This window comes from Effusibacillus pohliae DSM 22757 (genome assembly GCF_000376225.1).
GTDB classification, from domain to species: domain Bacteria; phylum Bacillota; class Bacilli; order Tumebacillales; family Effusibacillaceae; genus Effusibacillus; species Effusibacillus pohliae.
The window spans coordinates 1-115343 of record NZ_AQXL01000133.1; the positions used below are offsets into that span (position 1 = coordinate 1).

Consider the following 115343-nt stretch of genomic DNA (forward strand, 5'->3'; position numbering starts at 1 on the left):
GGTGACCAGGTGCTGGCCTCTGCCTTGCTCGACCGGCTCCTACACCACGCCACCACCATCAACATCCGCGGCAACAGCTACCGGATGAAGGACAAGCTGCGTGCCGGGGTGACACATGCGCTGAAGGAGGAGGTGACCGCGTAGACCGAACATATGTCTGGGGAATGATGCGCGATGATTTTGGGGAACTGAATCCGCTGTTTGTGGGGAATTGAGCGCGATTTTTTTGGGAAGTTTTAATCCGCTATTGACAACGCCCAATCCGCCGGAACCGGATCCGGTTGGTTCCGACCTGTACAAAACGGAAAAATCGTACGGCAAATGCGAAGTGATCCTGTATTCGCCCGACCATAGGGCGATGCTGCCGGAACTGCCGGTGGAACATATCGAGAAGCTGGTGGAGGCGGGCGACCCAGCTTAATTTGGGCAGTTTATGAGCCAGTCGCACGAGTCGCTGCGTGATCTGAATGAAGTAACCGGTTTCGAGCTGGACGCTCTGTTTGAGGCAGCGCCCAAAAGCGAAGGCTGCATCGGAACCAGGATGACGGAGGCGGGCCTTGGCGGATGTACGGTAAGCCTCGTGTACCGGGATGCACTACCGGATTTTGCAGCGCGTGTGGCGCAGGGGTACCAGCTGAAAACCAGGCGAAAACAAAACCAGGCGAAAACGGGGTTGACACCGACGTTCTATATTTGTGATATTGGCGATGGTGCACGTGAAATTACGGGGGAGGTGGAAGGATGTCCGTTTTAGTGACGGGCGGCGCCGGCTATATCGGCAGCCACACGGTGGCTGAACTGCTGGTGCAAGGGGAGGATGTAATCATTCTCGACAATCTGGAAAAAGGCCACCGGCCGGCCGTTTTGACAGAGGCATTTTATCAAGGGGATATCCGTGACGAGGGATTGCTCGACAAAATTTTCACCGAGCGTCAGATCGAGGCGGTGATTCATTTTGCGGCCAGCTCCCTGGTCGGGGAAAGCGTGCAGGAACCCTTGAAATATTACGACAACAATGTTGTCGCGGCGCAGAAGCTGCTTGCGAAGATGAACGAACATGGCGTCAAGAAAATCGTCTTTTCGTCAACCGCCGCCACATATGGGGAACCGAAGCGCATCCCGATCGAGGAAACGGATCCGACCGAACCGACCAGCCCATACGGGGAAACGAAGCTGGCAATCGAGAAAATGCTGAAATGGTGCGACCAGGCGTATGGCATTAAGCATGTGTCACTGCGCTACTTTAATGCGGCCGGTGCGCACCCGGACGGTCACATCGGGGAAGACCACACGCCGGAGACGCATCTGATTCCGATCATTCTGCAGGTCGCGTTGGGCCAAAGGGAGTTTGTCTCGATTTTTGGCGACGATTATCCGACGGAGGATGGCACCTGCATCCGCGATTACATCCATGTGATGGATTTGGCAAACGCCCATTGGCTCGCTTTAAAGCGTCTGCGGGAAAGCAACGAGAGCGGCATCTACAACCTGGGTAACGGAGCCGGCTTCTCGGTCAAGCAGGTGATCGACAAGGCGAGAGAGGTCACGGGGCATCCGATTCCGGCCCGCATCGGTCCGCGCCGGGCAGGCGACCCAGCCGTCTTGATCGCTTCCTCCGAAAAAGCGAAACAAGAGTTGGGCTGGCAGCCGAAATACAACAGCCTGCAGCAAATCATCGAAAGCGCCTGGAACTGGCACAAACATCATCCGCAGGGGTACAAAAAGTGAAGTGCGCGCCAGTCGACCAGTGGTATTTGATGGCAGTCGGCCTCCGCAAAGGGCCGACTGGTCTTTTTTTGAATGGTTCCCTCACTACCAACGTCCCGTCCTCCCATTTCCCGATAGTGACGCGTTCTTTTTTTGGGACTGTTTCCTTCACCACCCCCACATTCTGCCGACCGCCTGCGAATCCTGTATGTGGCGGTTGAAATTTCAGAAAAGTAAATATTTAAAATCGGGATTTGCTGATGGATAGGAGGAGATGTACGAATGAACCGCCGAAAGATGGGAAAATGGGGGGCAGTTCTTTCCGTTTTGACCGGTGTCGCGGCCCTGCTGGGACCGGGGCAGACCGCACAGGCGGAACTGGCCGGTACCGGCATACCGGCGGCAACCGCTGTCGCAGCCGGAGCATGGGAAGCGTATGACCGACCCGCCCAATATGCCGTTCTGACGGAGACGGATGTCAAGATTCCGATGCGGGATGGGGTGATCCTGGCAGCCAATGTGTACCGTCCCAACGCACCGGGCACATTCCCGGTGATCCTGACGCAAACTCCGTACAACAAAAATTCGCCGCTCGGCGCAGCCAACACCTTTCTGGTGGAGCGAGGCTACGCGCATGTGGTGGTGGATGTCAGGGGAACGGGCGGTTCGCAAGGGGTATGGGAATCGTTCGGTGAGGCCGAACAGCGGGACGGGTACGAACTGGTTGAATGGGCGGCCCGTCAACCGTGGAGTGACGGCAAGGTCGGGTTGTGGGGGGCGTCCTATATGGCGATCAACCAGATTTTCACCGCCGCCCAACAACCGCCCGGCCTGAAAGCCATTTTTCCGATCGTTCCAATGGCCGATTCGTACCGTGACATTCTGATGTCAGGTGGGTTGGTGAACACCGGGTTCATACCGCTGTGGCTGGGTCTGGTGACCGGTACCAGTTTGCTGCCGCCGACCTATACCCTTGCCGATCCGGTGCGGGGCGCGACCACTCTGTCGGGGCATGCCTCCCAGATCGGCAACTTCCAGACGAGTTCTTTGACGTCAGTCCTGACAGGCGGCGAAATGGCGTATGACGGGCCGGGCAACAAGCTTCGATCACCGATTCGCGTTGTCGATCGGGTGCAGGTTCCCGCTTTTGTAGTTGGCGGGTTGCACGATATTTTCCAACGCGGGGAGCCGCTGTTGTACGAACAGTTGAAAAAGAGGGTGAACGCCAAACTGCTGATCGGCAATTGGACGCACGGGGACTTCGGCAGCGGATTGCCGGCCGACGGAGTGCCAACGCTCAACCAGCTCGCGCTGCGCTGGTTTGACTTCTATCTGAAAGGCATCCAGACGCGCGTTGACCGAATCCCTGCTGTCACGCAGTACGTGTTGGGGAAGGGGCATTTTGAGGTGCAGCCCGACTGGCCCCACCCGCGCATCAACATCCAAAAAATGTATCTGCACGCTAACGGCCAGCTTTCCAGCGAGCAAGCGGCGACGCTGGAGCCGTCAGAGCGGATGCTGCAGCAACCAGTGAACGGAATCTGTTCCGGCAGCGCAAACCAGTGGACAGCCGGCTTGCTCGGGGCCGTACCCTGCACGAAGGACAACCGCTTGACGGAGTTGACCGAATTGACCTACACTACCGCGCCGCTGAAGCGGGACCTGAAGCTGTCCGGTCCGATTGCCGCTGAGGTGTATGTCTCGACGACCGCCAAGGATGCCGTACTGTCCGTCCGGGTCACCGATGTGGCACCCGACGGGGCGTCCACCGAACTGACAGCCGGTTGGCTTGCCACCTCGTTCCGGGCTCTCGATCTGGCGAAAAGCCGGGTGGTCGACGGCGAAATCCTGCAGCCCTGGCATCCGTTTACCAGGGAGTCTGTACTACCGGTGACGCCGGGGGAGATCATGCCACTCAATGTGGAGATTTTCCCCACCAATGCGGTGATTCCGGCCGGCCATCGCCTGCGGGTTGCAATTGGACCAAGCGATTTCCCGCATGCGCTGTCGCCGCTGCCGCAGCTTGCCAACCAGGCTGGCGGGATGGTCCAGATTTGGCACGGTCCTGAATATCCGTCCACCATCCTGTTGCCGGTCGTTCCGGAAAAATAAGGCGAAGCAGCAAACAGGGGAGCCCCGGACAGGGTGCGTCCCCTTTTTTCACGATGGCCACGCGATCTGACAAGCTCTCCTGTCTGATCCATGCCAGATTAATCTGTTCGCTGAATTCCAGGTCTTCCGCGGAACATTTTGCTGATGCTTTTTGCTGGAGAAAACACGGACAAATGTGGAACATTTTTTAGCTTATAAACGATGGAAAGCAGTAATATTTATGGTTGGTATAAAATCTATATGTAATATCAGCTTATTTGCATCGATGAGACAATTGTTTTTCTAGGGAGGAACATTATGGTTGGGTTGTACAGGTTGATTGGATGGCGGAATTTTGCCATCATTCTGACGGCAGACACGTTGTCAAATTCCGGATTGTGGTTCGGAATCCTGGCCAACCTGCAGTTCTTGCAGATGACAGTTCCGTCCGATTTTGTCCGCTCGTTGATCTTGGTCGCCGGTCCGGTGCTGGGGATTCTGATCAGCCCGAAGGCGGGGGTGGTCATCGACCGGCATGCGAAGAAACGGGTGCTGATGGTCAGTAGTTTGCTGCAGCTCGCTTCCGCCGTGATGATGATGACTGCGATGTATTTACAGTCGGTGCCGTTGATGGTGGCCGGATTGTTGATCGCCAACGTGGGCAACTCGCTTTATATACCGACCCTGCAGAGCGTAATTCCGATGGTGGTACGAAAGGAACACCTGGTGCGGGCGAATGCGGCGTATTCCAACCTGGTGACGATGACGAGGATTGGTGCGACAGCGGTGGCCGGTCTGCTGTTAACCGTATTGCCGTTATATGGAATGTATATCGCCGTATTTCTATTTTACTGTGTGATGACGGCGTTTCGTTATTTGCTGCGTTTTGAGGAGCAACCTGCCAATTCCTTCAACCAGGCGAAGCAGAAAATTTCGTTTTTCGAGGTGTTCCCGTTGCTGCGGGCCACCCCGCCGCTGCTGTTTGTGATCGCCGCAGGCACGTTGGTATTTTTGTTCCTGGGAGGATTTAATCTGCTGATTTTGAAATTCAGCGAAACACAGAATGACCCGGCGCTGAAAGGCTGGCTGTACACGATCGAGGGGATTTTTGTCCTGATCGGCGGGTTTGCCGTTCGCAAATGGTTCTCCGGCGGCGATTTGCTGCGGCGCAGCGTGTTTTTGCTGGCGGGAGTGGCGGCGAGCATCTTTTTGATGCATTTTGCCGATCAGCAATGGGAAGTGATGGCCGGGTTCGGGCTGTTCGGCCTGATGCTGGGCGCGTGGTCGCCGATGCAAGCGGTGATTCCGCAATTGCTCGTGCCGGAAGACATACGAGGCCGCTATTTTGCTTTGCAGGCGATGTGGAACCGGACCATGTTTCAACTGGCGCTGCTGCTGACGGGAGCGATGCTGGATCTGATCGGGCTCGCGCACTATTTGCTGGTGCTGTCGATAGTGATTTTTGCCGGTTTTCTGGTGATGCTGGTGTCCATCACGCAACAGAAGCTGCGGGTGGAGAGCCCTCGGCAAAACGTGGCGGTGTGAGCCAATCAATCTCACTCGGAAATTGTAGTTTGATGGTATACTTGAAAATAGAAACAGGGAAGGATGATCGAAATGGATGAAACGAAAAAGTTGCTGACGGCCATTTTGGAACGTTTGGAAATCCAGGGCGCCGAAATCAAAGGGCTGCACGGAGAAGTGAGCGGGCTGCGGACCGAAGTAAACGAGCTTCGTACTGAAGTAAACGAGCTTCGTACTGAAGTAAACGAGCTTCGTACTGAAGTAAACGAGCTTCGTACTGAAGTAAACGAGCTTCGCACCGAGTTGAGGGAATTCAAACAGGAGGTTGCACAGCGATTTGATCAACTGGAAGAAAAGATCGATTATGTGACGGAAAAGGTGAGGGAGCATGACCGAGATATTTTCAGTTTAAAACGGAAATCGAAAGCTTGATTGATGGATCCCCTGCACGTACCCTCCGCTTGTTCCGCCGGGGACTGATCATCCGCGGGATCCGCAGTTTGGCAACGCATACAGCATTGTGATCTATTCAGCAAGCATCAGTTGAGCAATCTGTCTTTTCACTGCGAATCCCTATGTCCCGACTTTTGTTCTGCAGTTTCGTCTGCGACCTGCGTATTTCTGCTCGTCTGGCGAATACAATGAATGTGGGAGGGATGCCGATGAGTTGGTTTTGGAAGTGGAGAAACAAACCAGCCGTATCGAATCCTGAACGTTTGTTGAACTACATAGTCAATACGGAAGCGGACGGGCAGCTTTCCCAGAGCGGCATTTTTCAAAGTTCGGACGCCCAACTGAAGCGAATGATCCGGCATATCGTCGAATTTTTCAAGGAACAACCGGGTCCCCGCCGGCTGATGTTTTATTGCCACGGGGGGCTGGTTACGGAAGCGGAGGCGGGAGCGGCGATTGAGAGCCGTTACCAGACGTTTCTGGGAAACCGTATCTATCCGGTGTTTTTTATCTGGCAGTCCTCTTTTTTGGAGGTGCTGGAAGATCATTTGCGGGAAACGGTGCATGAGCGTGTCTATGAAATGTCGGGCGTTGACACGGCGGTGGATGAAGTGATCGAGGAAGCGGCGAAGCTGTTTCCGGAACCGTGGAACGCGATGAAACACCGGGCGGAACAGGTGTTTGCCAGCCAAGGCGGCGGCTGGCGGTTTTTGCTGTTGCTGGCAAAAGCGCTGCAGAAAGAGCGGCTGCAGGCGGAAGTGCATCTGGTTGGCCACAGCGCCGGATCGATCTTGCTGTACACTTTGTTGAAGCAACTGTTAGACGGGAAAGCGGAAGTGTATCCGTATCTGAAAATCATTACCTGTAGTTTGTATGCGCCCACCTGCACAGTCGATCAGTTTGAAAATGCGTTTGCCCGTGCGATCGATCGGCTGCTCCTGAAGCGATTTTTCCTTTACACGTTGAGTGACGAACTGGAACGGACCGATCCGTCGGTGCCTTTTTACAGCAAATCGATCCTGTACCTGATCAGCCGGGGGTTGGAGGCACAGCAGGGAGACAAGCCGATTTTCGGGATGGAGATATATGCAAGGACGAACCCATCGCTGCAAAGCATTCTTGCGAAGGGGAAAGGAGCATGGGTGCTGGCCGATCGGGAAAGCCGGCCGGTGTATTTTCCGGCGCCGTCCGGTCTGCTCGAGCTTGTCAGCCGCGCCAGGGAGCACGGCGATTTCAGCACCGATCCTGCAACGTTGAATTCGACGCTGTGCACCATCCTGAACTGCAATCAACTGCTGGCGGAATTTCAATAAAGCAACAGTCGGTCAAGGAGGAACTTCCATGTATGTCGTAACATCCGGGGAAATGCGGGCGTTGGACCGGTATGCGATCGAGGCGGTCGGCATCCCGTCGCTGGTATTGATGGAAAATGCGGGGCGGGAAGTGGCTCGCCAGGTGCATGATTATTTTTACGGAGAAAAAAAGGCATGGCTGCTGCTCGCTGGAAAAGGAAACAATGGGGGCGATGCGATCGTGGCCGCCCGGCACTTGGCCGAGTGGGGGCACCGTGTGCAGATCGTTTACGCGGAACCGCCGGAACGGCTCGCGGGCGACGCGGCGATTCAGCGGACGATTGCGGAAAAGATGGGGATTGCGTCGTGTGTTTTCAAACCCGATGCGATCGACTGGCGGGGATTCGACGGAGTGGTAGACGGATTGCTGGGAACGGGTGCCAAGGGTGCGCCGCGCGAACCGTATGCCGCTTTGATTCGGGAAGCGAACGCCAGCGGCTTGCCGATTTTTGCGATTGATATTCCGAGCGGGCTCGATGCCGATACGGGTGCGGTGTACGATCCGTGCATCCGAGCGGTTCGGACGATCACACTGGCGTTTCTCAAACGCGGGCTTGTTCAATATCCGGGAAAAACGGCGGCAGGGGATGTAACGGTTGCGGCGATTGGGATTCCTGAATCATTGGCGGACAGGCACGGGGTGCAAACCTTTTTGCTGAATGACCGGACCTTGCGGCAGCGGCTGGCGGTAGATCCATCGCTTCCGCGGGAAGCAGACACGCATAAAGGGACGTACGGTCATGTGCTGATCGCCGCCGGATCGCGCCGCATGAGCGGGGCGGGAATCCTGTGCGCGAAAGCGGCGCTGCGGGCCGGGTGCGGACTGGTCACATGGGCGGTGCCTGACAGGCTGGTCGACCCGCTGCTCGGACATGTACCGGAAGTGATGCTGGTCGGTGTGCCGGATGAGGGGCGCGGTGACTGGACAGCTACATCACCGCAGGATCTGTTGGCGTTGGCAAGCGGCAAAGATGCGGTCGCGATCGGGCCGGGACTGGACCGGTTCGTGGGCGGCGAGCGGTGGATGCAGGTCTTATGGGAAGGCGTCGCATGTCCGCTCGTGCTCGATGCGGACGCATTAAACATGATCGCCGGCGTATTGGAAAAATGGCCCCGCCGGCAAGCGCCGACCGTGATGACACCGCATCCCGGAGAAATGGCCCGGCTGGTAAACGGATCGGTGTGGGAAGTGCAAGCGGACCGAATCGGGGTGGCCCGCCGGTTTGCCATGCGGCACGGTGTCGCACTCGTGCTGAAAGGGGCGCAAACGGTAGTAGCCACTCCCGAGGGAGCGGCTTACATCAACACAACCGGCAATCCCGGCATGGCTACCGGCGGAACGGGAGACGTTCTGACCGGAATCATCACCGGCTTGCTGGCACAAGGATTGGATGCGGAGCAGGCCGCCTGCCTGGGCGTGTACCTGCACGGACGGGCAGGCGACGAGGCGGCCGCACGATTTGGCATGCATGGCATGTTGGCGGGAGACATGATAGATATCCCATTCAAGTGACGCGCAGCTCCGAGTTGAATTCCGACGCCGCCCACATCAAACCGGGTTAGCCGACCTGTTCCTCCATCTTGAATTTCGGAGTGGGAACCGGTTTGCTCGCTTTGACCGGAACGCCAAACACCATGTAGTTGAGCACTTGAGATACGTATCGCTGGCCGGGGATCCCGGAGGCGTAACGGATTTGGCCGGTACGGGACCAGTCAAACGAGTGCATTTTCCAAACAAGCCGTTTGACTTCGCCTTCGTCGATCCATCCTTTGTCTGGCTGCCAAGCCGCTTCCAAAATGTTGCGGCCGACGGTGGCGCAGCTCATCAACCCCATCACGCTGCGCAGCTTGAAGGCGGTTTTCGAATTCCACGCCTCTTCAAACACGCGGCTGATCTCCCGGAAGTAAACCATCACGGCAAGCCGTTTCTGCTCCAAACCGAGTTCTTCCAGCGGGCTGCCTTGGATCATCAGTTCGCAGGCCCGTTTCAGATGATCGAGCGTAAACGGTCGCTCCGTCGTTTTCTTTGTCACCACCACAACCAGATTATAGAACGGCGAATCGGTGCGCTCCGCCAGGTCGATCGCAATTCGCGCATATTCCTCTTTGTCCCGTTTCAGGTAGACGAGAAGGGATTTTGTCAGACCAACCTGGTTGGTGTTGATCGTATCAAAAATCGACACTTCCTCTTCCGGATACAGCACATGAAAAGCGAGAAACGGCACAGGCAGCGGTTCTTCGTTCAGCAACTGCCGGTGGTATTTGTCGATCCCGCCCAGCCGGTGTTGACCGTCGATCACACGGGCTGGCCCCTGGCAGGTCAGCCGGCCGAAATCGGGAAAATTCGGGTCGTATGGCTCAAACGTCCATTTTCCGTCGGCGTTCAGGATGATGGGCGTCAGGCAGGCATCGTCCTGCTCCAGATACTTTGCATACGACAAGGCGCGGGCGCTGTCGAAAGGACGTTGGTAGCCTGTTCCGTCCGGATGGTTGTACAGCGGGATGGTCGACAGGGCATCTGCATGCTGCGACATCAGATTGCCTTGATAGATAATTCGTCCTTTTTGTTCCGAACGGATCACTCGTTCAATCGTTATCATTCTGTATTGCTCCTTTCGGTCTGTCTGAGAGTGCGTATATTACTATATGAGCAGTAGGCGTATTTATCATTTTGTCCAAAAAGTAGTAGGATAAACATGTTGGCCGGCCTGTCCTAGGAATTCGGTGACGACAACACGTATACCCGCACGTTTTTCTTGACGCCAAACCGGATGGCTTGTCCCACGTCTTCCATATACACATCGATCCGATTGCCTTTAATGGCCCCGCCCGTATCTTCGGCCGTGCGAATGCCTACCCCCTCGATATACACTTTGCTGCCGTAGGGGATGATCCGCGGGTCGACGGCGATCGTGCGGCCTTCCGTGGCGCGCTTGCCGGTGGATGTGATCCCGTATGCCGGATGTCCCGGATATTTGCCTGTCGATTCCGGACCGGACGTGTAGGCGGTCAGGGTGACCGTCAGGATTTTATCGATGCCGGTAACGGCTGGAATTTCCTGTTGTGACAAATGTTTCGGAATGGTCAACGTTTGCCCGACTTGCAAAAATCTAGGGTCGGTTACGTTGTTCAGCGCGATCAGCGTTTGGATATCGGTGCTGAATTGTTGCGCCAGTTGATACAGTGTATCACCCTGTTTCACTGAATATGTGACAAACTGGTCATTGGAATTTGCCACACCGGAGCGGGATGCCAGCAGATCGCCTGCCGGCTTTTGGCTGGAATCGGCAACTGTCAATGATTCGTTCTCGCAGTCACATTGTTCCTTCGCCAGGCTTACTGCGGCAAACGGCTGCAGCAACAAGCTGACGGCCAACAAAATTCCCAGCATGCAAATCGAAGCCCATTTTTTCATACAGATTCTCCTCCCAAAATTGGTATTGCCATCAACTAGAATGGACCGATTTGAGAGGATCTAAACCTAAAAACAATAAAAAATCAAAAAATGCTAGACATAAAGTCTAGCACGTGGAAACGCAGAGGCTGTCGCAAACGGTTGACTGTTGCATTTTACAGATTCTGGGGGAAGAAAGGAGGGACATGCGGGCTTGTCACCCGGATGAGGATTTCCGGTCATCCTCCCGATTTTTTATTTGCCAAAAATCGTCCGGACGCTTTGCAGCGACCCGATTACTTCGCCTGCTTCCCGGGCGAGATTGCGGACCACGTCGGTGGCACTTTCGATCGAGTCGATCAGTCCGACCGCCTGCCCGCAGTTCATCCAGCCTTCGTCAACCCGGCCCTCGATCGCCGCCACCCGATTGTTGACCCCGCGGATGTAGGGAAGAAGCTGCTCGACGGTCGGATTCGTTTTTTCGAATTCGAGGATTTTTTCGGCAAACGGTGATTTCAACACGCGCAGCGTGCGGCCAATGCTTCGCTCCAGCACCACCGTCGCGTGATCCTCCGCTTGCACCAACAGATTTTTGTAATTTTCGTGCGCTTCACATTCTTTGGTGGCGACAAAACGTGTGCCCAACTGCACGCCTTCAGCGCCGAGGGCGAAAGCTGCGGCCACCCCCTGGCCGTTGGCGATGCCGCCTGCTGCGACGACGGGGATTTTGACTGCCCGGGTGACTTGCGGCAGCAACGCGAACAACGTCATTTCCAACGGGCTGTCGTGTCCACCCGCTTCGAATCCCTCGCAGATCACCAGATCGGCGCCCAATTCCTCCGCTTTTAACGAGTGTTTGACAGATGCGGTCATCACCATGACTTTCAAACCCACTTCTTTAAACAGTGGGATCAGCGGTTTCGGGTTCCCGGCCGACAGGCTGACGGCGGTCAGTTTGTCTTTCATTTCGAGGATCGCTTCGATGTAGGGGGTGTTGTCCGAGTGCTCGCTGATCGGCAGGTTGGCCCCGAACGGCTTGTCAGTCAATTCGGCGGCGATCCGCACCTGCTCTTTAAAATTGTCCGGCGTGCGTCCGGCGGTTCCCACCTGGCCAAAGCCGCCTCCGTTGGAAACGGCCGCGGCGAGCGCCCCGTTTCCCACATACGCCAATCCGCCCTGTAAGATTGGATATTGGATGCCCAACAGTTGACAAACTCGATTTCTCATGGTGGCTCTCTCCTTCGCTGGAACGGCATTGCACCGCAGCTTATTTTCGAAAAAGACGCACTTTTATCATAGCAATCTATCTAATTTCCAACAATACGATTACTGAATACTGATTCAGAGGAAAACAAATATCGGCGATCGAAAATGAATGAATACTCATTTAATCATTCTATTTTGACTAGTTCTGTAGTAGAATAAAGAAAAGCGTCAAACGACCGTTTGGTTTACTAGGTGTTGCAGAAGGGCGGGGGGAAGATGGTCGGGATTGTTTCGTATGGTGCGTATATTCCTTATTACCGGTTGGACCGGAAAAAGATTGCGGATGCGTTCGGGGAGCGGGCGATGGGTGGCGAGAAGGCGGTGGCCAATTTTGACGAGGACAGCGTGTCAATCGCTGTCAGCGCCGGATTGGACTGTTTGCAGGGGATCGATGCCAGTGGCATTGGCGCTCTGTTCTTTGCGTCAACGACCGTGCCTTATGAGGAAAAACAGGCGGCGAGCACGATCGCGGCCGCACTGGATCTGAAAAAGAGCACCCGGGTAGCCGATGTGACCGGCTCGTTGCGAGGATCTTCCGCCGCGCTGCTCGCGGCGTTCGATGCGGTACAGGCAGGCGGGGAACCGGTGCTGGCGGCGGCTGCCGATTGCCGGTTGGGCGCTCCGCAGGGAACGAATGAGCAGCTGTTTGGCGATGGCGGGGCCGCCTTGCTCATCGGCCGGGGGGACGACGTGGTCGCCCGCGTGCTTGCGGTGTACAGCCATACGGAGGAGCAGATCGGGGTCTGGCGCAATCGGGGAGACCGGTTTGTGCAGAGCTGGGAAGAGCGTTTTGTGCACACGGTGTACGTCCAGACGGTGGCCGCGAGCGTGCGCGGGGTGCTGGCGAAAAGCGGATTGCAGCCGGCCGATTTTTCCAAGGTGGTGATCGCGGGGCCTGCTCCCCGGGCGCAGTTGGCGGCGGCTGCAAGCCTTGGCTTCCAGCGGGAACAGGTGCAGGATCTGCTGCTGGATACGGTGGGGATGACCGGTACGGCGCATGCGCCGATGATGCTGGCGGCCGTTTTGGAACAGGCTAGTCCCGGCGACCGCATCCTGTATGTTAGCTTCGGGGAGGGCAGCGACGCGATCATCTTCGAGGTGACGGAGGCGATCCGGCGACTGCCGCAACGGCGGGGGATTCGCGGGCATCTGCCGGTGAAAAGCGACCGGCTGCGCTATGCGGACTACTTAAAGTGGAGAGGGATTCTTCCGACCGAGCCGGCTCGCCGGCCGGAAACGCCACGCCCATCCGTTACGGCGATGCACCGCAATTATCAGCAGAATCTTGCGTTGTACGGATCGAAATGTCTGGAATGCGGCACGCCGCAGTTTCCCAAACAGCGGGTGTGCGTGCAGTGCCAGGCGAAAGACCGGATGGAAGACTACCGATTCTACGGCAGGACGGCGAAAGTAGCCACGTACACGATCGACCACCTGGCGGCCAGCCCGGCGCCGCCGACGGTGGTGGCGGTGGTTGATTTTGCCGGCGGTGGGCGGATGATCTGCGAAGTGACCGATTGCGATCCCGCCGAAATGCGGATCGGCATGGAACTGGAGATGACGTTCCGCCGCTTGTATGAAGCGGGCGGCATTCACAACTACTTCTGGAAAGCGAAACCGAAACGGGAGGGGGGAGCGCAATGAGCAAAAAAGGGATAGCCGACCGGGTGGCGGTGATCGGCATGGGGTGCACGAGGTTTGCCGAGCACTGGGAGAAAAGCGCCGAGGATTTGCTGGTGGAAGCGGCCTACGAAGCGTTTGCCGATGCCGGCGTGGAACCGGCCGATATCGACGCCTGCTGGTTGGGGACATTCACGTCCGGCCTGTCGGGCTTGACGCTGTCCGGGCCACTGAAAACGCAGTATTTGCCGGTGACGCGGGTGGAAAATATGTGTGCCACTGGCTCGGAGGCGTTTCGCAACGCTTGCTATGCAGTGGCGTCCGGCGCTTATGACATGGCGCTGGCGATCGGCGTCGAGAAGCTGAAGGATTCCGGTTACAGCGGACTGGCGATTCCCGAACCTCCGAATGATGGCACTGCGCCTGCGATTACCGCGCCCGCCGCGTTTTCGTTTTTGGCGCCCGCTTATTTTGCGAAGTACGGATTGGATCCGAAGCAAGGGAAAGAAGTATTGGCCCGGATCGCCTGGAAGAACCATCGCAACGGCTCGCTCAACCCGAAGGCGCAGTTTCGCAGTGAGGTGCCGCTCGATTCGATTTTGCAATCGCCGATGGTGGCCGCACCGCTTGGTATCATGGATTGCTCCGGGGTGGCGGACGGGGCGGCCGCCGCGATCATCGTGCGGACGGAGGATGCCCGCAGGTTCCGGAGCGATCCGATGTATGTAAAGGCGCTGGCGATCGCGGCCGGGCCGGGGGACGGGCGGCTGCGGCAGGATTTTGATTTCACGTCGATCCGGGAGAATGTGCGGGCGGCGCAAGACGCCTACCGGCAGGCGGGGATCACCGACCCGCGAAGGCAGATCGACATGGCGGAGGTGCACGACTGCTTTACGCCGACCGAGTTGGTGATTTACGAAGATCTCGGGTTCAGCGAACGCGGGCAGGCGTGGAAAGACGTGCTGAACGGCGTGTTTGACCTGGAAGGGGAACTGCCGGTCAACCCGGACGGCGGACTGAAATCGTTCGGCCATCCGATCGGCGCCAGCGGCCTGCGAATGCTGTATGAGATGTATCTGCAGTTCCAGGGAAGGGCGGGAAAACGACAGCTTCCCAATCCAAAAATCGGGCTGACCCATAACCTGGGCGGCTTTCCCTGGCAGTGCGTGTCGTTTGTGTCGATCGTCGGGAAAGAGCTGGGATAAACGGAAGCTTTACGTCACTTTGATGGGGATTGATGATGGGGATGATTATGGGGGTGTTTCGATGAGCCACTTGTATCTGCGCGAGGAACACCGGATGTTTCGCAACACGTTGCGCAAGTTCCTGGAAAAAGAGGCGATTCCCTATTTTGATCAATGGGAGAAGGAACGGATGGTGCCCCGCTCCTTCTGGAAGAAGCTGGCTGCGCAGGGGTATCTGTGTCCGGCGGTCGACGAAAAATACGGCGCGGCAGGGGCGGACTGGGCCTATTCGGTGGTGATCATCGAGGAGTTGGAACGGATCGGTACCGGCTTGACAGGGATCAGTTTGCACAATGAGATCGTGGTCCCGTACATCACCGCCTACGGCACGGAAGAGCAGAAGCGGCGCTGGCTGCCGGGGTGCGCAAGCGGGGATCTGATCACGGCGATTGCGATGACCGAGCCGGGGACCGGTTCCGACCTGGCGAACATCCGGACGACCGCCATCCGCGACGGGGATCACTATATATTGAACGGACAAAAAACGTTCATCACCAACGGCATTCAAGCGGATTTGGTGCTGGTCGCCTGCAAGACCGATCCGCAAGCGGTGCCGCCGCATAAAGGGATCAGCCTGCTGTTTGTCGAGCGCGGCACGCCGGGGTTTTCGCGCGGGCGAAAACTGGACAAAATCGGGCTGTACAGCCAGGACACGGCCGAGCTGATTTTTGAGGATTGCCGGGTTCCGGTTGATAACCTGTTGGGGCAGGAAGGCAAAGGGTTCCTGTATCTGATGGAAAAATTGCAGCAGGAGCGGCTGGTCGTGGCGATCGGTGCAGTGGTCAATGCGGAAGAGATGCTGAGGATGACGATCGACTATGTGAAAACGCGGGAAGCATTCGGGCAGCCGATCAGCAAGTTTCAGCATACGCAGTTCAAGATCGCCGAGATGGCGACCGAAATCGAAGTCGGCCGGGCGTTTGTCGACCAGCTGATCGCCGACCATATCGCGGGCAAAGACATTGTCACCAAAGTATCGATGGCGAAATGGTGGACGACCGAGATGGCGAAACGGGTGGCCGCCCAATGCTTGCAGCTGCACGGCGGCTACGGCTACATGGAGGAATATCCGATCGCCCGCCGCTACCGCGATACACCGGTGGCTGCGATCTACGCGGGCAGCAATGAGATCATGAAGCTGATCATCGCGAAAAATCTGGGGTTGTAGGATTGGACAAAAGTTTTTGCGGGAGAGGGGAGCATGCAAAAAGACATCACAAAATGGATCGGCCGCCAGTTCGGGCCGTACACGTTTGTGGTTGAACGGGGAAAAATCCGCGAGTTTGCGCTGGCGATCGGCGACGACAATCCGATCTACACGGATCGTGAACAGGCGGTTTCGGCGGGGTTTCCGGACATCCCGGTTCCTCCTACGTTTGCAACCGTGATCGACATGTGGGGCGGACCCGATTTTTTTCAGTTGGTGGAGCAGCTGCAGTTGAATCTGCTAAAAGTGCTGCACGGCGAGCAGGAGTACGAATACCTGGCGGACATCCATCCGGGTGATGAGATCACCGCCCGAACCGAGGTGGTGGATGCTCAAGTGAAACAAGGGGCGAGCGGCGGGATGAATCTGCTGACGCTGGAGACCCGCTATCAAAACCAGCGCGGGGAAACGGTCCTGATCGGCCGTTCGAAGATTGTGGAACGGTTTTGACGGACCGTTGTCCGCTGAGGAACAGTTCCTGATGGGCGTTTCTCGTTCAGGACGAACCCGGATGAAGGACCGCTGCCGGGCATCGTTTCCGGTGGCAGAAGACAAACGACCAAGGAGGGGAATCGGGTGGAACCGATCAAACGTTGGGCAGCAGGTGATGAACTGCCAGCGATCGTCAAACAGCCGGTCACTCACACACAGTTGGTGCGTTACGCCGGTGCGTCGGGCGACTTCAATCCGATTCACACGGTGGTGTCGGTGGCGCAGCAGGCGGGACTGGGCGATGTGATTGCACACGGCATGCTGATTATGGGATTTGCCGGGCAAGCGATCTGCACCTGGTTTCCGCGCAAGGATCTGCGGCGCTTCAAGGTGCGGTTTGCGGCGATGACCCGTCCCGGGGAACAGATTGTCGTCAGCGGCAAAGTGGTGGAACGGATCACGGTGGGCGGGGAGCCTCGGCTGCTCTGCAATGTGGCGGCAAGCAACCAGGACGGGGAAACGAAGCTGAAAGGCGAATTTGAGGTGGCATGGAGGGAGCGGGCGGAATGAGCATGCTGCAGGGAAAAGTGGCGATTGTCACCGGCTCGGGACGCGGAGTCGGCCGGGCGGCGGCCGATATGTTGGCGGAGCACGGGGCGGCAGTGGTGATCAACGACCTGGATGAAGCGCCGGCGGCGGAAGCGGTGGCGGCAATTAAGGAAAAAGGGGGTCAGGCGATCAGTGTGGTCGGCAGCGTGACCGATCCGGATTTTCCGAAACGGGTGATGCAGCAAACGATCCAGGCGTTCGGCCGCCTGGATATTCTGGTCAACAACGCGGGTTACACGTGGGACAGCCTGATTCACAAAATGACGGACGAACAGTTTCAGGCGATGCTCGACGTCCATCTGATCGCCCCGTTCCGGTTGATCCGGGAAGCGGCCCCCTACATGCGGGATGCGGCCAAAACGGAGATGGAACAAGGGCAGACGGTGTATCGAAAGATCGTCAATGTGTCGTCAGTAGCCGGCATCATGGGCAATGTCGGACAGGCGAACTATGCGTCGGCGAAAGCCGGGGTGATCGGCTTGACGAAGACGATTGCCCGCGAATGGGGGTCGTTCAACATCAATTGCAACGCCGTCGCGTTCGGTTTAATCGACACCCGCCTGACCCAATCGAAGGAAAAAGGGGAAACGGTGCAGGGGGTGGCGATCGGCATCCCGGAAAAAGTCCGCCAGATGTTTGAACAGTCGATTCCGCAACGCCGGGCCGGCACTCCGGAGGAAGCGGCGGCAGCGATTTTCTATCTGGCTTCCCCGCTGTCCAATTATGTGAACGGTCAGGTGCTGAATGTCAACGGAGGATTTTACACCTGATCGGTTTCGCCGGGCTGGTTGGAAGCCGATGGAAAGCTGGACAGCCGTGCGGAATAACGGATGGGGGGAAACGAGGTGGCCGGGCACAGTGGAACACGTCACAAGAAGCCGCTGCAAGGAATCCGCATCGTCGATTTTTCCCGCTATCTGCCGGGGCCGTACGCCACCTGGCGGCTGGCCGGCATGGGAGCGGAAGTGATCAAGGTGGAACCCCCGGACGGGGGCGATCCGGCCCGGTATTTGGCGGAGCGGCGGGATGGCACCGGTTTGATTTTTCTGGCCAACAACCGGAACAAAAAAAGCGTCACGATCAACCTCAAGCGGCCGGAAGGACGGCAGCTCGCCTTTCAGTTGGCGTGCCAGGCGGATGTGGTGATCGAAGGGTACCGCCCCGGGGTGGCGGACGCGCTGGGCATCGGGTATGAACAGATCAGGCGGGTGCGGCCGGACATCATCTACTGCTCCCTCACGGGATTCGGCCAGACAGGTCCCTTGCGCGATCTCGCCGGGCACGACCTGAACTATCTGGCGCTGAGCGGCGTACTCTCGCAGTTGAAAGACCGGGACGGGAGACCGGTTCAACCGACCGTCCAATTCGCCGATTTGATTGGCGGGATGGCGGCTGCGGAGGCGATTTTGGCCGCATTGGTGAAACGTTCTTTTACATCGGAAGGCAACTATCTGGATATTTCGATGACCGATGCGCTGATCCAACTAATGAACACCCATATGCTGTATCAACAGGTGTTGGGAATCGGGCAAGGGGTCCCCGTCCTGGGCGGCGGGTTCGTTTGCTATCACATCTACGAAACGGCCGATTGCAGGTTTGTCACTCTGGGAGCGCTGGAAAGCAAATTTTGGACGAATTTCTGCCGGGCTGTCGGACGGGAGGAATGGATCTCTGCACAGTTCAGTCCGGCGGTCGAAGCGAATCCGATTTTTCCGGAACTGCAGGCGCTGTTCCGCAGCCGTACACGGTACGAATGGACCGCCTTGGGGCGGCAGGCGGACTGTTGCTTGACGCCAGTGCTGGAAACGGGCGAGATGATGGATCATCCACATGTTCGGGAAAAGAGGAGTGGGCGGGGCGGTGAGACGGGCACAGGGATGATGGCGACCGGGATGGGGATAGGTGCCCTGTTTGGGGACGGCGGCGGGACGGATGCCCCGGCACCTGCGCTCGGGCAGCACAACCGCGAGATTTTGCAGGGGCTGCTTGGCGCAACGGATGCGCAGCTCGAGGAATGGGAAAAACAAGGGGTTGTCTGAGCGCGAAAGTCGGCGATTGGTCTTTACAAACCGCACTGGGCAGAATATGATGAAAATAGAAAAAACGAACTGTTGCATCCGCCGGACTTCCTTGCCGGGGAGCCAGTACGCGGATGACAAGCCAGTCGGGCTGCAAGCTTTGTTTGCGGTTGGCTGGCTCTTGTTTTTTTCGGAGGCAGCTGCACAAAATTTCGCTGCACCACGATTTGGGAGGTGAACCATGGGGGCGCTGGACGGGTTGAAGGTGATCGATTTGACGCGGGTGCTGGCGGGGCCTTACTGCACGATGATCCTGGGTGACCTGGGGGCGGATGTGATCAAGATTGAAGCACCGGGCGGGAGCGACGAGACGCGCGGCTGGGGGCCGCCGTTTGCGGGGGATCAGAGCGCGTACTATTTGACCGCCAACCGCAACAAGCGGGCGATGACGCTGAATTTGAAGGAAGCGGAAGCGAGGGACATCCTGCGGACGATGGTGAAGTCGGCCGATGTACTGATCCAAAACTTCAGGACCGGCACGATGGAAAAATGGGGTCTCGGCTACGACGATCTGCACGCGCTCAACCCGCGGTTGATCTACTGCTCGATCAGCGGTTTCGGACAATCCGGTCCCTACAAGGACTTGCCCGGTTACGACTACGTCGTGCAAGCGATGGGCGGCATGATGAGCATCACCGGCAGCGAGGAGTCCGGTCCGATGAAAGTGGGCGTGGCGATTGCCGACATCGCAACCGGCTTGTATTGCACGATCGCGATTCTGGCCGCGCTGCAGGAGCGCCACCGTTCCGGCAGGGGACAGCAGATCGACATCGCGCTGCTCGATTCGCAGATCTCGCTGCTTGCCAACGTCGCCAGCAATTATCTGGTCTCGGGTCAGATTCCGAAACGATACGGCAACCAGCATCCGAACATCGTTCCCTACCAGACGTTCCGGGCGAGCGACGGGGAGATGGTGGTGGCTGTCGGCAACGACCGTCAATTTCAAAAATTGTGCGAAATCATCGACAAGCCGGAACTGGCTGGCGATCCGGCGTTTCGGAGCAACTCGGAGCGGCTCGCCAACCGCGACCGGCTGATCGAAATGTTGCAAGCGGAATTTCTCCGCAAATCCTGCAAAGAATGGCAGGAATTGTGCACTTCCGCCGGGATTCCGGCCGGTCCGATTTACAACCTGCAGCAGTTGTTCGACGATCCGCATGTGGCGGCGAGAGACATGAAAATCGAGATGTCCCACCCGACAGCCGGACAGATCCGGCTGGTGGGCAGTCCGCTGAAACTGTCGCGCAGCCGGGTGGAGATCAAGCGGCATCCGCCGCTGGCCGGCGAGCACACGCGGGAGATCTTGCGGGAATACGGATTTGCGGACGAGCAGATCGACGACTGGCTGGCCCGAAATATTCTCTAAAACTAAATGGCGAGGATGTCCGCGCGATGAACCCTGCGGTCCGCGCGCTGCACCCTTGCAGAACAAAACCAAAAAGAGGTGATCCGGAAGATGAATTTTGCATTTTCCAGCGAACAGGAAGCGGTCCGCAAACTGGTGCGGTCGTTTGTCGACAAGGAAATCATGCCGTACATCCAGGAATGGGATGCGCAAGGCCATTTTGAACGGGGTATTCTGAAACGGCTGGCGGAACTGGAGTTGATGGGCGTCTGCATTCCGGAGCGTTACGGCGGCAGCGGCATGGACTACAACACGCTGGCGATCGTGTGCGAGGAACTGGAGCGCGGGGATACCGCTTTCCGCACGGCGGTGTCAGTGCATACCGGCTTGAACAGCATGACGATTTTGCAGTGGGGCAACGAGTTCCAGAAGCAAAAATATCTGGTGCCGCAAGCGCGCGGCGAAAAAATCGGGGCGTTCGGCCTGACCGAGCCGGGAGCCGGATCGGATGTGGCGGCGATGGCGACAACGGCTGTCCGCGACGGCGATTTGTACATCCTCAACGGTTCGAAAACATGGATTTCCCTGTGTGACGTGGCGGACCATTTCCTGATTTTTGCGTATACGGACAAAAGCAAAAAGCACCGCGGCATCAGCTGTTTCATCGTCGAGCGGACGTTCCCGGGCGTCACGACAAGAGCCATCAAAGGAAAATTGGGCATTCGCGCGGGCAACACCGGCGAAGTGTTTTTGGAGGATGTGCGGGTGCCGGCGGAAAATCGGTTGGGGGAAGAGGGAGAAGGCTTCGCAATCGCGATGTCGGCGCTTGACAACGGGCGCTTTACCGTGGCCGCGGGCGCTTGCGGTCTGATTCAGGCGTGCCTGGAAGCGAGCCTCAAATACTGTCATGAGCGGGAAACGTTCGGCAAAAAAATTGGCCAACACCAGTTGGTGCAGCAGATGATCGCCAAGATGGTGGCAGGTTTGGAAACGTCCCGCCTGCTCGTCTACCGCGCCGGCTGGATGAAAAATCAGGGCCTGCGCAACACGCGGGAAACGTCGCTGGCGAAATGGGTGGCGTGCGATGCAGCGTTTAACGCGGCGAACGACGCGGTGCAAATTCACGGTGCATACGGCTATTCGAACGAGTATCCGGTGGAACGCTATCTGCGCAATTCGAAAGCGCCCGTGATTTACGAAGGGACGCGGGAAATCCACACGATCATGCAGGCTGAGTACGCGCTTGGCTACCGGACGGATAAACCGCTGCGCAAGATGCTGCCCGCGTGGCCGTTTGAGGAGGTGGAAACCGCGAACGATCTGCAGGACATCTTGTGATTGACTCCCGTTTCCCCGTCCCGGTACCATAAGGACATGACCGAATGGCTGCCTTCTTCCGGGGGCGCTCGGGCGCATCGTGGCAGGTAGAATGGTAGGACAGGAGAGGGTGGGGGAGTTGTTTGCCGGGAAGTCGATTTTTATCGCGGGACATGCAAAACTGCCGCAGGGCATGGCGGCCAAAAGCGTTTTTGATTCGCTGACGATCACGGCGGAAGTCGACAGCAAATACGGGGTGATCCTGGAAGCGTCCTGCACGCTGGCAACCGAACACGGCAGGAACTTTATCGGGTCCCTGCTGCGGGGGCACAGTCTGCGAGAGGGGATCGACGAGCTGATCGAACTGGTGCAGCGCCATTATCTGGGAAAAGCGCAAAACGCGCTGGTCGCCGCACTGCGGGATCTGCATGTGCAATACGAAAATCTGATCAAACAGACAGGAGGACGCTTGCCGTAAGGCAGCCGTTTCTTTTTGGTGGGGAGGAGAAAAATCTGCTACACTATCGATTAGAAAAACGGATGGGGTGGCGGACGTGGATGCAACAAAAATGGTTCTGACGCTGGCGATCGGTACGATGGGCGGGTTGATCGGCTACAAGTTAAAAATTCCGGCCGGCGCGATGATCGGATCGTTGGGGGCGGTGGCGCTGTTCAACCTGTTTCACGGCTCACTGGGAAAAATGCCAAGCGGCGTGATCACCGCCGTCCAGATCGTGCTCGGTTCCTCGCTCGGGCTGTCGGTCACCAAGGGCTTGTTCGGCGATTTGAAAACCGCCTGGCTGCCGGCGCTGCTGATCGCCGGAACCTACCTGCTGGCGAGCATTGCGGTCGGTTTTCTCGTGTCCAAAATAACCGGCTGGGATCTGTTGACCTCCCTGTTCAGCGCAGTACCGGGAGGTCTGGCGGATGTGGTGGCGGCAGCCCAGGGCATAGAGGGAGTGAAGACGGTCGATGTGATGCTGATTCACACCGTCCGGCTGGCGGTGGTGCTGCTGTCGATCCCGATTTTGGTGAAGCTGTTTGGCAAATAGGGATGGGGTCCGCAAAAAGAAGGATCCGGCAGGTTGGTGGCGAACTATACCGGGAAGGCAACTTTATGTCACCGATCGATTCCGAAAAAAGAAAAAAAAAGGTAAAGGAGCGTTCGCGATGTCCGACCAACTGAAAAACATCGAGGAAAAGCTCAGCCAGCTTGTCACGATGGTGGCCAGCCTCCGTACGGAACAACAGAGCATGCGGCAGGAAATGAACAGCATGCGGGAAGAAATGGATCAGCGTTTCGACCAGTTGCGGCAGGAAATGAACCAGCGATTCGATCAGTTGCAGAAGAGAATCGACGACGTCAGCCAATCGGTAAATTTTCTTGTCCACAAGACGGGCGAACATGACAAGGATATTTACATTTTGAAACAGCGCGTAATGAGTTTGTAAGCCGCAATTTCAATACAGGTTATCCCTTCCCAGGCGATAACGACATTTGAGCTGACCTCCGGGTCAGTTTTTTTATTGGTTGGCACGATTATTGCGGGAAAAATCGGACAGAAAAACCAATTTCAGTCGGGAGGGATGCAGGTGGAATTTGTAAAGTATCGCAAGGTGGGAAAAGTGACCCATCTGTCCCTGAACAATGGGACGCCCGAAATGCCCTGCGGGCGGAAATTTCATTGTGGTTCAACCGATGGTTGTCAATGGGAGGCCGCAAGATCGATAAGTCGATTTTGAATTATCAAACCATTTTTGCTGAGGCGAGGAGGAAAAACATGCGGACGCGAATTACCGATCTTCTGCAAATTCAATATCCAATTGTTTGCGGCGGCATGTTTCGGGTGGGTCGTGCTGCTTTGGCCACAAGCTGTCGATGCGGTAACCATTCCGGTACTCGCGGGAGGTGGGGTGGCGGACGGACGCGGTCTGGCTGCGGCACTGGCGTTGGGAGCGGAAGGGGTGGTGATGGGAACGCGTTTTTTGGCCACTCAGGAATCGCCTGTGCACGAGAACGTGAAGCGATGGATGTTGGAAGCGTCAGAGATGGATACGGCGCTCATCCAAAAATCGATTGGATCGGCGTCACGGGTGGCCCGCAACTCGGTTGCGCTGGAAGTGATGAAAGCGGAAGCAAACGGGGCCACGCTTGCGGAACTGCCCCCACTGATCACGGGACAACGATCTGTACGTGTGTACAACGACGGGGATGTGGAAGCCGAACAAATCATTTCCCGATTGGGTGGGCGAATAAGTCACAACTGACTTGACTGATGCAAAGTTGACTTAATCGAGGTTACTTTTGGGAAAGGGCGAGCCCTTTTTGCGGGGCGGAATGCGAATTTGAGAAACTGCGCGTTTCCGCGATCCGAACAGTTTCGCCAGTGCGAACGCATCGGTTGCAAGATGAATTTACTTAATTTTTATACTTTGGCATGTATTTTGCACTATGAAAAAAATAATGTGGACGGTCGGTGGAACATGGGCAGAAATCGTGTGACGCGGAAGAACCGCCGTCGGAATCGAAAGTGGGGGAAACGCCTTGCCAGTGAAACGGATTGCAGTGATCGGCGCGGGAGTCATGGGACAGGGAATTGCTTATGCCGCCGCCGTGGGAGGGTTTCGGGTAACTCTGCACGATGTCAAGCAGTCGGCGATGGAACGGGCCTATCAGCAGATCCAACGGGATGTGCAGGCAGGGATGCAGCGGGGAAAACTGACGCAAGCGGAAGCGGATGCGGCACTCGCCCGCATCGAGTTAAGCGAAACTCTTGCAGATGCGGCCAGGGGGGCCGATTTGGTAATCGAAGCCGTGCTGGAGTTGATGGATCTGAAGGTGAATCTGTTCCGGCAATTGGATGAGATTTGTGCGCCGCACACGATCCTTGCGACCAACACATCCACCATGAGTCCGACCGAAATAGCAGCCGGTACCAAACGGCCGGACCGGTGTGTGGCGATGCATTTTTTCAACCCGGTACCCAAGATGAAGCTGGTTGAGATCATCCGCGGCATGGATACGTCCGATCAGACAGTGGAAATCGCGCGGTCTGTCGCCGAGAGGATGGGAAAAGAAACGGTGGAGGTCAACGAATTCCCGGGATTCGTGCCGGGACGAATCAGCGCTCTGGTCGGCAACGAAGCGATGTATATGCTAATGGAGGGTGTGGCCAGTGCGGAAGATATTGACAAGGCGATCAGATTGGGACTCGGCTATCCGATGGGACCGCTTGAGCTGGCCGATCTGGTTGGGTTGGATTCGCGATTGCGCAACCTGGAATATTTGCACAAGACGCTCGGAGAGAAGTACCGGCCTTGTCCTCTGCTTATCAAGTATGTGAAAGCGGGTCGCCTCGGCAAGAAAACAGGTCGCGGGATCTTTGAATACGATGCGGACGGTCGCCGGATGACCGGCCAATAGGATAGCTGACCTGGCGGTTGTAAGCGATGCCGCAAACGAAGAACCGCAACAACGATGCAACGGCAGGAAGGTGGAAGCAAAAAATGGATTTCACGCTCGCGGATGACATTCAGGCGATCAGACAGATTGTGAAAGAATTTGTGGGGAATGAAGTGGAGCCGGTCGCCCATTTGATTGAAGAAAACGACGAAATCCCGCCGAAGATTGTGGAAATGGCGAAGGAAATGGGGCTCTTCGGCATCAGCATCCCGGAGGAGTACGGCGGCCTTGGCTTGGGGATGGTGGGCAAGTGTGCGGTCTACGAAGAGTTGGGCAAGACGCATAACGGATTTACGACACTGGTCGGCGCGCACACCGGAATCGGTTCCGTCGGTATCGTGGAGATGGGGAATGAAGAACAGAAGCGGCGTTATTTGCCCAAAATGGCTACCGGCGAATGGATTGGCGCATTTGCCCTGACCGAACCCAGTGCCGGATCGAACGCGACCAATCTGAAAACGACCGCTGTGCGCAAAGGGGACCGGTACATCCTGAACGGTTCCAAGCACTTTATCACCAACGCGAAAGAGGCGCATGTGTTCACTGTCATGGCGGTCACAGATCCGGGCAAAGGGGCGAAAGGCATCACTTCTTTCATTGTGGAGAAAGATTTTCCGGGATTTGTCCTCGGCAAAACGGAAAAAAAGATGGGGCTGCGCGGCTCCCATTCCTGCGAACTGTTTTTTGAAGACCTCGAGGTGCCGGTTGAAAATCGGCTCGGCGAGGAAGGCGAGGGCTATGTCAACGCGTTGAAAATTCTGGCCAATGGTCGCGCCGGACTGGCCGCCCGCAGTCTCGGTTCCTGCCAATACCTGCTGGACAAATCGGTCCAGTATGCAATGGAACGAATCCAATTCGGCAAACCGATTATCGAACAGCAGGCGGTTCTCCATATGCTGTCCGATATGGCGATGGAGATCGAAGCCCTCCGTTGGCTGGTGTATCGGGTGGCCTGGATGACCGATCAGGGAATGAACGTCATCAAAGAAGCGGCGATGGTTAAACTTTACGGCTCGGAAGTCTACAACCGGGTCGCCGACAAGGCGGTGCAGGTGCACGGCGGGCTGGGGTATATCGCGGAATATCCGATCGAACGTTTCTACCGGGACGCCAGAATTACAAGAATTTACGAGGGGACGTCGGAGATTCAGCGCAACATCATCGGAGCCCAGCTCATCAAAGAGTACAGGAAAAAACATTCACCCATGGGGGTGTAGCGGAAGGAGAGGCGAGGCGGGATGGTGCAGTTTTCCGAAGAATTGCGGCAAATTGCCAGGACAGTCGAGGAATTTGTCGACAATGAAGTGGAACCTTACGCAAATCTGATCGAAGAAGAGGACTATGTACCGGGTCATGTGCTGGAGAAGGCAAAGCGATTGGGACTCTACGGGATGGGCATTCCGGAAGAATACGGCGGTCTTGGGCTCGGCGTCGTGGGCAAGTGTCTGATTCTCGAGAAAATGGGCCGCACCCACAACGGATTTGTGTCGATCATCAGCGCCCACACGGGAATCGGCAGCACCGGAATCGTACGATTTGGCAGCGAGCACCTGAAGCGGACATATCTGCCCGATCTGGCGCAAGGAAAGCTGCTGGCCGCCTTTGCTTTGTCCGAGCCGGAAGCGGGTTCGGATGCGACCAACATCAAAACGCGGGCGGAGAAAAAAGGAGACCGCTGGATCTTGAACGGCATGAAACATTTTATCACCAACGGCCCGTATGCCGATCTGTTCACCGTGATCGCCGTTACCGATCCGGCAAAAGGGGTCAAGGGCGGATTTACCGCATTTGCCGTCGAGAAAAAATTCCCGGGCTTCGAGGTGGGGGCGGTAGACAAAAAAATGGGTCTTCGCGGTTCGCACACTTGCCAAATTTTCTTTGAGGATTGCGAAGTGCCGGAGGAAAACGTGATTGGCGAAGTCGGAATGGGATATGCTTCGGCGCTAAAGATTTTGGCGGAGGGCCGCTGTACACTGGCTGCCCGCGCTTACGGTTCCTGCCTGAAATTGATCGAACTGGCGGGCGACTACATGAAACAGCGCGTGCAGTTCGGCAAACCGATCGCGGAGAATCAGGGCCTGCGGTGGATGCTTGCGGATATGGCAACGGAAACGGAAGTGGGCCGAGCTTTCAATTATACAGTGGCGCAGAAACTGGAAAATGGCGAAAAAGCGATCAAAGAAGCGGCCATGACAAAGCTGTTTGCCACCGAGACGTTCAACAAGGTGGCCGATCGGGCGCTGCAGATGTTCGGTGGGATCGGATATATGAAAGAGTATGCCGTGGAGCGGTTTTACCGTGACGCACGGATCACCAAAATTTACGAGGGGACCAATGAGATCCAGCGTAACATCATAGCGGCCCAGTTACTGGCCAACTAGATTCATAGAGATGACGGAGGGATTGGGATGAACACCGAGGAGGAATTTGGACGCGAAGCGGGAACTGTTCGCCCAATTGGATCGTCTGACCCCGCCGCATGCCATCCTGGCTACGAACAGTTCGACAATTGTCAGCTCGAAGTTGGCTGACGCAACGAACCGGCCGGCGCTGAATCATCCGATTGGGCCGTTTGCCCTGATGGATCTGACCGGCATCGACGTGAACTATTATGTGCGAATGCAACGCATGCAGGAAACGGGGAATCCGGAATTGGGGCCGAAGCAATCGGTGGTGGAGAAGTTTCAAAAGGGCGAGCTTGGCCGGAAAACCGGAAAAGGCTGGTATGCCTATACAAAGGGGCAGTGAGAAATGAAAGACGTAGTGATTGTAAGCGCTTGCCGCACGGCAATCGGAAAATATGGCGGTACCCTGACGCCAGTCAATCCGGAGGACCTGGCGGATGTCGTCATACGGGAAACGATCAAACGGGCGCAGATACCGAAAGAGTCGGTGGAAATGGTGATTTTGGGCCATGTTCGCTCGACCAGCCGGGCGAACAATATTGCACGGGTTGCAGCGCTGAAGTCGGGGTTGCCGATCTCCACTCCGGCTTATACCGTCAACATGCTGTGCGGTTCTGGCATGCAGGCGATCAGCCTGGGAATGAAGGAGATCGTGACGGGGACGGCCGATATCGTGGTCGCGGGCGGCACGGAAAATATGAGCCAGTCGATTTTCTACCTGCGCAATATTCGCAACTCCGATCTGCCGCCGGAATTGGTCGACGCAAACTTGGAAGGCGGGCCGGGGTCGCAGCCGATGGAGATATACGGAAAGGATCTGGGAATGGGCCAAACGGCGGAAAACGTCGCGGAAAAATACGGCATCAGTCGGGAAGATCAGGACCATTTTGCCTACGAGAGCCAGAAAAAAGCGGCAAAGGCGATTGCGGACGGCAGGTTACGGGAAGAAATCGTTCCGGTTGATGTGAAGCAGAAAAAAGAAACGATCCGGTTTGAGGTGGACGAATTTCCCCGGCCTGACACGACGGTCGAAAAATTGGCCATGCTGCGGCCCGCCTTCCGGCCGAATGGAACGGTCACTGCCGGGAATTCCTGCGGGCGTAACGACGGGGCGGCTGCGGTCGTACTGATGTCGGCCGACAAGGCCAAGCAACTGGGGATTGCTCCGTTGGCGCGGATCGTTACGTTTGCTGCCGCCGGTGTCGAACCGGAATATATGGGGATCGGGCCGGTTCCCGCCACCCTAAAGGTTTTGCAACGGTCCGGACTGACGCTGCAGGACATTGACCTTGTGGAACTGAACGAAGCTTTCGCCGCCCAGTCGGTCGCATGCATCCGGGAATTGGGACTTGATCCGACAAAAGTCAACGTCAACGGCGGAGCGATCGCGTTGGGACATCCGCTCGGATGCACGGGCACACGGCTTGTCGTGACGTTGGCGTATGAGATGAAACGCCGCGGCACACGGTACGGTTTGGCAACCCAATGTGTAGGCGGCGGACAGGGCGTTGCCATGCTCATCGAAAATCTTGCCTAACCGATTTTTTCGGGAAGGAGGAGTTAGAATTGCCTGCAAAATTTATGACGGCGCAAGAGGCTATTTCGTTGATACCGAACGGAGCAAGCATAATGGTCGGAGGATTTGGCTTGTCGGGGCAGCCTCTGTCCCTGATCGAGGCATTGCTGAAGACCGATGTCAGGGATTTGACCGTGATCAGCAACAATGTCGGGCAACCGGGGCAGGGGCTTGGCAAACTGTTGCTCGACAATCGGCTGAAAAAGGCGATCGGAACCTACTTCACCAGCAACCCGGACGTTTCCAGGTTTAAGCGGGAAGGCAAGCTGGAAGTGGAATTGCTGCCGCAGGGTACGTTCAGTGAAGCGATCCGGTTGGGGGGCAGCGGCATCCCGGCGTTTTACACACCGACCGCGGCAGGCACTCTGCTGGCGGAAGGAAAGGAAACGAGAGTTTTCGACGGCCGCGAATATGTGCTGGAGAGAAGCCTGCGGGCGGATGTGTCGCTGATCAAAGCGTACAAGTCGGACCGCTTTGGAAATCTGATCTACTATAAAACGGCGAGAAATTTCAATCCACTGATGGCGATGGCGGCCGATCTGACAATTGCGGAAGTGGACGAAATCGTTGAGATTGAAGAACTGGACCCGGAAATCGTTGTGACACCTCATATCTTTGTCGATATTGTAGTCCGGAAGGAGGTGATCGCATGATCGATTACCGGCCCTACATCGCCTGGCGGGCGGCGCAGGAACTGGAAGACGGCGATATCGTCAATCTGGGGATCGGGATCCCTGTCTTTGTGGCGGATTACATTCCTCCCGAACGGCAAGTGTTTCTACACTCGGAAAACGGTATTTTGGGTGTTGGGCCTACCCCTCCGCCCGAACGAGTCGATCCGGATCTGATCAATGCCAGCAAACTTCCGATTTCGGAGATGCCGGGGGCGTCATACTTCGATTCTGCCCTGTCGTTTGCGATGATGCGGGGCGGACATGTCGACAAAACGGTGATTGGTGCCCTGCAGGTCAGCGAAACAGGAGATATTGCCAACTGGGCGGTTCCCGGCAAAGACGTGCTCGGAGTGGGAGGGGCGATGGACTTGATCGTAGGGGCCCGGACGGTGATCGTTGCGACGACCCACCTGGCCCCTGACGGCAAGCCGAAGTTGCTTCCCTCCTGCACTTACCCGCTGACAGCCAGAGGCGAAGTCGATATTCTAGTGACAGAATATTGCGTATTTCGTTTTGTCGATTCGAAAATGATACTGGAAGAATTGGTTGATGATATGTCACTCGAACGATTGAAAGAGATTACGCCGGCGAACTTCGAGTTGTCACGGAACTTTCGGGTCGTCCACCGGCCAGATTGGCTTAAGCAAACTGCGTCGTAACCAATAACGGGAGAGAAAGAGGGGGTTAAACATGAATTTCAAAAAACGATTGGTGTCTGCTGCATTATCCGCCACGTTTGTAACGGGTCTGCTGGCCGGATGCTCAGCCGGTACGTCGGGCTCGGCGCAATCGTTAAAAATCGGGGTGGCGTTCCCGGTGTCGGGCAATCTGGCGAAAATCGGGCAAGCCTGTACAAACGGCGTTGAAATTGCGAAGGACATTGTAGAAGGACATTGTAAATGAACAGCCGAACGCCAAGAAAATCGAGTTGGTGAAAGCGGACATCCCGGATGCGACTGCTGCGGTCAACGAAGTGAACCGCTTGATCAGCCAGGAGAAGGTAAAGACGATTGTCGGGGTGTATGCAAGCCCACTGGCGATGGCCGCGTCGGAAGTGACCGAACGGAACAAGGTGGTGCTGTGGGAAGTGGCTGCCACCGACCCGCGGGTCACCGGCAGGGGATACAAGTACATTTTCCGGCCGAATCCGAATGCCTCCAGTTACGGGCCGGCGACGATCGAATTTTTGACGAAAGAAGTGGCGCCAAAACTCGGGTTGCAACCCTCCCAGATGAAACTTGCGATTTTACGTGAGGACGGGGATTTTGGCACGGGTGTCACGAACGCGACGAAGGAAGCGGCGCAAAAAGCGGGCATACCTGTCGTCGGGGAAATCAAATACAATGCCAAGACGACCAATGACATGACATCGATCATTCTGCAACTGAAGCAACTGAATCCCGACGTTTTGGATGTGGTTCAATATGACACCGATGCACAATTGTTCTGGAAACAGGCAAAACAACTGGGGTACAGCCCAAAAGTGGTGATTGGCAACGGCGCCGGCCAAAGCTCCGACAATTTTGGCCAAACATTCGGCAAGGATGCGAACGGTGTGCTGGATACATCGAGTGCGATGGTGATCAACAAGCAGGCCCTCACACCGGAAGCCCAACAGCTCGAGGAGCAGTTTTTCAAACGCTACAAGGAAAAATTCGGGAAAGAGCCGGATCTGATCGCAAAACTGGCGTTTTCTTCCGCTTATGTGCTATTTCACGACGTCTTGCAAAAGACGGGAACCACCGACTCCGAGAAGGTTCGTCAACAGGCTCTGGCGCTTGATCTGCCGGTAGGCTCGACCCCTGTTGGCTGGGGAGTCAAATTTGGCGAGGATGGCCAAAACACCAGGGCGCAGATGGCGGTGATGCAGTGGCAAAGCGGCAAATTGAATGTGGTGTATCCGGAAAAATTCGCGGTTGAGAAAGCGATCCTCATTCCGCTTCCCGCTTGGAATGAACGGAAATAGCAGGGATGATCAGCAGGGAGGGACCGGTCAAACGGGTTGTCCGTCTGACCGGTCCGCCTGAAAGACAAGGGGGGTGAACAAATGGATATCGTTCTGCAGCTTTTGGTGTCGGGCGTTTTGTTGGGCGGAATTTATGTGCTGGTCAGCATCGGGCTGACTTTGGTGTTTGGCGTGATGAAGATCGTCAATTTCGCGCACGGGGATTTTCTGATGTTGGGGATGTTCGGCGCTTTCTTCCTGTTTCAGTCGCTTGGGCTGAATCCGTACGTGTCCATTTTCGTGATGGCGCCGGCACTGTTTCTGCTGGGAACGATCGTCTACCAAACGATCGTCGGGCGAACGATTTCGCGGTCACCCGTCGTCCAGATCTTTGCGTTTATCGGGTTGTCGGTCGCCTTGCAAAACCTCGCGCTGGTTCTGTTTTCCGCCGATTATCGCGCGCTCAACACGCCGCTTGTGAACAAGGTGTTTCAGGTGGGGCCGGTGCATGTCAGTTTCGCGCTGCTGGCAGCTTTCCTGGTCGCGAGCATCATCACGCTGCTGCTGTTTTTGTTCCTGCATTACACCTATACCGGGAAAGCGATTCGTTCCGCTTCGCAGGATCGATTCGCCGCTACGCTGATGGGGATCTCGAACCAGAAGATTTATCGGTTCACTTTCGCTCTCGGCCTGGGACTTTTGGGAATCGCGGGATGTCTGTTGATTCCGATCTATTCTGTTTATCCGACTGTCGGTGAACAATTCGCACTGATCGCATTTGTTGTGGTGGTACTCGGCGGACTGGGGAGTCTGCCGGGAGCGGTTGCGGGGGGAATTTTGATCGGGTTGATCGAGACATTGAGCAGTTATTTTATTGCGCCGTCGATGAAGCAATTGGTGTACTTCTGCGTGTTTATTCTGATCCTGATCCTGCGTCCCAACGGTTTGTTCGGAAAACCGGGCGCTGCGGAGGTGGCGGCGGAATGAGTCTGGAACAGGTCGGTGCTTCGGTGCCGGTGGAGAAAAAGCAAAAATTCACTCTGAAAAATGGCATGCAGCTGGCGGGAATCCTCCTATTGCTCCTGCTGCCGCTCGTTTTGCAGGAGCAGGATTTTCTGGTTGACACTTTGATTATGATCGCCCTCTGGGGGTTCGTCGCAAGCGCCTGGAACATAGTCGGCGGCTACGGCGGAATGTTGTCGCTCGGACATGCCGCGTTTTTCGGCATTGGCGCCTACACCTCGACGATTTTGTTTGTCAAATACGGAGTTTCGCCCTGGATTGGAATAATGGCGGGGGCTGTGGTGGCGGGATTGTTCGGACTTTTTATCGGAGCTGTTACGCTGCGTTTGCACGGTCCGTTTTTTTCACTCTGCACGATCGCGGTGGCGGAAGTTCTGATGATTATCGCGATCAATTGGCATTCCCTGACGCACGGCTCCGGCGGCATTCCCGTTCCTTTCCGGCCCGGCGCCGTCAACATGATGTTTGACAACAAGGTGACCTATTTCTATCTGGCGGTTGCGCTGCTGGCAATTCCTTACGGATTGTCCCGCTGGATGAACCGTTCCCATTTTGGCTATTACCTGATCGGCGTGCGGGAAAATGAACAAGCGGCGCTTGCGCTTGGTATTTCCAGCGTGAAAATTCGCCTGATCGCGATGGTGATCAGCAGTTCCCTGACAGCGATGGGCGGAACATTCTACGCCCAATACATCGGCATCGTCGAGCCTTTGCACGAGTTTTCCTTCCAGTTGTCCGCCCAGATTGCCCTGATGGCGATTATCGGCGGCATCGGCACAGCCGGCGGGCCGATTTTTGGAGCGGCCCTGATCACTCTCCTGGGGACCGTGCTACGTTCAACGCTGGGCGGGGCACAGGGGGGAGTACAGGCGGTGGTGTACGGGTTGTTGCTTGTGGTGGTGGTTCTCGTTATTCCACAAGGCATTGTGCCGTGGTTTAACAGGTTCATGGCGAAACGGAAGCGAGGGTCTGTCCATGCTTAGCGTGCAACATCTGACAAAACGGTTCGGCGGATTGGTAGCGGTCGACGATGTCAGCTTTGAGATTGAGGAAGGGACCATTTTCGGAATTATCGGACCGAACGGAGCGGGAAAAACCACGTTGTTCAACTTGATCACGGGCAATCTTGTGCCGGACAAAGGGGAGGTTCGTTTCCAGGGGCAGCCGATTACCGGCAAAAAACCGCATCAAATCGCTGCGCTTGGAATTGGACGGACGTTTCAGATTGTCAAACCGTTTGCCGGCCTGACGGTGGAACAAAACGTGATGATGGGAGCCCTGCCCAAACACGCTTCGTTTCATGATGCGAAACAGTATGCCCGCAATGTCATCGATCTGTTGGAAATGACGCCGTATCTCAATGAAGAAGCCCGCTCCCTGCCTGTCGGGTTGAAAAAGAAACTGGAACTGGCGCGGGTACTTGCGACAAAACCCCGTTTGCTGTTCCTCGATGAGGTGATGGGAGGGCTGAATCCGAAGGAAGTGCAGGATATGTTGCAAGTGGTTCGCGATTTGAACCGGGAACAGGGGATTACGATCTGTATGATCGAACACGTGATGGCTGCCGTTGTGGCTTTATGCGAAAAAATCGTCGTTTTGCAGCAAGGGCGCAAACTGGCGGAAGGTTCGGCTGCAGAAGTCACCCGCAACCCGGTGGTGATCGAAGCGTATCTGGGAGGCGATTTTGCCCATGCTGGAACTTAACAACGTCAATGCCTATTACGGTGACGTGCAGGTGTTGCGAGACATTTCGTTATCTATAAGAAAAGGAGAAATCGTGACGATTGTCGGGGCAAACGCAGCGGGCAAGTCGACGATTCTGAAGGCGATTTCCGGGACGGTCCCGAATGCGGAGGGAAGCATCCGGTTTCAAGGCGAGGAATTGACCGTCATTCCCGCTCACCAACGGGTGGAAATGGGATTGGTACATGTTCCGGAAGGCAGACGGCTGTTCCCGCACTTGAGCGTCCGGGAAAATCTGGAGATGGGAGCATACATCAAACGAGCCCGGTTGCAAAGGATGCAAACGCTGCAGTACGTATATGGCCTGTTGCCGCGGCTGAAGGAACGCGAGAAGCAAATGGCCGACAGTTTGAGCGGCGGCGAACAGCAGATGTGTGCGATCGGCAGAGGACTGATGGCGAGACCGGAGCTGCTGATGTTGGATGAACCGACGTTGGGGCTTGCGCCGATTTTGGTGCAATGGGTGTTTCAATTGATCCGTCAGATTCGCGACTCGGGAGTAACGATCCTGCTGGTCGAACAGAACGCCCACAAAGCTTTGGAAGTCGCCGACCGCGGATATGTGCTCGAGAACGGACGTATTGTCATGGAAAGTACGGGTGACGAACTGCTACGCGATCAAGGGCTGCGCAAAGCGTATCTTGGGATGTAACGCGCATCCATATGCGGCCAAGTGCGTACTAGTGAAGCGGAGTGGCATGGAAGAGGGATCTTGGAATGTGACAGCATCATGGGGAGGGAAGAAGATGAGCGGAGTTGTCATTGCCGAAGCTGTTCGAACAGCGATTGGAAAAATGGGCGAGACGCTGCGAGATGTTGAGGTCGATCATCTGGCGGCGAAAGTCATTGACGAGGTTTTAAAACGCAGTGGCATTGAAGGAACGGAAGTGGATGAGGTTATCATGGGGCAAGCCAAACAAAGTACGGACGCGCCGAATATGGCGCGGGTCGCCCTACTGCGAGCGGGGCTGCCGGTTGAGGTGCCTGGTTATACCGTGCATCGGCAATGCGGTTCTGGACTGCAGGCGATCAATAACGCTGCGCAGCAGATCCAGTGCGGGCTTGCCAACATCATTGTGGCGGGCGGGGCGGAAAGCATGAGCACAGCCCCCTATTACATTCGGGGTGCCCGCTATGGACTGCAAGCGGGCAACGGACAACTGCTTGACCCAAATACGGAAAGCCAGCCCCGCTCACAGCCGCCGGAAATCTACGGCAACGATTTGACGATGGGAATGACGGCCGAAAACCTCGCCGAAAAATACAGCATCAGCCGGCAGGAACAGGACGAGTTTGCTTTTCTCAGCCAAAGCCGTGCGGCATATGCCATATCAGCCGGCAAATTTAAAGATGAGATTGTTCCTTATGAAATCAAGGGGAAAAAGGAAACGATCCAGTTTGAAGTGGATGAACATCCGCGACTTACCTCGATCGAAAAATTACTCACTTTGCCGCCCGTTTTCAAGCGGAACGGGACGGTGACCGCCGGCAATTCCAGCGGCCGCAACGACGGGGCGGCAGCCGTGCTCGTGATGGCGGAGTCAGAGGCGGAAAGGCGCGGCTTGAAACCGAAAGCGCGGATTTTGGCGCAGGCCGTATCAGGGATTTCACCGGAGATTATGGGAATTGGTCCGGTTCCCGCCACCCGCAAGGCGTTACAAATGGCAGGCCTGCAGTTGGAAGATATCGATCTGATCGAATTGAATGAAGCATTTGCCGCACAGGCGTTGGCTGTCATTAAGGAGTTGGGGGTCGGACTGGAAAAAGTGAACGTGAACGGCGGAGCGATTGCGCTCGGGCATCCGCTGGGAGCCACCGGAGCGATCCTGATGATCAAACTGTTGAACGAAATGGAGCGTCGCGGCGCCCGTTACGGGCTGGTCACGCTTTGCATCGGCGGCGGACAGGGAATCACGACGATTGTTGAAAATCTTCGGCGATAACCGGGAGATGACTTTACAATGGTGCCACTTTGGCTGGAAGGGACAGTGCGCCTGTCCCTTTTCGCTTTGGCAATCCTGCATTTGGTGGATGTGTTTTTCGACGCAACCTGGTCCCATAGGGCGCTGTACGTGATCCTTGTTTTCCTGTTGTTGACGGGGTTGTTCGCGGTGCGGGGAATCGCTTTGATTATAAGCGGTCTGATGCTGTTCTTCGGGCACCTGTTGCTGTTCCTGCACGGGGGAACTTTTGGCCAATGGGGAGACGCGATCACGAAAAACGTACCGCTATTGAGTTTGCTGATTCTGGTACCGCTGATTCAGATACCGTTTCAGGCGGGCGGATTTCTGCAGGCGGTCGAGCAGTTTGTCAGACGTTCCTTTGATTCGCAACGGAAAGTCGTGATTGTGTTTGGAACGGTGGTGTTTGTGATCGGTTCCTTGTTGAACCTGGGAGGTCTACGCTTTTTGTCCTCCCTGGCGGAACCGATGGAGCAACGCTACGGCGATTTGGTGCTGCGAATCATGTGCCGCAGCTTTGTATCGAGCATCATGTGGTCTCCTTATTTTGCTACAGTTGGGCTGACCCTTTTTTACCTGCATCTGCCGGTGCAAACTTTTCTGCCGCCGGCATTGACACTATCGCTGTGCAGCCTGGCGGCCGCGTTTTCGTATACATTGTTCGAGGAGTCTCGCGTTGTTTCAGCAACCATCCGCTCTGACGCCGGAGGGTTGATACCGGAAATGGCCAGCGCGGCGGAACCAGCCTGGGACGGCCCGGGCGATACCCGTTCGCTCGGGAAGTGTTTAGACGCACACCGAATAGGCGGAGATGATCGTAGGGACGTAATCGGATCACACGGAAACTGTACCAGCGGAACCGAGTCCAGGCGCAAACTGCAGGTATTTTTTCTGCTGCTCTTTTGCCTTCTGGCAGCCGCATTTGTCCTGGAACAGGTGACTCGCCTGTCGATGCTGACAGTGATCTCCGTTTTGTCTCTCTGCTTTCCGCTGCTTATGTGGGGCTTTGTCGACAAGACGGGAGCGTTGCAAGGGGTGAAAGGCTACATGAGTGGCATCAGCAAACTGGTGACCGAAGTGATGCTGTTCACTTCAGCCGGCTTTATGGGCGGGGTACTTTCGACACTCGACCTGGGAAGCAGGGTGGCGGGGGTGTACGGCCCGTTGGCGAAGTGGGGCGTATATCCGGTGATTTTCGCTTGCATCACCACCGTGCTGCTGCTTGCGCTCCTGTTTGTCCATCCCATCTTGAGCGCGACAGTCCTTCTGACATCGGTTCCGCCTGATTTTCTGGGAATTCATCCGATCACGATGGGGTTGTCCGTGCTGGCGGGATGGTCGATCTCCATGACCGTTTCTGTGATTTCTCCGTTTATTGTGATCATGTCGGGCATTTTTGAAAAAAATCTGCTGGAAGCAGGCTGGCGGCAAAACAGGCGGTATATGCTGGTCATGACAATTTTTCTGAGCCTTGTGATATGGGGGATCGACAGGCTGTTTCTGCACGCCTGAACAGCTGATTGCAAAGAGGAATCCGGTTGACCGAAAGAGAAGTCATAACAAGCGGGGGACTTCACGGAACGGGGGAATCGTCATGCAGAAAGTCAAAGAAGCGGCGGTCGCTGCAAGCATTGAGATTGGCGTTGTTCTGCTGAACCGTGTGGGATCTGTCATTTTTGCAAATGATCCGATCAGGCGATGGTTGGGACAATCAAACGGGCAACTGATAAAAGAATTTCTCATCGGGGAGGACCGATTGTCCCGGATGCTTGATTCGGGGACATCGGCCGACTGGCACGTGTCGCTTGGCCAACTGGACCTGCAAATCAATGCGTACCCGTATTTGAACGAACGGAATGAGCCGGGCATTTTGTTGACAGTGTACAACACGGTTCCAATACAGAACATGCAGCAGCGATTGCTTGAGATGAAGGCGGCGGCGGATGAGCTGGATGCGATTTTTCAAAATTCGTACGATGCCATTTACATCGTGGACGAAAACGGAATCACACTGAAAACGAATGACGCGATCGAGCGGCTGACAGGCATTCCGAAGGAATATTATATCGGCAAGGATCTGCGTTATCTGGAAAAGCGGGGGATCGTCCAAAAATCGGTCTCGTTCGAGGTGATGAAACAGAAAAAGCCGGTTACTGTCATCCAGGAGAACGCCCTGGGCAAGGTGTTGCTGATTACGGGAAGTCCCGTTTTCAACGAGCAGGGAGAGGTCATCCGGATCGTCACCAATCTGCGGGACATCTCCGAGTTAAATCGCCTGCGGGAAGAGTTGTCGCAATTGCGTAAATTCCATGCCGGGGATGAGCCGGTGGTCGTTGTCAGCAAAGCGATGCAGAAGGTGGTTGACCTCGCCCGGCGGGTGGCCAATACCGATACCACAGTGCTGTTGTTGGGCGAATCGGGTGTTGGGAAAGAAGTGGTGGCCCGCATGATCCACCGAAACAGCGGACGTTACGAAAAAGGGGCGTTCATCAAAGTGAACTGCGGAGCCATCCCGCCAGAACTGCTGGAATCGGAACTGTTCGGCTACGAGTCGGGTGCGTTTACCGGCGCCAAAAAGGACGGCAAACCCGGCATGTTTGAATTGGCTCATGAAGGCACACTGTTTCTTGACGAGATCGGCGAGTTGCCGCTCCATCTGCAGGTAAAGCTGCTGCGGGTGCTGCAGGATCAGGAATTCCACCGCGTGGGGGGCGTCAAGCCGATCAAGGTGAATGTCAGGATCATTGCCGCCACCAACCGCGACTTGAAAAAGATGGTGGCGGACGGTACATTCCGGGAAGATTTGTACTACCGGCTGCATGTGGTGCCGATCGAAATCCCGCCTTTGCGCAAACGACAGGCGGACATTCTGCCGTTAATCCGGTTTTATCTAGACAAATTCAACCGCAAATACCAGTCGGCCAAGACCATGAGTAGCGAAACTTTGCAGATATTGCAGCGATACAGGTGGCCGGGCAACATCCGGGAACTGGCCAACCTGATCGAGCGGCTGTTGGTGACCATCCCGTCACACGAGATTCGTCCCGAACATCTGCCGAATTTGGATACTTCGGCGTGCTTTCAGGCAAAACAGGCGTCCGGGAGGGATTGGCAAGACGCGGATCCGGCCGTCTCTTCCGCAAACCCGGACGTTTTCCTGGACACGATCGGACAGGCGGGAGGTTTGCAAGCGGCGATCGAACAATATGAACACAAACTGGTGGAAGCCGCCTATCAGCGATTCGGCAGTTCGTATGAAGTGGCGAAAGCGCTGAAGATCAGCCAATCGACAGCCATCCGCAAGGCGTACAAATATGGAATTCGAATCAAAACGGAAGAGGTGTGATTGATGGAATACAGAAATATTTTGATCGAGGTGGAGGAAGGTATAGGGGCTAGTCACGCAGGTGACTCAGCCGGAAAACTTGATTCCGGCCGTTCGTGCCACAGCCGATGCGATCCTTGCCAAAGGGCCGCTTGCGGTGCGGCTGGCCAAGTTGGCGATCCAGACGGGGCTGGAGACCGATTTGCAGACGGGATTGGTAATTGAAAAATTGGCTCAGGCGGTTCTCTTCACAACGGAAGACAAGCGGGAAGGGACCAGCGCGTTCCTGGAGAAACGAAAACCCCATTTTCAGGGGAAATGACAGGAGGCAACCATGGCAGACACCAACTATTTGCAAGAACTGCAGGATTATTTCTCGGACGTTCCGTTTTGGCGGCATATCGGTTGCGTGATCGAAGACGTGGCGGATGGGCATGCGGTGCTTTCCCTGAAAATTGAACCGCATCATCTGAACGGAAATCTAACGGTGCACGGCGGCGTCTATGCCACCCTGCTGGACAACGCGATGGGCTTGGCGGCACGGGCAACGGCCGGCCGCTTTCAGGCAACCACTCACATGAACGTCCATTTTCTGGCGGCGGTCGATGCGGGCACGATCTATGCCCGCGGCCGGGTGGTGCATCGGACGAAACGAACCGTCACCACGGAAGCGCGAGTGGAAACAAAAGACGGGACGCTGTTGGCGATCGCCACCGGGACATTCCGGGTGTTTCAGGAGCGTGCGTGAGCGACTTGGGGTTTGATTGGCGATGCCAACTGGCACGCCTGCAGGCCATGGCGGTTGCTGGGGCTGCGTTTCCAGCCGCCGTTTAGGTGATCGACGGCTTGCTTAACGGGCAAGCGGGGATGGGAACGACATCCGGCACATCGTACAGCATCTTGTGTAAAAAATAGCATGTTTCCGGCAGGTGGTGTTCGAGAAACCGGAGGGTGACCCGGCTCAGCACCTTGCATGCGGGCGTTTTTGCCATTGGATTTTTTCGTAAACTTTGTTTCTATTTTCCACATGCCGTGAGCACGCTTCTCTTGGCATAACAAATGTGATGTTCGGAGGTATATTGAAGAGTCAAGCCATTACGCGGAGCGCATTTCTCCACAAGAGAAGGGAATGAGACCCGTGATGTCGAAAATCCTGGATGGGTGATTCGCGCATTCTGGATGTGCTGTTGGCTGCTTGGAAAACCCACTGAGCATGTGGCAGGGAAACCTTTTTCTGTATGGGAGGAAACAGAATGGAATCTGCAAAACGCGCCCGCCTTGAGGGGCGGAAAACCGGAGCATTTGATCAGGAGTACGGGAAGCGGGGCGAAACGGAGACGATGTTTGAAGAAGCGTTGGAACAGATGGGGAAGGGACATCACAAAAAAGCGTTCAAGCTGCTGCAAAGTGTCCTGCGGATTTCCCCTGAGTTTGTGCCAGCCTACTTTGGACTTGCCATTCTGTCTTTGCACAAAGAAGACAGGGCCGGGTTTGAGGAACAGATGCGGCTCGCGTATGAACATGCCGCTCAGGAAGATGAGAAGGTTGAGGTTCTGATTACGAAATCACAAATGCTGCTCGACTATGGGGAGCCGGAAAAAGCTTTGGAAGTGTTGAAGGAATGTCAGGCCGAACACCCGGGCCATTCCCTCCGGCTCAATACTCCCCTGGTCGAAGCGTATCTGGAACTGGACAGGAAAGAAGACGCGTGGAACCTAGTGCAGTCAGCTATCCCCTCACAGGAAGCGCAGCATCCGGACCATTTTCCGATTTTCATCAACTGGATCTTGCTAATGATAGAACTGGAAAAATGGGACTTGTGGGGAAAAATTCAAACTCGCGTCAAGCAGTTTCTGAAATCGATCCAGGAGGAGGAAGATCGGTCGAGCATTCTGGAAACCCTGCTGGAGGAACACGACGAGTATTTCGAGTTGGCTTGCTACCGGGGTGCGGAGGTGTTTGCCGATTTGGCCCATTTTTTGGATCCGATGAATCCCGATTTGTTTGAAATCAGGAAAAAAGCGCGTGAAATGGCGCAATTGGAAAGAGAGTTCGAGCGCATGCGGGATGATGAGCAGCTGTTTCCATTGGTTCAACTGCAAGCTGTCGAATGGTTCTATGAATACGTGCTGGATCCGGATACATTCTCGGAAATGATGAATGAGATTCCGCCTGACGTACTCAGTCAGTTGGAAATGATGAACGAGGAATATGCCGCCGGGATTCTCAGACTGAAAAAGGAGTACCCGCTGCTGTACAAGCATGATCGGGACAGGTGGGACAAGCTGTTTGCAGAAAAAACGGCCGGTTTGAATCGTGAGGCGAGACGACGGCTGAAGTAGAAAGTGGCCCAAGCGATACAAAACACCTGTTGCCTAAATCCTGTAGACGAATCATGCTACACTGGTATCACCCGAAAAGTCATAGGCCCCACGCTGAAGGCGGGGGCTTCTGCGCCAGAAGGTTCGTGACAACCACTCAAATGGAGGGGCTGGCCGCCATCAGGCAAATGGCTGTTTTGTCGAATTGGCTGGACAAGTCTCTGCCAAATGAAGCCAGGCAGTCCACATTACAAATCGTGTGCTCCAACGACTTTCAAAAAGATCGCAGTAAAGTTGCACGGAGCATAGGATTTCGGTGCAATTTTTGTTTTCGACAGCGATTTCGCTCCGTCAATGATTCTATGGTTAATCCTATGGCAGATGCAAATGTTGATTTTTGTCAAACTGCAAACTTTCTTGTCTCGTCATCCAGTTGATTCATCATGTTGACCAGTGTGAGAGTCGATTGTTGCAACTGTTCCGCCTCGATCAGCTGCCGTTCGCTGATCGCCTGCACCTGTTCCGCACTGGCCAGTGTGTTACGCGAAATGACGCGTACCGCCGCCAATTTATCCTTCAACTCCAGCACTTGCTCCGCCCATTTTTCAAGCAGCCGGACCGTGCCGGTGACCTTTTCCTCCGTCTCCCGAATCCCTTGCTGCACGCTTTGCATCGCCTCTTTTGCCTGCATCGCTTCCGCCAGGCTGTGCTCCATTTCCTGCTTTCCGGTTCGTGTCGCCTCGATCGCCCGCACCGCTTCGCGTTCGATCGACTCCGTGAAGCGGTCGATCTCTTCCGCCGCCCGCTTGCTCTGATCTGCCAGTTTTCGCACCTCCTGTGCCACCACAGTAAATCCGCGTCCTGCTTCGCCCGCCCGGGCCGCCTCGATCGTCGCATTTAGGGACAGCAGATTGGTTTGCTCGGCGATTCCCCGGATCGTTGCCAGAATGCCTCTGATTTGCTGCATCCCGTTGACCAGCCGGACGACCGAGTCGCTGGTTTCCTCCGACAGGATCGCGGCCTGCTGCATACGCTGCGCGCTTCCTTCGACCACCGGCATTCCCCGGTCGATGTCCCGTTTCATCCGCTCTGCGATGCTGCTTGTCTCCTGCATGATGGCCACCAGTTGGGCCGCCTGTTCGCTCATCTCTGACATACGGGCTGCCGACACATCCACTGCGCTCGCCTGTTGCCGCGCTCCGTTTCCGATTTCCTGCATCGCAACCGACGTTTCCCGAAACTCCTGTCTGTTTTTCTCAACCGCTGCCAGCAGCGAACGGGAAGCGTCTGTTCCCGCACCGATCCCGCTGTTCAGTCGCCGGATCAGCGCGCCTATCGTTTGCAACATAGCGTTCAGCCTGGCTCCCACAGCCGCCAGTTCCTGCACCACGTTTGTCTCCTGCATCCGCACCCGCAAATCGCCGTCCGCCACCTGTTCCATGACTTTTTGCATCGCGGACAGCGGCCGCACCATTCGGCGGATCAGCCAGAGGATCGCCCACACGCTGAAGACCAGCACCACCACCGCAACCGTCAGCGCGATCATCCGTACCCGGTACACGGACGCCAGATACCCATCATCCAGCACCTCCAGGACGTAGTACCATCCTTTTTCCGGGATCGCCTCGAAAATCACGGTTCGCCGCTGACCGTCCCGCTGGGTGGCCAGGACGCCGGTTTTCTTTGATTTGATCTGCGGGAACGCATTCGGGTCAAGCCCGGTTTGCGGCGGTTGGGCGAGTACCGTTTCGCCCTGTTCCGTGAGGACCCATTGTCTCGGCTGCCAGCCGTTCTGATTCAAGCGGGCCGCTTCCTTGGTCAGCAAATAGTCGATCTCCCCAGGTAACTGCCTGGAATCGACGGTGCTGAGCAGCAGATTCACTTTTTCGTGCAGGATGGCGGCCGACCGTCGGAGGTCGCCGATCACCAGGGAGCGGATCGTTTTTTCCGCCTGAAAATAGACCAACCCCCCAGTCGTCAGCACCGCCAGCACGATTAGGAGCGCCACGGCAAACGACAATTGTCCGCTCAGGGTGCGCGACAAAATCAACCGGCGTTTTCGCGCGGCAAGCGGATCAAATACCCGATTTCCTTTGAAAAAACCGGGCCACTCCTTTTGTAGGATCGCATTCAGTAAATCGTGCCACTTGTTGAACCCGTTTTTTTGCATACGCTTCCCCCAATGTTCGACAGGTTATGCCCACAATGTAGCAGGTGAATGTAAAGCCCGTGTAATTGTAAGGTTAATTTTGGGACAAGAGAGCGCACAAAAACCCCGGTTCGCGTACTAACCGGGGTTTACAGCCGGAATTCATTTTCGGCTGAGATGTTCAACAGCTATGTTGTTTCGCAACAGGGGTGGCAGAGGGAGAAGCATTGTTGAGTGGGCCAGAGAAGCGTTGCAATCCGGAAAACCGGGCATCGACCGAACACCGGCACGGCGGCCGCCACTACCGTGAAAGCGTCGGAATCCGGAAAATCAGGCATGCTTGTTGAGGGAAACGCGGGGATTGGCCGCGTGGCGCTCTCTAATGAGAGACGTCTTCGAAAAGGGCCCGGATCTGATCGATCCGCTCGCGCGTGTAGCAGTACCCGGCTTCCACACACTGGGCCACTTTGTGAAAATCGAGCGCGCCCACATAGCCGACGTGCGGGTGCAGGGACAGGTCGGCATGCTGGTGCTCGTACGCCATTTGATCCCGCAAGTTGAGATTGATCACATGCGCAAAAATTGACAGAGCGGAGCGCAAATCGCCAACATCGGCGTTGGCGAAAGCGGTTACCGTGTCGACGGCGATCACCCGTTTGGCGCCCAACGCCCGCACCACTCGCACCGGGCAATTGAGGGATACGCCGCCATCGGCCAGGATGTACCTCTGCCAGCGAACCGGTTGAAAGATCACCGGAATCGCGCAGCTGGCCTGGACCGCCTGGCCGATCGTCAGCTCCGATTCGGTCCGGTATCCCGGCACGGGTTTGTTGGCAAACACAACCGGCTGCCCGTCGCGCAGATCGGTGGCCACAATGCCGCATGCCATGCGAAAAGCGGACAGCGGCTGGCCATCGGTCAGCTCCTCTACCAGCAAGCGCAGCCGGGTTCCTTTGATCCAGCCGTCCAGGTGCGGACGGCGCAGCAAAATTTTGGCGAGGATCGCCTTCCAGTCATAGTCCAAATGGCGTTTGGTAAACCGCGGCATGATCCGCTTCATTTTTTCAGGTGAAAAACCGTATGCATACAGAGCGGCCACCATCGCCCCGGAACTGCTTCCGGCGATCTGGGTAATGGCGAATCCCGCCTCTTCCAGCGCCTTGATCACGCCAACAGCGGCCGCTCCGGATACGCCGCCTCCCGCCAGCGCCAATCCCACCGGCAGCCGGTTTGTGCCGGGCGGCGGCGCGGCCATGTCGGTGTTCATGCATGTCACCATCCTTTTTTTGATCACGGATGATCAACTCGGCGTTGCGATGTGCACGGAAGCACGAATGCCGAACACGCCGCTTTTTGCCTCCGTGCCAGTTGGGCCGGTTCACTCCACCGCCTTCCGTCGCAGATTCCACCAGGCCAGCAAACCAAACGGGATCGGCAGCCAGTAGGTGAATCCCCGGTACAGCAAGGTGACTGCCGCCGCAAGCTCGGTTGGGACGCCCAGCAGGGCGAATGTACCGACCATTGACAGTTCGAACACCCCCAACGTGGTGGGCAGAAACGTCAAAAATGAGAGAAGGATTGCAATGCTGTAGCCTGTCCAGATAAGCGGCAGCGAAACCGTCGAATGAAACGCCGCAAAACAGATCCACAGCATCGCCACCCGAACCGGATACAAGCCCCATAGCAATAACAGGGGGAACAACAAGTCCCGCCTGTTTTGCCAACTCCAGCGCGTATACGCATGGGTTGATTCGACGGCCGACAGCAGCCGGGGATACCTGCTGAGCAGCGGCCGGTTTTGCAGGCGGCGGATGACCGATTCGGATCCGCTCACCGCCGCCACCCCGAGCACAAACGCCACACATCCGGCAGCGAGGCCGATCAAGAGCGGCGCTTGGTTAGGCAGGGGCACTGAATCGAGCACAAAAAGCGGGATCAGCAACAGCGGAACGATCTGTGCGTATCCCAGCACGAATGTGGTGGCCGTCATTTTGATCGAGTCGGACACTGCGATGCCGCACCTGCGAGCCAGCCACACAAATGAACTCATGCCGGCTGCTCCACCGCTCGGCAACAGCCGTTCGATGGTTTCGGCCGCCAAGAGCAGTTGCAGTTGATCGAACAGCGAATGGCGGACACCGAGCGACCGGTAGACTAGCCGGTTTGACTGCGCGGCCAGCGTCAGGAAAAGGATTTCCAGCGCGGCAAGCACCGCGATCGTATCGGGTTCAACCTGCTTCAGATAGAACGGCAGCCGGGAGAGATCGGAGCGTCTGGCGTGGACGAACCAGGCGAGCACTCCAAGGCCCGAAAGGAAAAACAGGTACCTGGCGTTCGCATACACTCGTCGCTTCAATCAATCCACCAGTTCCTTCGCGCGCGTTTCCTGGCCGAGCAGCAACACGGTAAGCGCCCCCAGCAGTGTGATCGCAAAGAAGATGTCAAAAATGACGGCGAACGGAACGTGTGCTGGTGCCAGATATCCGATCAACAGCGGGCCCAGGATGCCGCCGATGCGGCCGACTGCCGCCGCCATGCCCGAACCGGTGGTGCGGAACGCGGTTGGATACTGTTCCGGTGTGTACGCATAGAGCGCACCCCACGCACCGAGGTTGAAAAATGACAACAGGATGCCCGCCGTGACCAAACCGGTCGTACTGGTGGCATAGCCGAACGCGTAGGCACTGACAGCCGTCAGCGCGAGATAGCTGACGAGCACGAATTTGCGGCCGATTCGTTCGATCAGCCAGGCGGCGCTAAAATAGCCCGGCAATTGGGCAAGCGTCATGATCAATACGTACTGGAAGCTTTTGATCAGGGTGAAGCCCTTCATCACCATCACGGTCGGCAGCCAAAGAAAAATTCCGTAGTAAGAGAACACGACGCAAAACCAGAGAACCCACAGCATCAACGTCGGGCGGGCATATTCGCGCGACCAGACGGCGACCATGTTGCCGAGCAGCGAACGCTGCTGCCGGGCAGCTGCCTGCAGACGCGGCGAGTCGGGCAGATTCCAGCGCAGATACACCGCATACAATGCCGGCACGGCTCCGGCCAGCAGGGCGGCTTGCCAACCGTAAACCGGAATGATGAAAAAGCCGACGATCGCCGCCAACAGCCAACCGCCCGCCCAAAAGCTTTCCAGCAGCACGACGATCCGCCCCCGCTGGCGGGCCGGTACGCTTTCCGACACGAGCGTGGCGGCCACCGGCAATTCGCCGCCCAGCCCGACCCCGATCAGGAAACGCAACAGCGCGAGCACCGCAAATGTCGTGGCGAGCGCCGACAGCCCGCTGGCAATGCTGAACAGCAGCAAGGTGAAGAGAAACACCGGTTTCCGCCCCACACGGTCGGCGAGCACTCCGGCCAGCAAGGCGCCGACCGCCATGCCGATCCCGTTGATGCTGCCAAGCAAGCTGATCTGCTCGGCACTTAAGTTCCAATCGGCTTTCAGGGCGGCGAAAATGAAAGCCGCCAGCCCCACATCCATTGCGTCAAACAGCCAACCGATGCCTGCGATCGCCAGCAGTTTGCGGTGGGCTGACCATTTCGCGGCCAATGTCGTCATCGGGGATCCTCCTTCGATACATCCTTTGTGATTGTGATTTTGTGATTTTTAGAACAAATGGTTGTTACTCCATTTGTAGCGAAAAATTTTGTGAAAAACAAGAACAAAGTCGGCATCTGCGATGCTGGTTTCGGCGGAGATTCAGGGGGCATTGTCGGAATTGGCGGTCGCGATGGAATCGAAAGGGTTTGACGGTTCGCGCAATCGAACTTTTTACCGGGAAGTTCGGATCGGGGCTGCAGATGCTGTTTTTGCCGGATTGCTGCGGCGATCAATGGGCTGATCATCACCATTTCATGAGGGGGGCGGGGCCGCCGCACTGGAAGTCGAGCGGAAACGGATGGAGCAGCATTTTCTGATCTCCATTCAGTATGAGTACCTGTTCAGGGAAATGGCCTACCGCAAAGAGACCTGGCCTGTATAACGGCACAAAAAACCGGCGAGCGGCCGAAACAGGCCTTCGCCGATTTATAACACCGACAGCTTTTGGTCGCCTTCCGGCAGGCCGACACTCCTTGCGACGCCGGAATCGACTGCAGCTTTCGCAACGGCTGCCGCCACACTTGGCGCCACCCGCACGTCGAACGGATGCGGGATCACATATTCGCTCCGCAGCTCTTCCTCACTTACCAAACCGGCGATCGCATAAGCGGCAGCCACTTTCATTTCCTCATTGATGGCGGTTGCCCGAACATCCAAAGCACCGCGGAAAATACCGGGAAAAGCCAGCACATTGTTGATCTGGTTGGGATAGTCGGAACGGCCCGTCCCCACCACTTTCGCGCCGGCTGCCAACGCCGCTTCCGGCAGAATCTCCGGGTCCGGATTGGCCATCGCAAAAATGATCGGATCCCGGTTCATGCTCCGCACCATCTCTTGCGTCACCGCACCGGCCACCGATACGCCGATAAACACATCGGCGCCGGCGATTACATGTTCCAGGGAGCCTCTGATTTTTTCCGGGTTCGTGTTTTTCGCGACCATTTCCTTGATCGGGTTCATTCCCTCCGTCCGCCCGTCAAAAATCGCCCCCTTCGTATCGCACAGGATCACGTGGCGAACGCCCATCGACAACAACAGTTTGACGATCGCGATGCCGGCTGCCCCGGCGCCGTTGATGACGACACGAATCGCCTGCAGGGACTTGCCGACCACTTTCAAGGCGTTGATCAAACCGGCCAGCGTCACGATCGCCGTCCCATGCTGGTCGTCGTGAAACACAGGGATGCTCATTTCCTGTTTCAACCGTTCCTCGATGATGAAACAGGCGGGGGCGGCGATATCTTCCAGATTAACGCCGCCAAACGTCGGCTCCAGCAGTTTGACGGTCTCGACGATCCGGTCGACATCGGTTGTGTTGAGACACAGTGGCACCGCATCCACACCGGCAAACCGTTTGAACAGAATCGCTTTTCCTTCCATCACCGGCAGCGCCGCTTCCGGACCGATATTGCCCAGGCCGAGCACGGCCGTTCCGTCGCTCACCACCGCCACCAGATTGCCCTTGCTGGTGTATTCGTACACTTTCTCCTTTCGGTTAAAGATCTCCTTGCAGGGCTCCGCCACTCCCGGCGAATAGGCGAGGCTCAGGTCGTGCGCATTATTGACCGATACTTTCGATACAACGCTCAGCTTCCCTCGGTGCGACCGATGCAACTGCAGGGCGTCCTCCCGCAAAGCCATGCAAACCACCATCCTTGTCGTTCTGCAAAAACAGGCCTTGTTCCGAATGGCGGAACAACGTTCTGTTGATTGATATTGACCTTACTATACCACCTTTCACACGGTTTGGGAATATCTTTTTCGTCTTTTCTGATATTTCGTTACTTTAATTGCGACACATGATCAGGGGATCATGTGCACTGGACAATATTTTGCCGATTTTTTATAATATTCTCAGTCATCGAGTCATCTGATCTCATGTATGTGCCGGAGCGGGCGGGGTGAAACATCCCCCGGTGGAAGCGCTTTCTAAAAGGCGCATTCGCAGACTCCACTGTATCGTACATCCAGAGGCAGGGACGAGTTCTGAACCGTTGGCGAATGCAAGTTTGCGATCAGGTAGAGGAGGGGAGAGGATGCAAAAAGCAGCGGTTGACGGATGGAAAATCCGTTCCGATTTGCTGGAACTGGTTGGCTCCGCATCTGTATCGGAGTGTTCCGGCGTGTTGAAACGCAAGTTAGGAATCTCTGCCGCTGACCTGCTGCTGGTCGAACCGGACAGCGAGGAGCAGGTTGCGGCGGTGCTCGCATATGCCAATCGACGGCGCTTGGCGGTGGTGCCGATCGGCAACGGGCAGCAGCTGCATATCGGATCGGTCCCATATGCCGTCGATCTGTTGTTGTCATCGCGGCGGTTGAACGGGTTTGTGGAACACTCGGTAGGCGACCTGACGGTGACCGTGAAAGCGGGGACCCCATTTCAGGAACTGCAGGAATATTTGAAACAGCACGGCCAATTCGTCCCGGTCACGCCGCCCACCTTAGCCAGGTCGACGATCGGCGGGCTGGTGGCGACCGCCGCCATCGGGCCGGAGCGGGTGTTGTACGGCTCCTGGCGGGATCATGTGATCGGCTTGCGGTTGGTCTACCCGAACGGGCAGGTGATCCGGACAGGCGGCAAAGTTGTAAAGAACGTGGCCGGATACGACATGAACAAACTGTTCGTCGGCTCGCACGGCACGTTGGCTTTCATCGCGGAAGTGACGTTGAAACTGCGGCCCTACCCGAAGCACCGTGAATTGGTGCTGGCGGTCAGTGAGGGACCGGCCCAACTGATCGAATTGGCGGCGCAGGTCCTCGCGTCGGAGTGCATTCCAAGCGCATTGGAATTGATTCGCGCGAAGGACAGCGGGAGCAGAGAAAACGGAACCGGCTCGTACCGCTTGGCCATCGGCTGTGACGAGGTGGAAAGCGCCGCTCGCTACCAGGACAATCGCATCCGGCAAATGGCGGCAGACATCGGCGGCATTCAACTGACCACCCTGGTAAACGAAGACGTGGAAACATTCTGGTCCGTCTACCGGGACGCGTGGCAGCAAACAACCGCCGATTCCCTGCTGATCCGTGCGGCCTGTCCGCTGCCGCAGATGGAAACGGTGCTCCGGCGGTTTGAAACAGAATCCGCAACCCGCCATGTCAAAATCGAATACGCGGCCAGCCTCGGCACCGGCACGTTGCGGATCCGGCTGCAGGCGGACGATGGCGGGACACTGGTCGACACGGCGGCGAGCTTGCGGGAACTGGCGGAGGCAACCGGCGGCTACGCGGTGATTGAACATGCGGAGCCGGAACTGAAGCGGAAGCTGGACGTCTGGGGGACGATTCGCGGCGGACTGTCGCTGATGAAAGGCATCAAACAAACGATTGACCCGGCCGGCATCCTCAGCCCCGGCCGCTTCGTGGGAGGGATCTGACATGAGCGGCGGCAACCATCAATTGACGCTGGCGAATTCCACGAATTCCAACTACAAATGGCCCGACCCGCCCGATCCCGACAAATTTTCCGTCTGCGTACACTGCGGCTTGTGCCTGGACGCCTGCCCGACCTACCAGGAAACGGGCAACGAAGCGCAGTCCCCGCGCGGCCGGGTGTATCTGATCAAGGCGGTGGCGGAAGGAAAATTGGAGATCAACGATTCGTTCATCGATCCGGTTTTCCGCTGTCTGGATTGCCGGGCGTGCGAAACCGCCTGTCCATCGGGCGTTCAGGTGGGAGCGCTGATTGAGGAGGCGCGGGGCCAGATTCGGCAAGCGCAACCGTTGACCGGTTTCAAAGGGATCATCAGCAATGCCTTTTTGAAGGGGATTTTCCCCCATCCCAACCGGCTGCGTAAACTGGGCAAACTGACTCGATTCTACCAGAAATCGGGCTTGCAAAAAATGGCCCGCCGCACCGGCATCATGAAGCTGTTCCCGCCCCACCTGCGCGAAATGGAGGCCGCCATGCCGGAAGTGCCGGCGAGAACGTCGCGCGAGGCGCTCGGCACCTATCTGCCGGCGATCGGCCAAAAACGGGGCACGGTCGGCCTGCTGCTCGGCTGTGTGATGGATGTGCTGTACGCCGACATCAACATGGCGACCGCCCGGGTGCTGGCGAGAAACGGGTTTGACGTGGTGATGCCGCAGGCGCAGGGCTGCTGCGGGGCCCTGCAGGTGCATGCCGGCGAGCGGGACACGGCGAAACGGATGGCACGTACCAATATCGACGCGTTCCTGCAAGCGGGCGTCGACTACGTGATCCTGAACGCGGCGGGATGCGGCGCGGCGGTCAAGGAATATCCGGAACTGCTGCATTCCGATCCGGATTACAAAGAGAAAGCGGAGCAATTCTCTGCCAAGGTGCGCGACATTTCCGAATTTCTGGTGGAAGTGGGGTACGAGCCGCCGAAAGGCCGGGTCGAGCTGAAAATCACCTATCACGACGCGTGCCATCTGGCGCACGCCCAGAAAATCAGGACGCAGCCCCGCCAGATTTTGCGCTCGATTCCAGGGGTGGAACTGGTCGAGATGCGGGAATCGGACCGCTGTTGCGGTTCCGCCGGCATCTACAACCTGACGCATCCGGAAATGGCCGGCCCCCTGCTCGATCGAAAAATGGCTGACGTGCCGCAAGGCGTCAACTGCATCGCCACGGGCAACCCGGGCTGCATGATGCAGATTCAGGTCGGCGTCAACCGGATTGACGCTAGCATGGAAGTCGCCCACACGGTGACGCTGCTCGATCGGGCCTACCAGGCGGAAAAGGAATTGTCGCAGGAAGCGGCACAAGCCTATCAAACGGCTGGCGGGAGGGAAGGCGCATGACGCACGAGCAACTGATCGCCGAACTGCAAAAAATCGTAGGCAGGCAGTCGGTCCTCTACAAGCCGGATGACCTGCTGGCGTATGAATGTGACGGATTTACGATCAAGAAAAACCGGCCGCGAGCCGTGGTGTTTCCCGACAACACGGAGCAGGTGGCGGCGGTCGTCAAATTGCTGCACCGGGAGCGGATCCCGTTTATCCCGCGCGGGGCGGGCACCGGCTTGTCCGGCGGGGCGATTCCGATCGGCGGCGAGGTGCTGATCAGCCTGGTCAAGATGAAGCGGCTGTTGGCGGTCGATTTTCGCAATCGGGTGGCGGTCGTCGAACCGGGCCATGTCAATCTTCGGTTGACGAAAGCGATCGAGCACGAAGGCTATTATTATGCGCCCGACCCGTCGAGCGGGATGTCCTGTACGATCGGCGGGAATGTCGGAGAAAATGCGGGCGGACCGCACTGCCTGAAATACGGGGTGACCAGCAACCATGTGCTGGGACTGGAAATGGTGCTGCCAAACGGCGAGATCGTCACGCTCGGCGGCACGGTGCCCGATCTGCCCGGATATGATCTGACCGGCCTGGTGGTCGGATCGGAAGGCACGATGGGGATCGTGACGAAGGTGTTTGTGCGGATTTTGAAAAAGCCGCAGGGTGTCAAAACGATCCTCGCCCTCTACGATTCGGTGGAGGACGCCAGCCAGACGGTATCGGCGATTATTGCCGAGGGAATGATCCCCGGTGCGCTGGAGATGATGGATCGCATCGCGATTGAGGGCGTCGAAGCTGGCACCTATCCGGTCGGCTATCCGAAAGATCTGGCTGCCGTGCTAATTATCGAGCTGGATGGGCTGACAGCGGGAATGGAGGAAATGGCCAGCCAGATTGTGGAGATCTGCCGGCGTCACCATGTGCGGGAAGTCCGTGTGGCGCAAAACGACAAGGAGCGGGCCTTGTGGTGGTCCAACCGGAAAACGGCGTTTGGCGCGATGGGCAACCTGTCGCCCGATTATCTGGTGCAGGACGGGGTGATCCCGCGCAGCCGCCTGCCGGAAGTGCTGCAGCGAATCGCCGAGATTAGCCAACGTTCCGGCCTGCGCATCGCCAACGTGTTCCACGCCGGAGACGGCAACCTGCATCCGCTGATTTTGTTTGACTCCCGCAAGCCTGGCGAAACGGAACTGGCGGTCAAAGTCGGCTCGGAAGTGCTGCAGGTGTGTGCCGACGTCGGCGGCAGCATCACCGGCGAACACGGTATCGGAATTGAGAAGCAAAACGACATGACGAAAATTTTCACACAGGAAGAACTGGACGCACAAGTCGCCATCATGCGCGTGTTCAACCCGGATAACCTGTGCAACCCGGACAAGATTTTCCCGAAACCGTCCCGGTGTGCCGAGGTGAAGAAAGCGGCTGCAGTGCATACGCATTAATGGCAAGGCAAGTTGAACCGGTGCCTGATCGATGAAATAGGATGCGAAAACCTCTCGGGAGTGATCCCGGGAATGATCCGACGCTGCTTGACTTGCCCGCAATCATCCGCCATAATGTGGATAGAACCGTTTCCCTCAGCATACAATAAAACGACCGCAGGTGCTGCAACACCCGCGGCCGGTACAATAGATTGCCTTCGGGCAGTCGGCTCAATTGGAACGACGATCAGGAATAGACCGCGATCCGATGGCAAGGGCGGTCTATTTCCGTTTCTGGAACGACAGTATAGCAACGAGCAACAGCCCGAACGAAATCATCAAAGAGATGGTTTCGTATACTGTCATGGCCTCACCCCCTTTCGAGGGAGTGAGCCGACCACCCTTGCGAGCCGATTCTATTGTACAGGTATAGTATACCAACCGTCAGCGACCGTTCACAATCCCCACGAGCATGGCGAATTCCGCTTCTCTCATCATTCTCCTCGTCCCTTTCATCTCCCGATCTGCCAAGTCATTGGCGCCTCATTTTTCGACCGGCTGATCAGAGTGCAGCCGATTTTGATTGAACCTGGATCCCGACCGTGGAACAGATGCTCAAAGATGCAATAGGGATGAGTACCGATCACAATCCGCGCCGTTCCATGTGCAGGTTTTTCCATTTTGAGCTGAATTTTGCAGGAAAAACGGCGGAACGGGGTGAATGTATTCCATAGGTGATCGAAAATGAACCAGGTGCAACGGCTGTTCTTCATTCTCACCACCATTCAACAGAACGAAGGCGTGACTGCTCCCGAATTGGCAAAATTGTGCAATACCTCCGTTCGGAGCATTTACCGCGACATTCGCCGATTGGACGATATCGGCATTCAAATCATGCTGAAGGGAAACAAAGGATATTATTTGGTCGACAAGTTCCAGGCTCCCGCCCGATTGGCACCGGAAGAATATTTGGCGATTTCTCTCTATCCAATTTTGTCCGGGCAATCGAAACTGAAGGAGCATCCGTTTCAGCAATCGTTCCGGTCAGCGATGGAGAAAATTTTGACCCGTTTCAAAGTGAACGACGAACTGTTGCAACTGGGCAAACGCCTGCGAATTCACTCGAAACCGATGAATCCGCAGCAGGAAGGCATGCTGCAAAAAGTGATCGAAGGCATCATCAGGGAAGTCACGTTGGACTGCACCTATTATGCGATGTACCGGGAAGAACTGACCGCCCGTAAAATGGATCCCTATTACCTGGTGCCCCGCGCAGGCCATCTGTATTTGATCGGTTTCTGCCATGAAAGAGAGGACATCCGGACGTTTCGTCTCAACCGGTTTCAATCGGTGCAGCTCACCCGTGAAAAGTTTGTGCTTCCGGCCGATTTTGATATTGACCGGTATTTGGCGAATCTGTGGGGCATCCAGGCGGAAGCGGATGAAGTGACGTTCAAGGTGCAGTTTTCAAAGGAAGTGGCCCGTTACATAAAAGAGGAAAGGTACGAATCGAATCCGCAGCTGATCGATCAGCCGGACGGATCTCTTTTGCTCATTGTGACCACACGCGGCCCGGCCGAATTTTTGCGCTGGATGAAACAGTACGGAAAGCACGCGGAATTGCTGGAACCGGAGAGCTATCGCCAACAACTGCTGGAAGAAATTCGCGAGATGGAACAAAAATACAGCCGGTAGAACTTGCGTTCCCTGACAGAATGTGTCACGCTGACCGGTATAGTGAAGGTATCAACACCGGGAAAGGGGACACTGGGAGGGGTGCAAACTCAACGCGCCCTTGGGCGGTGATTGCCTGACCGTCCAGGAGAAGGGACAGCGAATTCGATGCAAACCCGATCCTGCCATCATCGAGGAACTGGTCGATTTTTTCCGGAATGTTGAGGGCGCAATAGTAGAGTATCATCAACGGAGGAGTCCAAGTGAGCGAACTGTTACTGATTCTGTCAATTGCGTTCAATGGTGTGGTGCTGCTGATCCTGCTCGTGAAAAAATCGGCTCCGCCTGCATCCGAGCATCTTCGGGAGCAGTTGGCGCTACTCGAGAAGGGAATCGACAAATTGGAGCAAGCGTTGCGCGACGAACTGGCACGCAACCGGGAAGAAGCGAGCAGGTCGGCGAAACTGGTGCGGGAAGAGATCACCCATTCGTTTGCCAATTTGAGCCATACGCTGCTTTCGAATCTGGGCGAGCTGGCGACGCAGCAGAAAAACCTGCTGGACAGTTTTTCCCGGCAACTGGCGGAACTGACGCAGATGAACGAGCAGAAGCTGGAAAAAGTCAGAGGCACGGTGGAACAGAAACTGACCCTGCTGCAGGAAGACAACAACAGGAAGCTGGAGCAGATGCGGCAGACGGTCGACGAGAAGCTGAACGAAACGTTGGAGAAGCGGCTTGGCGAATCGTTCAAGCTGGTGAGCGAGCGATTGGAGCAGGTGCACAAGGGGCTCGGCGAGATGCAAACGCTCGCGTCCGGCGTCGGCGACCTGAAAAAGGTGCTGACTAACGTCAAAACGAGGGGTACGCTGGGTGAAATTCAACTGGAAAATCTGCTGGAGCAAATTTTGACGGCCGAGCAATACGACAAGCAGGTGGCCATCAAACGGGGAAGCGGCGAGCGGGTCGATTTCGCGATCAAGCTGCCGGGAAAGGACGACAGTCAAAAACAGGTCTGGCTGCCGATCGATTGCAAATTCCCGCTGGACGATTACCAGCGGCTGCTCGATGCGCAGGAAGCAGGGGATTTGCAGGCGGCCAACGAAGCGGCGAAACTGCTGGAAAACCGCATCAGGCAGGAAGCGAAGGCGATTCAGGAAAAATACATCCAGCCGCCGCAGACGACCGATTTTGCCATCCTGTTCCTGCCGATCGAGGGGCTGTTCGCGGAAGTGTTGCGCCGCTCCGGCCTGTGGGAAACGCTGCAGCGCGATTACCGGGTGATCGTCACCGGGCCGACCACCATCACCGCCTTGCTGAACAGCCTGCAGATGGGGTTCCGCACACTGGCCATCCAAAAGCGTTCGAGCGAGGTGTGGCAACTGCTTGGCGCCGTGAAAACGGAATTTGCCCGCTTTGGCGCCATTCTGGAGAAAACGCAGAAAAAGCTGCAGGAAGCAAGCAACACGATCGAGGACGCCGCCAAAAAGTCCCGCACGATCGAACGCAAACTGCGTACGGTGGAAGAATTGCCGGCGGGAGAGGCGGACCGCCTGCTGCAGGAGCTGGAGATCGCGGGGGTGGAGTAGGTCGCGTCGCTGCCGTGCCGCATACGATGTACCAGTAGATGCGCGGAAGGGAGAAAAATCGTATGCGAACGGTGAAAGTAACGGTGGAGAAGGATCATTGGCTTGCCGCATTGCGTGCTCTGTTTGCAGGCGTTTGGGCGGCGCGGCCGGACCGGATGATCAGGCTGCGATTCGATTCAATCCATGATTTGTTGATCCTTATTGACGAGGATGCGGACAGCAGTTGCAAAATCTCGTTGCCGATGCGGCAGGAAGCAGCCTGCTCTAGGCTGGAGTGCCTGGTGCCTGCCGGGAAACTGGAACCGCTGAACCAACTTTTTCAATCAGGCAAGGGGGTGGTCACTGTAACCTGCCGGCTTACCACTCTCTCGTTTCAATTAGGAAACAAGCGGTTCCATGTACCCAACCGGATTGTCGGAGGATTGCCTGCCGAAAAAAAGCAGTCTGCGGCGGTTGACAGTCTGGACGGCCCACCGGAGGAGGGGATTGGGTTCGCGATTCCCGATCCTCAGGATCGGGTTGTTCGTTTCATGCTCGCCAACACGCGACTGTTGCTGGACGCTGTGGAATCATGCAAAAGTTCGGCGGTTCGTATGCAAATCGGCGACGGGGTGGTTCGCATCCAGATGCTGGAGTTTCCGGTGCAATCACGGGCGGCAGCCAACTATCTGCTGCCGGGAGAAGTGTTTTATAACCGATTGTTCCAGATGCCCGAGGGGGTGATCGTCAATGCTGCGATTGGCAGTAGGTTGCTTAGCTTTTCAAGCGTGGCGGCGGGAGTCCAACGGGAAATCACGATCAAGCCCTATCCCAGTACGACGCTGTATATTACGAAGTCCGATTTTGCCAAAAAACCGGGCCATGAGGACAGTTTATGGACGAATGTCAGCATGCTGACGGACAAAGAGCGGAGGAGACTGAAGATTTTTGACAATCAGCCGACCGCATCGAACTTGCAAGAACAGGCGCCCGTATCGGATGGACCCCAGCGCGATGCAGAGGAGGTACGTTTCCGTCCCGACCCGGAGAGGCCGCTCGGCGATGCAATCGAGATGGAATACCTGCCAATAACGGAAGCTCCGTCCGGCGATATATCGAAGGTGCCTGAACCTGCAACGGAGCTGGAATCTCCTGACGAGCTTGGGGACCCGGCAGCAGCGTCTCCACACCACACAACGGGCGCAAAACGTCTTTTCGAAGTTGAGCCTGGGGAAGAACCGTTGCCGGAGACGGCCGAATCGGCCCTCGAGTCGCTGGAAAAATTGCCCGGTCTCACACTCGTCAAAAAACAGATCCGGGAGATCGCACAGTTCGCCGCATTCCGGCAAAGAAGGGCGGAGGCGCTCGGCATCCCGGCGAATCCGCTGACGTTGCACATGGCGTTTCTTGGCAATCCGGGCACCGGCAAGACGATGGCCGCCCGCATGCTGGGGAAGATTTTCAAGGAGTTGGGGCTGCTCGCGAAAGGTCATGTGGTGGAGGTCGACCGCCAGTCGCTGGTCGGCGCCTATATGGGCCAGACGGAAGCGAATCTGCGGAAATGCGTAAAACGGGCGATCGGCGGCATTCTCTTGATCGACGAAGCGTATGCATTGTACAAAAAAGACTCTGGCAAGGACTTCGGACTGAACGTCATTCACGGCCTGGTCAAGGTGATGGAAGATTGCCGGGATCGGTTGGTGGTGATTTTGGCCGGTTACAAACAGGAAATGCAGGAGCTGCTGAACGCCAATCCGGGGCTGCGGGAGCGGATTCCGTTCCATCTCGAATTTCCCGACTTTACGGAGGAAGAATTGCTGCAGATCGGTGAGTATCTCGCCTTGCAGGATCATTACGTGCTGGCGGACGATGCGAAGGAAGCGTTGATCCGGCAAGCGATGCGGCAAAAAATCGACGAGACGTTCGGCAACGCCCGCACCGTCCGCAATTTGATCGAGAAAGCGAAGATTCGCCACGCCGTGCGGGCGATCGCGGGCGAACCATCGGAAGCTGCGTATACCACACTGACGGCGGCCGATTTTGCCGATGTTGACGAAGAATCAAAATCGGACAGTCTGGGCAGTGTGTTGGCTGAGCTGGATCAGTTGGTCGGGTTGGAGCGGGTGAAGGAGTGGGTGAGACAAATCGTCGACATGCTGCACCTGGAGCAAAAGCGGCGGCAATACGGTTTGACAGACGAACCGATTACCCTGCATATGGCGTTCACCGGCAATCCGGGCACGGGCAAGACGACGGTCGCCCGTTTGCTGGGCAGGATCCTGCGCCATATGGGACTGCTGCCGAAAGGGCACTTTGTGGAAGCGAGCCGCAAAGACCTGGTGGCCGGTTACATCGGGCAAACGGCCACCAAAACGGCGGACAAAATCAAAGAAGCGCTGGGCGGCGTCCTGTTCATCGACGAAGCGTACGCGTTAGCCGGACGCGGTCGCGAGGATTTCGGACAGGAAGCGATTGCCACCCTGATCAAGGAGATGGAGGACAAAAAAGGGCGGCTGACCGTGATTCTGGCCGGCTATCCGCAGGAAATGGAGGCGTTGTTCCGGCTCAACCCGGGGCTGAAAAGCAGGGTTCGCTTCACGATCGAGTTTCCCGACTATACGGCGAGCGAATTGGTCGAGATTGTGAAAAGGAAAGCGGAAGCCACCCGCTACCGGTTATCAGAGGCGGCGGAAGAAAAATTGTGGGGGTATTTCCTGCGGCAATGCCTGGCGTCAGGGGGGGATTTTGGCAATGGGCGGTTGGCGGAAACGATCTTTGAGCAAGCGAAAATGCGCATGTCAAGACGAATCAGCCGCCTGCTGGGCGAAACAAAACCGGAATTGCTGTGCACGATCACGGAAGAGGATATTGAGACGGATTGAACTTCAAGCTGCCGAACGGGCGCCGCTGTGCCGGAGGACGCCTGTTCGGACGGCAACTTGCGGGCACGTTGCTGGTCTGCCGTTCGGTAAGATAAAGGCGTCCAAACGGAAAGGATCAAAAGGAACGACTGTCGGGTGCAGAATCTCGATGTGAAAGGTGAGTAGCGATACGAGGGATCATTCAGCGGCAATCAGTTTCTTGATCAGACGCACATCCGTTTCCACTTTGTCCATCCTGGTGAACAGTTCGGCAATTTGAGCCGATTGTTCAGTATTGCGGGCGACTTGCTCATAGATCGTGTCGAGTTTGCGATGCACGGCTGCGAGATCCTGCTTGGTTGCAAACTTCTCAAGATCCTGCTTGGTTGCAAACTTCTCAAGATCCTGCTTGGTTGCAAACTTCTCAAGATCCTGCTTGGTTGCAAACCGCTCAAGATCCTGCTTGGTCACCATGTCAGCTTTCATTTGCTTCATTTCGGTTTCCATGTGGTCCAGTTTCGCGAGAATTTGTTGCAGTATCTGTTCCATCCGGGTCACCACCTTTCGTCCGTGATATTCCTATCCTACCATACACGTGTCCCGTTCGAAAGCCGGAACACATATGATTCCGGAAGGGGACGGGAAGAAGTTGATTCGACTCTTCCGGCTTTGGTAAAATAGATGCTGGGAGGCCGCAGGCAGAAGCCTGCGGTTTATGTTTTCAAGGGGGACGAAGCATGTTCCAGAACTGGAAAAAGATCCTGTTGCTGGCGATTCCCTCGATCGTTTCGTTCGCGTCGATGACGGTCACCGGCACGATTAATCTGATTTTGGTGGGAAAATTGGGGGCGTTGGCGATCGCCGTCGTCGGCGTATCCAACATCATCATGTATAACGCGTGGGCCCTGTTTTCCGGTATCGGCCATACGGTCAACTATCTCGTGGCGCAAAACTATGGCGCGAACGATATGAAAACAGGGGTTGGGCGTACCTACATGGCGCTCTATCTGTGTCTGGCGGCCGGGCTGTTCGTGTTGTTGACGGGGGCGGTGGCCAACGACGACATTTTGCGGCTGATGGGCGGTAGCGGCGAACTGGTGGCGTCCGGCGAGGGGTATTTGCGCCTCCGCTTTTTTGCCATGGTGTGTTCGATCTTCGCGTTTGTGTTTCACGGATTTTTCCGCGGGATCGAGGATACGAAAACGCCGATGGTGATTTCGCTTGCCGCCAATCTGGCGATGATTTTCTTTACATACGGGCTGACGTACGGAAAATGGGGCTTTCCCGAACTGGGGCTGAACGGCGCCGGCTGGGCGATTTTGCTGGGGGAAGCGATCGGGCTTCTCTGTTGTCTCTATGTATATTTTATCAGGCTGCATCCGCGTTACGGGACGCGGTCGCGAGTCATGTTCGATTGGGCGGAGTCCAGGCTGATTTTGGCGGAAAGCGGTAAATTGGGCCTGCAGGAATTCGCTTTGAGTGTTTCGATGTTCGTGTTTACCATGTTTCTTACCCGCTTGGGCACGAACGCGTTGGCGGCCAACGAAGTGGCACTGAATGTGATGGGATTCGGTTTTATGCCGGCGTTTGCGTTCGGAGCGACGGCGACGCTTCTCGTCGGGCAGGAAGTGGGGAAAGGCAACCCGTTTACGGCAAGGCGGATGGGGACTGACACAGCGGTTTTGGGCAGCGTGTTCCTGCTGCTGCTCGGACTGGCTGAATTTTCGTTCGCGGAGCCGGTGGCGCGGATTTATTCGGACGACCCGCAGGTATACAAATTGGCAGCAGAGTTGATCGAGGTGTCCGCTTTTTTGCAAGTGTTTGACGGCCTGCTCAATTTTTATGCGGGCGGCTTGCGGGGGATCGGCGACACCACGTTCCTGCTGAAAACCTCCCTGGTGCTGAGCTGGCTTCTGTTCATCCCCTTGAGCTACTTGCTGACGTTCGTCTTGGGGCTGCACAGTATCGGCGCCTGGCTGTCACTGTATATTTTTCTGATGGTGTTTGGACTGACCATGATGATTCGCTATTACCGCGTCGACTGGGAAAATGTGCAGATGAAGTCGGCGGGGCGCGGGGTGTAGGGGATGCCGAATTGCAAAGCGGCCGGAATCGGAAGCAAGCGGTCAAATTCCTGCAAATGAAGGAGAAAACCAGGAAAAAACAGACAACACAGACAATCACCCGCACAGCCCGCGTGTTTTTGGCGTTGAGAAGCGGCGCCCAATTTTTTTATAGTATTGCTAGCACTCGATGTAAATGAGTGCTAATAAATAAGCTGACTATTCGGATAATCGCGTACATAGCCGATCGGGCAAACCGTTATCGTCCCTAGCACCTAGGAAAAACTGAATGTCTGTGCGACAGCAAGAAGGTTGTTCATATTGGAAGGTAGCTGCAAGCTTTCACTATATGCGCAATGCTTCTTTTTTCATTTTTTCCAGGCGAATCCAATTCCAAATGGAGGAGGACGATACGATGAAAGCATTGTTGTTGGCTGGTGGTTTGGGTACCCGGTTGCGTCCGTTAACTGAAAATCTGCCAAAACCGATGGCGCCGGTCGGCAACCGCCCGTGGCTGGAACATCTCATTCTGCATTTGAAGCAGCAGGGCATCCAGGAGTTTGTGATCGCCGTCAAACATTATCCGGAAATCATCCAAAACCGCCTGGGCGACGGCCGATCCCTCGGTGTCCGGATCGAGTATTCGGTGGAAGAATCGTTGCTCGGCACCGCCGGCGCGATCAAACATGCGGAGGATCTGCTGAGTGACCGGTTCCTTGTGGTCAATGCGGACATCATTCACCAGGTGTCGATCCTGCCGCTGCTCGAATACCACATCCAGCACAAAGGGTTGGTCACGATCGGTTTGACCGAGGTGGAAGACCCTTCCCACTACGGAGTGGTGGAGCAGAACGCGTTTGGCGAGATCCTTCGTTTTGTCGAAAAACCGGCTTTGCACGAAGCGCCTTCCAAACTGGTTAACGCCGGCATCTACGTGATGGAAAAAGAAGCACTTCAGTGGATCCCGAAAAACAGGGAGGTGTCGATCGAGCGGGAGACGTTCCCCTTGCTGATCGAACAGAAGGCTGGCGTGTATGGGAAAACGATCGAGGGGTACTGGCTGGACATGGGCACGAAAGACCGGTACCGCAAGCTGCATTGGGATTTGCTGGACCGCAAGTTCGCGCTGCCTCTGAAAGAGAAACCGCAAGGCAACGGAATCTGGCTGGGCGAGCACACAACGGTCGGGTCCGGCGTGCTGTTCGTTCCACCTGTTGTCATTGGCGACCATGTACATATCGGGGAACGCAGCGTGATCGGCCCGTACGCGGTGATCGGGGATCGGTGTGAAATCGGCAAGCATGTGCGCTGTTCGGAAACCATCCTGTGGGACGACTGCAAAGTGCATGACGCCGCCCAGTTAAAAAATTGCATCTTCGGCTACGGCTTGGAGGTGGGAGCCAGCCACATTTTGCACGAGGCGGTGATCAATCGGATGGCGGGGGTGCAGCGATAATGCAAGTGGCATATGTCAGCACGTACGTTCCGAAAAAATGCGGTTTGGCAACTTACACACACCATTTGCGGCAAAACGTGAAAGACGCGAGATGGTGGAAAGGGATGGATCCCGTAATTGTCCTCAGCGACGGCAACGATCAGACGGATCCCGGCAATCCGGCCCTCTGGCCGCTGCCGAAAGAGCAGCGTGACGCGTATGCAAAAATGGCCGACAAAATCAACCAAAGCGATGTGTCCCTGGTTTCTTTGCAGCATGAGTTCGGCATTTTTGGCGGGGAAGCGGGCGCTTACATTCTGGATTTTGTACGGCAACTGAAAAAGCCTTTGATCACCACTTTTCACACCGTATTCGAAAATCCGGCCGAACCCTACCGTTCCATCCAGCAAGCGATTGCGGAACGAAGTGACCGGATCATCGTCATGAACCGCAAAGCGGTCGCGTATCTGAGCAACGCCTTTTCGATTCCGGCAGAAAAAATCGCCTTTATCCCGCACGGAACGCCCGTTCCCAATCCGCAGGCGCGGGCTGAATTCCGCAATCGCCTGCGATGGGCGGATCGCAAGGTGATGATGACGTTCGGCCTGCTCAGCCGGGGCAAAGGGATCGAACGGATCATTGAAATTTTGCCGGATGTGGTGCGGGCCGTTCCGAACGTTCTCTACGCGATCGTCGGCCAGACCCATCCGGAAGTGAAAAAGCGGGAAGGCGAGTCCTACCGGCAACAGTTGCAGAAGTTGATCCGCGAAAAACGATTGGAAAACCACGTGCTGATGATCGACCGCTATATCAGCGAGGAGGAGTTGGTTGCGTACATCACCGCATGCGACCTGTATATCACGCCGTATCCGGGCATGCAGCAGATCACAAGCGGCACGCTCGCCTACGCCGTCGGACTGGGGCGGCCTGTGTTAACCACTCCTTACAGCTATGCACAGGATTTACTGGGGGACTACAAGCAGTTGCTAATTCCGTTTGACGCCCGTTCGCAATGGGTGGAGATGATGAGCGAGCTGTTGTCCCATGATAGCGTCCTGCAGCAATGGGAAAAGCGGATGGCGCGTATCGGCAAGTCGATGCACTGGCCGCTGGTCGGCAAGAAGCATGCCCTGCTGTTTGCCCGGACGGTCGAAATGGCGCAGGAAAAATGGCAGGCGGCGGGAGGGAAGCAGGTTGCATCGGTCACCGGTTAGTTTTCGCCACTTGGAACGAATGACGGACGGAACCGGCCTGTTGGAACATTGCCTGGGGAAAATCCCCCGCCGCAAAGAAGGCTATACCACGGACGACAACGCACGGGCGCTGTGGGCATGCGCGGAATGGCTGCAGCTCGTCGGGGCGGCGAGCGACCAAGCGCCACTGCGGGACAAGCTGCTGCAGCTGATCGACCGCTATCTTGCCTTTCTGCTGTGGGTGCAGCGGGCAGACGGCTCTTTTCAGAACAATATCGCATTCGACCGGACTCCGGAACCGGAGCAACCATCCGACGACTGTCTCGGAAGGGCGCTGTGGGCGTGTGCGGTGGCGTCCGTCCGATTGCAAAACACCGGCCGACAGCAGGCGGCCCAGCACATGTTCCGGAAAGCGGTCGAACGTACGGACAGCATGAAGTTCCCCAGAGGCTGGGCGTATGCCTTGTCTGCCTTCAGTTTGGTTCTGCAGCACGCGCAGGATTTTCCGCCAACGCCGGCGAATTCGTTCACCCAGTTTGTGTGCTCTGCTTTACCTGCTTATGTAGACCGGTTGGAAGAAAAATTGGTCTCGCTCTACCGGCAGAACGCCGACCGGGAGTGGCGCTGGTTCGAACCGGCGATCACCTATGGAAACGGCGTGATGCCATGGGCGCTGTTTATGGCCTATCCCGTTACGCAGCGTCGGCAGACGCTGGACATCGCGCGGGAAAGCCTCGATTTTCTGATTGAAAAAATGACCGATCCGCAAGGAGTGATCCGCCCCGTCGGCAACCAGGGATGGTGCACCCGCGAACACAGGAGCGACTGGGACCAGCAGCCGCTGGATGTGATGAAATTGGCGTTGGCGGCCGGGCAAGCGTACATCGTGCTGGAGCGTCCGGAGTATCTGGAGATTGTCAAACGGTGCCGGGCCTGGTTTTACGGTGCCAACGATTTGAACATACCTTTGGCTGATGCGGAGGATGGAAGCTGTTGTGACGGTCTGCGGGCGGAAGGAGTGAACGACAACCAGGGAGCCGAATCGACTCTATCCTACTTGCTGACGGAAGCCATTTACACAAGTCTTGTGCAAACATCCACAGATGTCCATCTTGCGATTTGACACAAGCGAAGCGGCAATATACCAGCGCTGGAGGGGGATGTGCATGTCTGTTATGACCGGCAGTGAAATCAGGATTCCTTCTCATGTCTTCCGGGAGTACGATATAAGAGGCAAGGCGGGCAAGGAGATCGACCAAAATTTTGCCTATCTGCTCGGCAAAGCTTTCGGCGAAACGATCAAGGCGGAAGGGTTTCACAAAGCGGTGGTGGGGCGGGACAACCGGAAATCGTCGCCGCTTTTGCGCCGGGCATTGGTGGAGGGGCTCACCCATGCTTTGTGCCAAGTGACCGATATCGGGGAAGTCACCACACCGATGTTTTATTACAGCCTGGAACACCTGAACATCCCGTGCGGGATCATGATTACCGCCAGCCACAACCCAGGCGACGAGAACGGGTTTAAAATCGCGATGCACAAAACTACCATCTACGGTGATGCGATCCAGGAACTGAAACGGGTCATGCAGCGGATGCTCGAACTGGAAGGTGTCCCGGAGACGTTTTGTGCCCAGCCGAATCTGCTGCAGCAAGTGGATATTGAAACACCCTATCTGGAAATGCTCCGGCGAAAAATCGTGCTGGGGCCAAGAAAATTGAAAGTGGTGGTCGATTGCGGCAATGGAACGCCGTCGCCGTTCGCCCCGAAAGCGCTGGCCGCCTGGGGATGTGAGGTGGTTCCGCTCTACTGCGAGTCGGACCCCAGCTTTCCGAACCACCATCCCGATCCGGTCGAACCGAAAAATCTGCGGGATTTGATTTCGACTGTAAAAGCGGAACAGGCCGATTTGGGAATCGCGTTTGACGGAGACGGAGACCGGTTGGGCGTGGTGGACGAACAGGGACGGATTCTCTGGGGCGACCAGCTGATGATCCTGTTCTGGCGGGAGATTCTGCCGAAATATCCCGGCTGTGAAGCGCTGGTGGAAGTCAAGTGTTCGCAGGCACTGGTGGAAGAGATCGAACGATTGGGCGGCAAACCGTTTTTCCACCGGACTGGCCACTCGCACATCAAGGCGACGCTGAAGCGGTTGCAAACGCCGTTTACCGGCGAGATGTCGGGACACCTGTTTTTCAATGACGAATATTTCGGGTTTGACGATGCGCTGTACGCGGCGGGCCGATTGCTGCGCATTCTGTCCCATACCGATCGGCCGCTGTCCGGCCTGTTTGCCGGCGTTCCGAACTACCCCGCCACCCCGGAAACCCGGGTTGCCTGCGAAGAAAGCAAAAAGCTAGCGGTTTTGCAAAAGGTGAAGGAGCATTTTGCGGACCGGTTCGAAGTGATCGATGTGGATGGAGTGCGGGTTCTGTTCCCGAACGGCTGGGGCCTGGTGCGCGCCTCCAATACGCAGCCCGTTCTGGTGTTGCGGGCGGAAGCCGATTCGGAAGACGGCTTGAACGGCATTAAGGCGGAAATCGAGCAAGCGCTGCGATTGGCCGCCCCCGAGCTGAAGGTCGGTTGGTAATCCCCGCTGCGGATCATCGCCGGAAGGGCCGGTCCGCCGGTGATCCGGTCGCAGAGGGATTCAAGAAGGGGGAGTTCATCAGATGAATCCATATCCGATCAAGTGTACGCCTTCCTATCACGGGCGAATCTGGGGAGGCACGCGGCTGAACACTTTTTTTGGCTATCCGATTCCCAGCGAGCGAACGGGAGAAGCCTGGGGCATCTCCGACCATCCGCACGGCAAAAGCACGATTGCCAATGGGTACTATCAAGGCAGGACGATCGGCGAGCTGCTTGAGCAGCATCCGGACTGGTTTGCCAGCCGCAAGCTGAACCGGTTTCCGCTGCTGGTCAAACTGCTCGACGCGAACGACGATCTGTCAGTGCAGGTCCATCCGGATGACGCGTTTGCGGCCGTTTATGAGAACGGAGAACTGGGCAAGACCGAATGTTGGTATATTGTGCATGCGGAACCGGGAGCGCAAATTGTGTACGGTCACACGGCCCGGACGCGGGAAGAACTGGCGGAGATGATCGCGGCAGGCAGATGGGACGATCTGTTGATTCGGGTGCCTGTCCGCACGGGCGATTTTTTCTATATCCCGCACGGCACCATTCATGCGCTTGGAAAAGGGATCGTCGTTTTGGAAACGCAGCAGAACTCCGATACAACGTATCGCGCCTATGATTACGATCGCGTCGATACGTCAGGCTGCAAGCGGGAATTACATATTGAGAAGGTCTTGCAAGTGACAAAAGTACCGTTTGAAAGACCGGTGATCGCACCCCGACGCATCGATCGCGGCGCTTTGCTGGTCACACAGTATCTGGCGGGACCCTATTTTACGGTGGAAAAATGGACCTTGCAGGGCACCTGTGAAGCGCAGTCCCGGCAGCACAGTTTTACACTGCTGTCGATCCTGGCAGGAGTTGGCCGATTGCGCTGGGCGGACGGAGAACTCCCGCTGCGAAAAGGGGATCATCTGCTGATTCCGCGAACGCTCGGCGGGTACACATTGTCGGGGGAATGGGAAGGGATCGCGTCCTGTCTGCCCGAAGCGTAACACAGCCGCGTAAGGCAGTGGGGTGGGGGCTGTCCCACAAGTCATGAGACTGACGAAGGGGTAGCCCCTTTTTTCTTTCGGTCAAAAAACATTCTGCAGCCAAAAGGTTCCCGATTAGTGCTCTCCAGACAGCCAACGGATATGATCTCCATCGGGGATCGAGTTGCCGAACTCCTCCACTGACAGGTTGGAGGAGTTCTGTTTGCGGGCAGAATTACAGATTCCATTACAAATAATTTTATTGTAACGTTACAAAATGTGTATAATAAAAGCAAAGTAGCTCGACTGCAGGAGCGTTGGGCGGCCGTTGAGCGACGATCGTAAAACCCGGAGTTTGTAAGCGTATTGTAAAGGAGAATCGCGATGCGCAAACGAGTTACCATGCAAGATATTGCAGATGCGTTAAATCTATCTAAGAATTCTGTCTCGCAGGCGCTGTCCGGCCAGCCCGGCGTCAGTGAAGACACCCGGCGAAAAGTGATGGAGACTGCCAATCGGCTTGGCTACCGATACAATCCTGGAGGCAGAAACAGAGCGGCGGGGCGCAGCCGGAATATCGGGCTGATCGCTTCCGAGTTCGTGTTTTCGGAACATATTTTTTTCGGAGCGATTAACCTGAGCATTGAAAAAGAGGTGAAAGCCCGCGGCTACAGCCTGCTGATTCATGCAGTCGACAAGCAGAGCGAGGAACGGCAGGAGTTTGCTCCGTTTGTCCAGGAGAACAAAGTCGATGGGTTGCTGATTCTGTCACACCTCCACCCCGACTATATCCAACAGATCATCCAGTTGGGAGTGCCGACCGTCCTGATCGACCACCATCACCCGTCGATTAAAGCCGATTGCATTTTGACGAACAACCGGTTTGGCGCTTATGAAGCGGTCAGACACCTGGTTGAACTGGGCCACCGGGAAATCGGATTTATCGGCAATATCAAAACATCGCCCAGCTACCAGGAACGGTTGGAGGGATATCGCCTGGCGATGGCAGATTACGGGTTGTTGATCCGTGAGGATTTTCTGTTCCTCGATTCGGTTGATACGGAAGAAGCGATCGCCCGCTTTATCGAATCCAAACCGGTTGGTCCCAGCGCCTGGTTTTGCGTCAACGATACGCTCGGTTTTCTGTTGAATTCCTGCTTGACCAAATTGGGGAAGCGGGTGCCGCAGGATGTGTCGATTTGCGGCTTCGACAATCACCTTTTGTCCGAACTGGCCAGCCCGCCGCTGACGACGATCCATATCGACAAGGAATATTTCGGGAAGCGGGCGGTGGACCGGCTGTTCTGGCGAATGGACCACAGGGACGCGCCGGTCGAGGAGATTTTGCTGCCTGTTTCCTTGCTTGCAAGAGGCTCCACCGCAAAACCGCAATCCACCCGCTCGTAGGAGAACATGCGGCCGCTTTTTGTGCGGGTCAGCGGTCCTTGACCGGCTCATTTTGTCATGGAATAATAAGGTTACAATAATCATATTATAACGTTACCTTCTTCCGAGGCGGGCATCCAGGCGGCACTGGCGGGCGGCAACGCGCCCACCATCTCGCACAGCTGGGTTTGCCAGGTGCTGCTTTCCAAAGAAGATCCGGCGAAAGTGCTGAAGCGTACGGAGCAGCCGTTTTTTGCGCCGAGCACGCAGGACGAGGTGCAGGGGCAGGTCGACAACGTCATGTTTGTGGAAGGGCTTGTGGAATATAAAGGAGCCTATTCTCTTTATTACGGCATGGCGGATTCCAGGATCGGAGTGACGATCTTTCGTCCCTGACGCGCAGGGTTGGCAAACGACAAACGGAAGATGCAGGGAGGGGAACCATGAACGTATACAGGTATGAAGAAAATCCGCTGTTAAAGCCGGCCGATGTGAAGCCGCACCGCGAGGATTTTGAAGTGATCGGGGTGTTCAACGCGGGGGTGGCCAAATACCAGGATGAAATCATCCTGCTGCTGCGGGTGGCGGAACGCCCCGCCAGCAGCGATCCGGCGATCGTCAAGGCGACGCAGCTGGATCGACCCGCCCGGCAGCTCAGAATCCTGGAATTCCGGCGGGACGACCCGAAATTCGATTACTCCGACCCGCGCGTGATCCAGGAGGCGGGCAGCCGCCGGTTCCAGGCCCTGACGTCGATTTCCTATTTGCGGATCGCGAGAAGCAAGGACGGACGCCGGTTCACGGTCGATGACCAGCCGTTTTTGTTCCCTGAAACGGAATATGAAACGCTTGGCATTGAGGATCCGCGGATCACCCAGGTCGGGGATACGTATTACATCGTGTTCACATCCGTGTCCACGGTGGGAGTTGCCGTCGGCATGGCTTCCACCAGAGATTTCCGGCATGTGCAGCGGCACGGGCTGATTTTTGCTCCGGAAAACAAGGATGTGCTGCTGTTCCCGGAAAAAATCAACGGCAAGTACTATGCCCTGCACCGTCCGGTGCCGAAAGGACTGGGCGCGCCGGAAATCTGGATTGCGGAGTCCGACAACCTGCTGTATTGGGGAAACCATCGCTTTTTGCTGGGGCTGCGCGAAAACCGGTGGGAAACGGTCCGGCTCGGCGCCGGCGCCGTGCCGATCAAGACGGAAAAAGGGTGGTTGGAGCTGTACCATGCGGCCGACCAAAACAACCGCTACTGCATGGGGGCGGTGCTGCTCGATCTGGAGCGGCCCTGGCAGGTCATCGCCCGGTCGGAACAGCCGATCCTGGAACCGGAAGCGGACTATGAACGGGCCGGATTTTTTGGCAATGTCGTCTTCTCCTGCGGCGCCTTGGTGGAGGGCGACACCATCAAGATGTATTACGGTGTGTCGGACGACTCGATCGCCTGCGCCGAGTTGAGTTTGCGGGAAATTCTGGAGGCTCTCACGTTTTTCTGATGCCGGGAACCTCCTTTACCGGCTCAATCGTGGAAAACCGCGGGAAACCCGTTTTGCAACCACCCCTTCCCATTTTCAGGGAAGGGGTTCCTCCGTTTCCATCCACTAGTGGGCGAGATGTTCCAGATTGTCATCCATGCGATTCGGCAGGGTATTGACAGTACCCCATCAAAAAAAGGGGTTGAAATCATATATGATTTCATATATGATTAGTGCATGAATAGTCCGAAAACAACCCAGAACAAAAAACAGTATGCCTATGAAGTGATTCGCGCCCGGATTCTTGACGGCACATACGGTCCCGGATATCGGATCGTCATCGACCAGGTGGCCAGGGAACTCGGGTTGAGCGCCATTCCGATCCGGGAGGCGATACGCCAACTGGAAGCGGACGGCCTGATCCAGTTCAAGCCTTACAGCGGGGCGCAGGTCAGTCCGATCAATGAGGTCGAGTATCTGGAAACCCTGTCTGTACTGGCCGTGTTGGAAGGGTATGCGACGGCCCTCAGTTCCCTCCGGTTTCCGAAAGAGAAGCTGCCGGATCTGGTAGCCATCAATGAGGAGATGGAACGATCGCTGGATGAATTCGATTTTTACAGATTCGGGCAATTGAACCGCGCCTTTCACACGGAGATTTACCGACAATGCGACAACGCCTATCTGGTGGAAAATATCATGCAAACCTGCCGACGAATCGATGCGTTGCGGCGGTCCGGCCAGCTGTTTGTGCCGGAAAGAGCCCGTCAATCGGTGCGCGAACACGAGACGATCATCCACATGCTGCGGGATCGCGCCTCATTTTCCCAGATTGAACAGTTTGTCCGGGAACACAAGCTGAACACGGTGCGTGCATTTATGAACCGGAAAGCGCAGCAGGGGAACCGGGAAGTCCAGTAATGCTTCGGTCAGGGAACCGGTGGAAGGAGGGAGGAGAAATTTTTTTTGAATAAATTAACTGACTAGTATGCAAAAGCAAAATAGTCCGATTAAAAGGAGGAACCTGTGCATGTATCAGGAAATCAAGCAGCGGTTGCGCGGCTCGATTGCGCCGGTGGTCACACCGTTTGACAAAGACGGCAATGTGGATGAAACCGCTTTCGTCAATCTGATCAACTGGCATATCGAATCGGGGAGCCACGGGATTTCAGTGACAGGAACCACGGGCGAGCCGAGTTCTCTCAGTTTGGCCGAGCGCGAGCGGGTGATGGAACTGGCCTGCAAAACGGTGGCTGGCCGCGTGCCGTTCGTCCCGGGAACCGGGTCCACCAACCATCAGGAAACGCTGCACCTGACCAAGCTGGCGCAGGAGATGGGCGCCGATGCTGCGATGGTGATCGTTCCCTACTACAACCGCCCTTCCCAACACGCTTTGTACAAACATTTCCGCACGATTGCCGACGCTGTGGACATCCCGATTATCGTTTACAACATTCCCGGCCGGACAGCCGTCAATCTGGAGGTCAAGACATTGGCCCGGCTGGCCGAAGATTGCAGGAATATCATCGGCGTCAAGGAGTCGAACAAAGATTTTGAGCATGTCAACCGGGTACTTCTCCACTGCGGCAGAGATTTCCTCCTGTTTTCCGGCATCGAACTGCTTTGCTACCCGATGCTCGCGATCGGCGGGGCCGGTTATATCAGCGCGACGGCCAATGTGATGCCGAAGGAAGTGGCTGATCTCTACAACTGCTGGGCGGCCGGAGACGTCAAAAGCGCGCAGGATCTTCACTACCAGCTGATGCCGCTGAATGACGTCCTGTTTATGGATACCAACCCGGCTCCCTTGAAAGCGGCACTCGGCATGATGGGCAAGATTCACCCGGCTTTGCGGCTGCCGATGGATCTGCCGACGGAGGAATTGCAAGCGAAAATCCGCAGTGTGCTGGAAAGTTACGGGTTGCTCAGCCGGGCGGCGGGGAGCCATGCAGGATGAAACAGGCCCGGTTTATTGCCCAAGGACGGATTCATACCGGAGTTGTCAATGGAACCACGGTGACGGATGAAGGGGGGCGGGAGTACCCTCTGGACGCGATCCGGGTCTGGCTGCCCCCGCTGATCCCGAACAAGGTGATCGGTCTGGCGTTGAACTACTCGGATCATGCCGAGGAACTCGGCCTGGAGAAACCGAAAGAACCGGTGCTGTTCATCAAGCCGAACAGTTCGCTGATCGGCCATCAGGCGCCGGTGGTCTACCCCGACGGAGCGACCTACATGCATTATGAAAATGAGCTGGCGGTGGTGATCGGCCGGGCCGGGCGGAACATCAAGCATACGCATGCCTACGATTATGTAAGCGGTTACACGATCGCCAACGACGTGACGGTTCGCGATTATGTCAACAATTTCTACCGGCCGCCCGTTCGTGCCAAGGGGCACGATTCGTTCGGGCCGCTCGGACCGTTTCTGGTGGATAAAGAAGATGTGCCGAATGTGGAAAATCTGGAACTGCGGACGTACGTGAACGGGGAACTGCGGCAGAGGGGCAATACGCGGGATTTGATGTACACGATCCCCGATCTGATCGAATTCATCAGTTCCTTCATGACGCTGGAGCCCGGTGATGTGATCCTGACCGGAACGCCGAAGGGAATTTCCCATGTGTATCCCGGGGACGTGATGCGGCTGGAAATCGATCGGCTGGGTGTGTTGGAAAATCCGGTGATCGACGGAAGAAACGGAAGCGAGGGGGTTTGAGCATGGAACATCGGCAGGCGGAGCGGACGCTGCATTTTATCGACGGCCGGTTCTGTGAAGGGGTGGCCGGCAGGAACTTCATCAATCTGAATCCGTTTACCAATCAACCGATCAACGAGGTGGCGGAAGGCAGCAAGGAAGATATCGACCTGGCGGTGGCAGCTGCCCGCCGCGCGTTCGATGAGGGGCCATGGCGCCGCATGAGCGTCAAAGACCGGTTGGCGATGATCCTCCGCATCGCCGAAGGAATCGAGGCTAACGCGGAAGAAATCGCCTATCTGGAGTCGCTGGATACGGGGCTGCCGATCAGCCAGACCCGCAAGCAAACGGCGCGTGCAGCCGAAAATTTTCGGTTCTTTGCCGAGATGGTGGCGGCCCGTCTGCACGGGGAAGCGTTTCCAGTCGACAGGTCGTTTCTCAACTATACGATTCACAAGCCGGTCGGCGTGGCCGGGTTGATCACGCCGTGGAACGCGCCGGTCATGCTGGAGACATGGAAAGTGGCTCCCTGTCTGGCGACCGGCAATACGTGCGTGCTGAAGCCGGCCGAATGGTCGCCGCTGACCGCCAGCAAGCTGGCGGAAATCATTCAGGAAGCGGGTGTGCCGGCGGGGGTGTTCAACATCGTGCACGGTTTCGGGGAGACGGCGGGCGCCGCCCTGGTCGCCCACCCCGACGTCCAGCTGATCTCCTTCACCGGCGAAACGACGACCGGTATGGAGATTATGCGCAACGGTTCGGCAACGCTCAAGCGGTTCTCGATGGAGTTGGGCGGCAAATCGCCGGTGATCGTGTTTGCCGACGCCGATTTTGAACGGGCGTTGGATGCGGTGATCTTTGGCATCTATTCATTCAACGGAGAACGCTGTACGGCCAACTCGCGGCTGCTGATCGAGGAATCGCTGCATGACCGGTTTGTGGCCGCTCTGGAAGAGCGGATCGCCCGCATCCGGGTCGGTGACCCGCTGGACCCCGCGACGGAAGTCGGACCGCTGATTCATCGCGAGCACTGGAAGCGGGTGAATGCCTACATCGAGCTGGCGAAAGAGGAAGGGGCCGTTGTCACCGGCGGTGGGTGTCCGGAAGAATTCCCGGATGGCAACTTTATCCGGCCGGTTCTGTTGACGGGTGTCCGCAATGAGATGCGGGTGGCGCAGGAGGAGATTTTCGGACCGGTGCTGGCGGTCATTCCGTTCCAAACGGAAGCGGAGGCGATCCGGCTGGCGAACGATGTGAAGTATGGACTGGCCGCCTATGTGTGGACGTCCGACCTGAAACGAGCGCACACCGTGGCGCAGGCGATCGAATCGGGGATGGTCTGGATCAACTCGCAGAATGTGCGGGATCTGCGGGCGCCGTTCGGCGGAACCAAGTACAGCGGGATCGGCCGGGAAGGAGGACATTACAGTTTCGAATTCTACACGGAAGTGCAAACTGTACACGTCGCCCTGGGCGAGCACCCGATTCCCAAATTCGGCCATAGCCCGCAACCGAAACAGGCGACGGTCAGCCATTGACCATCCAAAACGCAGAGGGACATTGAGGGACATTCCGACAGGGGGGATCGCAATGCCTGCAAGAACCGGCAAGCAGTATGTGGAGGCGCTGGACGCTGCGCAAAACAACGTCTGGATTCACGGCGAGAAAGTGGAGAAAGTGTCGGAACATCCGGCATTTCGCAATGTCGTCAGGAGCATGGCCGATCTCTACGATCTGCAGCACAAACCGGAATTGAAGGACACCATGACCTATGTGTCGCCGGATACGGGCGACCGGGTCGGCATGTCCTTCCTGACGCCGAGGACGCAGGAAGACCTGGCGAAAAGGCGGCAGATGATGAAAATCTGGGCGGATCACACCGGCGGTATGATGGGACGCACACCCGATTACCTGAACGCGAGCATCATGGCGTTCGCCAACGCGTCCGATTTTTTTGCCCAAGATGATCCGATATTCGGCGAGAATATCAAAAACTACTACCGCTATGTAAGAGAAAACGATCTGTGCCTGACCCACACACTGATCCATCCGCAAGCGAACCGTTCCAAAAACGCGGCTAGGCAAAATGACCCCTACCTCTCGGCGCGTATCGTCGAACGCAATGCGAAAGGGCTGGTCATCCGTGGCTGCCGGCTGCTGGCCACCCTCGGGGGCATCACCGACGAAATCGTTGTGTTTCCGTCCACCGTCAACAAAACCACAGCGGAAGATGACCCGTACGCGGTTGCCTTTGCGCTCCCCAACAACACGCCGGGACTCAAATTTTTGTGCCGGGAGTCGTTTGATTATGGCAAAAATCAATGGGATCACCCGCTCGGGTCCCGGTTTGACGAAAGCGACGCGATCGTTGTGTTCGATGATGTGCTGGTTCCCTGGGACCGGGTGTTCATCGCGGGCAACAATGAGCTTTGCAACCGCGCGTATATGGAAACAAATGCGGTCGTGCACATGGCCCATCAGGTGGTCATCAAGAATGTCGCGAAAACCGAGTTCGTGCTGGGCGTCATTCTGAGGCTGATCGACGCGATCGGCATCTCCCAGTTCCAGCACGTGCAGGAGAAGGCGGCGGAAGTGATCGTCGCCCTGGAAGCGATGAAAGCGTTTTTAACCGCGGCGGAAGCGAATGCGTCGGTCGATGCGTACGGTGTCATGCTGCCCGATTTTGCCCCGCTGAATGCGGCCCGGAACTGGTATCCGAAGGTGTATCCGCGCCTGGCCGAAATTATCCGCCAGCTGGGCGCCAGCGGTCTGATGGCGATTCCGACGCAGGACGATTTTCAACATCCGGAGATCGGCGAATATCTCCACAAGTACACGCAAGGAGCGAACATCGACGGCTATGAGCGGGTGCAGCTGTTCCGGCTCGCCTGGGATATTGCGATCAGCGCGTTCGGCAACCGGCAGGTGCTGTATGAATACTTCTTCTTCGGCGACCCAGTGCGCATGGCGGGCGCTCTGTACAACAGCTACAACAAACAACCCTACATGGACAAGGTGAGCCAGTTCCTGGCCCGCACGGGGTCGGCGGCACTGCAGGAGACAGAGGGGCATTCCGCCGCCTGGTCCAATCCGATTTTGTAAAATTCGGCCAATTTGAGGGGGAGCAAGATGAATTTCAATATCATCCGCCTGCATCATGTGGAGTTGCATGTCACGGATCTTGCCAAGTCCAGGGATTTTTACGTCAACACGCTCGGTCTGATCGAAACGGAAGCGGACGAAACGCACATTTACCTGCGAGGTATCGAAGATACGAACCATCATTGCCTGGTCCTGACACAAGCGGACCGGCCGAGCGTCAATCACCTGGCCTACCGGGTTCGGTCGGAAGCGGATCTCAATCAGCTCGAACGTTTGTTGGCGGGGCAGGGGCTGCCCATCCGCTGGCTGGAGAGGGGGGAGGAGACAGGACAGGGAAGAGCGCTTCGCGTGCAGGACCCGGTCGGATTGCCGGTGGAATTTTTCTGCGAGATGGAAAAAGCGGAACGGATGCTGCAACAATTTCATCTGCACGGGGGAGCCAAAATCAAACGGGTCGACCATGTCAACTGCATGGTCCGGGACGTTGGGCGCGGGTACGACTGGTACCGGGAGCACCTGGGATTCCGCTGCTCCGAATATACGGTGACCGGCGGCGAAGATCCCGAGCTGTGGGCGGTGTGGCTGTACAGAAAGCCGAGTGTCCACGATCTGGCACTCACCAGCGGCAGGGGGCCGCGTCTCCACCACGTGGCTTTTTGGCTGGATGATGCGAAATCGATTTTGGACGCCTGCGATGTGCTGGCCGCCCGCGGCTATGCGAAACAGATCGAACGCACGCCCGGCCGGCACGGCCTGTCGAACGCGTTCTTTGTCTATCTGCGGGATCCGGACGGCCACCGGATCGAGCTGTACACGGGCGATTATTTCACGGACGAACCGGATTGGGAACCGATTCGCTGGACCCTCGACGATCCACAGCGGGCCACGTTCTGGGGAGCGGAAACGCCCGCCAGCTGGAAGACGGAAGCGTCACCCGTGCAGGATGTCCGGACCGGACAGTTGCTGGAAGTCGGCGAGCCGACGATTCGGAAAGAGAAAGTCAAACATTATTAAACCGCCGGGGGCGGCCGGTTCTCCGGCCGCTCGCAACGGCGAGAAAACGGCCTGGCCAAGCGGGCCAACCAAGGGGGCAAATCGTGTGAAAAAAGCGTTTGGTTTTCTCCTCTCTCTCTGCCTGGCGGGGGCGCTCACCGCCTGTCAATCGGCGGCCACGGGCGGCGGAAAGCAGGCCGGAAATGGCAATCAGGAACCGATCAAAATCGGCGCGGTGTTCTCCGCTTCCGGCGGCTCCTCGCCGCTTGGCAAGCCGGAGATGGATACGGTGCAGATGCTGGTCGACAAACTGAATACAGCCGGCGGCGTCAAAGGACGGCCGATCAAGCTGATCGCCTATGATGACAAGTCGGATCAAAACGAAGCGGTACTGTCCATCAAAAAACTGATGGAACAGGAGAAAGTGGCGGCCGTGATCGGCGGGACGTCGAGCGGCAACAGCCTGGCGATGATTCCCCAGGCGGAAAAGTCGAAGATCCCGTTCATCTCGGTGGCGGCCAGCAAAAAAATCGTGCAGCCCGTCCGCCAGTGGGTGTTTAAAACGGCGCCGAGCGACGATCTGGTGGTGCGCAAGGTGCTCGAATACCTGAAAGCGCAAAATCTGACGAAAGTCGCGTGGCTGAATGTGGACAACGCGTTCGGTTCCAGCGGTTATGAGGAATTTCAGGCGCTTGCCGGCCAATACGGGATCGAAGCTGTCAGCAAGGAAGTGTTTGAAGCGACCGTGAATGACGCCAAACCGATGCTGACCCGCGTCAAAAAAGCGAATCCGCAGGCGGTCATTATCTGGGGCACCGCTCAGGAATCGGCCGTTGTCACCAAGAATGTGAAAGAACTGGGGATCGATGTGCCGGTGATCGAAAGCCACGGCATCGCCACCAAAAAATTTGTCGAACTGAGCGGGGACGCGGCGAATGGCGTGATTTTCCCGGCCGGCAAGCTGCTAGTGGTGGATCAGCTGCCTGACCAGGATCCGCAAAAACAGCTGCTCGCCGACTACAAGAAAGGGTTTGAAGCAAAATTCGGCTATGAAGCAAGCACGTTCGGAGGACATGCCTGGGATGCATTCCAGATTTTGATCAGGGCGATCCAGACGGCCGGTGACGATCCGACGAAAATCAGGGATACGATCGAACGGAACACAGTCGGGTTTGCGGGAACCGGCGGCATCTTCAACCTGAACGCCAATGACCACAACGGTCTCACCACCCAGGGCCTGGTGATGATCGAAATCCGGAACGGAACCTGGAAAATCAAACCGTAAAAAGGGGAGGTTGCGCGTGGAAGCCCTCAGCCAGATCCTGCAGTTGCTGTTTTCCGGTTTGACGATCGGCAGTATTTACGCACTGATCGCGGTCGGCTTTGTGATCACGTACAACATCACGGGCGTGTTGAATTTTGCCCAGGGTGAATTCGCCATGCTGGGTGCCTTGATCAGCATCAGCCTGGCCGATGCAGGCGTTGTGCTGCCGGTGGCGGTTCTGTTGAGCGTTGCAGGGGTGGTGGCGATCGGAGGATTGTTTGAACGGTTGGCGATTTATCCGGCCCGTAGGTCCCCCCTCACAACCCTAATCATCATTACGATCGGTGTCTCCATCGCCCTGCGGGGACTGGCGTTGTTCATCTGGGGCACAGAGCCGCATTCCCTGCGCCCGTTCAGCGGGCTGCCTTCCCTGCACTGGATGGGGGCAGTGTTGCTGCCGCAAAGCGTCTGGGCGGTCGCCGTCTCCTGCCTGATGATCGTCACCCTCTACCTGTTTTTTGAGCGGACCTATCTGGGCAAGGCGGTGACGGCGTGCGTGGTCAACCGGTTTGCGGCCAGACTGATGGGCATCCGTCCGGAGAAAATGTCGCTGGTGGCGATCACGGTCAGCGCCGGTTTGGGAGCGATCGCCGGGATCATCATCGCTCCCATTTCCGGAGCTTCGTACAACATGGGACTGATGCTGGGAATGAAGGCGTTTGTGGCCGCTGTGATCGGCGGATTGACGAATGCTCCGGCCGCCATTCTGGGCGGCTTCCTGATCGGAATCGTGGAATCGTTCACCGAAGGGCTGTGGACCACCGGATTCAAGGACGCGATCAGCTTTGGCATTCTGCTGCTGGTTCTGTTTGTGCTGCCCAACGGGATTTTTGCCAAAGCGACCGGAAAACGGGTATAGGAGGAGGGCAGTCGCATGCGGAAGCCGGGTTTGTCCGCCGTATCCAGCCGCCGTTTCAAAGGGAGATGGCTGGTGGCGGGGATGCTGTTGCTGATCCCCGTCATCGCCCCTTCCTCTTATGTGGTGGGAACCTTGAATCTGATCGGTCTGTACGCTTTGGTCTGCACGGGCCTGACGTTGCTGATGGGGCTGGCCGGCCAGATTTCCCTTGGCCATGCCGCCTTTTACGGAATCGGAGCGTACGTATCGGCCATTCTGTCCGTCAAGCTGTCGCTTTCGCCGTGGCTCGGGGTTGTGGTGGGCGCCGTCATCGCCGGGTTGGTGGCCCTGATTGTGGGGATTCCCACACTCAAGCTGAAGGAGCATTATCTGGCGCTGGCCACTTTGGGATTTGGCGTCATCCTGTTTATCTTCTTCAAACAATTGAAGGAACTGACAGGCGGACTGGACGGATTTTACGGAATTCCACCGCTTCGCCTGTTCGGGTGGGAGGTCAACAGTGACGCCAAATTTTACTACCTGGTCTGGCTGTTCGTGCTGGCTGGCATCCTGTTCGCCAAAAATATCGTGCATTCCCGCGTGGGCCGGGCCCTCCGGTCGATTCACGGCAGTGAAATCGCCGCCGGTGCGGTTGGCGTCAACACGCACAGGTACAAAGTCCAGGTGTTTGTGATCAGCGCCGTCTACGCGTCTGTGGCCGGGAGTTTGTACGCGCATTACGTGGCTTTCATCAGCCCGCCGTTGTTCGATGTGATGACCTCGATTCATTTTCTGATCATGGTGATTATCGGAGGCGTCGGCCTGATCGAGGGGGCGCTGCTCGGTGCGGCGGTGTTTACTCTGCTGGGGGAAGTGTTGAAGGAAGTCGTGCCGCTCGTTGTTCATGATGCGGGCGGGGAGTTTGAAATTGTTTTTTTCGGCCTGCTGCTGGTGGTGCTGCTGATCTATATGCCGGACGGTTTGGGAACGGCGATAAAATCCGCGTGGGCGAAATACGGAAGCAGATGGAAGAAAAAAGGCACATTAAGCAATGCCGGTGGGGCTGTGCCGACGCCGGTCGCGCTCGCTGTACCGCCCAGACTGGAACGAAAAAAACCGACGGCTACTGCCCCGACTTTGCTGCAGGTCCGGTCGTTGACGAAATCGTTCGGGGGCGTGACGGCGGTCAAAGACGTTTCCTTTGACGTCAGACAGGGGGAGATCGTGGCGGTCATTGGCCCCAATGGAGCGGGCAAGACGACCCTGTTCAACCTGATCACCGGGATTCTGCCTCCGACTTCCGGCCGCATCCTGTTCGAAAATCGGGACATCACCCGGCTGCAACCGTATCAGATTGCCAGCCTGGGGATCACCCGCACGTTTCAAAATCTGCAGGTGTTTCCTAACATGACGGTGGTGGAGAATGTGATGACCGGGTTCCACCGCCGGATGCGCACCGGCATGCTGAAAGCGGGATTGCGCTGGAAAAGTGTGGATGCGGAAGAAACCGAAGCGTTGCACAGGGCGCTCGCGTGGCTGGACAAAGTCGACTTGTCCCACCGGGCGTATGAGAATGCCGCCACGCTTCCCTACGGGAATCAGCGGTTGCTGGAGATCGCCCGGGCAGCCGTTTCGAACCCGAAGCTGATTTTGCTGGATGAACCGATGGCGGGTCTGAATCCGCAGGAATCCCGGGAACTGGTGGAGATCATCCTGAACATGCGGGAAGACGGAATCACGTTCCTGTTCGTGGAACATGACATGGAAACGGTGATGTCGATTGCCGATACAATCGTGGTGCTCGACTACGGTGGAAAGATTGCGGAAGGAACGCCGGAAGCGATCGCTTCCGATCCGCGGGTGATCGCGGCTTATCTCGGGGACGAAGAGGAGGTGGTGTGATGCTCCGGGTGGAAGGGATCCATACGTATCACGGGTACCTGCATGTTCTAAAAGGGGTCGATTTTCATGTGCGGCAGGGAGAAATTTTTGCGATTGTCGGCTCCAACGGCGCAGGCAAAAGCACGCTGATGGGCAGCCTGGCCGGCGTGTACCCGCCGCGTACAGGCAGCATTCTGTTCGAGGGGGAGCGGATTTCCGGCGATTCCGTGGAATCGATCGTCCGCAAGGGAATTTGCCTGGTACCGGAAAGACGTCAGATTTTCGACTCGCTGTCGGTTCGGGAAAATTTGCTGCTCGGCGCGTATCACCGGTACAGAAACGAGAAGCGGCAAGTGCTGGCCGATCTGGAGCGGGTATTGGCGATTTTCCCCAAGCTGCAGGAACTGCTGGACCGGCCGGGCGGGCTGCTGAGCGGCGGCGAGCAGCAGATGCTGGCGATTGGACGGGGGATGATGGCCAATCCGAAGCTGATCCTGTTGGATGAACCGTCTCTTGGGCTGGCCCCGCTGATCGTTAAATCGATCATGGGTGTGCTCAAGCAATTGCGGGATGAACTGGGCGTGACGGTGATTCTCGTTGAACAGAATGTGAAAGCGGTTTTGCGGATTGCAGACCGTGCCTGCGTGCTGGAACGGGGGGAAATCGTGCTCGCAGGCACCGCCGCTGAACTGATGAACAATCCGGATGTGCAGGCGGCGTATCTCGGCAAAGGCAAAAAAGCGATTTGATCGAGGAAATCGCCGGAGTCCTTTGCAGCAGATGGCCGTGATTTACCATGGATTGGATGCAGAACAATTTGCCAATACGATTCGCACCCCGAAGCGAGATTCACGTCCGGATTAAATCGAGCCAGTGTCTGCAGACTTTTGGACGGAGATGTCCCGCGATTCAAGCGGGGCTTTTTTCTTTTTAATATACTGGGCACTGTGTGTGAGGAGGGATGCGTGTGTGTTTTCCCCATACGCGTTTTTTGGTACACTATCGGTAACGATTTTATGTGACGAGGTAACCCCTTATGTTCCGTTTAAGCATGGAGGATTTAACCAATCGGATTCGTCCCTATTTTCGGGATACGATTTTAAAGAGAGGCTGGGACTACTACCTTGCAGATTCGGTAGAAGATCTCGAAATGGAAGGAAAAGCGGTGATCAAGGCGACGGTCTACGGCAGTGAACCGTACCAGGTTCGGATCCATCTGGATGCTTTCCCGTCCAGCACGTGCAGCTGCCCTTACGGCGATTACTGCAAGCATATGGCTGCTGTGCTGTTCGAAGCTTGTGCCGCAGCCGGTTTAACGCCCCGGCAATTTCTGTCCCCGAAACGGAAACGAGCTGGCGGCGCGGACCAGGCCGACACGGATGCCACCGCAATCCAAGCGGAGGCGGAGATCGCAGCTGCCGCTGTAGAGGCTGCTGCATCCGCGGCTGCCGGGACGGCGCCTTCTCCCGTGCCGAAAACTGCGGGAAGGAGACGGATCACGGCTCCGCAGGAAACAGGTTCGGTTGCGGAATGGCACTCTTATTTTGAGAAACAGTTTGGCAAACATCCTTTTTACGGAGCGCATTTCTTGGAAACGATAACCTTGCAGATCAGAGATCACCTGTTTCCGTTTGCCCAATCATGGAATCCAACGATTCGCTGCCTCTATCAACTGCATGTGAACCTGTTCGTCCTGAAACTGTGCAGCCAGTTCTATCAAAAATATGAAAATCCGTATGCGTACTACTCCGATCATTCGGCGTACTACAGGGAACAGTCGGTGCGATGCATCGAGGAGATCATTCGGCTTATCAATCAACCGGACGTTGTGGAAGTCCGGCGGCTGTATTCGCGGCACCTGGTTGAAACGGCCCATTTTTTGGCGGAACACGCTTTTCCCGGGAAACAAACGCCCATCAACTGGTCGTTTGTCTATCGTTTCCTATGGTGGAGTTGGTTGAATGTGTCAGAGTGGGTGCATGCGGAGCGTCTGCGGCTGCAGGCGGAACTGAAAAAGCCCGGTCTTCAGCCGATTCGCAAAGATGCGCTGGTGACGGCGTTGGTGCATTTTGAGATTATGGCCGGGAACGATCAGCAGGCGATGAAAATGGCAGACGAGCAGCTTTCTGTCAAAGATCCCGGCTCTTTTATGGGTTATCTGCATACGTTTTTTGACTTGCAGGAATGGGACAGGATGGTCGCCTGGTTACGCTGGATGAAGCCGCTGGTCAAGCACGCGGGGCAACCGTACATGAGTTGGTACTTGCAGTATTGGAGGGAAGTGGGCAAGCAGATTGAGACGGAAGCGGAGTGGGTTGAAACCGCGCTATACCTTCTGCCGGACAGTTACAGCTATTATGCCGACTATTTGATGGAGCGGAAACGTTACCGGGAATGGGTGGATCTCAATCTGCTGTGCCGACTGTCTCCCTTGCAGGCTGACCCGACTGATTTGAAGCGGGTAGAAGCGCACGACCCGGCGCTGGTGCTCCCCCTCTATCATCAGGCGATCGACCGTTTTATCGCGGAGAAAAACCGGGATTCCTACAAACAGGCGGTCAAGCTGTTGAAAAAACTGAAACAGCATTACCGGCGCCTGAAGCAAGAGCAGCGCTGGAACAAGTATATCGCTTTTCTGACCAAACAGTATGCACGATACCGCGCTTTGCAGGAGGAATTAAAGAAAGGAAACATCATCGGATGATTGCTCAGGAGACTTTGGCGATTCATTGCAACAGGCTGCAGTCGGGAGATTTTTTTGTCTGGGGCACGGGGGGGAACGATCGGTCTGTAAGTCCCCACTCTTTCAAAACACAACTGTTCGCATGGCATTACCGGTCTTATTACGGAACGACGCTCGAAGAGGCACAATCGGACGGAAAATGGGGGCTGGTTCTCGATCCGTTGATGGCCCTCGATTTTTTCGCGTCTCCCGCCCCCTCACTATACGCGAAATTCAGCTGGAGCAGCGAGACGCTGCTGTTGCAGCGGGCGGCTCAGATCTATCGGACGGCGCTTGCCAACGGCTGGTTTGCTCCGTCATTTGAGAGCTGGCAAGCGGGACGGTTCGGTTGGAAGCTCCTCCTGCCGCCGGAACTGGAAGCGTCCTACCAACCGCTGTTGCAGGATGCGGAGCGGCAAGGCGTTTCCTATCTGCACGAATGGTTTGAGGCAGTGTTAGCGGAAATGTTACAGCAGGAACCGGAAGTGGCGGCCGCATGGGAGAAGCTGCAGCAGGAGCATAAGCTGTTGCAGTCGGCTGCGGAACCTGGACAATCGAAACCAGAACAGGCGTGTCTGGATGAGGAAGAAGAGTGGTTGATCGCAATCGGCTGGAAGCGCGACTCAGTTCCGTTTCGCACCTGCATTCAACTGGTTGAGCCGGAGGGAGAGGACGATAGTTGGCAACTGCGGCTGATTTTGCAGGGTAAGGCGGATCCGAATCAGCTGGTGGAAGCCGATTTTCAGGGAACAACGCTGGCTGGAGAGTTGCCGCCCGAGTGGCAGGAATCTGCAGGTGACCGAATCGCCAAAGATACTGCCAGATGGGTTCGGATCGTCCCGTGGCTCCAATCGGATGATTCCGCCGCAGGCATTCGAACGGAACTGAGCGACGAGGAGGCGTGGGAATTTCTCAACGAAAGCTGCCTGCGGCTGATGCAGGCAGGGTATTCCGTATTTTTGCCTGCTTGGTGGGAGGAGTTGAGGCGGCTTAAGCCGCGATTGAAGGCGAAAATTCAACCGTCAGTCGGTGCAGCGGGGAATTCCTTGTTCGGCTTGGACCAGCTTGTCGAGTTCGACTGGAAGCTGGCTGTCGGAGATATGGATCTCTCGGAAGCGGAATTCCTCCGGCTGGCTGAGGAGAAAAAGCGGCTTTTGCGGATTCGCGGCAGGTGGATTCAACTGGATCCCGCTTTTCTCAGCCAGGTGCAGCAGACGATCAAGCGGGTGCAGAAAAAGCAGGGACTGTCCTTGCGCGAAGTGCTGGAACTGCATCTGTTGGGTTCCGGAGAGCCGGCGTCCGCTCACCCGGACGGGCAGGGCGGGACTGAGGGCGAATCTGGCGAGCAGGACCAGCTCCGGTTGGAAGTCGAGTTAAACAGCCATCTGAAAAAATTCATGAAGCAACTGCAGCGGCAGTCGGTTGCACCGCTGGTGCAACCCCCGGCCGAGTTGAACGCAAAACTGCGAACCTATCAGTTGGAAGGAGTCTCCTGGCTGCTGTTTTTGCGCCAATTCGGGCTGGGCGGTTGTCTTGCTGACGATATGGGGCTGGGCAAGACGATTCAGTTTATCTCCTACCTGCTGCATGCGAGAAAAGAGACCTGCACGGGGCCGGCTCTGCTGATCTGTCCCACCTCCGTTTTGGGCAACTGGCAGAAGGAACTCCAGCGGTTTGCCCCTTCCCTGCGGGTCTATCTGCATTACGGATCACAGCGGGCCAAGGGGGAAGCGTTTGCCGAGACGGTCCAAGACGTCGATCTGGTCATCTCGTCCTATGCGCTTGCTCATCTCGATCAGGATGAACTGCGGTCGGTGAGATGGGACTGCATCTGTCTCGATGAGGCGCAAAATATCAAAAATCCGCACACCAAACAAGCCGCGGCGATTCGCAAGCTGGAGGGCGTCCATCGCATCGCCCTCACCGGCACGCCGATCGAAAACCGGTTGACGGAGCTGTGGTCGATTTTCGATTTTCTCAATCCTGGTTATCTGGGCAGTCTTCGCTCTTTTACGGAAAAGTATGTCGCCCCGATCGAAAAGAAAAACGACCCTCTGCTGATCAGTCAGGTACAGAAGCTGATCCGCCCGTTCTTGCTGCGGCGGGTCAAGAAAGATCCGGCGATTCAACTCGCTCTGCCGGAGAAAAATGAAGCGAAAACCTATGTGTCCCTGACTCCGGAACAAGCTGCCTTATATGAAAATGTGGTGCAGGATTTGTTCCGCAAGATCGATTCACTAACGGGCATGGAGAAACGAGGCCTGATTCTCGGCACGCTGACGAAGCTGAAACAGATCTGCGACCATCCGGCCCTGTTTTTGAAAGAGAGAAGTCCGGCATGGAAGCGCCGTTCGAATAAAATCGCCCGGCTGCTCGAAATGATCCACGAGCTGCGGGAGGAAGGCGACAAGTGCCTGATTTTCACCCAGTTCGTCGAGATGGGGCAATTGCTGCAGGCGATTCTCGAGAAGGAGCGGCGGGAGCCGGTTCAGTTTCTGCACGGCGGAGTCACGAAGACGGCTAGGGACCAAATGGTCGCCCGCTTTCAGGACGACTCGTTGCCCGCGGAGAAGCAGTGCGGAATTTTTATCCTGTCGCTAAGAGCGGGCGGAACCGGATTGAACCTGACCGCCGCCAACCATGTGTTCCATTTTGACCGGTGGTGGAATCCGGCTGTGGAAGATCAGGCCACCGACCGGGCGTTCCGGATCGGGCAGACGAAGGATGTGCAGGTTCACAAGTTCGTTACATTGGGAACGCTGGAAGAACGGATCGATGAGATGATCGAACGCAAGCAGGGACTCAGCCGGCAAATTGTCGGAACGGGCGAAAACTGGATCACCGAAATGTCGACCGACGAACTGAGAGAACTGTTCGCCCTGCGCAAAGAATGGATCGGGAAGTGAGAGAAATGTCGAGACGAAAACGGGAAAAAACGAAACTGAAGCAGAAGCGGCATCAGAATAAACAGAAAAACGGTACTTTGCATGCCGGTGAAACAGCGGGCGGGCATGATGTTGCCGGGGCGTTTCCGGCGAACAGTCCGCATCTGCAGGGGATGTCGCCCGCCTGGCAGCAATTTTACGCGGCGGTGAGCAAAGCGGTGGCGGAGTGAAGTGTTGTGGGACACACCAGGTGATTGTCAGCCTGTTGAGTGGGCTGTTTTCGTGAGAGAGGAGACATGACAATGGCGGGTTCACACGCAGCGATCAACCCCAGGTTGATCTGTACCATTACTGGGTTAAAATCGGAAGATGTTCCGGACAAGCCGACCGTCAACATGTTGCCCGGTCAATACGGGCAACTTGTGGCGCGCAGGAAAAACCGGTTTCGTCCTGCCTACCAGCCGAATAAACACTATCTGGTGTGCGGCCATTGCGGCCGAAAAGGACAGTATGACGTGGGGCATGTGGTGTTTGATTTAGACCGTTGGATGGCGGATCGGGCGAGGCAACAATCCATGAATTCCGAGGCGGAGGTGGAGTTGCTGGACTACATCCAGACGACTGCCTATTTTCGCTGTAAGCATTGTAACGGCGCAGGGAAGTGGGGGGATACATATTCCCTCGAGTTTGGCATTATGGTCGGGATGCTCCCAGTCCGACACATGGAAGACAGTCAGTATTCAGCAGGTGAAATCAGACTGTTTGACGGGAGCCGTCCCCGTTGGATCAGCGACGGGGAAGAGCACTTTCTGCAGAAGTTGCAGACAGACGACCAGGATAGCTATTTATGGAACCGGCTTGGCAATCTGTACTATCAGGGCGGACGGCCGGATCTGGCGGCGGTTGCTTGGGAACAGTCGGTTCGTGTTGATCCGAAACAGATGGAGTCCCACTATTCCCTCGGCAATCTGCTGCTTCAGATCGGTGAGACGGAAAAAGCGGCTTCCCATTTTCGCACGGCGCTCGCCAGCGCCCGGTTTTACGAAAAAATGGAGGCTACCGCAATGCGGGACATGCTGACTGGCAGTTTGCAAAGTCTTTTCCAGATTCACCTGGAATCTCATCAGACCATCCCTTTTTTGCCGACCGAACAGGAACAGGAAAAGGCCGGACGGGGTGACGACCATTCGGATGAGCGAGTGTTGACGTTGCTGGATTTTGAACTGTATAGTGACGATCCCGACTCGTTCAAGCCGCTGGCCGAAATGTTCATGGGGCCTCGCCGTCAGGAGATCCCGGACGATGAACGGACACTGGACAAGCATCTGTCCGCCGTAGGACGGCACCTTAAGCAAAAGGAGACGTTGCAACCTCGCGACCATTTTTCAAAACGGGCGAGATTGACTGGCGGGAGAATCGGTGTGACTTCCCTTGGATCTGAGCAGCGACCGGTCGTCATCGATGTGAACTCGGAAGAGCGAGCCGTTCGGATCGGGCAGGTTTGCGACCGGCTGGGGCTGCATTATGTGATCGGGTTTTCCGTCATAGAAGATTTGGCTGATCTGAAGCAAGCTATGCTTGCCAGACTGGCGCCGGAAGACCCCTATCAACCCTGCCCGTGCGGGAGCGGCAGCAAGTTCAGATTCTGCTGTGCGAAAAAATGGAAATCAATGACGGCGGATGAGTTGTTGTCAGTCGCAGAAGAGCTCTATGACGGATACCTGTCGAAGTGACGTTTTGGATGGGATGATTCACCATAGCTTTCTGCCTATTGAGGACTGCGGAAAGACTCAACTGCCAACGGAGGTTTTGATCATGGCCGGTAAAGAAGAGAAAGAGCCGAACCGATTGATCCGCGAAAAATCCCCCTACCTGCTGCAGCACGCGTACAACCCGGTCGACTGGTATCCATGGGGGGAGGAAGCGTTTGCGAAAGCGCACCGGGAAGACAAGCCGATTTTCCTCAGCATCGGCTACAGCACCTGCCACTGGTGTCATGTGATGGAAAGGGAGTCGTTTGAAGACGAGGAAGTGGCCGCCTGCCTGAACAAACATTTTATATCGATCAAGGTAGATCGGGAGGAGCGGCCGGATATCGACCACATCTACATGACGGTGTGCCAGGAGATGACCGGGCATGGAGGGTGGCCGTTGACGATCATCATGACGCCGGACAAGAAGCCGTTTTTTGCCGGAACCTATTTTCCGAAATTGCGCAAGTACGGACGACCCGGCCTGCTCGACATCTTGTCACAGATCGCGGAGAAATGGCACACGCAGCGGGAGCGAATCCTGTGGGCGGGGGAGCGGATCACGCAAGCGTTGCAACCCCGGTTCCAGGCTACCGATGGCGATGAATTGACGGAAGAGGTGTTGGAAGCGGCGTTCCAGCGGTTTGTTCACAAGTATGACCCAACATACGGCGGATTTGGGGCTGCTCCGAAGTTTCCGTCGCCGCACAATTTTGGATTTTTGCTGCGCTATTGGCGGAAAACGGGCGATGACAGAGCGCTGTCGATGGTGGAACATACGCTGGAATCGATGTATCACGGCGGCATCTACGACCATCTTGGGTTCGGCTTCGCCCGCTATTCGGTCGACGAGATGTGGCTGATTCCCCATTTCGAAAAAATGCTGTACGACAACGCGCTGCTCGCTATCGCTTACCTGGAAACGTACCAGGCGACGGGCAACCCGTTTTTTGCGAAGGTGGCGCGGGATGTGTTCACCTACGTGCTGCGCGACATGACCAGCCCGGAAGGCGGTTTTTACTCGGCGGAGGATGCCGATTCGGAGGGGGAAGAGGGGAAATTTTACGTTTGGCGGCCGGAACAGATCAAGCAGGTGCTGGGCGAGCGGATCGGCGAGATTTTCTGCGCGTATTACGGGGTCACCGAACAGGGCAACTTTGAGCACGGAACCAGCGCGCTCAATCTGATCGAAACGGATCACCAGGCTGTTGCGAAACAGTTTGGCCTGAGTAGCGAGGACCTGTCGAGAATGCTGGAAGACGCCAGGAAAAAATTGTTTGAAGCACGGGACAAACGGGTGCATCCGGGCAAGGACGACAAGATTTTGACCGCGTGGAATGGCCTGATGATCGCCGCGCTGGGGAAAGGAGCGCGGGTGCTCGGGGATACCCGTTATGCGGATGCCGCACGAAAAGCGGTCGAATTCATTTTGACCAAACTGATTCGTGAAGATGGGCGGCTGCTTGCCCGCTATCGGGATGGGGAAGCGGCGTATCCCGCTTATCTGGACGATTATGCGTTCCTGATCTGGGGATTGCTCGAGCTGTATGAGACCGATTTTGATGTGCGGCATATCGACAGGGCAATCCGTCTGATTGACGATGGCATCCGGCTGTTCTGGGATGCGGAACATGGCGGTTTCTTCTTCTATGGCAACGACAGTGAACAGTTAATTGCCCGTCCGAAAGAAATTTACGACGGGGCGATTCCGTCCGGCAATTCCGTGATGACACTCAACCTGTTGCGGTTGGCCCGACTGACCGGCAACCAGGCGTATGAAAAAATGGCCGGCCGTCAATTCAAAGCGTTTTCCGACAATGTTAAGTCGTATCCGCCCGGCTTCACCCATATGTTGATGGCCCTGCAGTTTGCGGTGTACGGCAGCAAGGAAATCGTGATTGCAGGCGATCCGGCCGCCAGCGATACACAGGAGATGCTGCGGATGGTGCGCGGCGAATTTTTGCCGAATGCCGTTGTGGTGCTGAATCCGACAGGAAAGGAAGCGGACATGGGGGAGCGTTTTCCGGTTGTCCAAGGGAAGAAGGCGATTGACGGAAAGGCGACTGTGTATGTATGTGAGAACTATGCCTGCCAGGCTCCCGTAACGGATGCAGCCGAATTGAAACAGCTTTTGCGGGTATAATCAGGCAAAAACCAGTGTGTTTTCCGTTGTTGGCAGACACACTGGTTTTTTCATGGGGATGTCGTTGTGTTTTTCATTAGCCGTCCATTCTGCCGTAGTAGTCGTTGATCATCTCGAGGATCGTCTCTTCTTCTTCTCTCTGGAAGTCCTCCGCTTGCAGCTCCGTGATTCTGGTTTCCATCTCCAGCGCCTCCCATCGGGATGTTTTGTTGTCATTATTATATGCGCTGTGTTATAGTTCAGTCAATGATTTTTTTATCTATTATAAAACAGTTTTGAGACTACCGGCTGGTATCCCGATAATAATCGTTGATCTGTTCTACAATAGCTTCCACCTCCTGCGGTTCTGCGAATTCCTCCGAAAAATCGTGTTGTCGCAAGGTTTCCATCCGCTTCCCACCCCTTTTTCTGAAAATTATATGCAATGAATGCTCGTTCAGTCAATGAAAAACTGCACTTGTTATATAACAAATTTGTGAACGTTTGTCGCTTAAGAAGCTGTACGATCGGTTTCTTGGTGCAGAGGATGATCCGGCGCTTGCGTCTGCCGATAGGCCCCGACGTGCTAACGGTCGGTTTTGCCAGACGGTTTGCCACTTACAAACGGGGGCTGTTGCTGTTTGGCGATCGGAATCTTAGGAAAGTTTCGTCGTTTTTCGGCAGGCTTCGACATGGATGGGTTCTGTAAGCGGAATGCCGGTTCGTGAAGACGCTTTCATTTGTCGATTGGCGGCGTTTATGAAAAATTCACGAACTCCCCGGTACGAAGGGATTTTTCAGGCATACGCGAAATGAAAACGGCATAAATAAGAGAGCAGTGAGACTTTGGAGGGAACCATGAGAAAGCGGGCAGTTGAGATTCGATGGCATGAGATTCTTGCAAGGATGGAGGCGGGAGAGAGTCAAACCCGCATCGCGGACGCGTTAGGGATGACGCGTGGCCAGTTTCGCTACCGGTTGCGGAAATATCTGGAACAGCAATCGGAGATGGAAGTTTACGCCACAACATCGTTGGCGGAGGAAGAGACGGAAGCTGCGAAGACGGAAGCTGCGAAAGAGCTGGAAGCGGGAACCGAGAGTGTGTTCGCTCCTTCCCTGTTTGACGAGTCGTGGACGCGCACGTGGCAAATGAACCGGTTGGTCGCGTTGGCAAAAGAACCGGGCACGATCTTTGTCTACTGGGAAGTCACGGAGCTGCGCAAACAGCTGATCAGCGAGCATTTTCAGTGCGATTGGCTGTCGCTTCCCTTTTTCCTGCAAGTGTATGATGTGACGCACATCCATTTCAACGGGTATAACGCCAATTCCACCCGCAGCATTCCGGTTCACCCGCTGTCCGACAACTGGTACATCCGCGGCGTGGAACCGGGACGCAACTATCAAGTCGACTTCGGAACGACCACTTTTGCCGGACAGTTCTTTGCAATTTTGCGGTCGAATGTGGTGGAGACTTCCGCTTTGCCAGGCAACCGGACCCATCAACCGACGGTTCGCTTCGCGACATTGCACACGGCGGCGGGTTGGCCGGCGGTCGATCCTCACCCGTTCGTGGCAGATTCATCCGGCCGGCAACAGCATTCTCTTCCCATCGGTCTGTCCGAACCGTGGCGGGATCAGTTTGCCGGGTACAGCCTGAGCGGGCAGAAAGGAGGCGGCAGGTGATGGCCAAAGGGTATCTGGCGCTTGTGCTGCATGCCCACCTCCCCTACGTCCGGCACCCCGAAAGCGAACATTTTCTGGAGGAACGCTGGATGTTTGAAGCGATGACCGAGACGTACATTCCGCTCCTGCAGGTGTATCACGGACTGCTGCGGGACGGTGTGGATTTTCGCGTGACGATGTCGTTGACGCCGACGCTGGTCTCGATGCTGACCGATCCGCTGCTGCAGAAGCGATACTTGAACCATTTGAATAAGCTGATCGAACTGGCGGAAAAAGAGGTGATCCGCACCGCCGGGTCACCGGAATTCAATCGGCTGGCAGTCGGCTATCGGGAGAATTTTGCCGGGATTCGCGATTTTTACCGGCGGTATGATGGCAATCTGGTCACCGCTTTTCGCGAATTGCAGGAACTTGGCAAGCTGGAGCTGATCACTTCCGCCGCGACGCATGCGTTTTTGCCGCTGGTGATGACGGAAGAAGCGATTCGAGCGCAAATTCGGACGGCGATCGATCTGCATGAATCTCACTTTGGCCGGCCGCCGCGCGGGATCTGGCTGCCGGAGTGCGGTTTCAAACCGGATCTCGACCGGATTTTGCAGGAATGCGGAATCGAATATTTCTTCACCGATTCGCACGGCGTAAAACTCGCGGACCCTGCGCCTGTGTTCGGCACGCTGTCGCCTGTGCTTACGCCGCATGGAGTGGCCGCTTTTCCGCGTGACGAGGAATCGTCGAAACAGGTGTGGAGTTCGCAGGAAGGATATCCGGGAGATTATGAGTACCGGGAATATTACCGGGATATCGGATATGATCTCGATTTTGACATCATTCAGCCGTACCTCCATCCGGATGGGATTCGAATCAACACGGGCATCAAGTACTATCGGATCACCGGGAAAGGGGACCACAAAGAGCCGTACGATCCGCACCGGGCGAGGGAAAAAGCGGCTGAGCACGCGGGCCATTTTATGTTCAACCGGCAAAAACAGGTGGAGCACTGGGCGTTTCGGATGGGACGCAAACCGATCGTGGTCGCTCCGTATGATGCGGAACTGTTCGGTCATTGGTGGTACGAGGGGCCGGTCTGGATCGACATGCTGCTGCGAAAAATCCACTTTGACCAGGACACGGTCAAGACGATCACTCCGTCCGAATACTTGCGGCTTTATTCCGACTATCAAGTCTGCCGATTGCCGATGTCCTCATGGGGACGCAACGGGTATGCGGATGTGTGGCTGCGCGGCGAGAACGACTGGATTTATCCGGCTTTACATGCGGCGGAACGGCGGATGATCGAACTGGCCAACCGGTTCCAGGAGCCGCGCCCTGTGCAGCAACGTGCGCTGAACCAGGCGGCCCGCGAGCTGATGCTGGCGCAAAGCAGCGACTGGGCATTCATCATGGACAACAAAACGATGGTCGATTATGCCGTGAAGCGCACCAAGTATCATATCAACCGATTCATGCGCTTGTACGGTATGTTGAAAAAAGGGGCGATCGACGAACCGTGGCTGATCCAGCTGGAACAATTGGATCGTCTGTTTCCTGACCTTGACTATCGGGTCTATCGGTCCAGGCATCCCGTAGCGCGCTTTGCTGCGACGCGGTCGCGCCCGCGGGTGCTGATGCTAACTTGGGAATTTCCGCCAATGACAGTCGGCGGGCTGGCACGGCATGTGTATGATTTGTCCCGCTATTTGGTGCGGCATGGTTGGGAAGTGCATGTGGTCACGAGCGAGATCGGAGAGTACCCACATGATGAAGTCGTCGATGGAGTGCACGTGCATCGCGTGCATGTGATGAAACCGGATGGCGGAGAATTCGTGCATTGGGCGTTCCAACTGAACCTGATGATGATCGATGCTTGTCAGATGTTGATCGACTCCGGGCTTACGTTCGATTTGATTCATGCGCACGATTGGCTGGTCTGTTATGCGGCGAAGACGATCAAGCATATGTATCATCTGCCGCTGGTTGCCACCATTCACGCGACGGAACATGGCCGCAACGAGGGGATTTACACCGATCTGCAGCAGTATATCAGCCACTTGGAATGGAGGCTGACTTACGAGGCGCAGCGGGTAATCGTCTGCAGCACCTATATGCGGCGGGAAGTGGAGACGATTTTTCAATTGCCCGCCGACAAGCTGGATGTGATTCCGAACGGTGTGGACCCGGAATTGCTGCAGCCGAAAGCCGCTGTTGATAGGAGAGACAAACAGCGTTATGCGATGGACCACGAACGGATCGTGCTGTTTATCGGCCGCCTGGTGCGGGAAAAAGGGGTGCATACGTTGCTGGAAGCCGCACCTGCAATTTTGGCCGAATTTCCCGATGTAAAATTTGTCATCGCCGGCAAAGGGCCTGCCGCCGGGGAATTGCAGCAATTGGCGGAGCGGATGGGCGTTCGGGAGAAGGTTCTGTTCACCGGATTCATCCCGGATGACGAGCGGAACCGGCTGCTGCAGATCGCGGAAGTGGCCGTTTTTCCAAGCAGGTATGAACCGTTTGGGATCGTGGCGCTGGAAGCGATGGCGGCCGGCACGGCGGTCGTGGTATCGGATGTCGGGGGGCTCGGGGATGTGGTGCAGCACGGGCACAACGGTTTGAAAATGTATCCGGGAGATGCCCATTCCCTGGCCACCCAGGTGAAGGATCTGCTCCGCGATCCGCACTGGGCGTCGGGGCTCGCGCAAACGGCGCTTGCCGAAATCGGGAGGTTCGACTGGAACCGGATTGCGGAACAAACAATCGGTGTCTACGGGAAAATTGCAAATGTGCAGCAGAGCAGCCGAGCCAGCTTTGAGACGGCGGCCGCCGCGGACTGACGACTCGCGGTCGTCAGTCCGCGGGGAAACATGGAGGGGAGAGGGGATTCTGCTATGAAAGCTGTAATCATGGCTGGAGGAAAAGGAACTCGTTTGCGTCCGTTGACGTGCCATCTGCCGAAACCGATGGTGCCGCTGTTGGGGCGCCCGTGCATGGAATATAGTATCGATTTGCTGAAACGGTACGGGATCACCGAGATTGCGATCACGCTGCAGTATTTGCCGCAGGTGATCAAGAACCATTTTGGCGACGGATCGGAGTACGGCGTGCGGCTGCACTATTTTGAGGAGACATCCCCGCTCGGCACAGCAGGGAGCGTGAAGAACGCGGAGGAATTTCTCGATGAGACGTTTCTGGTGATCAGCGGCGACGCGTTGACCGATTTTGACCTGAACCGGGCGATCGCGTTCCATCAGGCAAAACAGGCGATCGGGACACTCGTGCTGACACAGGTCGACGTGCCACTCGAATATGGTGTGGTGATGACAGAACAGGACGGCAGAATCATCCGCTTCCTGGAAAAACCGAGCTGGAGCGAAGTGTTCAGCGATACGGTCAACACCGGCATCTATGTGCTTGAGCCGGAGATCCTGAAATTGTTTGAACGAGGGCAGGAGTTTGATTTCAGCAAGGACCTGTTCCCGCTGGTGATGGGCAAGAACCTGCCGCTGTACGGGTATGTGGCGGAAGGGTACTGGTCGGATATCGGAAATCTGGCGCAATACAGGCAGACGCAGTTTGACATGCTCGACGGCCGGGTGGACGTGAAAATCAATGGCAACGAAGTGTTCCCCGATGTCTGGATGGAGGATGACGTCACGATCCAAAAAGGAGTGCAAATCGTCGGTCCCGCGTTTATCGGAGAGGGAACGGTGATCAACGAACGGGCGAAAATCGGCCCGTATGCGATTCTCGGCCGCTACAACTGGGTGGAACCGGGCGCCGACATGGAACGGTCGGTGATGTGGGATCGAAATTACATCGGAAGTTCGGCCAGCTTGTCCGGCGCCACCCTCTGTCACGGCGTGCGGATCGGGGAAGGAGCGACCGTTTGCGAAGATGCGGTGGTCGGGGAGAAGAGCTGGATTGGCGATCTGGCGGTGATCAGGCCGGGAATCAAAATTTGGCCGCAAAAAGCGGTCGGTGCCAGCACCGTCCAGCAGTCGTCGCTGATCTGGGGAAAATCGGCCAGCTGCCGCCTGTTTGGCTCGGAGGGCATCTGCGGCATCCCCAATCTCGAAATCACGCCCGAACTGGCGGGAAAAGTCGCCTCCGCGTTCGGTTCCTGCCTGCCGCAAGGGGCGACCGTGTCGGTCAGTTGCGATGAACATCCATTCAGCAGCATCCTGAAATATTCGGTCATCTCCAGCCTGCTGGCGATCGGGGTTTGCGTCCGCGATATTGGCACCACGTTGGCGCCGATCGCACGATATGAATGCAGGCGGTCAAACAGCCAGGGGGGCATCCACATCCGCAAGGCGGGGACGGGCAACGAGAAACGGGTGGTGCTCCAGTTCTTCGACCACGAGGGGCTGCCGATCGACAAGGGGATGGAACGGAAGGTGGAAAATGCGTTTGTGCAGGAAGATTTTCCCCGTCCGGATACGAAATCGCTCGGGTTGTTGGAAACCAGCTTTCAGATCGCCGATCCGTATGTGTGGGAAGTGCTGTCACGGGCGGATGTGGAAGCGATTCGTAATCGTGGCTTCAAAGTGGTGTTCCACTGCGAAAGCCCGCAGGTCATGTCTGTCATGCATCCCGTGCTGGAGCGGCTCGGCTGCCACGTGATCACCGTTTTCAACGGGGGAGCGATGCTGGAACATGTTGTCACCGACAACAAGGCGGATTTGGGCATCCAGCTTGACACCAGCGGCCAGACATTCCGCATCTATACGGAAACGGGTTACCGTTTGTCGGAAGCGGAAACGATCGTCTTGCAAACCCTAGTCGCCCTGAAAGACCAGTCGCCGATGGCGGTACCGGTGACCGCCCCGTCGATCGTCGAAGAAATGATCGAACAGGCAGGTGTCCCGATCATCCGGACGAAGGCGGTGTTCCGGTCACTTTTGGAAGTGGGCAAGCTGAATCCGCTGCAGGTCCATTCCGATGGGGTCTACTCGCTGGTCTCGATCATGGAATATATCGCAAAATCGGACACCACCCTGCATGCGGCGATCGAACGGCTGCCGAAATTCCACATGAGCACGAACGAGGTGGCCTGCCCGGCGGAAGCGAAAGGCCGGGTGATGCGGCGGCTGATGGAGGAGATGCAAGGCCAGCAGCTGGAATTGATCGACGGCATCAAAGTGCTGACGGAGGACGGCTGGGCGCTGATTGTGCCGGATTCCGAAAAAGCGCTGTTCAAAGTGGTCGCCCAGAGCAGTTCGCGCCGCAAGGCGGATGAACTGGCGGAAGAATACAAAAACAAGATCGCGCTTTTCCAAAGCCAGGCCAACTGATGAGGAAGTCCTGCAGCGTATGCTGTGGGACCTTTTTGTTGACAAGTGCGTATAAAGAAGTACGGGGGTTAATCCGCTGGACAGTAGGTCGATACTGGTCGTAGAAGGGAGAGGATCAGATTGGAAGCGCTTCACTCGGTGCTCGAATCAATGCGGCTGCCAAATGGAGCTTACATGGCAAGTCCCTCCGACGACTATTCGTATGTCTGGCTGCGGGATGTCGGATATACGGTGCTGCCCTACCTGTATTCCGGCTGTGACCGGTATGCGAAAACCTATCATGCGTTACTAGACCTGTTTCTTCGATATGAATGGAAAATCGACATCCACACAAGGCAAAAGCCAGTGCTCCCCTATGAGTATATTCATGCCCGCTATTCCTGTGACCTGACCGAGTTGCCGCAGCCTTGGGGACATGCGCAGAATGACTCGATCGGGCTGTTTTTGTGGGGAGTCGGCGAAGGCATGCGGCACGGCAAACCGATTCTGCGGAGTGAGGCCGACCGCCGGATTTTGCAAAAATTGGTCGACTACCTGGCCTGTATGGAATATTGGCAGGAGCCGGACAACGGGATGTGGGAAGAGAACGTCGAAGTGCACGCATCCAGCGTTGGCGCGTGCGTCGCCGGATTGACGGCGGTTCGCATACTGGTTGACGTCCCGGACGATCTGATCCGCAATGGGCAGGCGACGCTCGCCCGGCTGCTGCCGCGGGAAAGCGTTACGAAAAAAACGGATTTGGCCCTCCTGTCACTCATTTTTCCGTATCAGATCGTCTCCCGGGACATGGCGTTTCGAATTTTATACGACGTAACCACCAAACTGGAGCGAACATACGGGTGCATCCGCTACCAGGGAGACCGGTATTTCAACGAAGGCCGGGAAGCGGAGTGGTGTTTCGGCTTCCCCTGGCTGGGACTTTGCTTTTCCGTGCTGGGGGAAGAGGACAAGGTAGAGGAATACTGGGAAAAAACGAAACGGATCGTCCCGCCGGACGGCCGGGTGCCCGAACTGTACATCGGCGGCACCAGCCAACCGAACGGCAACCGGCCGCTCGCCTGGGCGGTGGCGATGGTCATGCTGTTGCACGAACGAATGAAAAAAAGCAAGCGCGTCTCGTCCCTTAATTGATTCGGCTCGCAAATCGGTGTAGGATAAAGAGAGAAACAGACAAGATAGGATCGATGATGATGATGAAGTATCGTTTTGAATATGACGAGCGGCTCGGCATCCGGGTGCCGCACCTGCTGGCAGAATGGGAAGAGCTGAGTGCGGACGAGCGGCATGACATGATCCTCGAGTGGGAGAGAATCAAAGCACGGATTCCCGACCGGATTCTCGAATTGGAACGGGAGATCGAGGAGCGTCAGGCACGCGTCGGGCGGGAAGAGGATTGGGGTACGATTTGCGATTTGTACAGCGAAATCTTTTCGTTGGCCAGCATCATCAACGATCTGCATCTCTGGATGCGGGTCAACCAGGATTTTGAGCCGAACCCCGGTATCGCCGAAGAACATGAAACCCGCGAGAAGTGAGGAAGCGATCTAACAAAACAGCCACCTGCTTGAGGGAACTGGCGTCCGCTGGACAGACGGCAGCAGTCCCATCTGGCAGGTGGCTGTTTGTTGCCGCTTGTTACGCTGCATTGGACGACGGCGGGGTGACCGGGGAAGATGGGGCGTGTTTCGCCGCGATCCGGTGTTTGAAGCTGCTGACGATTTTGCCGATCAGGTAGATCGACAGGATCGAACAGAGTCCGTGCCACCAGCCGACGCTGTAAATGCCGGACAGGACGACGGCGAAGTCAAACAGAAAATTGATTTTGCCCGGATCCCACCCCAATTTTTTCTGCAAATAGAGGGCCAGGATGTTGGCGCCGCCGAGTGAGGCGCGATTCAGCAGGATCAGGCTGAGGCCAAGGCCGATCACGATGCCGGCGGCCGCACCGCCGATCAGCGGCGAAAGCGTAAAGTCGGGCAGCCACTGTTCAAGCCCGGTGATAAAAGACAGAATGGTGACGGCAAAGACGGTGGAAAGCGTGAAGCCCCATCCCATCCGCAGGATCGAGAGGGCATAGAACGGAATATTGATCAAAAAGAACATGGCAGAAAATGGAATTCCTGACAGATACGTCAAGCTGAGCGCCAACCCGGCAGTGCCGCCCGTCACCAGGTGGGAATGGTGGAGGAGGATGACTCCCAGGCTGACGATCATGCAACCGAGAATGACATTGATGATTCTGCTCAATTCGGTCAACCCCTTGCTGCCAAATCACAAAAAAATACAAATAATAATATAGCATCCAGGCGGTCATCAGGTCACGAGCGCGCGTTGGTGTATATATGCTTTAAAGCGATGAAAAGAGACGGGGCAAGGCAGATCCTGTACTTCGCGTTGTGGTGGGCGATGATGGTGGGGTACCTGATGTTGCTACATTGGCTGGGGGTCTTCTCGATGCGGAAAGAGTGGACGACCGCCATGGCGGCTGTGGCACATGCTATCGATTTTGCAATAAACAGGAATGTATGCATCCACGACCAGTTTTCATACTGAATCAGGCGGGTATATCTCTCAAACCAATATTCCAGTATCGTGATCGGAACGCTGTACAGGATGGCCTGGCTGATGATCCCTGCCAGACCGGAACGATAGGAGGTTTGGTTATACAGCACATTGAGAACGGGAAACACCAATAAATCGAACATGATGTTGATATCGAACATGTTCGGAAGTAAACGGACCGGAATGTGCAGATAATTGCCAACTCCATACTGACACCTCTTGTTGCGGTCCCATTTGTTCGTCCCATCCCTCACAGGTGAAACAGTTTGGCAAGCTTCGGATTTCTGTTAGTGTCCGCTTTCCTATCGGTGAACATGCAAAGAAAACCCCGCATCGCCCGATCCATAGGACGACGCGGAGCGGATCCGATCAGAACATCCTGATGCAAGTGAAAGTTGCCCTGACCGGCAGGGGGGGCAGGCAGTCGCTCAAGAGCCGGTTCGATCAGCCGCGGAGCCGCTTCTCCAGTTCCGCTTGCTCGTTTTCAAATCCCGGTTTGCCGAGCAGCGCAAACATGTTTTTCTTGTAGGCCTCGACACCCGGTTGGTCAAACGGATTGACGCCGAGCAGGTAGCCGCTGATGCCGCACGCCTTTTCGAAGAAATAGACGAGGTTTCCGAACGAATAGGGAGAGATCTCCGGCAGTTGCACGACCAGGTTGGGGACGCCGCCGTCGGTGTGGGCGAGCAATGTGCCTTCGAACGCTTTTTTGTTGACATAGTCGATCGTTTTGCCGGCCAGGAAATTGAGGCCGTCGATGTTGTCCGGGTCCTCCCCGATCACCAGATCTTCCGCCGGCCGCTCGATTTGCAGCACCGTTTCAAACAGATGGCGTCTTCCCTGCTGAATGTATTGCCCCATCGAGTGGAGGTCGGTCGAAAAATCGACCGCCGCCGGGAAGATTCCCTTGTGGTCTTTCCCTTCGCTCTCGCCGTACAATTGTTTCCACCATTCCGATATGTAATGCAATGCCGGTTCGTAGTTGACGAACAGCTCGATCGTTTTTCCTTTCGCGTACAAAGCGTTGCGAACCGCCGCGTATTGGTATGACGGGTTTTCTTGCAAATGCGGGATCGAGTATGCCTCGCGGGCAGCGGCGGCGCCCGCCATCATCGCTTCGATGTCGATTCCCGCAACGGCGATCGGCAGCAATCCGACGGCCGTCAGCACGGAAAAGCGGCCGCCTACGTCGTCCGGAATCACGAACGTTTCGTATCCTTCCGCCTCGGCCAGTTTGCGCAGTGCCCCTTTGGCGCGGTCGGTAGTGGCGTAAATGCGTTTGCACGCTTTTTCCTTTCCGTATTTTTTTTCCAGATACTCGCGGAAAATCCGGAAGGCGATGGCCGGTTCGGTCGTCGTTCCCGATTTGGAAATGACGTTGACAGAGATGTCTTTTCCTTCCAGCAGATCGATCAAGTGTTTCAGGTAGGTGGCGCTGATGTTTTGTCCGGCGAAATAAATCTCCGGTGTTTTCCGTTTGCCTTTCGGCAACAGATTGTAAAACGAATGGGACAGCATCTCGATTGCGGCGCGGGCGCCCAGATACGACCCGCCGATGCCGATGACCACCAGGGCGTCCGAGTCCGATTGGATTTTCCTGGCTGCCTGTTGAATCCGGGCGAACTCCGCTTTGTCATAGGCGACGGGCAGGTCGACCCAGCCGACATAGTCGCTGCCGGCTCCTTTTTTCTCATGCAGCAATTGATGCGCCGTCCTCACCAGAGGCTCGAACTGGGCGATTTCATGTTCGGCGACAAACGGCAAAGCTTTTGCGTAATCGAATCGAAGCAAATTGTTCTGCATGGTACCCCTCCTCGTGTTCGGTCTGATGCCGCCCATCCAGCATATGGGAGACAAAACGGTCGGCATTCCAACTTCTAAAGATTCTATCGAATTTAACGGGAATATGCAATTATTGGGAGCGAAACAGGCGATCCGGCAGATCATTTTTTTAATTCCTTAACCACAGTAAACAGGGTTGATGGTATAATTCACTTGGAAATGAAACGCTTTGGGATAGGGTGAGCTTTCGGTGATATCACGCATTGTGGGGGGCTGTTTGTTCGTTTTTTGTCTGGGCATTCCCGCTGGGGTGATCGGCTTGCACCGGTTTGGAGTGCTGCCGGCGACGGCTGTCAATTTTCAGTTGGACGTGACGACTGACGATCGTGAATCGGTGGTCATCGAAGAGGAGACGCGGCCTGATGAGCGGCCGATTCCGCCGGACCGGGCGCGCGATCTTCGCAAATTCCCGTATCCGTACCGGGCGATGTTCGCGTTTGCAAGTGACATCGACGGCACCACGCCGCGCGAATTCGCGGTGTATCACCGGTTTCTGAACACGAAGGAGATGACGCCGGCAGGACCTGGCTTGGGGCTTGATGTCGGGGACACGTTCTGGATGTACAACGGGAGCGATGACCGGTCGAAAGTCGACTTCCGCGGGGAGTCGGGAGACGCGGTGATGACGTTCAACCGGTTTTTGGATCCGCAAACGTACAAGAACGCCCACATGATCAAGCATTATTTTGACGCCGGATGGATCGACGGGATGCATACGTTTGGCAATTTCAGTCGGTCTGATAAGAACGATGTCGTGTTTTCGCGGGAGTTGGCGGTGGCCGCCTGGGAAAATTTGCGAAAATTTGGCATCCGGCCGGTCTATTGGATCAATCATGGGAATGAAGCGAACAAGCAGAACTTCGGCGATTACAATCCGTTCAAATTCTCGCGCTACCAAGCGGGAGACGATCCGAAATCGCCCTATTACCACACCGATATCACAATTCAAAACGGTGTGCGGTTTGTCTGGAATTCGGTGGGCGAGACCCAGTTTGGACAGGACAGTCCGATTTTTCCCATTCAGCTGCGAGACGGGCAGAAAATTTGGGGATTCCACCGCTTCACGCATGAACTGGTGAACGGCCGAATCAATTGGGCCTGGGCGGTGGAAAACGGGAATTTCGACCGCTATCTGACGAAAGAGCGGCTGGACGGATTGATGGCCAATCGGCAGTATTGCATTTTTGCCCAGCATTTTGGGGGAAGCACCAGTGAATTTCCGTTTTACTTGCCAAAAGACGTGGAAGCGCTGCGCCGGCTCGCCGATTATCACTACAGCGGCAAGATCCTGGTTGCTCGCACGTCCAGGTTGCTGAACTACAGCGTCGCCCAACAGTTCGTGCAGTACAGGATCCACCGGAAAAACGGCAAGACCCACATCTCCATCCTGTCGATCAACGACCCGCTGTTCGGAAAACAAGAGGTGACCATCGACAAGGTGAGGGGACTCACCTTTTACGTAGACGATCCCGCGAACGCGAACATTTTAATCAACCGCAAACCGCTGCCGAAAGCGGAAATTCAGGTCAATCCGCCGGATGAAACGGGCCGTGCCAGCATCGGGATCAAATGGTTTGCGCCCGATACGAAAGATTATTCGCAGACTGCGCCTGCCGATTAGGAGGCGCTTTTTTGATCACGGATGATCAACTCCTCGTTGCCCCATACGGGGCCCCAGCGAAGTACTCGGAGTAAGCTGCAAAGTGAAGCGACACTTCGCTGGGTGATGTGGCGGGTGCTCTTAGCGGAGTTTCCTCGGTTCCCGGTTGCCGTCCGCGCATGGAAGCGGCCGTGAGCGGGAACGATAGAAGTGCAAAATTTGCAAACAAGGAGAATCGACATGCGGATCGAAGGTGTGCGCAGAGATCAGTATTACGATATTTGGACGCTGGCGGAACGGGCGCGGATGCCGATCGAACAAATCCGCCAGTTGGTAGAACGCGGGCAAATCGACTCCCATATCACGGGTGGTGAACCGTATATTAACGGCAAGGATTTTCTGGAGTGGGCGGAAAAGCAAAAAGGCGAACAGCGCCATTACGAGTAAAACGGAAGGGCCCCCGTCAATCGGAGGCCGGATTCAGCTTCAGAATCGTGCAGACCACTTTTTTGCCCTGCAAGGCGGCCTCGATTCGAATGGGAGAATCGCTGTTATTGGTGAACCGAAAATCCAGGTCCGGATAGCTGACGGTCGCATCCTGCAAATGAATCGATGCAAATAAAAAAGACCTTGCCCGGGCCTGTCGACGGGCTGCAAGGTCTTTATTTTTGCGGGCGCGATGGTTTGCGATGGGACACCAGCCGGCCCACCGGTGGCCGACCGAAGTGTCCGTACGGACTGTGCGATCCGTGCAGGTGCGAACCTGTCCAATGCGGCGAGTCGATCGGAGTCGGGTAATGGTGTGGAATGTAGATCGGGACGAACACGTGCTTCGGGCGATTTTTCTCCTGCTGTTCCTTGTAGTATTTGTAGCCGTTTTTCGCCATTCCGAACAATTCCTGCAAATCCTTGTTCTGCAGCAAACCGAACGTGTGGCTGCCCATTTTCACAAAATCGGAGAATTTCACTGTCGGCACCTCCCGGCATGTAGTTACTACATTGTATCGGCGGGAGGCGCCAGGCGGCACGGCGATTCCCCAGATCCGGCCGGGGATGGAGGAGCGAAAATCGCGCCAACCGGCCGATCAGTCGTGAAACAGCCGGGCGATCTCCTCCGGCACCGGTCGGCTTTTGCGGGACTCTGTATCGATCGTCACGATGGTGACCGCTGCATCGGCCGCCAAATCCCCGTTTTGTTTGCAAATTTCCTGCTGAAACACGAAGCTGGTGCGGCCCAGTTTCTGCGGCCGGGTTTTGATCTGCAACACATCCCCTTGCCGGCATTCTTTCCGGTAGTTGATATTGATGTTCACGGTAACGGTCTGCACTCCCATCGCAAGCAGACGGTCATAGTGCAAATCGTGCCGTTCAAACCATTCTTCCCGTCCCCACTCGAGATATTCGAGATACTTCGCGTTGTTCACATGACCGTTCACATCGATCTCGGTGGAACGGACGACGATTTCGAGCGTAACTTCCATATGCGCCTCCTGTGCGTTTTTCTTTCATTGTAGCACAACACACGGCGGCCCGACCTCCATCTGCATCCTCCCTCATCGAAATGTTGAGCCTGTTTGCGATCCGCTTACGGAGATGGTTATAACCTTTGATCGATGGTATTATTACCCTTTGTTATAATAAAATAGTCGGGAACCTTGTGTGGATGGGAGGAGAAACGAGTGAGGGAAGAGTTGGTCGGACATTTCAAAACCATCTGGGACAACACGTTCGTCCGGATCTGGAATCCGACTGTGGCCGCCGTTTTTGTGGGGCTTTTGAGCGCATTTTATTTCGGCTTGACAGGAACCGTTTGGGCGGTCACCGGCGAATTTACGCGGATAGGTGGGCATGTGTTGATCCTGTTGGGCGTCGACACTTCCGGTTGGTCGTATCTGACGCTGATCAAATTCAATCCGCAGCAGGCACCGTGGGAACGGACAGACGGATGGATCGTGTTTGGCATGTTGTTTGGCGCCTTGATCAGCACGCTGTTTGCCAACAATTTCAAAATTCGGGTGCCGATGCAAAAACGCCGGCTTGTCCAGGGATTTGTCGGCGGCCTGCTGGCCGGGTTTGGCGCACGGCTGGCGATGGGCTGCAACCTGGCAGCATTTTTTACGGGAATCCCGCAGTTTTCGCTGCATTCTTGGCTGTTTATGCTGGGGACGCTGATCGGCAGCTATTTCGGCGTAAAAATCGCCCTGCACCCGTTGATGCTAGGGAAACCCGACTTGCGGACGGGTGGGCGGGGGCCGGTTCGTCCGCCTGCGAAAAAACGGCGTTCGGTGCAACCGCTGCTGGGAGCAGGAATTCTCCTGCTGTATACCGGAATCTGCTGCTACTTTTTCCTGATGAACCAGTGGAAACTCGGCATCGCTGCGATCTTCGGCGGGCTGTTCGGGTTGGCGATCGACCGCGGCCAAATCTGCTTTACATCGGCCTTTCGCGACTTGTGGGTGAGCGGCCGGTCGGTGATGGCGCGGGCGCTGGCGGTCGGGATTCTGGTGGCAACGCTCGCGACGGCGGTGTTTCATTTTACAGGCTTGAAACCGATCTCCTGGTGGGCAAGTCCTGGCGCGCTCGTCGGAGGCCTGTTGTTCGGTGTCGGCATCGTGATCGCCGGCGGTTGTGAAACCGGCTGGATGTACCGGGTGGTCGGCGGGCAGGTGCAATTTTTGGTGGTCGGCATCGGCAATATCGTCGGGGCAAGCCTGCTGGCGTGGGGGTGGGATCATCTGAATCTGTACAACACGTTCCAAAACGGCTGGCCGAAAATCAACCTGCTGCAGCAATGGGGATGGGCAGGCGCGATCGGCGGCACCGTGCTGTTGCTGGTAGCCTGGTACCTATTCTCCCTGCTGTGGGGGGCGAAAGTCCGCTGCGATCTGCAGGCGAAAGGTAAAGCGGCCGATATGGAAGTGAAAATCGGGCGGGAGGTGACCTTTCCATGAGCGACTGGCCGAACGAGGAAATCATGCCGGATTACACTCTCAACCTGGAAGGGGAACCCTGACCGTATCCGGTTGTGTATGCGCTGGAAGCGCTGTCCGCAATGAAGTCGGGGGAAATCCTGGAAGTGATCACAGATTGTCCGCAGTCGTTTGCAAGCCTGCCGGAAGAGGTGGTGGCCCACGGGCATCGACTGGTGGTGCAACCGATCAAGGAAGGTCCGATGATGCGGTTTTACGTACGGGCGAAATAGAGGGGCAACCATGCCTGGCGAAACCTGAAGTCGAGTTGTCTCCAAAGCGAACGATTTCGTAAGTGTAGAGCGGCCGGGTTACGCCAGCCGCTCTTCGTATGCCCGAATTTTGTCTTCGTATTGCAGGGTGATTCCGATGTCGTCCAACCCTTTCAGCAGCAGCTCCCGGCGATACGGGTCGACTTCGAATCCGGCGGAAAATCCGCGCTCGTCCGTGATCTTTTGATGTTCCAGATCGATCGTCAACCGATACCCTTCGTGGGCCGCGGTGCGGGCAAACAGCTCATCCACTTGCGATTGCGGCAGGCGGATCGGCAGAATCCCGTTTTTAAAACAGTTGTTGAAGAAAATATCGGCAAACGACGGGGCGATGATCGCCCGGAATCCGTAATCGAGCAGCGCCCAGGGCGCGTGTTCCCGTGACGATCCACAGCCGAAGTTTTGCTGCGTGAGCAGGATGGAAGCGCCTTGATAGCGCGGCTGGTTCAGTTCAAAATCGGGTCGCGGATTGCCGGTTTCATCAAACCGCCAATCGTAGAACAGAAACTGGCCGAACCCGGTCCGCTCGATCCGCTTCAAAAATTGTTTCGGGATGATCGCGTCCGTGTCCACATTCACCCGGTCCAACGGTGCGACGATGCCAGTATGTTTGACAAAAGGTTGCATGCGGTTCCCCCCTATTCCCAGTTTCGTACGTCGACAAAATGTCCGGCGATCGCAGCCGCAGCCGCCATCGGCGGGGACACGAGATGCGTGCGTCCGCCGCGGCCCTGCCGCCCTTCAAAGTTGCGGTTGGAGGTCGACGCGCACCGCTCTCCCGGTTGCAGCACATCCGGATTCATCGCCAGGCACATGCTGCATCCCGGTTCTCTCCATTCAAATCCGGCTTTCTTGAAAATCCGGTCCAATCCTTCCCGTTCCGCCTGTTCCTTCACGCGGTACGAGCCGGGAACGACCATCGCCTGTACGTGCGGAGCGACTTTTTTGCCTTGGACGACTTTTGCAGCCAGACGCAGGTCTTCGATCCGGCTGTTGGTGCAAGAACCGATGAACACACGGTCGATTTTGATTTCGGTCATCGGGGTGCCGGGCGTCAGCCCCATGTAAGCGAGTGCCGCTTCTGCCGCTTTTCGTTCCGCCGGGGTGGCAAAATCGGCCGGATCCGGCACGTGACCCGTGATGTCCGCACCCATGCCGGGACTGGTGCCCCATGTGACTTGCGGGACAAGGCTCGCTGCGTCAAATTCCACAACCGCGTCGTAGGTTGCCCCTTCGTCTGTCCGCAGTTGATTCCATTTTGCAACCGCGCGTTCAAACTCCTCGCCTTGCGGCGCGTAACGGCGGCCGCGCAGATAGGAGTAGGTGGTCTCATCCGGGGCGATCAGGCCCGCCCGGGCCCCTGCTTCGATCGACATGTTGCACACGGTCATCCGCTCTTCCATCGACAGGGAGCGAATCGCTTCCCCGGTGTATTCGATCACGTAGCCGGTGCCAAAATCGGTCCCGTATTTGGCGATCATCCCGAGGATCAAATCTTTCGCCGTGACGCCAAACGGCAGCTTGCCGTTGACGCGGACTTCCATCGTTTTCGGTTTCGTCTGCCACAGACATTGGGTGGCGAGCACATGCTCGACTTCGCTCGTGCCGATACCGAACGCCAACGCGCCGAACGCGCCGTGTGTCGACGTATGGCTGTCGCCGCAAACGATCGTCATGCCCGGCTGGGTCAGCCCCAGTTCAGGCCCGATCACATGCACGATTCCCTGGTCGGGGCTGTGCAGATCGGCCAATCGGATCCCGAACTCTTCGCAGTTTCTCGCGAGCGTGTCCATCTGCTGTCTGGAAATCGGATCCTCGACCGGCAAACTGCGATCGGTGGTCGGGACGTTATGGTCCATCACGGCAAATGTGCGCTCCGGCCGCCGCACCCTGCGTCCCGCCAGGCGCAGGCCTTCGAACGCCTGCGGCGAAGTGACTTCGTGCACCAGATGCAGGTCGATATACAATAAACTCGGTTTTCCCGCTTCCGCATGAATCACATGCGCATCCCAAATCTTTTCAAATAACGTGCGTGGCGCGGTCATGCTGTCGCCTCCTCGCTTCTCACTTGTTTGAATCTTATTCATGTTGTACCATGAAATCATCAATAGGTCGAATATATAGTATTTATAAAATCTATAGGAATTTCCTATAAAAGAACGGGGGAGCGGAGTTGGAAAAGTATAAAGCCTGGCTGTTGCTGGTGTTGTGCAATCTGTTTTGGGCGGGCAATTACGTGTTTGGAAAGTATGTGGTGGCGGACGTGACGCCGCTTTGGATCACGTTTTCCCGTTGGCTGATGGCGCTGGTTGCGCTGCTGCCAATCGCCCATTTTTTCGAGAAACCGGACTGGCGACAAGCGGCAAAAGCCTGGCTGCCGCTGCTCAGTATGGGAATCCTTGGCGTTATTGGCTATAATTTGCTGCTCTACTCGGCACTTGTGTATACATCGGCCACCAATGCGGCTTTGATGAACGCGTTAAATCCCGGGGTGATCGTGCTGTTTTCGGTATTTTTGCTGCGGGAGCGGATTTCCGGATTCCAGGCGGGCGGCTTTGTCATTTCGCTGATCGGCGTGCTGGTGATTCTGACCAAGGGACATCTCGCACAAATCCTGCAAACCCGATTTAATTTTGGGGATTTGCTGATGATCGCAGCGGTGGTCGTCTGGACGGTGTATTCGATCATCGGCAAACGGCTGTCCGGAGTTCCGCCGATCACCGCTACAGCGGTATCCACTTTGTGGGCAACTGTTGCAATGGCGCCGTTTGCGCTGGCGCACCCGGTCGCTGCAAGCCACATCAGCCGGCTGGCGGTCATCGGGATTCTGTATATGGTGATTTTTCCGTCGATCGGCTCGTTTGTGTTCTGGAACGTGGCGGTGCGGATGATCGGTGTCAGCGAAGCGGGCATTTTTTTAAATCTGATTCCGGTGTTTACGGCGCTGCTCGGCCTGCTGCTCGGTGAACCGATCAGCTGGGCGCAAATCGTCGGCGGACTGCTGGTGTTTGTCGGCGTGTATCTGACCACCGGCATGCTGGAACGAAAAATCGCCGCCAATACGGGGGCGAAAAGCAAACTGAACGCGGGAGGCGAATGAAAATGGAAATTCGCCAGATGCAGTATGTGATCAAGGTGGCGGAAGAACGCAGTTTTTCCCGGGCGGCCGAAAAATTGCACATCTCGCAACCGTCGCTCAGCCAGCAAATCCTGAAGATCGAGCAGCAGTTGGGCGTCAAGCTGTTCGACCGGACCGCCAACCCGTTGGAACTGACGTATGCGGGGGAGCGGTTTGTCGCAACGGCTGCGCGAATCCTCGATCTGACCGAGCAATTACGGCGCGAGATGGAGGATGTGGCCGATTTTAAAAAAGGCCGGCTGGTAATCGGCAGTCTGCCGATTACAGGGGCGCATGTGCTGCCAGCAGCGCTGCCCATTTTTCAACAGCGGTTTCCCGGCATCGAGGTGGTGTTGGTGGAAGGTACCACATCCGAACTGGAGGAACTGACGGCGAAAGGGAAGACCGACTTCACGCTGCTCACCTTGCCGCTGCAGGATCCGGCTTTGCAGTATGAGCCGATTTTAACGGAGCGAATCCTGTTGGCAGTGCCGCCGCAGCATCCGCTTGCCAGGCGGACGAGGGATCCGCAGGGAGTGGGCGTTCGCTTGCCGGAATTGCGGGACGAGCCGTTTATCCTGCTGAAGCGGGGACAGGGGTTTCGCCAAATTGTACTGGAACTGTGCGGAAAGGCCGGATTCGAACCGCGCATCGCGTTTGAAAGCAGCAACATTGAGACCGTTCAGTCGCTTGTGGCGGCCGGCATGGGGATTGCGTTCGTGCCGGAGATGGTGGCGCGGTCCGGTTGGGCATCCGGCAAGCCGGTCTATCTGTCGCCGACCGACCCTGTACCGACGCGCACCCTGGTGGTCGCATACCGGGAGGGCAATTATTTGTCGAGAGCGGCGATTGCGTTTATCGGCCTGCTGAAAGAGGTGTTTGCGGCACGACAGCAGGGTTGAAGCCCCCAGCTTGAATAGCAGATGATCGAAGCGGAAAACGGGTGCGGAAGCCGCTTCACTGGTAGACGCACCTGTCACGGATAGTAGATCAACACTTGAATCCGGGTACGGGACTCGGTTCGGTTGCGATAAACGTGCGGCCGGTCGGCGGGGAACCGGATCGCGTTGCCAGGCCCGACCGTGTACGTCTGTTCGTCGATGTCCAGTTGCAACTCGCCCTCGGCAACAATCACATATTCTTCGACACCCGGTTGATGAGCTTCCGACCGATGACTGCAGCCCGGCTCCAGCAGTACTGTAAAAATTTCAAACCGCTTCGCCCGGTCAAACGGAAACAGCGGATAGACTTTGTAGGCACCGGCTTCTTCCGCCAGCGGTTCGATCCGGTCGAGCGAAACGACCGTTACGGGGGACGCTTCTTCTTCAATGAAACAGGAAAAAGAAACGTTTAACCCGGTTGCGATTTTCCATAAGGTGGTGACGGTCGGATTGGATTCCCCGCGTTCGATCTGCCCCAGCATCGCTTTGCTGACACCGGTCAGTTCGGCTGTCTTGTCGAGGCTCAGCCCCCTGTTTTTGCGGATTCGCTGCAGATTTTTGGCAATTCGCAGATGGATCGGTTCCATTTCGATCCTCCTTATTGTATATCATGACGCACAATTGTATAATAAATCATACAAACAGTATACGGGAGGCGGGAGGAAAATGTCTATGGAGGGAGCGGCAAGCCAGGCAGGCGAGCGGTTAACGTTCCGGGACGGGGCAAAAGCGGGGATTCCGGTCGCCATAGGCTACATACCGATTGCCGTTACGTTCGGTTTGCTGGCAAAATCGGCCGGGATTCCGGATTCCATCGGCGTGCTGATGTCCTTGTTGGTGTTTGCAGGCGCCAGCCAGTTTGTGGGAGTCAACCTGTTGGCGGTCGGTGTGTCACACTGGGAAATTGTGTTGACCACCTTAATTTTGAACTTGCGCCACTTTCTCATGACCGCGTCTCTTTCCCGCCGGATCGCGCCGGGGACGTCGAAAAAATGGATGGCGCTTCTGTCCTACGGCGTTACGGATGAGACGTTCAGCGTAGCCTCGTTCCGTCGGGAACAAAACCTTAGCCCCTCTTTTGTCCTCGGATTGAACCTGATCGCTTTCCTGGCATGGAATGCGGGTACATGGATCGGTCTGTTTTTGGGCGCCGGGTTGCCACAGTCGTTGCAGGCAAGCATGGGGATTGCGCTGTATGCGATGTTTATCGGATTGTTGGCTCCTTCCCTGAAAAAATCGCGCCCGATGCTGGTGATTGCCTTGTTGGCGGCGGCGATTCACAGCTGCTTGAAGTGGGTTCCTCTCTTCAAGGGATTGTCCGCCGGCTGGGGGATCATGATCGCCACTGTTCTGGCGGCAACCGTTGGAGCCATGTTGTTTCCGGAGGAGGCGAGCGCATGATCGATTCGCTTTGGCTGCTGGTGCTGGGCATGGGAGCGGTTACCTACATTCCGCGCATGCTGCCGATGGTCACATTAGAAAATATCCAGTTGCCGCCGTTTTGGAACCGATTTTTACGGTTTGTTCCGTTTGCTGCTTTGAGTGCGTTGATCTTTCCGGGGATTTTGTCGTCCACCGGCAATATGAAATCGGCGCTGGCCGGCGGAGTGATCGCGGTTCTTCTGGCACTATTGCGCGTGAATCTGGTGCTGATTGTGCTGGGGGGCATTTTGGCCGCTTTTTTTTGTATGTAGAGCCGCCCCCGTTGCGGGAGCGGCTTGAGACGATTGATCTTTATTTCTTTGTGCCGGTGAGGGCGTTGTAAGCGTTCGCTTCGCCGGCCCCGAACAGTTCATCCTTGCCAGGCTTGCCGTAATCATTTGCCGTCTGGCTGATAAGAGCGGCTACTTGCGGCGGGGTCAGTTCCGGATGAGCCGCCTTGATGACGCCCGCAATACCGGCCACTTTCGGCGAGGCCATCGAGGTTCCGTGCAGCAGCGCATAGCTTTTCAGGTTCGATGTGAAGTACGAAGGCAGGTAGGTCGGCCAGGTGCTCAGCGTACGGTAATGGAAGTCGCGCTTCATCAAGTCGCGCGTCGCGTCAAACACCGGACCGTTGTCGCCTCCGGGCCCTGCCACAGTGATGGTACTTTTACCGTAGTTGGAATAAAACGCAATTTTGTCGGTCGACCATTCAATGGAGGACGATACGGTGATCACGCCCGGAATCTGACCGGGAACTTCAGTTGTCGGGCCCTTGAATTGCAGTCCAAGGTATCCGTATGTTGCATTCATATAAGCGGTTACCGCTTTTTTGTCGTCCAAATTGAGCGAATCATTGCCGGCTGCCGCCACAACCGTGACATTATGCTGGATGGCATATTGGATGGCCCGCTTCCAAAGCAGTATGTCGGCTACATCACTGTATTTGTTGCCTTGGTAGAAGTATTTGTGTGAATCGAATCCGCCAAGCGACATGTTGATGACGTCGACTCGATCATTGGCAGCCTGCACGATCGCATCTACAATCCAGGCAGTCGGTGCTCCCGCATCTTTCGGGAATACTCGATACACACGGATTCCGAGCTCCGGACCTACTCCTTTTACCTTGCCGTTGCCGGCGATCGAACCGGCGACATGGGTTCCGTGTCCGTCGCGGTCCAGGATGTCGTTGGGGTCGCCTTTTTCCGTATCATCGACGCCCGCCGGCACAAAATTGGCCCCTCCCAGCAGGTTGCCCTTCAGATCCGGATGGTTGGGATCGATACCGGAGTCGATGATGCCGACAACCGCTTTGTGCGTCACGGTTCCGTCAGCGTTTTTGGCGCCTCCCGTTTCCAGGCTGTAGGAAGCCCCGTTGTTGGTGATTCTTTGGATGTCCCATTGGTACTTCCAATAACTGTCGATTTGGTCGGGTTGCGGGATGTCGGTGACTGGTTGGCCGTCCGCCGCAGTCGGATCATTCTTTTTGTAGTCAAGGCGATGCACCATTTCGACATTTGCCGCCTGGATTTCGGCAACGCCTTTCAGATTGTCGAGGAACGACGGGTTGCTTGAAGCGACTTCCAGACCGCCCAGTTCGGGCAGGGCACGCAGGACTTTTCCGCCGGCATCGGCTATGATAGAGTCATAGTTTGCCGGCAGCTCTTTCTGAAAAGCCACCATATACGTTTTGCCGACGGAAGCGTTGGAAGCCGGAGTGGTGTTGTTCGATGGAGCGGCCGAGAATCCGGTCCCGGCAAGTGCACCGACGGCCAACAGGGCTGTCAACGATGCAGCCGTCAATTTTCGTTTCATTTGCATCCTCCTTCATTGGTTTTATGCTTCCTCCATGATCATATTCGCGTTTCAGACGTAAATTCCTTTTCGAATGTTGTTTCTTTCGGGATATTGCAAGTGGATCGAAGAGCCGTGAGGAGGATCAAAACGGTTTTGTCATCATCAAAGTACCAATCGACATCAGCAGGATGAACACGACGACGGTGGCGCACAGGTTTTCGATGCGCAGCTTGCGCAACTCTTCGTGGGCGTGGATTTTCTTG

105 protein-coding genes and 4 pseudogenes (1 of these 109 running past the window's edge) are annotated in these 115343 nt (G+C 56.3%); 87 read left to right on the forward strand and 22 right to left on the reverse strand.

The genetic code is table 11. The features are described from left to right. The 9 genes from C230_RS22095 to C230_RS0115970 form a co-directional block, all read left to right on the forward strand. Nucleotides 1-144: ATP-binding protein (locus C230_RS22095; protein WP_018133052.1), on the forward strand; the 144-nt coding region annotated here is incomplete at its 5' end. Between the two features lie 67 nt (nucleotides 145-211). Next, on the forward strand, nucleotides 212-421 hold the full coding sequence (locus C230_RS0115935) for a hypothetical protein (RefSeq protein WP_018133053.1): 210 nt from the start codon (nucleotides 212-214) through the stop codon (nucleotides 419-421). Nucleotides 422-433: 12 nt separating this feature from the next. Next, entirely contained in the window at nucleotides 434-754 is a 321-nt protein-coding gene (locus tag C230_RS0115940) for a galactokinase (RefSeq protein ID WP_018133054.1), read from the forward strand. Then, entirely contained in the window at nucleotides 742-1728 is a 987-nt protein-coding gene (gene galE, locus C230_RS0115945; RefSeq protein ID WP_018133055.1) for a UDP-glucose 4-epimerase GalE, read from the forward strand. The genes C230_RS0115940 and galE overlap by 13 nt, the downstream gene beginning before the upstream one ends. Nucleotides 1729-1989: 261 nt before the next feature. Beyond that, the gene (locus tag C230_RS20755) at nucleotides 1990-3819 is read left to right on the forward strand and encodes a CocE/NonD family hydrolase (protein WP_018133056.1); all 1830 of its coding nucleotides are present in this window, start codon (nucleotides 1990-1992) and stop codon (nucleotides 3817-3819) included. Nucleotides 3820-4116: 297 nt separating this feature from the next. Beyond that, on the forward strand, nucleotides 4117-5343 hold the full coding sequence (locus tag C230_RS0115955) for an MFS transporter (protein WP_018133057.1): 1227 nt from the start codon (nucleotides 4117-4119) through the stop codon (nucleotides 5341-5343). A gap of 72 nt (nucleotides 5344-5415) precedes the next feature. Further along, nucleotides 5416-5754: a coiled-coil domain-containing protein gene (locus C230_RS20760; RefSeq protein WP_018133058.1), complete on the forward strand. Its 339-nt coding sequence runs from the start codon at nucleotides 5416-5418 to the stop codon at nucleotides 5752-5754. A gap of 230 nt (nucleotides 5755-5984) precedes the next feature. Further along, a complete protein-coding gene (locus tag C230_RS0115965; RefSeq protein ID WP_018133059.1) occupies nucleotides 5985-7088 on the forward strand; it encodes an alpha/beta hydrolase in 1104 nt (367 codons plus the stop codon). 28 nt (nucleotides 7089-7116) lie between these two features. Beyond that, on the forward strand, nucleotides 7117-8640 hold the full coding sequence (locus tag C230_RS0115970; protein ID WP_018133060.1) for a bifunctional ADP-dependent NAD(P)H-hydrate dehydratase/NAD(P)H-hydrate epimerase: 1524 nt from the start codon (nucleotides 7117-7119) through the stop codon (nucleotides 8638-8640). 46 nt (nucleotides 8641-8686) lie between these two features. Here C230_RS0115970 and C230_RS0115975 read toward each other — a convergent pair whose 3' ends face one another. The 3 genes from C230_RS0115975 to C230_RS0115985 all read right to left on the reverse strand — a co-directional run bounded on the left by C230_RS0115975 (nucleotide 8687) and on the right by C230_RS0115985 (nucleotide 11748). Beyond that, entirely contained in the window at nucleotides 8687-9727 is a 1041-nt protein-coding gene (locus tag C230_RS0115975; protein WP_018133061.1) for a DGQHR domain-containing protein, read from the reverse strand. Between the two features lie 113 nt (nucleotides 9728-9840). Further along, nucleotides 9841-10542, reverse strand: coding sequence for a 3D domain-containing protein (locus C230_RS20765; RefSeq protein ID WP_018133062.1), 702 nt, complete (start codon nucleotides 10540-10542; stop codon nucleotides 9841-9843). 234 nt (nucleotides 10543-10776) lie between these two features. Beyond that, nucleotides 10777-11748, reverse strand: coding sequence for an NAD(P)H-dependent flavin oxidoreductase (locus C230_RS0115985; protein ID WP_018133063.1), 972 nt, complete (start codon nucleotides 11746-11748; stop codon nucleotides 10777-10779). 255 nt (nucleotides 11749-12003) lie between these two features. Between C230_RS0115985 and C230_RS0115990 the strand changes: the two genes are divergently transcribed. The 31 genes and pseudogenes from C230_RS0115990 (at nucleotide 12004) to C230_RS0116140 (ending at nucleotide 40502) form a co-directional block, all read left to right on the forward strand. Continuing rightward, nucleotides 12004-13431 carry an OB-fold domain-containing protein gene (locus tag C230_RS0115990; protein WP_018133064.1) on the forward strand — a complete coding sequence of 476 codons (1428 nt, stop codon included), beginning with the start codon at nucleotides 12004-12006 and terminating at the stop codon, nucleotides 13429-13431. After that, the gene (locus tag C230_RS0115995; RefSeq protein ID WP_018133065.1) at nucleotides 13428-14612 is read left to right on the forward strand and encodes an acetyl-CoA acetyltransferase; all 1185 of its coding nucleotides are present in this window, start codon (nucleotides 13428-13430) and stop codon (nucleotides 14610-14612) included. Before C230_RS0115990 ends, C230_RS0115995 begins: the two co-directional genes overlap by 4 nt. Nucleotides 14613-14673: 61 nt before the next feature. Beyond that, nucleotides 14674-15819: an acyl-CoA dehydrogenase family protein gene (locus tag C230_RS0116000; RefSeq protein WP_018133066.1), complete on the forward strand. Its 1146-nt coding sequence runs from the start codon at nucleotides 14674-14676 to the stop codon at nucleotides 15817-15819. A gap of 33 nt (nucleotides 15820-15852) precedes the next feature. After that, nucleotides 15853-16308, forward strand: a complete 456-nt coding sequence (locus C230_RS0116005) for a MaoC family dehydratase N-terminal domain-containing protein (RefSeq protein ID WP_018133067.1) — start codon at nucleotides 15853-15855, stop codon at nucleotides 16306-16308. Nucleotides 16309-16434: 126 nt separating this feature from the next. Next, nucleotides 16435-16860, forward strand: a complete 426-nt coding sequence (locus C230_RS0116010; protein WP_018133068.1) for a MaoC/PaaZ C-terminal domain-containing protein — start codon at nucleotides 16435-16437, stop codon at nucleotides 16858-16860. Further along, entirely contained in the window at nucleotides 16857-17669 is an 813-nt protein-coding gene (locus C230_RS0116015) for an SDR family NAD(P)-dependent oxidoreductase (RefSeq protein ID WP_018133069.1), read from the forward strand. The genes C230_RS0116010 and C230_RS0116015 overlap by 4 nt, the downstream gene beginning before the upstream one ends. Before the next feature lie 75 nt (nucleotides 17670-17744). Next, complete coding sequence (locus C230_RS0116020) at nucleotides 17745-18938, forward strand: CaiB/BaiF CoA transferase family protein (protein ID WP_018133070.1); 1194 nt, start codon at nucleotides 17745-17747, stop codon at nucleotides 18936-18938. A gap of 220 nt (nucleotides 18939-19158) precedes the next feature. Then, on the forward strand, nucleotides 19159-20343 hold the full coding sequence (locus C230_RS0116025) for a CaiB/BaiF CoA transferase family protein (RefSeq protein WP_018133071.1): 1185 nt from the start codon (nucleotides 19159-19161) through the stop codon (nucleotides 20341-20343). 90 nt (nucleotides 20344-20433) lie between these two features. Continuing rightward, nucleotides 20434-21660: an acyl-CoA dehydrogenase family protein gene (locus tag C230_RS0116030; RefSeq protein ID WP_018133072.1), complete on the forward strand. Its 1227-nt coding sequence runs from the start codon at nucleotides 20434-20436 to the stop codon at nucleotides 21658-21660. Nucleotides 21661-21751: 91 nt separating this feature from the next. Beyond that, nucleotides 21752-22117, forward strand: coding sequence for a DUF3870 domain-containing protein (locus C230_RS0116035; RefSeq protein WP_051074274.1), 366 nt, complete (start codon nucleotides 21752-21754; stop codon nucleotides 22115-22117). 19 nt (nucleotides 22118-22136) lie between these two features. Beyond that, nucleotides 22137-22691, forward strand: a pseudogene (locus tag C230_RS0116040) (AbrB family transcriptional regulator); the annotation flags it as partial. Between the two features lie 118 nt (nucleotides 22692-22809). Continuing rightward, nucleotides 22810-23091, forward strand: a complete 282-nt coding sequence (locus tag C230_RS0116045; protein ID WP_018133075.1) for a DNA recombination RmuC family protein — start codon at nucleotides 22810-22812, stop codon at nucleotides 23089-23091. A 402-nt stretch (nucleotides 23092-23493) separates the two neighbouring features. Beyond that, nucleotides 23494-23907 carry a nitronate monooxygenase gene (locus C230_RS20770; protein ID WP_169332859.1) on the forward strand — a complete coding sequence of 138 codons (414 nt, stop codon included), beginning with the start codon at nucleotides 23494-23496 and terminating at the stop codon, nucleotides 23905-23907. A 277-nt stretch (nucleotides 23908-24184) separates the two neighbouring features. Beyond that, entirely contained in the window at nucleotides 24185-25063 is an 879-nt protein-coding gene (locus C230_RS0116055) for a 3-hydroxyacyl-CoA dehydrogenase (protein WP_018133077.1), read from the forward strand. An 83-nt stretch (nucleotides 25064-25146) separates the two neighbouring features. Then, nucleotides 25147-26319 carry an acyl-CoA dehydrogenase family protein gene (locus C230_RS0116060; protein WP_026174373.1) on the forward strand — a complete coding sequence of 391 codons (1173 nt, stop codon included), beginning with the start codon at nucleotides 25147-25149 and terminating at the stop codon, nucleotides 26317-26319. 21 nt (nucleotides 26320-26340) lie between these two features. Then, a complete protein-coding gene (locus C230_RS0116065) occupies nucleotides 26341-27483 on the forward strand; it encodes an acyl-CoA dehydrogenase family protein (protein ID WP_018133079.1) in 1143 nt (380 codons plus the stop codon). 46 nt (nucleotides 27484-27529) lie between these two features. Then, nucleotides 27530-27850, forward strand: a pseudogene (locus C230_RS0116070) (3-hydroxyacyl-CoA dehydrogenase family protein); the annotation flags it as partial. A 3-nt stretch (nucleotides 27851-27853) separates the two neighbouring features. Next, nucleotides 27854-29044 carry a thiolase family protein gene (locus C230_RS0116075; protein WP_018133081.1) on the forward strand — a complete coding sequence of 397 codons (1191 nt, stop codon included), beginning with the start codon at nucleotides 27854-27856 and terminating at the stop codon, nucleotides 29042-29044. A gap of 44 nt (nucleotides 29045-29088) precedes the next feature. Next, nucleotides 29089-29736 (forward strand): CoA transferase subunit A, encoded by a 648-nt coding sequence (locus C230_RS0116080; protein WP_040393862.1) that lies wholly within the window; start codon nucleotides 29089-29091, stop codon nucleotides 29734-29736. Further along, on the forward strand, nucleotides 29733-30416 hold the full coding sequence (locus C230_RS0116085) for a 3-oxoacid CoA-transferase subunit B (RefSeq protein WP_018133083.1): 684 nt from the start codon (nucleotides 29733-29735) through the stop codon (nucleotides 30414-30416). The genes C230_RS0116080 and C230_RS0116085 overlap by 4 nt, the downstream gene beginning before the upstream one ends. A gap of 31 nt (nucleotides 30417-30447) precedes the next feature. After that, a complete protein-coding gene (locus tag C230_RS0116090; protein WP_018133084.1) occupies nucleotides 30448-30660 on the forward strand; it encodes a hypothetical protein in 213 nt (70 codons plus the stop codon). A gap of 19 nt (nucleotides 30661-30679) precedes the next feature. After that, nucleotides 30680-31723 carry an ABC transporter substrate-binding protein gene (locus C230_RS0116095; RefSeq protein WP_281168955.1) on the forward strand — a complete coding sequence of 348 codons (1044 nt, stop codon included), beginning with the start codon at nucleotides 30680-30682 and terminating at the stop codon, nucleotides 31721-31723. Between the two features lie 81 nt (nucleotides 31724-31804). Further along, nucleotides 31805-32689 (forward strand): branched-chain amino acid ABC transporter permease, encoded by an 885-nt coding sequence (locus tag C230_RS0116100; RefSeq protein ID WP_018133086.1) that lies wholly within the window; start codon nucleotides 31805-31807, stop codon nucleotides 32687-32689. After that, complete coding sequence (locus C230_RS0116105) at nucleotides 32686-33708, forward strand: branched-chain amino acid ABC transporter permease (RefSeq protein ID WP_018133087.1); 1023 nt, start codon at nucleotides 32686-32688, stop codon at nucleotides 33706-33708. The genes C230_RS0116100 and C230_RS0116105 overlap by 4 nt, the downstream gene beginning before the upstream one ends. Next, nucleotides 33701-34429, forward strand: coding sequence for an ABC transporter ATP-binding protein (locus tag C230_RS0116110; RefSeq protein WP_018133088.1), 729 nt, complete (start codon nucleotides 33701-33703; stop codon nucleotides 34427-34429). The genes C230_RS0116105 and C230_RS0116110 overlap by 8 nt, the downstream gene beginning before the upstream one ends. Beyond that, nucleotides 34416-35120: an ABC transporter ATP-binding protein gene (locus tag C230_RS0116115; RefSeq protein WP_018133089.1), complete on the forward strand. Its 705-nt coding sequence runs from the start codon at nucleotides 34416-34418 to the stop codon at nucleotides 35118-35120. The genes C230_RS0116110 and C230_RS0116115 overlap by 14 nt, the downstream gene beginning before the upstream one ends. 94 nt (nucleotides 35121-35214) lie before the next feature. Continuing rightward, the gene (locus C230_RS0116120; protein ID WP_018133090.1) at nucleotides 35215-36411 is read left to right on the forward strand and encodes a thiolase family protein; all 1197 of its coding nucleotides are present in this window, start codon (nucleotides 35215-35217) and stop codon (nucleotides 36409-36411) included. Nucleotides 36412-36429: 18 nt separating this feature from the next. Next, a complete protein-coding gene (locus tag C230_RS0116125) occupies nucleotides 36430-37941 on the forward strand; it encodes a hypothetical protein (protein ID WP_018133091.1) in 1512 nt (503 codons plus the stop codon). Nucleotides 37942-38023: 82 nt separating this feature from the next. Next, nucleotides 38024-39775 (forward strand): sigma 54-interacting transcriptional regulator, encoded by a 1752-nt coding sequence (locus tag C230_RS0116130; RefSeq protein WP_018133092.1) that lies wholly within the window; start codon nucleotides 38024-38026, stop codon nucleotides 39773-39775. Nucleotides 39776-39833: 58 nt separating this feature from the next. Continuing rightward, a pseudogene (locus C230_RS0116135) lies at nucleotides 39834-40076 on the forward strand (enoyl-CoA hydratase-related protein); the annotation flags it as partial. A gap of 12 nt (nucleotides 40077-40088) precedes the next feature. Next, nucleotides 40089-40502 carry a PaaI family thioesterase gene (locus C230_RS0116140; protein ID WP_018133094.1) on the forward strand — a complete coding sequence of 138 codons (414 nt, stop codon included), beginning with the start codon at nucleotides 40089-40091 and terminating at the stop codon, nucleotides 40500-40502. A gap of 82 nt (nucleotides 40503-40584) precedes the next feature. Here C230_RS0116140 and C230_RS22700 read toward each other — a convergent pair whose 3' ends face one another. Then, nucleotides 40585-40746: a hypothetical protein gene (locus C230_RS22700; RefSeq protein ID WP_018133095.1), complete on the reverse strand. Its 162-nt coding sequence runs from the start codon at nucleotides 40744-40746 to the stop codon at nucleotides 40585-40587. 261 nt (nucleotides 40747-41007) lie between these two features. Here C230_RS22700 and C230_RS0116150 point away from each other — a divergent pair, with 261 nt between their 5' ends. Further along, the gene (locus C230_RS0116150) at nucleotides 41008-42096 is read left to right on the forward strand and encodes a heme biosynthesis protein HemY (RefSeq protein WP_018133096.1); all 1089 of its coding nucleotides are present in this window, start codon (nucleotides 41008-41010) and stop codon (nucleotides 42094-42096) included. Between the two features lie 379 nt (nucleotides 42097-42475). On the opposite strand, the gene C230_RS0116155 is transcribed toward C230_RS0116150, so the two are convergent. The 4 genes from C230_RS0116155 to C230_RS0116170 all read right to left on the reverse strand — a co-directional run bounded on the left by C230_RS0116155 (nucleotide 42476) and on the right by C230_RS0116170 (nucleotide 47792). Continuing rightward, nucleotides 42476-44245 (reverse strand): methyl-accepting chemotaxis protein, encoded by a 1770-nt coding sequence (locus tag C230_RS0116155; protein ID WP_018133097.1) that lies wholly within the window; start codon nucleotides 44243-44245, stop codon nucleotides 42476-42478. Nucleotides 44246-44603: 358 nt separating this feature from the next. Continuing rightward, the gene (locus C230_RS0116160) at nucleotides 44604-45491 is read right to left on the reverse strand and encodes a patatin-like phospholipase family protein (RefSeq protein ID WP_018133098.1); all 888 of its coding nucleotides are present in this window, start codon (nucleotides 45489-45491) and stop codon (nucleotides 44604-44606) included. A gap of 111 nt (nucleotides 45492-45602) precedes the next feature. Further along, nucleotides 45603-46580: a lysylphosphatidylglycerol synthase transmembrane domain-containing protein gene (locus tag C230_RS0116165; protein ID WP_018133099.1), complete on the reverse strand. Its 978-nt coding sequence runs from the start codon at nucleotides 46578-46580 to the stop codon at nucleotides 45603-45605. Next, nucleotides 46581-47792: an MFS transporter gene (locus C230_RS0116170; RefSeq protein ID WP_018133100.1), complete on the reverse strand. Its 1212-nt coding sequence runs from the start codon at nucleotides 47790-47792 to the stop codon at nucleotides 46581-46583. Between the two features lie 121 nt (nucleotides 47793-47913). Between C230_RS0116170 and C230_RS22705 the strand changes: the two genes are divergently transcribed. Beyond that, the gene (locus C230_RS22705; RefSeq protein ID WP_018133101.1) at nucleotides 47914-48075 is read left to right on the forward strand and encodes a hypothetical protein; all 162 of its coding nucleotides are present in this window, start codon (nucleotides 47914-47916) and stop codon (nucleotides 48073-48075) included. Nucleotides 48076-48260: 185 nt separating this feature from the next. Here C230_RS22705 and C230_RS0116185 read toward each other — a convergent pair whose 3' ends face one another. Then, entirely contained in the window at nucleotides 48261-49475 is a 1215-nt protein-coding gene (locus C230_RS0116185; protein WP_018133102.1) for an NAD(P)-dependent malic enzyme, read from the reverse strand. Between the two features lie 395 nt (nucleotides 49476-49870). On the opposite strand from C230_RS0116185, the gene C230_RS0116190 reads away from it, so the two are divergent. The 3 genes from C230_RS0116190 to C230_RS0116200 are packed head-to-tail and all read left to right on the forward strand — an operon-like array spanning nucleotide 49871 to nucleotide 54025. After that, nucleotides 49871-51208: an FAD-binding oxidoreductase gene (locus C230_RS0116190; protein WP_018133103.1), complete on the forward strand. Its 1338-nt coding sequence runs from the start codon at nucleotides 49871-49873 to the stop codon at nucleotides 51206-51208. 1 nt (nucleotide 51209) lies between these two features. Further along, entirely contained in the window at nucleotides 51210-52598 is a 1389-nt protein-coding gene (locus C230_RS0116195) for a (Fe-S)-binding protein (RefSeq protein ID WP_018133104.1), read from the forward strand. Next, entirely contained in the window at nucleotides 52595-54025 is a 1431-nt protein-coding gene (locus C230_RS0116200) for an FAD-binding oxidoreductase (RefSeq protein WP_018133105.1), read from the forward strand. The genes C230_RS0116195 and C230_RS0116200 overlap by 4 nt, the downstream gene beginning before the upstream one ends. 261 nt (nucleotides 54026-54286) lie before the next feature. On the opposite strand, the gene C230_RS23940 is transcribed toward C230_RS0116200, so the two are convergent. Then, nucleotides 54287-54370 (reverse strand): putative holin-like toxin, encoded by an 84-nt coding sequence (locus tag C230_RS23940; RefSeq protein ID WP_407635583.1) that lies wholly within the window; start codon nucleotides 54368-54370, stop codon nucleotides 54287-54289. A gap of 378 nt (nucleotides 54371-54748) precedes the next feature. On the opposite strand from C230_RS23940, the gene C230_RS0116210 reads away from it, so the two are divergent. The 3 genes from C230_RS0116210 to C230_RS21515 all read left to right on the forward strand — a co-directional run bounded on the left by C230_RS0116210 (nucleotide 54749) and on the right by C230_RS21515 (nucleotide 60125). After that, nucleotides 54749-55699, forward strand: a complete 951-nt coding sequence (locus C230_RS0116210) for a helix-turn-helix transcriptional regulator (RefSeq protein ID WP_018133106.1) — start codon at nucleotides 54749-54751, stop codon at nucleotides 55697-55699. Nucleotides 55700-55941: 242 nt separating this feature from the next. Further along, entirely contained in the window at nucleotides 55942-57264 is a 1323-nt protein-coding gene (gene rmuC, locus C230_RS0116215; protein WP_018133107.1) for a DNA recombination protein RmuC, read from the forward strand. 62 nt (nucleotides 57265-57326) lie between these two features. After that, the gene (locus C230_RS21515; RefSeq protein WP_018133108.1) at nucleotides 57327-60125 is read left to right on the forward strand and encodes an AAA family ATPase; all 2799 of its coding nucleotides are present in this window, start codon (nucleotides 57327-57329) and stop codon (nucleotides 60123-60125) included. A 177-nt stretch (nucleotides 60126-60302) separates the two neighbouring features. Here C230_RS21515 and C230_RS0116225 read toward each other — a convergent pair whose 3' ends face one another. Continuing rightward, the gene (locus C230_RS0116225) at nucleotides 60303-60653 is read right to left on the reverse strand and encodes a hypothetical protein (RefSeq protein ID WP_018133109.1); all 351 of its coding nucleotides are present in this window, start codon (nucleotides 60651-60653) and stop codon (nucleotides 60303-60305) included. 188 nt (nucleotides 60654-60841) lie between these two features. Between C230_RS0116225 and C230_RS0116230 the strand changes: the two genes are divergently transcribed. The 31 genes and pseudogenes from C230_RS0116230 to C230_RS0116390 all read left to right on the forward strand — a co-directional run bounded on the left by C230_RS0116230 (nucleotide 60842) and on the right by C230_RS0116390 (nucleotide 100092). Then, nucleotides 60842-62188, forward strand: coding sequence for an MATE family efflux transporter (locus C230_RS0116230; RefSeq protein ID WP_018133110.1), 1347 nt, complete (start codon nucleotides 60842-60844; stop codon nucleotides 62186-62188). Between the two features lie 394 nt (nucleotides 62189-62582). After that, complete coding sequence (locus C230_RS0116240) at nucleotides 62583-63623, forward strand: nucleotidyltransferase family protein (RefSeq protein ID WP_018133112.1); 1041 nt, start codon at nucleotides 62583-62585, stop codon at nucleotides 63621-63623. Next, on the forward strand, nucleotides 63620-64816 hold the full coding sequence (locus tag C230_RS0116245) for a glycosyltransferase family 4 protein (protein ID WP_026174376.1): 1197 nt from the start codon (nucleotides 63620-63622) through the stop codon (nucleotides 64814-64816). The genes C230_RS0116240 and C230_RS0116245 overlap by 4 nt, the downstream gene beginning before the upstream one ends. Then, nucleotides 64797-65918, forward strand: a complete 1122-nt coding sequence (locus C230_RS0116250; protein ID WP_018133114.1) for an AGE family epimerase/isomerase — start codon at nucleotides 64797-64799, stop codon at nucleotides 65916-65918. The genes C230_RS0116245 and C230_RS0116250 overlap by 20 nt, the downstream gene beginning before the upstream one ends. A 43-nt stretch (nucleotides 65919-65961) precedes the next feature. Continuing rightward, complete coding sequence (locus tag C230_RS0116255; protein WP_018133115.1) at nucleotides 65962-67383, forward strand: phosphomannomutase/phosphoglucomutase; 1422 nt, start codon at nucleotides 65962-65964, stop codon at nucleotides 67381-67383. Nucleotides 67384-67465: 82 nt separating this feature from the next. Next, complete coding sequence (manA, locus tag C230_RS0116260; protein ID WP_018133116.1) at nucleotides 67466-68428, forward strand: mannose-6-phosphate isomerase, class I; 963 nt, start codon at nucleotides 67466-67468, stop codon at nucleotides 68426-68428. A gap of 363 nt (nucleotides 68429-68791) precedes the next feature. After that, nucleotides 68792-69814: a LacI family DNA-binding transcriptional regulator gene (locus tag C230_RS0116265; protein WP_018133117.1), complete on the forward strand. Its 1023-nt coding sequence runs from the start codon at nucleotides 68792-68794 to the stop codon at nucleotides 69812-69814. Between the two features lie 174 nt (nucleotides 69815-69988). Continuing rightward, entirely contained in the window at nucleotides 69989-70189 is a 201-nt protein-coding gene (locus C230_RS0116270; protein WP_018133118.1) for a glycoside hydrolase family 130 protein, read from the forward strand. A 47-nt stretch (nucleotides 70190-70236) separates the two neighbouring features. Then, nucleotides 70237-71295, forward strand: a complete 1059-nt coding sequence (locus C230_RS0116275) for a BtaManbiosPhlase (protein ID WP_018133119.1) — start codon at nucleotides 70237-70239, stop codon at nucleotides 71293-71295. A 216-nt stretch (nucleotides 71296-71511) separates the two neighbouring features. After that, nucleotides 71512-72192 carry a GntR family transcriptional regulator gene (locus C230_RS0116280; RefSeq protein ID WP_018133120.1) on the forward strand — a complete coding sequence of 227 codons (681 nt, stop codon included), beginning with the start codon at nucleotides 71512-71514 and terminating at the stop codon, nucleotides 72190-72192. 109 nt (nucleotides 72193-72301) lie between these two features. Continuing rightward, nucleotides 72302-73228 carry a 2,4-dihydroxyhept-2-ene-1,7-dioic acid aldolase gene (gene hpaI / locus C230_RS0116285; RefSeq protein WP_018133121.1) on the forward strand — a complete coding sequence of 309 codons (927 nt, stop codon included), beginning with the start codon at nucleotides 72302-72304 and terminating at the stop codon, nucleotides 73226-73228. Beyond that, nucleotides 73225-73989: a fumarylacetoacetate hydrolase family protein gene (locus C230_RS0116290; protein WP_018133122.1), complete on the forward strand. Its 765-nt coding sequence runs from the start codon at nucleotides 73225-73227 to the stop codon at nucleotides 73987-73989. Before hpaI ends, C230_RS0116290 begins: the two co-directional genes overlap by 4 nt. 2 nt (nucleotides 73990-73991) lie before the next feature. Continuing rightward, the gene (gene hpaE / locus C230_RS0116295) at nucleotides 73992-75506 is read left to right on the forward strand and encodes a 5-carboxymethyl-2-hydroxymuconate semialdehyde dehydrogenase (protein ID WP_018133123.1); all 1515 of its coding nucleotides are present in this window, start codon (nucleotides 73992-73994) and stop codon (nucleotides 75504-75506) included. Nucleotides 75507-75558: 52 nt separating this feature from the next. Beyond that, complete coding sequence (gene hpaB / locus C230_RS0116300; RefSeq protein WP_018133124.1) at nucleotides 75559-77070, forward strand: 4-hydroxyphenylacetate 3-monooxygenase, oxygenase component; 1512 nt, start codon at nucleotides 75559-75561, stop codon at nucleotides 77068-77070. Between the two features lie 27 nt (nucleotides 77071-77097). After that, nucleotides 77098-78084, forward strand: a complete 987-nt coding sequence (gene hpaD, locus C230_RS0116305; protein ID WP_018133125.1) for a 3,4-dihydroxyphenylacetate 2,3-dioxygenase — start codon at nucleotides 77098-77100, stop codon at nucleotides 78082-78084. 85 nt (nucleotides 78085-78169) lie between these two features. Next, a complete protein-coding gene (locus C230_RS0116310; RefSeq protein WP_018133126.1) occupies nucleotides 78170-79348 on the forward strand; it encodes an ABC transporter substrate-binding protein in 1179 nt (392 codons plus the stop codon). A gap of 16 nt (nucleotides 79349-79364) precedes the next feature. Then, nucleotides 79365-80246 (forward strand): branched-chain amino acid ABC transporter permease, encoded by an 882-nt coding sequence (locus C230_RS0116315; RefSeq protein ID WP_018133127.1) that lies wholly within the window; start codon nucleotides 79365-79367, stop codon nucleotides 80244-80246. A 15-nt stretch (nucleotides 80247-80261) separates the two neighbouring features. Next, nucleotides 80262-81263 (forward strand): annotated as a pseudogene (locus C230_RS23180) (branched-chain amino acid ABC transporter permease); the annotation flags it as partial. Between the two features lie 99 nt (nucleotides 81264-81362). After that, on the forward strand, nucleotides 81363-82127 hold the full coding sequence (locus tag C230_RS23185) for an ABC transporter ATP-binding protein (protein WP_245534007.1): 765 nt from the start codon (nucleotides 81363-81365) through the stop codon (nucleotides 82125-82127). Further along, nucleotides 82127-82855: an ABC transporter ATP-binding protein gene (locus C230_RS0116325; protein WP_018133129.1), complete on the forward strand. Its 729-nt coding sequence runs from the start codon at nucleotides 82127-82129 to the stop codon at nucleotides 82853-82855. Before C230_RS23185 ends, C230_RS0116325 begins: the two co-directional genes overlap by 1 nt. Nucleotides 82856-83142: 287 nt before the next feature. Continuing rightward, complete coding sequence (locus C230_RS0116330) at nucleotides 83143-84810, forward strand: SWIM zinc finger family protein (protein ID WP_018133130.1); 1668 nt, start codon at nucleotides 83143-83145, stop codon at nucleotides 84808-84810. After that, nucleotides 84807-87734, forward strand: coding sequence for a DEAD/DEAH box helicase (locus tag C230_RS0116335; RefSeq protein ID WP_018133131.1), 2928 nt, complete (start codon nucleotides 84807-84809; stop codon nucleotides 87732-87734). The genes C230_RS0116330 and C230_RS0116335 overlap by 4 nt, the downstream gene beginning before the upstream one ends. A 5-nt stretch (nucleotides 87735-87739) precedes the next feature. After that, a complete protein-coding gene (locus C230_RS20785) occupies nucleotides 87740-87943 on the forward strand; it encodes a hypothetical protein (RefSeq protein ID WP_018133132.1) in 204 nt (67 codons plus the stop codon). Nucleotides 87944-88015: 72 nt separating this feature from the next. Next, nucleotides 88016-89446 carry a tetratricopeptide repeat protein gene (locus tag C230_RS20790; protein ID WP_018133133.1) on the forward strand — a complete coding sequence of 477 codons (1431 nt, stop codon included), beginning with the start codon at nucleotides 88016-88018 and terminating at the stop codon, nucleotides 89444-89446. 82 nt (nucleotides 89447-89528) lie between these two features. Continuing rightward, nucleotides 89529-91607, forward strand: coding sequence for a thioredoxin domain-containing protein (locus C230_RS0116355; RefSeq protein ID WP_018133134.1), 2079 nt, complete (start codon nucleotides 89529-89531; stop codon nucleotides 91605-91607). 538 nt (nucleotides 91608-92145) lie between these two features. Then, the gene (locus C230_RS22710; RefSeq protein ID WP_156807490.1) at nucleotides 92146-92295 is read left to right on the forward strand and encodes a hypothetical protein; all 150 of its coding nucleotides are present in this window, start codon (nucleotides 92146-92148) and stop codon (nucleotides 92293-92295) included. A 149-nt stretch (nucleotides 92296-92444) separates the two neighbouring features. After that, the gene (locus C230_RS21525; protein WP_018133137.1) at nucleotides 92445-93269 is read left to right on the forward strand and encodes a DUF4912 domain-containing protein; all 825 of its coding nucleotides are present in this window, start codon (nucleotides 92445-92447) and stop codon (nucleotides 93267-93269) included. After that, the gene (locus C230_RS0116375) at nucleotides 93269-96097 is read left to right on the forward strand and encodes a 1,4-alpha-glucan branching protein domain-containing protein (protein ID WP_018133138.1); all 2829 of its coding nucleotides are present in this window, start codon (nucleotides 93269-93271) and stop codon (nucleotides 96095-96097) included. The genes C230_RS21525 and C230_RS0116375 overlap by 1 nt, the downstream gene beginning before the upstream one ends. A 54-nt stretch (nucleotides 96098-96151) precedes the next feature. Next, nucleotides 96152-98557, forward strand: coding sequence for a sugar phosphate nucleotidyltransferase (locus C230_RS0116380; protein ID WP_018133139.1), 2406 nt, complete (start codon nucleotides 96152-96154; stop codon nucleotides 98555-98557). A 150-nt stretch (nucleotides 98558-98707) separates the two neighbouring features. Continuing rightward, nucleotides 98708-99688: a glycoside hydrolase family 15 protein gene (locus tag C230_RS0116385; RefSeq protein ID WP_051074281.1), complete on the forward strand. Its 981-nt coding sequence runs from the start codon at nucleotides 98708-98710 to the stop codon at nucleotides 99686-99688. A 59-nt stretch (nucleotides 99689-99747) separates the two neighbouring features. Beyond that, nucleotides 99748-100092 carry a hypothetical protein gene (locus C230_RS0116390; RefSeq protein ID WP_407635582.1) on the forward strand — a complete coding sequence of 115 codons (345 nt, stop codon included), beginning with the start codon at nucleotides 99748-99750 and terminating at the stop codon, nucleotides 100090-100092. A gap of 100 nt (nucleotides 100093-100192) precedes the next feature. Here the strand turns inward: C230_RS0116390 and C230_RS0116395 are convergent, their stop codons facing one another. The 3 genes from C230_RS0116395 to C230_RS0116405 form a co-directional block, all read right to left on the reverse strand. Next, on the reverse strand, nucleotides 100193-100804 hold the full coding sequence (locus tag C230_RS0116395) for a YitT family protein (RefSeq protein WP_026174377.1): 612 nt from the start codon (nucleotides 100802-100804) through the stop codon (nucleotides 100193-100195). A gap of 71 nt (nucleotides 100805-100875) precedes the next feature. Continuing rightward, entirely contained in the window at nucleotides 100876-101373 is a 498-nt protein-coding gene (locus tag C230_RS21530) for a CBO0543 family protein (protein WP_051074275.1), read from the reverse strand. A gap of 190 nt (nucleotides 101374-101563) precedes the next feature. Further along, nucleotides 101564-102922: a glucose-6-phosphate isomerase gene (locus C230_RS0116405; protein WP_018133144.1), complete on the reverse strand. Its 1359-nt coding sequence runs from the start codon at nucleotides 102920-102922 to the stop codon at nucleotides 101564-101566. Nucleotides 102923-103151: 229 nt separating this feature from the next. Between C230_RS0116405 and C230_RS0116415 the strand changes: the two genes are divergently transcribed. After that, the gene (locus tag C230_RS0116415; RefSeq protein ID WP_211208039.1) at nucleotides 103152-104582 is read left to right on the forward strand and encodes a hypothetical protein; all 1431 of its coding nucleotides are present in this window, start codon (nucleotides 103152-103154) and stop codon (nucleotides 104580-104582) included. A 219-nt stretch (nucleotides 104583-104801) separates the two neighbouring features. Beyond that, nucleotides 104802-105008, forward strand: coding sequence for a hypothetical protein (locus C230_RS0116420; RefSeq protein WP_018133147.1), 207 nt, complete (start codon nucleotides 104802-104804; stop codon nucleotides 105006-105008). A gap of 16 nt (nucleotides 105009-105024) precedes the next feature. Here the strand turns inward: C230_RS0116420 and C230_RS23945 are convergent, their stop codons facing one another. The 3 genes from C230_RS23945 to C230_RS0116435 all read right to left on the reverse strand — a co-directional run bounded on the left by C230_RS23945 (nucleotide 105025) and on the right by C230_RS0116435 (nucleotide 106042). Further along, nucleotides 105025-105165, reverse strand: a complete 141-nt coding sequence (locus C230_RS23945) for a VanW family protein (RefSeq protein WP_018133148.1) — start codon at nucleotides 105163-105165, stop codon at nucleotides 105025-105027. Nucleotides 105166-105223: 58 nt separating this feature from the next. Beyond that, complete coding sequence (locus tag C230_RS23045; RefSeq protein ID WP_018133149.1) at nucleotides 105224-105529, reverse strand: hypothetical protein; 306 nt, start codon at nucleotides 105527-105529, stop codon at nucleotides 105224-105226. Between the two features lie 117 nt (nucleotides 105530-105646). After that, nucleotides 105647-106042, reverse strand: a complete 396-nt coding sequence (locus tag C230_RS0116435) for an acyl-CoA thioesterase (RefSeq protein WP_018133150.1) — start codon at nucleotides 106040-106042, stop codon at nucleotides 105647-105649. A 198-nt stretch (nucleotides 106043-106240) separates the two neighbouring features. Here C230_RS0116435 and yedE point away from each other — a divergent pair, with 198 nt between their 5' ends. Next, the gene (yedE, locus tag C230_RS0116440; protein ID WP_018133151.1) at nucleotides 106241-107512 is read left to right on the forward strand and encodes a selenium metabolism membrane protein YedE/FdhT; all 1272 of its coding nucleotides are present in this window, start codon (nucleotides 106241-106243) and stop codon (nucleotides 107510-107512) included. Between the two features lie 74 nt (nucleotides 107513-107586). After that, entirely contained in the window at nucleotides 107587-107763 is a 177-nt protein-coding gene (locus C230_RS22105) for a sulfurtransferase TusA family protein (protein ID WP_018133152.1), read from the forward strand. A 78-nt stretch (nucleotides 107764-107841) separates the two neighbouring features. Here the strand turns inward: C230_RS22105 and leuD are convergent, their stop codons facing one another. Together leuD and leuC are read right to left on the reverse strand one after the other, a co-directional pair. Continuing rightward, nucleotides 107842-108429 (reverse strand): 3-isopropylmalate dehydratase small subunit, encoded by a 588-nt coding sequence (gene leuD, locus C230_RS0116450; protein ID WP_018133153.1) that lies wholly within the window; start codon nucleotides 108427-108429, stop codon nucleotides 107842-107844. An 11-nt stretch (nucleotides 108430-108440) separates the two neighbouring features. Beyond that, nucleotides 108441-109847 carry a 3-isopropylmalate dehydratase large subunit gene (leuC, locus tag C230_RS0116455; protein WP_018133154.1) on the reverse strand — a complete coding sequence of 469 codons (1407 nt, stop codon included), beginning with the start codon at nucleotides 109845-109847 and terminating at the stop codon, nucleotides 108441-108443. Between the two features lie 128 nt (nucleotides 109848-109975). Here leuC and C230_RS0116460 point away from each other — a divergent pair, with 128 nt between their 5' ends. Together C230_RS0116460 and C230_RS0116465 are read left to right on the forward strand one after the other, a co-directional pair. Further along, entirely contained in the window at nucleotides 109976-110902 is a 927-nt protein-coding gene (locus C230_RS0116460) for a DMT family transporter (RefSeq protein WP_018133155.1), read from the forward strand. Between the two features lie 2 nt (nucleotides 110903-110904). Then, nucleotides 110905-111822, forward strand: coding sequence for a LysR family transcriptional regulator (locus tag C230_RS0116465; RefSeq protein ID WP_040393838.1), 918 nt, complete (start codon nucleotides 110905-110907; stop codon nucleotides 111820-111822). 74 nt (nucleotides 111823-111896) lie between these two features. Here C230_RS0116465 and C230_RS0116470 read toward each other — a convergent pair whose 3' ends face one another. Next, entirely contained in the window at nucleotides 111897-112448 is a 552-nt protein-coding gene (locus C230_RS0116470) for a helix-turn-helix domain-containing protein (RefSeq protein WP_018133157.1), read from the reverse strand. Between the two features lie 79 nt (nucleotides 112449-112527). Here C230_RS0116470 and C230_RS0116475 point away from each other — a divergent pair, with 79 nt between their 5' ends. Together C230_RS0116475 and C230_RS0116480 are read left to right on the forward strand one after the other, a co-directional pair. Beyond that, a complete protein-coding gene (locus C230_RS0116475; protein WP_322786198.1) occupies nucleotides 112528-113262 on the forward strand; it encodes an AzlC family ABC transporter permease in 735 nt (244 codons plus the stop codon). After that, nucleotides 113259-113555 carry an AzlD domain-containing protein gene (locus C230_RS0116480; RefSeq protein WP_018133159.1) on the forward strand — a complete coding sequence of 99 codons (297 nt, stop codon included), beginning with the start codon at nucleotides 113259-113261 and terminating at the stop codon, nucleotides 113553-113555. Before C230_RS0116475 ends, C230_RS0116480 begins: the two co-directional genes overlap by 4 nt. Before the next feature lie 40 nt (nucleotides 113556-113595). Here C230_RS0116480 and C230_RS0116485 read toward each other — a convergent pair whose 3' ends face one another. Both C230_RS0116485 and C230_RS0116490 read right to left on the reverse strand, forming a co-directional pair. Then, nucleotides 113596-115098: a S8 family serine peptidase gene (locus C230_RS0116485; protein WP_018133160.1), complete on the reverse strand. Its 1503-nt coding sequence runs from the start codon at nucleotides 115096-115098 to the stop codon at nucleotides 113596-113598. A gap of 124 nt (nucleotides 115099-115222) precedes the next feature. After that, nucleotides 115223-115343, reverse strand: the end of a protein-coding gene (locus C230_RS0116490; RefSeq protein ID WP_018133161.1) for a hypothetical protein. 302 nt of this gene lie beyond the right edge of the window; the window shows 121 of its 423 coding nt (coding positions 303-423); its start codon lies beyond the right edge, outside the window — the gene reads right to left on this strand; its stop codon occupies nucleotides 115223-115225.

What these genes read in the sequence shown, in the direction of transcription:
- C230_RS0116160 (WP_018133098.1), bottom strand. Translation starts at nt 45,491, where the DNA reads ATGAACACCGACATGGCCGCGCCGCCGCCCGGCACAAACCGGCTGCCG.
- C230_RS21515 (WP_018133108.1), top strand. Translation starts at nt 57,327, where the DNA reads ATGCGAACGGTGAAAGTAACGGTGGAGAAGGATCATTGGCTTGCCGCA.
- C230_RS21525 (WP_018133137.1), top strand. Translation starts at nt 92,445, where the DNA reads ATGAGAAAGCGGGCAGTTGAGATTCGATGGCATGAGATTCTTGCAAGG.
- C230_RS0116470 (WP_018133157.1), bottom strand. Translation starts at nt 112,448, where the DNA reads ATGGAACCGATCCATCTGCGAATTGCCAAAAATCTGCAGCGAATCCGC.
- C230_RS0116005 (WP_018133067.1), top strand. Translation starts at nt 15,853, where the DNA reads ATGCAAAAAGACATCACAAAATGGATCGGCCGCCAGTTCGGGCCGTAC.
- hpaD (WP_018133125.1), top strand. Translation starts at nt 77,098, where the DNA reads ATGAATTTCAATATCATCCGCCTGCATCATGTGGAGTTGCATGTCACG.
- leuC (WP_018133154.1), bottom strand. Translation starts at nt 109,847, where the DNA reads ATGACCGCGCCACGCACGTTATTTGAAAAGATTTGGGATGCGCATGTG.
- C230_RS0115965 (WP_018133059.1), top strand. Translation starts at nt 5,985, where the DNA reads ATGAGTTGGTTTTGGAAGTGGAGAAACAAACCAGCCGTATCGAATCCT.
- C230_RS0115955 (WP_018133057.1), top strand. Translation starts at nt 4,117, where the DNA reads ATGGTTGGGTTGTACAGGTTGATTGGATGGCGGAATTTTGCCATCATT.
- C230_RS0116390 (WP_407635582.1), top strand. Translation starts at nt 99,748, where the DNA reads ATGATGAAGTATCGTTTTGAATATGACGAGCGGCTCGGCATCCGGGTG.
- hpaI (WP_018133121.1), top strand. Translation starts at nt 72,302, where the DNA reads ATGTATCAGGAAATCAAGCAGCGGTTGCGCGGCTCGATTGCGCCGGTG.
- C230_RS0116375 (WP_018133138.1), top strand. Translation starts at nt 93,269, where the DNA reads ATGGCCAAAGGGTATCTGGCGCTTGTGCTGCATGCCCACCTCCCCTAC.
- C230_RS20765 (WP_018133062.1), bottom strand. Translation starts at nt 10,542, where the DNA reads ATGAAAAAATGGGCTTCGATTTGCATGCTGGGAATTTTGTTGGCCGTC.
- C230_RS0115985 (WP_018133063.1), bottom strand. Translation starts at nt 11,748, where the DNA reads ATGAGAAATCGAGTTTGTCAACTGTTGGGCATCCAATATCCAATCTTA.
- C230_RS0116265 (WP_018133117.1), top strand. Translation starts at nt 68,792, where the DNA reads ATGCGCAAACGAGTTACCATGCAAGATATTGCAGATGCGTTAAATCTA.
- leuD (WP_018133153.1), bottom strand. Translation starts at nt 108,429, where the DNA reads ATGCAACCTTTTGTCAAACATACTGGCATCGTCGCACCGTTGGACCGG.
- C230_RS0115990 (WP_018133064.1), top strand. Translation starts at nt 12,004, where the DNA reads ATGGTCGGGATTGTTTCGTATGGTGCGTATATTCCTTATTACCGGTTG.
- C230_RS0115940 (WP_018133054.1), top strand. Translation starts at nt 434, where the DNA reads ATGAGCCAGTCGCACGAGTCGCTGCGTGATCTGAATGAAGTAACCGGT.
- C230_RS0116290 (WP_018133122.1), top strand. Translation starts at nt 73,225, where the DNA reads ATGAAACAGGCCCGGTTTATTGCCCAAGGACGGATTCATACCGGAGTT.
- hpaB (WP_018133124.1), top strand. Translation starts at nt 75,559, where the DNA reads ATGCCTGCAAGAACCGGCAAGCAGTATGTGGAGGCGCTGGACGCTGCG.
- C230_RS0116110 (WP_018133088.1), top strand. Translation starts at nt 33,701, where the DNA reads ATGCTTAGCGTGCAACATCTGACAAAACGGTTCGGCGGATTGGTAGCG.
- C230_RS0116480 (WP_018133159.1), top strand. Translation starts at nt 113,259, where the DNA reads ATGATCGATTCGCTTTGGCTGCTGGTGCTGGGCATGGGAGCGGTTACC.
- C230_RS0116200 (WP_018133105.1), top strand. Translation starts at nt 52,595, where the DNA reads ATGACGCACGAGCAACTGATCGCCGAACTGCAAAAAATCGTAGGCAGG.
- C230_RS0116335 (WP_018133131.1), top strand. Translation starts at nt 84,807, where the DNA reads ATGATTGCTCAGGAGACTTTGGCGATTCATTGCAACAGGCTGCAGTCG.
- C230_RS22705 (WP_018133101.1), top strand. Translation starts at nt 47,914, where the DNA reads ATGCTGGTTTCGGCGGAGATTCAGGGGGCATTGTCGGAATTGGCGGTC.
- C230_RS0116190 (WP_018133103.1), top strand. Translation starts at nt 49,871, where the DNA reads ATGCAAAAAGCAGCGGTTGACGGATGGAAAATCCGTTCCGATTTGCTG.
- C230_RS23940 (WP_407635583.1), bottom strand. Translation starts at nt 54,370, where the DNA reads ATGACAGTATACGAAACCATCTCTTTGATGATTTCGTTCGGGCTGTTG.
- C230_RS20790 (WP_018133133.1), top strand. Translation starts at nt 88,016, where the DNA reads ATGGCGGGTTCACACGCAGCGATCAACCCCAGGTTGATCTGTACCATT.
- C230_RS0116030 (WP_018133072.1), top strand. Translation starts at nt 20,434, where the DNA reads ATGAATTTTGCATTTTCCAGCGAACAGGAAGCGGTCCGCAAACTGGTG.
- C230_RS20760 (WP_018133058.1), top strand. Translation starts at nt 5,416, where the DNA reads ATGGATGAAACGAAAAAGTTGCTGACGGCCATTTTGGAACGTTTGGAA.
- C230_RS0116465 (WP_040393838.1), top strand. Translation starts at nt 110,905, where the DNA reads ATGGAAATTCGCCAGATGCAGTATGTGATCAAGGTGGCGGAAGAACGC.
- C230_RS0116000 (WP_018133066.1), top strand. Translation starts at nt 14,674, where the DNA reads ATGAGCCACTTGTATCTGCGCGAGGAACACCGGATGTTTCGCAACACG.
- C230_RS20755 (WP_018133056.1), top strand. Translation starts at nt 1,990, where the DNA reads ATGAACCGCCGAAAGATGGGAAAATGGGGGGCAGTTCTTTCCGTTTTG.
- manA (WP_018133116.1), top strand. Translation starts at nt 67,466, where the DNA reads ATGAATCCATATCCGATCAAGTGTACGCCTTCCTATCACGGGCGAATC.
- C230_RS0116115 (WP_018133089.1), top strand. Translation starts at nt 34,416, where the DNA reads ATGCTGGAACTTAACAACGTCAATGCCTATTACGGTGACGTGCAGGTG.
- C230_RS0116195 (WP_018133104.1), top strand. Translation starts at nt 51,210, where the DNA reads ATGAGCGGCGGCAACCATCAATTGACGCTGGCGAATTCCACGAATTCC.
- C230_RS0115995 (WP_018133065.1), top strand. Translation starts at nt 13,428, where the DNA reads ATGAGCAAAAAAGGGATAGCCGACCGGGTGGCGGTGATCGGCATGGGG.
- C230_RS0116025 (WP_018133071.1), top strand. Translation starts at nt 19,159, where the DNA reads ATGGGGGCGCTGGACGGGTTGAAGGTGATCGATTTGACGCGGGTGCTG.
- C230_RS0116210 (WP_018133106.1), top strand. Translation starts at nt 54,749, where the DNA reads ATGAACCAGGTGCAACGGCTGTTCTTCATTCTCACCACCATTCAACAG.
- C230_RS0116420 (WP_018133147.1), top strand. Translation starts at nt 104,802, where the DNA reads ATGCGGATCGAAGGTGTGCGCAGAGATCAGTATTACGATATTTGGACG.
- C230_RS0116355 (WP_018133134.1), top strand. Translation starts at nt 89,529, where the DNA reads ATGGCCGGTAAAGAAGAGAAAGAGCCGAACCGATTGATCCGCGAAAAA.
- C230_RS0116090 (WP_018133084.1), top strand. Translation starts at nt 30,448, where the DNA reads ATGAATTTCAAAAAACGATTGGTGTCTGCTGCATTATCCGCCACGTTT.
- C230_RS0116170 (WP_018133100.1), bottom strand. Translation starts at nt 47,792, where the DNA reads ATGACGACATTGGCCGCGAAATGGTCAGCCCACCGCAAACTGCTGGCG.
- C230_RS0116120 (WP_018133090.1), top strand. Translation starts at nt 35,215, where the DNA reads ATGAGCGGAGTTGTCATTGCCGAAGCTGTTCGAACAGCGATTGGAAAA.
- C230_RS0116150 (WP_018133096.1), top strand. Translation starts at nt 41,008, where the DNA reads ATGGAATCTGCAAAACGCGCCCGCCTTGAGGGGCGGAAAACCGGAGCA.
- C230_RS0116380 (WP_018133139.1), top strand. Translation starts at nt 96,152, where the DNA reads ATGAAAGCTGTAATCATGGCTGGAGGAAAAGGAACTCGTTTGCGTCCG.
- C230_RS20785 (WP_018133132.1), top strand. Translation starts at nt 87,740, where the DNA reads ATGTCGAGACGAAAACGGGAAAAAACGAAACTGAAGCAGAAGCGGCAT.
- C230_RS0116125 (WP_018133091.1), top strand. Translation starts at nt 36,430, where the DNA reads ATGGTGCCACTTTGGCTGGAAGGGACAGTGCGCCTGTCCCTTTTCGCT.
- C230_RS0116330 (WP_018133130.1), top strand. Translation starts at nt 83,143, where the DNA reads ATGTTCCGTTTAAGCATGGAGGATTTAACCAATCGGATTCGTCCCTAT.
- C230_RS0116060 (WP_026174373.1), top strand. Translation starts at nt 25,147, where the DNA reads ATGGATTTCACGCTCGCGGATGACATTCAGGCGATCAGACAGATTGTG.
- C230_RS0116130 (WP_018133092.1), top strand. Translation starts at nt 38,024, where the DNA reads ATGCAGAAAGTCAAAGAAGCGGCGGTCGCTGCAAGCATTGAGATTGGC.
- C230_RS0116255 (WP_018133115.1), top strand. Translation starts at nt 65,962, where the DNA reads ATGTCTGTTATGACCGGCAGTGAAATCAGGATTCCTTCTCATGTCTTC.
- C230_RS0116065 (WP_018133079.1), top strand. Translation starts at nt 26,341, where the DNA reads ATGGTGCAGTTTTCCGAAGAATTGCGGCAAATTGCCAGGACAGTCGAG.
- C230_RS0116085 (WP_018133083.1), top strand. Translation starts at nt 29,733, where the DNA reads ATGATCGATTACCGGCCCTACATCGCCTGGCGGGCGGCGCAGGAACTG.
- C230_RS0116435 (WP_018133150.1), bottom strand. Translation starts at nt 106,042, where the DNA reads ATGGAAGTTACGCTCGAAATCGTCGTCCGTTCCACCGAGATCGATGTG.
- C230_RS0116140 (WP_018133094.1), top strand. Translation starts at nt 40,089, where the DNA reads ATGGCAGACACCAACTATTTGCAAGAACTGCAGGATTATTTCTCGGAC.
- C230_RS22700 (WP_018133095.1), bottom strand. Translation starts at nt 40,746, where the DNA reads ATGGCAAAAACGCCCGCATGCAAGGTGCTGAGCCGGGTCACCCTCCGG.
- C230_RS0116080 (WP_040393862.1), top strand. Translation starts at nt 29,089, where the DNA reads ATGACGGCGCAAGAGGCTATTTCGTTGATACCGAACGGAGCAAGCATA.
- C230_RS0116225 (WP_018133109.1), bottom strand. Translation starts at nt 60,653, where the DNA reads ATGGAACAGATACTGCAACAAATTCTCGCGAAACTGGACCACATGGAA.
- C230_RS0116230 (WP_018133110.1), top strand. Translation starts at nt 60,842, where the DNA reads ATGTTCCAGAACTGGAAAAAGATCCTGTTGCTGGCGATTCCCTCGATC.
- C230_RS0116185 (WP_018133102.1), bottom strand. Translation starts at nt 49,475, where the DNA reads ATGGCTTTGCGGGAGGACGCCCTGCAGTTGCATCGGTCGCACCGAGGG.
- C230_RS0115970 (WP_018133060.1), top strand. Translation starts at nt 7,117, where the DNA reads ATGTATGTCGTAACATCCGGGGAAATGCGGGCGTTGGACCGGTATGCG.
- C230_RS0116155 (WP_018133097.1), bottom strand. Translation starts at nt 44,245, where the DNA reads ATGCAAAAAAACGGGTTCAACAAGTGGCACGATTTACTGAATGCGATC.
- hpaE (WP_018133123.1), top strand. Translation starts at nt 73,992, where the DNA reads ATGGAACATCGGCAGGCGGAGCGGACGCTGCATTTTATCGACGGCCGG.
- C230_RS0116240 (WP_018133112.1), top strand. Translation starts at nt 62,583, where the DNA reads ATGAAAGCATTGTTGTTGGCTGGTGGTTTGGGTACCCGGTTGCGTCCG.
- C230_RS0116100 (WP_018133086.1), top strand. Translation starts at nt 31,805, where the DNA reads ATGGATATCGTTCTGCAGCTTTTGGTGTCGGGCGTTTTGTTGGGCGGA.
- C230_RS0116035 (WP_051074274.1), top strand. Translation starts at nt 21,752, where the DNA reads ATGGTAGGACAGGAGAGGGTGGGGGAGTTGTTTGCCGGGAAGTCGATT.
- C230_RS0116105 (WP_018133087.1), top strand. Translation starts at nt 32,686, where the DNA reads ATGAGTCTGGAACAGGTCGGTGCTTCGGTGCCGGTGGAGAAAAAGCAA.
- C230_RS0116015 (WP_018133069.1), top strand. Translation starts at nt 16,857, where the DNA reads ATGAGCATGCTGCAGGGAAAAGTGGCGATTGTCACCGGCTCGGGACGC.
- C230_RS0116275 (WP_018133119.1), top strand. Translation starts at nt 70,237, where the DNA reads ATGAACGTATACAGGTATGAAGAAAATCCGCTGTTAAAGCCGGCCGAT.
- C230_RS0116405 (WP_018133144.1), bottom strand. Translation starts at nt 102,922, where the DNA reads ATGCAGAACAATTTGCTTCGATTCGATTACGCAAAAGCTTTGCCGTTT.
- galE (WP_018133055.1), top strand. Translation starts at nt 742, where the DNA reads ATGTCCGTTTTAGTGACGGGCGGCGCCGGCTATATCGGCAGCCACACG.
- C230_RS0116385 (WP_051074281.1), top strand. Translation starts at nt 98,708, where the DNA reads ATGCGGCTGCCAAATGGAGCTTACATGGCAAGTCCCTCCGACGACTAT.
- C230_RS0116075 (WP_018133081.1), top strand. Translation starts at nt 27,854, where the DNA reads ATGAAAGACGTAGTGATTGTAAGCGCTTGCCGCACGGCAATCGGAAAA.
- C230_RS0116325 (WP_018133129.1), top strand. Translation starts at nt 82,127, where the DNA reads ATGCTCCGGGTGGAAGGGATCCATACGTATCACGGGTACCTGCATGTT.
- C230_RS0116475 (WP_322786198.1), top strand. Translation starts at nt 112,528, where the DNA reads ATGTCTATGGAGGGAGCGGCAAGCCAGGCAGGCGAGCGGTTAACGTTC.
- C230_RS0116485 (WP_018133160.1), bottom strand. Translation starts at nt 115,098, where the DNA reads ATGAAACGAAAATTGACGGCTGCATCGTTGACAGCCCTGTTGGCCGTC.
- C230_RS0115975 (WP_018133061.1), bottom strand. Translation starts at nt 9,727, where the DNA reads ATGATAACGATTGAACGAGTGATCCGTTCGGAACAAAAAGGACGAATT.
- C230_RS0116045 (WP_018133075.1), top strand. Translation starts at nt 22,810, where the DNA reads ATGTCCGACCAACTGAAAAACATCGAGGAAAAGCTCAGCCAGCTTGTC.
- C230_RS0116280 (WP_018133120.1), top strand. Translation starts at nt 71,512, where the DNA reads ATGAATAGTCCGAAAACAACCCAGAACAAAAAACAGTATGCCTATGAA.